We start from the raw sequence: 111,028 nt of genomic DNA, 5'->3' as shown, positions 1-111,028 counted from the left end.
CGCGAAGACCGCCGCGATCGCGAGCACGGCAGATGCCACCGTCCAGCCCAGGTGGTAACGCACCACGCTGTTGGGAATCGCGAAGCCGAGCATCGCGATGAAGTGCATGAGCCAGATCCCGACACCGCCGATCGCGATGGCGGCCATCAGCAGCCAGCGCAGCCGGTCTCGTTCGGTGGCCGCGGCGGCGCCGCACCGGGTGCATGCCAGCCCGACGACCGAGCCGGTCACCGAGACGATGTACGCCAGAAACAACAGCCAGAGGCCCATGTCGAAGTGGTGCACGTGATGATGGTTCATGAGGGTCCCTCGAGACTGTGGTGCAGGTGGATCAGGGGGTGGTCAGGGCACTGTCGTCGGCAGACGATCCAGCGCGTAGGAGGTGATGGCGATCAACGCGTTCTTGGCCGAATCGCGTTGTCGGGCATCGACGCTGATGATCGGCACGTTGGGTGACACCGAGAGCGCCTCGCGGAGATCTTCGATCGTGTGCGTCGGGGCATCGTCGAACTGGTTGACGGCGATCAGGAATGGCAGGCTTCGTGCCTCGAAGAAGTCGACGGCTGCGAAGCTGTCCTCGAGCCTGCGGGTGTCCACCAGCACGATGGCGCCGATCGCGCCACGGACCAGGTCGTCCCACATGAACCAGAACCGGCGTTGCCCCGGTGTGCCGAACAGGTACAGCACGAGGTCGCTTGCGATCGTGATCCGGCCGAAGTCCATTGCGACGGTGGTGGTCTCTTTACCAGGGGTCGCGTCGATGTCGTCGTGGCCATGGGAGACGTTCGTGACGAGTGCCTCGGTGCGCAGCGGCACGATCTCCGACACCGCGCCGACGAACGTGGTCTTGCCGACGCCGAAGCCGCCGGCGATCACGATCTTCGTCGACGACACCGTGGCGCCTGCGTCAGAGTGCGCGTAGTCCACTCAGGGTCCTTTCGATCAGTAGGCGCCGCTCCGTCGCGGTCGATTGGTCGGTCAGCGTGGCGTGCACCCGCAGATACCCGCTTTCCACCAGATCACCGACCAGTACCCGGGTGACCCCGATGGGAATACCGGCGTAAGCGGAGATCTCGGCGATCGACGGCCGGCTGCCGCACAACCGGACGATGACCGTGTGGACGTCGCCCGGCGCCCACTCGAGGTCGTTGCTCGACACCAGAGCCTCGACCGAAGCCTCGATCGGTATCTCGATCCGAGCGCGGGTTCGTCCCCCTGTCAGCGTGTAGGGCCGCGCACGACTGGCTGATTGTTTCTGCTCAGGCCTGTCCATGCTGAGCGTCATCGAACTCCCTGCGTGGCGCGCGGAGTCGCCTGCACGGTCTTGCCGACGCGGTCGACGAGCAACGCCATCTCATAGCCGACCTGTCCGATGTCGCATGACACCGACGCCAGCGTAGCGAGATAGGAACCGTTCCCGACCCCCATCAAAAGCAAAAAGCCGTCGTCCATCTCGACGATGGACTGGCGGACGTTTCCGGCCTCGAACAACCGGGCGGCGCCGGTCGACAGGCTCGCCAAACCCGATGTCACCGCGGCCAATTGCTCTGCCCGGTCAGCAGGCAGATGTGAGTTCGACGCCATCAGCAGACCGTCGGCCGACACGAGGATGGCATGCGACACGCCCGGCACATCGCGGACGAAGCTGGACACGAGCCAGTCGAGGGTACGTCTGGTCTCAGGAGCAGAGCCAGCCGACCCAGCGTGTGGTTGCGTGCCGGTGTTCATCGGTCTCCTTCGATTCGGCGGTGTGCTGCATCGGTTTCGGCTCGGCCCCTGCGAACGCCGGCAAGCTGCCGGCTCAGTATGTCGCGGATCGCCGCGGGATCATTTCCCACGTCGGCCCTCGCGTGGGCGCCCGGCCGGGTGTCGTCCGGAACGAGGCGTGCACCGCGTTCGCGGATCGGCAGCCCGGATTGGGTGTGCCGCTTGGGTTCCTGGTCGACCGCCTTGGCGGCGGCGGCCCAGAGGGCATCCGCCGAGCTCGTCCAGACCCGGTTGCGCGATTCCTGCGCCACCGGATCCATCAGCCACTCGGACGTCATGCGTTCGAAAATAGGCGCACTCTCGGACTCGATGTCGAGCCACGGACGTTCGGGGGCAGGCGGTGCCGAATCGGGAGGCTTCGGCGCGGCGGGCGCGGCCGGTGGCGGGGACGAGGTGAAGAAGGACAGCGCATTCGGTCGCGACGGGCGTCCGGGTTCTTCGTCGGCGGCTGCTTCCGGCGCCGGAGGAGCAGACAGTCCGTTCGTGGGAGCGGGGACACCATTGACGCCGCTCGCACCGGGTGACCGCTTCGGGAGCGTGCTGCCGTTGTTGGTGGTGTGGACCGCGGTGGCTGCACCGTTCACAGCTGCCGTGGCCGGAGACGAAGCCGTGGTGCCGTGGAGCGGCGGGGCAGCGCCCACTTCGCGTGCGGGCGCCCGCAACGGCTCGAGGCCGCGACGTGGCGCGTCCGCGAACGCAGGGGAGTCGCCGAGCGGCTCGCCCATTCCGACCGGCGGGGCGATCAGCGCGCCGGGTAGGTGCACACTCACCGTCACACCGGGCCGGTCGGTCAGGTGGCTCGTGGTGCGCAGCCGCACCGTGGCCTCATGGCGCCGTGCGAGCCGGCCGACCACGAACAGACCCATCCGTTTCGCCGTCTCGGATGTCACCTCGCCGCCGAGCGCGAGCCGGTCGTTCGCCGCGCTCAAATCCTCCCTGGACATGCCGAGTCCGCGATCGGCCACCTCCACCAGGACACCGGCGTCGACTGCGCGTCCGACCGTGACCAGAACGGGTGACTCGGGTGGCGAGTACCTGAGTGCGTTGTCGAGGAGTTCTGCGATCAGGTGGCCGATGTCGCCTGCCGCCGAGCCGACGATCGACACGTCGACGATGTGACCGACCTGGACCCGGCGGTACTCCTCGACCTCGGACATCGCCGCGCGCAGCACGTCCGGCAGCGGAACGGGTGCGGACATGCGGTGGCGCTCCACCGTGTCGGCGAGCACGAGCAGGTTGTCGCCGTTGCGGCGCATGCGCGTCGCGAGGTGATCGAGCCGGAACAGATGCTCCAGCCGCACCGGATCGTCCTCGTCGAGCTCAAGGGTCTCGATTAGCGCCAGCTGCTCTTCCACGAGCGACCGGCTGCGCCGGGACAGGGTCTCGAACATGTCGCCGATCTGCAGGCGAACACCGTGCTCGCTGGCGAGGCGCACGGCCTGGTAGTGGATGTCATCGATCGCGCGTGCGAGCTGGCCTACTTCTTCTCTGGTGCGGACGGGCAGCGCGGTGATCTCCGGCAGACCGCCGCCTTTGCTGAGTCGATCGATCTCCTCGGGCAACTCGACCTGCGCGACGTGCAGGGCGCCGCGGCGCAGGCGGTTGATCGATCGGATGAGCGAGCGCCCGACCGCCAGCGCGAAGACGAGTGCGGTCAGGACCGCGCCGAGAATGATCGCGGTGTCACGCAGGGCGTCGGATCGCAGGGCGTTGGCGCGATCGTGCAGCGTGCGGTCGAGATCGGCGGACAGCTGCTGGGTCAGCCCGCGGTATTTGTCGACGCTCGCCTGCAACGCGTTCGTGAATCCGGCCGCCGGTATGGACTCATTCAGCGGTTGCGTGTAGGCAGCGCGGCGAACGTCGGACGCGTCGCGCAACGCCGCGGCGTCATCCGTGAGGGTCAGCTGGGCGAGCCGATCGATGGCCGCCGCTTCCGCACCTGCCGCATCTGCCACCTGGGTGCGCAGCTCGACCGAATCGGCGAAGCCCGGCGTGGTGACCAGCACCCGCTGCGTCGTCAGGGCCCGTTGGGCCGCGAGAACCGTCACGAGGCGGTCCGCGAGCGGGCGGACAGCGGGGTCGTCGACGGTCGCTGTGGTGGTCGCGACCGCCGCGATGGCCTCGGATGCGACGCTCTGCGCCCGGTCGGCGATCTCCGGCTGGGGAACCGGGCGCGAGGTGATGTCGTCGCGCAACGTCTTGGCGGTCGAGGATGCCGACGCGAGCTCGGCCGCCACTGCCTGGTCGAACTCCGCGGATGTGGTGACCGACGCCAGGGTCTCGGCGCTCGCGTCGAACTGTGCGAGCGGGTCCTCGATCGGCGCGCCCGAGGCGGCGGCGTAGGCGAGCCCGTCGAGCCGATCGACCAACTCGACCGCGGGCACCACGATCACGGCGTTGTCGGACGCGACGCTCAATCGCGATGCCGCCGTCAGCTCGTTGTAGATGCGCACCGCGCCGAAAGTCGCAGCTAGCAGGATCGGAAGCACCAGGGTCGCCGCGACCTTCCAGCGCAACGGCCAGCCGTCGAACGACACCCGCGACACCGTCGGACGCGGATGTTCACCGATATTCGGATCTTTTTCATCCACGGCCGTACCACCCTCCGCCGAGCTAATTAACGTTCAGGTAGGACTCGGCTCCGGGAGATGGTAAACGACTGATAACGATTGTGCATCGACGGGGCTAAGCAGTGCGCGTTCGCTGGCGCTGAACATTTGTGCACGTTCCACCGCGACATGGGTCTCTGCGATCCGGAACACGCGCTCGGCGACGCGCTCGGTCACACCGCGAGGAAGTCCGGTCGCGGCCGTGACACCGCCGCCGCCGTAGCCGATCCGTGACAAACACTTGACCGAATTGTCAACGCATGAGCGGACATTCGGAGGCTGTCGGGCACGTACCATGACATCGGTCAAGACCGGGCGGTCGTAATAGAGGGATCGGACTGATGCGGGCGATCATTCAGGGTGTTCTCGCGTTGGTCGTTATCACCGTGACCGTTTCGGCTGGTACGACGACTTTCGATACCGCAGCGGCCAGCCAGCCGCTGAACTCGGCGATCGAATCGATCGCGCCGAAGCAAGGCGCCGTCGTGGGTGTCGGGCACCCGGTGGTGGTGACGTTCAACAAGCCGATCGCCAACCGGTCGGCAGTCGAGCGTGCCATCGCGGTCAAATCGACGCCTGCCCGCACCGGCACGTTCGAATGGCTGGAAAGCAATGTGGTGCAGTGGGTTCCAGACCAGTTCTGGCCCGCGCACAGCACCGTGAGCCTGTCGGTGAACAGCAAGCTGGCTCAGTTCCAAACCGGCCCGGCCGTTGTCGGCGTTGCCGACATCTCCGACCACACGTTCACGGTGACCATCGACGGGGTCGGCGCAGGGTCCCCGATTCCACTGCCTGCACCGCATCACCTTCCCCGGATGGGTGAGGAGGGCGTGCTCCTGGCTTCCATGGGGAGACCGGAATACCCGACGCCCGTCGGCACCTACACCGTCCTTGAAAAGGAACGTTCTGTGACGATGGATTCCAGCAGCGTCGGGATACCGGTGGACGCTGCTGACGGATACCTCCTCGAGGTGGACTACGCCGTCCGGATCACGCGCCGGGGAATCTTTGTGCACTCGGCTCCGTGGGCTGTCCCATCGATGGGGCTGGAGAACGTCAGCCATGGTTGCATCAGCCTGATCCCGGCCGCCGCGGAGTGGTACTTCAACACGGTCAACATCGGCGATCCGGTAATCGTGCAGGAATAGCGTTCTGCCGAGGGCAGATTCGGCTGACATCTCTAAGTACTCCACACAAGAATGACGCTTCGAACCGGAAACCGGCTCGAAGCGCCATTCGTGAGTGCGGCGGTGTGACCGCAGGCTCAGCCCTGAGGGCCGGGCTCGATCGGCACCCCTGGGGTGGGCCCGTCTGCACCGGCAGGCCTGCCAGTCGGTACTCCCTTTCCGCTTGCGACACCGCCCATTTCGGTCAGCGGGGCCGCGATAGGCGCTGCGGCGACCGGACCGGCGGCAGGCACGGGTGGTGCGACTGGGACCGGCGGGACGACCGGCACGGGTGGTGGTGCGAGGGGAACCGGCGGTGCGACGGGCACCGGCGGGACGCCCACGGGTGGTGCGACGGGCGGTGCCAACGGAGCCGCGACCCCTGCCGCCTCGACGGCGGCAGCGCTGCAAGGCGCGGCTGCTGCGGTGCCGGCAGCCTTGTCGACGCATTTGTATCCACCTGTTTTCAGCGGGGTGGCCGCCGCGTGTGGGCTCAACGCCGCGGCGGCGGCGCACAATCCGGCGCCGGCAACCACTTTGACGGCGATTTGAGCAAAGCTGATCCTCACCGGCGACTCCCTTGATGATGCCTAGAAATGACTGTCACGAAAATTAGTGCAGCTGAACGGTAAGCCAGCCAGGGAAAGCCGTCTATACGGTTCCCGACCGACTACCGAGTTGGCATCGGAACGAGCCGGATCCGTGACCGCACCGTTCCCGATCCGAAATGTTCGGCAGCGGTGCAAGATCCAGCTTTACTACGTCGGTGTGCAAAACAGGCAAAAGTTCCCGAGCGTGGCGAAGGTGGCCCTCACAGTTGTGACCCGCCGCCATCCACGGGAAGCTCGGCGCCGGTGGTGTATGTCGCGTCGAACATGAGGAACGCGACGGCCCTTGCGATTTCAGCTGGGTCGCCGAAGCGCGGCATCGGGTTGGTCTCGGTCATCTGCGCCTTCGTCTGAGCGGCGACGTCTTCCGGCAGGGACTTCTCGAGAATCCGGGTGTCGATGGGCCCCGGGCTCACCGCGTTCACTCGGATCTTGCGTGGCAGTAGCTCGCGGGCGAGGCCGCGCGTCATCGAGCGCAGCTCTTTGTCGGTCGTGCCGTCAACGTGATGATAGAAACTGTCATCGCTCACAACCCGATGACAGTCCCTGTCATTCCCGGCATGCGCCGTCGGCCTGAATGCAGGTAGTTCACTACGCACGACGCACCACCGCCGTAGCAGTTGACTTGCCGTTGCGTACACCAGCCACGCGAAGGGGGAGTCATGACGCGACATGGACGGGACAGCTTTTTCGTCGTCGGGGAGGGCGTGCTCACCGGAAGCACCGCCACTGACCCGAGGGCCCGCGGCGCGGCGGTGAATCCGCCGCCGCACCTGTCGGACGTGGACGAACTACGGCAATTCCGATTCTCACGGATCGGTCCGCAGGGTGAACCGGCGTCCACCGGCCTCGTGTCGGCGATGGCGGAAGCGACCACTGAGACGACACCGGATACCGACGGGGAGATCCCGGCGGGATTCACCTACCTGGGGCAGTTCGTCGATCACGACCTGACGATGGACAAGACCGTCGGCGCGCTCGGTTCGGACGTCACCGTCGACGAACTCGTCCAGGGGCGTTCGCCCGCACTCGATCTCGATTCGCTCTACGGTCGCGGTCCGACCGCAGACCCGCAGTTCTACACCGATGGAATGCGTCTGAAGATGGGGCGCACGGAGGCGCTCGAGGACTTCCTTCCGGCGTTCGACGGTCACGATCTGCCACGTGAGCCGCAGCAGCGACTCGCGTTAATACCCGACCACCGCAATGACGAGAACCTTGCGGTCGCTCAGACCCATCTCGCGTTCATCCGGTTCCACAATCGGGTCATCGGTACGGTCGCCCCTGGCCCGGCGGCGACGATGTTCGAGGCCGCGCGCGAGAGCGTCGTGAAGCACTACCAGTGGATGCTCAAAACCGACTATCTGCCGAGGATCGTCGATCCGGGAATCGTGCAAGACGTGTTCACGAACGGCCGCACGCTCTTCGAGACGGCACCGGCGGCAGGTGACTCGCCCACCATGCCGATCGAGTTCTCGGTCGCCGCATTCCGGCTCGGGCACAGCATGGTTCGTGACACCTACAACTGGAATCGGTTCTTCGACAACGGCGGCGGCGCGCTGTTCTTCCTGTTCGGATTCTCCGCGACCAGCGGCGGGCTCGGGGGCGACCGGCCGTTGCCGTCCAACTGGATCGCCGACTTCCGCCGGCTGTACGACTTCGCCGAGGCCGGGCGGCCGGATCTCGCGGTACCCGAGGCGAAGTTCAACAATGCGCGCAACATCGACACGCGGCTCACCGACCCGCTGGCCAACCTTCCGGCTGGATCGTTCGGCGAGTCTGCGCCGCCGGCGGAGCCGCTGCACGCCAACCTCGCGTTCCGCAACCTCGTGCGGGGCAGCATGGTCAAGCTGGCCAGTGGTCAGCAGATGGCGGCACTCGCGGGGGTGACACCCCTGACGGATGACGAGATCGTGAAGGGCGACGGCAGCGGTGTGGATTTCACCGGGCTGGCCCAGCCGTTACGTGACGAGCTCACCAGCAGCACCCCACTGTGGACCTACATCCTGCGGGAAGCCGAGCTCAACGGTGGTCGGCTCACCGGGGTGGGCGGCCGGATCGTGGCCGAGGTGTTCCACCGGGCGATGGAAGGCAGCACGTATTCCATTGTGCGCGAGCCACACTGGCGTCCCACTCTCGGACCCGACGCGCTCACCTTCCGGATGGTCGATCTGCTGCTGTTCGCGTTCGAGGGCCGAGCCGACCTGCTCAACCCGCTCGGCGACGAGCCGGCACAGCAGCTCGAGATCATCGAACTGCGCCGTGGCACTGACGGACCTCACGTGCAGATCCTGCAGCACCTGCTGCGCGCACGGCGATTCGACCTCGTGGCCGACGGTATCTTCGGCCCGGCCACCGAGCAGGCGGTGCGCCGGTTCCAGGGGAACCAGGGCATCACCGTCGACGGCATCGTGGGACCGGTCACGTGGTCGCGTCTGTTCATCCTGGTTCGCCGCGGCAGCACCGGTGAGGCCGTCAAGGGGGTACAGGTCAGGATGAACCTGCGCCAGGCCGGTCCCATCGCGGTCGACGGCGACTTCGGCCCGCTCACCGAGCAGGCGGTGCGGGAGTTCCAGACCGGTGAAGGCATCGAGAGCGACGGCATCGTCGGGCCGATCACGTGGCGCAGGTGCGTCTCCGAAAGGGTGTTGCGATAGGCGAGACGCTCACGCCCACTTCGCGATCGCCCATTTCTCGAACAGGCCCAGAATCGAATCGGTCAGCTTGCCGAGCAGAGCCAGCGAAATGATCGCCAGGAAGATGCGGTCGATCCGTCCGTTCTGGCCGGAGTCGAGGAGCAGGAATCCGAGGCCCATCGAACTGGCTATCAGCTCAGCGGCCACGAGAAACAACCACGATTGAGCGAGCGCGAGCCGCAGTGCGGAGACCATTGACGGCACGACAGCCGGTAGCTGCACGGTGCGGAACAACGGGATACCGCGTAATCCGAACGCGCGACCCGCTTCGAGAAGGTGTGCGTCGACGTGGCGGAGCGCCGCGCCCACGACTGTGTAGACGGGGAAGAACGCACCGATCGCGATCAGAATCACCTTCGATTCCTCACCGATGCCGAACCAGAGGATAAGCAGGGGCACCCAGGCTAGCGAAGGGACCGCCCTGACCCCGCCGAGGGTTGGCGCCAGTAAGACGTTGCCAATTCTCGACAGTCCCACGACGGCCCCGAGCGCCAAACCGATCGCCGCACCGAACGCGAAGCCCATCAGCACGCGCTGTGTGGAGATGGCGATGTAGTGCGCGTAGAGCCCGCGTTCGGTGAGGTCGACGGCGGCATGCCAGACCATCGCGGGGGAGGGCAGCACCGAGGCAGGCACCAGGCCGCTCGTCGATACCCACTGCCAGACGGCAAGCACCACCGCCGGGATAAACGTGCCACCCACGATGCCGAACCATGGGTGTTTGAAGAGCTGACGACCAGTGGTTTCGCCGGGTTCGCCCAGACCGGGGATGCCGGTTTGCTAACCGAGACGGGCCGCATCTGCCTGCTTCACGAACTTGTCGTTGACAATGCTCTTCAGCGCTTCGTCGACCTGCTGTTGGCTCGGCACATCGCCGAGGTCGACGAAGATCGGGCCGATCTTCTCGAGAACCGCGATCTGTGTCGGGCCAGGCACCGGATCGACATCGAGGTTGGACCGCTCGCGGATGACCTTCTGGGCGACCGGAAGGTCGAGTCCCGCCGCGTCGGCGAGGATTTGAGCAGTTTGGTCCGGGTTGTCCGCAGCCCATGCGGCTGCGGCGGCGTAAGCGTCGACGACGAGCTGGGCGAGCTGGGGCTTCTCGGCGGTGAAGTCCTCGCGTGCGTTCAGAAATCCATAGCTGTTGAAATCGAGATTGCGGTAAAAGAGTGTCGCGCCGGCTTGTTCGGCGCCGGCCATGATGGGGTCGAGCCCGGCCCATGCGTCGACCGAGCCGTTCTGCAAGGCAGCCCATCCGTCAGCGTGCTGCAGGTTCTGGACGGTCACGTCCTCGGCTTTCAAACCGTGCGATTCCAACGCCTGCAGCAGAAAGAAGTACGGGTCGGTGCCCTTGGTGGCGGCGACATTCTTGCCGGCCAATTGCTCGACACTCGTGATGGTGCTCCCCTTGGGTGCGACAAGGGCAGCCCACTCGGGCTGTGAGTACAGCGCGATGACCTGGATGGGTGAGCCGTTCGAACGTGCGAGGAGCGCGGCAGACCCTGCGGTTGAGCCGATGTCGATTGCTCCCGCGCGTAGGGCTTCGTTGGCCTTGTTGGAGCCGGCCGACTGCACCCAATTGACTTTGACGCCTTGGCTTTCGAGCCAACCTTGTTGCTTGATGATGAGGCTGAGGGGGTTATAGGCCGCGAAATCGATGTTGAGCACCTCTCCGTCGAGTGCGGCGGTCTCGCCGGACCCTTCTGTGCTCGAGCCCTCGCCTGCGACGCAGCCGCTTGACAACAATGTGATCGCAGCCAGTGTCGCGATCAGCGCCGACCTGAACGCTTTGATTTTCATGCTCCTCTTTCGAGATCGGTGCGGATGGTGCGATCGGTTTCGACGCCGCGCAAACGCTCGTGGCGATCGACGCCGAGACCGGCGAGTAGGCGGGCCCGGAGTTCGGCGAGTTCCGCCGAGCCGCGATCGCGAGGTCGCCGGCCAGGAACGATGACGGTCTGCTGAATGGTCGCTCCAGGCATGCCCTCTTCGCGACCGAGCAGGACCACGCGGTCGGCTAACTGCAGGGCCTCGTCCACATCGTGGGTGACGAGCAGAACCGTCGCCGGCGCGGCCGCATGCACATCGAGGAGCAGATCTTGCATCTTGAGCCGGGTGAGCGCATCGAGTGCGCCGAATGGTTCGTCCAGCAGCAGCACACCGGGATTGCGCGCAAGTGCGCGCGCGAGGGACGTACGTTGTGCCATACCGCCGGACACCTCGCGGGGCCGGTGGCCGGCGAACTCCGACAACCCGACGAGCTCTAGGAGCTTCGCGACGATCTGCTTACCGGCGGCTGCGGGCGTGTGCTGGGGCAGTCCCAACGCCACGTTCTGAGCGATCGTGCGCCAAGGCAACAGGCGAGGCTCTTGGAAGCCGACAGCGCAACGGGGCTCATAAGCCCGGACTGGTGTGCCATCGATGCGCACCGCGCCGGCGGTCGGGGTGTCGAGCCCAGCGACGATGCGCAACAGAGTCGACTTGCCGCAGCCGCTCGTGCCGAGGATGGCGACGATCTCGCGGGGCTCGATGCCGAGGGTGATTTCGCGCAGAACGGCACTGCGCCCACTCTTGCCTGCCGGGAATGCGCGACCGAGGCATTCGACAGAAACTGAGGAGGCCTTACCGGCAACGCGATCAAGCACGACCGGGGCACTCGCGGACATACGGGAACTCCAGCCAGCTGATGGTGCAAAGGTTTTGGATGCTGCACCGCATCTTGGCCTGGCACGGAGCCGCCGTCACGTATTTTCTCCACGGCGATCGGAATGGTTGCCGACCCACGTGTCGAGCAGCGGTCAGCGGCTGGCCCGCGGCGCCTCGGTCAAAGCGGCCAGGTTCTCGACCGACTTGCGAATGTCCGATACCAGCACCTTGGCGACCAGTCGCCCGACGGGCCCGCCGAGAACACCGCCGCCGAGGTCGGCGTGTACCCGAAACAGCGAGCCGGGGTGGTTGGCCTCGACCGTGAGATCCAGATGGATCTTCACTCCGCCCCGGCCGCTGCCGTGCAGCTGGATGCGCCGCGGCTCGTCGTAATCGGTCACCTCCCAGCGAATGATGTTGCGAAATCCCTTGACCTTGATGCACGAGGAGACCTTCGTCCCCTTCTGGATCCGGTCGGGAACCTCGCTGCGCCATCCGCCGAAGATGGTCAGCCATTCGTCGAAACGCCAGAGGTCGGAGGCAATTCTCCAGGCCTGCTCGGGTGTCGCTGACGAGGTTTGTGTGACGTCGACATCTGCCATGGGCGAGGGGGTACCCAATCGCCGGACCGCAGACACGCGGTGTGCGGGTCGGCTCAGTCAGCAGGCCGGACCGGGACCCGGCGTTGCCGGTCTGACGCCGGCCAGACATACGGCAGGTCGTCGGGGACATCGGGAAAGTACGGGCGGTAGAACGCCGGATCCTTGCGCAGCAGAGACGACTGATGGCTGCGGTGGAACGCCGGATCTCCCATCCAGGGCGGCAGCTCGTTGGCCCGCATCAGGGCATCCTGGTCGCGGACCAGGTCGATTCCGGTTCCCGCTTCCAGATCGGCGAGCAGAGTGGCGGCGGTGGTGTCCTTGTGACCGTGGGCCAGCCACTGTTCAGACACCGCCAACCCGTATCGGACCAGTGCCTCCTCGTATCCGGCCCACATCGCCGCGGCGGGGTGGTGGCGCCATCCGTAACCGGGAACCGTGAGAGCCCGCAGCACCTGGATGGTTTCGGCCCGTTGCTTGCCCAGCCGACGCGCGTCGAGCACCTTCGCGGTGTCGGCGAAGTCGGGGTAGGGCAGGAAGGTTTGCACGCCTAGGACCCGGTCTGGCGCTGCGCCGCTCGCGCCACGAAGTACAGCACCGCGCCGATCGCGAGCAGGATGGCCGCGAACAGCCACACCTTGGCGGTCTGCTGGCTGAGCAGCAGAAGGCACGAGGCCACCCCGAGTGCCGGCACCCCCGTCCATACCCGAAAGTGGTTGTGGCCGACGGTGTCTCGGCGCAGTACCAGCACGGCGACGTTGGTCGAGATGAAAACGATCAACAGAAGCAGCACCACGGTCTCGGCGAGGGTCGAGAGGTCGCCGATCAAGGTGAGCACCATGGCCACCGCCGTCGTCGCGACGATCGCGACCCAGGGCGTACGGCGTTGCGGCAGAACACCGCTGAGAAGGCTTGGCAACAAGCCGTGTTCGGCCATGCCGTAGGCCAGCCGACTGGCCATGATCATCGTCAGGAGTGCGCCGTTGGCGACGGCGATCAGCGCGATCGCGCTGAACACCCAGTCGGGTACGCCCAGGCCGGACTCGGATACGACGTCGAGCAGCGGGCCGGAGGACTGCGACAGCTGGTCCGGTGACAGCACGGCCGCACTCGCCAGGCCGACCAGAACGTAGACCACCCCGGCGGCGATGAGCGCACCGAAGAGGGCCGCGGGGTACACCTTGCTCGGGTGGCGTATTTCCTCGGCGACGTTCGCCGAGGTTTCGAACCCGACGAACGAGTAGTAGGCGATGATCGCGCCGGCCAGTATCGCGAGGGCCGGTACCGACCCGGCGGGGAACTCACCGATCCGGCTGACGTCGCCATGACCGCGGCCCACCGCAACCGCACCGGCGACGATGACGATGAGCAGGCCGGTCAACTCGACGACCGTCATCACGACGTTGCTCTTGACCGACTCGCTGATGCCACGAGCATTGAGCGCTGCGACCAGCGCGAGGAAGACGATGGCCGCCGGGATGGCCGGAACGTCGATGAACGTCGCCAAGTAATCACCGGCGAACGCCAGCGCCAGGCCGGCCGCGCTGGTCACCCCGGCGGCGAGCATGCAAAACCCCACCAGGAACGACACCAGCGGCTGCCGGAATGCGCGTTCGGCGAACACCGCGGCACCACCGGCCTTGGGGTATTTCGTGACGAGTTCGGCGTACGAGCCTGCCGTGAGGAGGGCCAACAGCAGAGCGACAAGTAGTGGCGCCCACAGAGCGCCGCCGACCTTGCCGGCCAGCACCCCCATCAACGCGTAGATGCCCGCGCCGAGCACGTCACCGAGAATGAACAGGAACAGCAGCGGGCCGGTGATCTTACGTCTGAGCTTGCTGCCGGACAGTTCGTCCTGCTGAGCGGGCGTGGTCGCCATGACGGTGGGTCAGTACTTTCGATCACCCTCGCTGCTGTCGAAGAATGCCCAATCGCCGTCTGCTGACAGGACTTCCATCCGCCAGCCCAGCTCAGGCTTTGCCTTCTGGTCGACGAACCAGGCGTGGGCGTCGCCGGCACTCTCGATGTCTTTCGTGTCGACGACTTCACCTTGTGGATTGAGAACTCGATACTTCGCCATGGCTGAGGTGTTCCCGCGCCGCCCCGTGGGTAATCAGACGCCATGCCTCGCACCACGGGATCTGACGAAGACCAGACCCGAGAGTCTCAAGACGAGCCCCCAGGTCCGGCCGATCACGGCCGCGAAGGCGGCATGGCCACCCGCGAGATCGCGCCCGAGCTGACCACGCCCGAGCACCAGCAGGATCAGCGCGAGTGATCTGCATCAACGGCCGCGGCTGGTGAGAGCAAATACGTATAGCGGTTTGAACTGCGGTGATACCGGGAATTAACGACCGCAGAGCTGACCCCTTGACCTTCGAGAGGCCGATGTGACGACCGCATACACCCCGGACCGTGACCCGCAAGACACCATGATCGTGGTCGACGGCGTCTACCCCCCGCAGGAAGACTCGCAGCTGCTGGTCGACGTGATGGAGAAGACCGGCCTCGCGGTCGCACGCAATGTGGCCGACCTCTGCACGGGAAGTGGTGTGGTCGCGGTCAACGCCGCCAAGCAGGGGGCATCGAGTGTCATGGCGTTCGACATCTGCGCCCAGGCCGTGCGGTGCGCGCGGGCCAATGCGCTCACCAACGGTGCTGCCGTACAGGTCCACCGGGGGTCGTGGGCCCGGGCGGCGGAGTTCGGCCCGTTCGACCTCGTCGTGTGCAATCCGCCGTACGTACCACACGATCCCGACAGCGATGCGTTGCCTGCGGCGATCGGGCCTGCGCGGGCGTGGGATGCCGGCTACGACGGCCGGATGGTCCTCGACCCGTTGTGTGAGGCCGTGCCCGGCCTCCTTGCCGATGGCGGCAGCCTGCTGCTGGTGCAGTCGGAATTCGCCGATCCCCGTAAGACGCTGGCGATGTTGTCCGCCGCCGGGCTCGACGCCGATGTGGTTGCCTGGCAATGGATTCCGTTCGGCCCGGTGCTGACATCCCGGGCCGAGTGGCTCGAAGAGACCGGACGGCTGGAGCCGGGAAGGCGCGAAGAGGAACTGCTGGTGATCCGGGCGGACAAGCCGTGAGCGACGTCGAGCCCCGCGTCGTGCGGGTGGTGCAAGGGGGCCCGGTGATGGTGCAGGGCCCCGTCCGCATCGAGTTGCCCGACGGCAGTGTCGTGGACTCCGACCGATTCATGGTCGCGATCTGCGCCTGCCGGCGCAGCAAGAACTATCCGTTGTGCGATACGAGCCATCGGCGCCGGTGCCGCGTGAACGACACCGGCGCCGCGGATTCAGCTCAGCGGTCGGCGTAGCGACGACCGGTCGTCGGCCCAGCACTTCATCATGTGATCGGCCAGCCGATCCTCGACGAGGGCGTGCGCCCGGATTCCGAACACCACATCCCGGTCGAGATGCGGTTCGCGCGCCACCAGATCGCCGACTACGTCGGTGCGCACCACCTGCTCGTGCACTGCGTCGGCCTCGACGTGTTCGGCGTAGAACCCGACGCACGGCTGGGGTGCACCGAGGCGCTCGAGAGCTTCGACGAGCCGCCGAGAGCCCGGCGATGACGTGATCTCGGTCGACGCGAAATGGCCGATGGCCGCGCCGCGCAATCTGCGGTGCAGGCCGAACAGCGACATCAGGTTCACCACGGCCAGCGTCTCGGCCGGCACGCTGTCGAGATAGCCGAGGTAGGTCGAATCCAGGCCCGCGGCATCCATCAGATCCGCGAACAACTGCTGATGCAGGCGCGGCCCACGTCCCCCGCCGAACTCGTCGAACTCGACCGCGACGAACGACGCTTTGGCCTGACCCATGAGCCGCGGAATCGCCCAGGCATGCGGGTCGCCCTCTTTGAGGTGATACAGCGACCGGTGCACGAAGTACTCACGCATCTGCTCCCACGTGCCCTTGTCCCGCAGGTGGTAGGACAGGCCGTCACCGTCGACGGGCTCGATCGACAGCTGCTCCATCTCGGCCATCGCGGTCTCGGCGGGCTCGATCTCGCCGACACCGCGGCGCACCTCGGACAGGAACGCATGTTCCAACTTTCCCCGCAGATGCAGCAGGCACGGGTTCCATTCCCAGCCCGGGTCGACGCCCGCGAAGCCGCGGTAGTGCAGCTCATAGCAGACGTAGAGCGCCAGTTGCAGGTCGATGCCGTACGGATCGGAATCCCCGAGCGACGCCTCGACACGCGAGAGGTGATTGCTCGGAGCCCGCTCGGCCAGCAGGCTGACGACAGCCATCGACAACGGACCGCGAGGGTTGGGCAGCTTGGGTTCGGTAAGGATGGAAGCGGCAGTCACGGCTGGGCGTATACCCAGTTCAACAGCCGTTCAATCACATTCGGATCGGCGTTGCTCGTCGACACGCCGTCACTGCCCGAGGCGTACGCCAACGCCGTGCGACTGGAGTTGTTGGAAGGTGTAGATGAACTCGCCTCGGTGCCCGATGCAGACGACGTAGCGGTCCTGGCCTTCGGTGACGGGAAACGTGAAGGAGAACGTGCAGTTGGCGTTCCCCGCCTTGCCTTGCCCGAGGGATGTGGTGGTGAGGATCTCGCCTTTGCCGCTCTTGACGACGACGGGGGTGCTCGGACCGATGTCGGCGTATCCGTTCACTCCTTCGCACGATGTTCCATCGGAGGCGATCGAGTCCACGCCTTCGGTGTCGATGAGCACAAAAGTGCCTGGAACAGAGGCGGTTTCGAGGACGTGAAAGCCAGGAGTGAAGTTCGGGCAGAACGCGTCGACAGCAATCTTGTCGGCAGGCAGGCCTTGTTGCGGCCCACCGTCTTCCAGCTGCCGGCACACCTGCCTGCCGTGGGCGACGGCATTGGCGTCGGAGTTGAACTGGTCTGTCAGCCCGGCCTCCTTGAGCGTCGACAGGTAGCCGGCTTCCGGCGGAGGTGCTGACCCATGGTCTGTCCGCAGCAGTACCCACGTCACCGCTGCGACGAAGACGAGGATCGCGGTCGCCACGCTCGTACCAAGCCATGTCGTGCTGAGACCGGACCGGTTCGGCAACTCGACATACTCAGGAAGCAGCTGTCCGCCGGCTGGGTCCGCTGATTCAGCTTTGCCGTCGCGCACCCGGTTCGTCGGCCGTCCGGCGACGTAATAGCGGCCCTCGTGTCGCGCGGTGGGGTCCGGCCGCCATCCCGACAACCCGAGCGACGCCGTCGCGGGCCCGCAGCGCGCACACGTGCCGGTGCCGTCGACGGCTGAGCCGCAGTACGGGCACGGCGCAGGCGTCGATCCATGGGACCTGAACTTCCACATCACCACCGTTATATGCCGGTTTCGCCGCCCGGGCGTGGTGGTTGACGGGATCGCCCTGTGCCGTGCGTCCCACCCGTCAGGCCCCGGCAACTTCGGAACCGGCCACCGACGGCCGGCGTACGATCGGCCAACAGGGAGGTCCGAAAATGCGCGGGAACTCCGGCTTGATAGCGCTGGGTACCGGCGTTGCGTTCGTCGCCGCGGTGGCATTCGCGGCTCCGGTGAGAGCCCACCACGGCTGGGCCGATTACGAAGACGCTCAATTCGATCTCACCGGCACACTCGAGACGGCGGTCAGCCTCGCCGGGCCACACGCCACCGCGCAGATACGCGCGGGCGAGGAGCTGTGGGACATCGTCTTCGCACCGTCGCCCCGCACCGCGCGTGCCGGCCTGACCGAGGACACCGTGCCGGTCGGCGACACCGTGACGGCCAGCGGGCACCGGCATCGAGAGCCGGGCACGCTGGAGATCAAGGCCGAACGCCTGATGTGGGACGGGAAGGTCTTCGACGTCTACCCCGACCGCGACTGACAAACGCGGCTCATGCATGACGTGCTGGCGTGGCTGGAATCTTCGGCCATCGGCACGTTCATGCGCGACACCAACCCCTGGACCTATCCGATCGTCAACCTGGTCCACATTTTCGGCGTGGCAACCCTGTTCGGCGCCGTACTCATCCTCGACCTTAGGCTGCTGGGCCTGTGGCGCACCGCACCGCTGCGGGCGATCACCACCACCGCATCGCCGGTTGCTGCGGCAGGTTTCGTGGTCGCGGCACTCAGCGGGCCCTGCCTGCTCGCGGCCAACGCGCTTGACTACGAACAGAACCCCGTGCTGCTGGTGAAGTTCTGTGCCATCGGTCTGGGGATGGTCAACGTTGTCCTGTTGCGCCGCACGTCGGCATGGCGGGCTCACACTAGTGGGGAGCTGTCACCCGCGCAAGCACGCCGGCTGGCCGCTTTCGCCGGAATATCACTGACCAGTTGGCTTGCGGCCGTCGCGGCCGGACGGATGCTCGGGTACTGGTGACCGAGAGGTCAGGCGCGCGTCGCCTGCTGACCATAGCCCGCGAGCCGGCGGCCGACTTCGGCGACTTCGTCGTCATCGAGCACGCGGACGGATGCTCCGCTGGCCATCGCCCGTAGTTGAACGTCACAGATGTACTCGAGATAGGGCACGAGGTTCAGCACCTTCGGAAGCGCCCGACCGACGAGGACGGCGCCGTGATTGCCCATGAGCGCCGCGGTGCGATCGCGAAGGGCGGCAGTCACGTTGTCGGCCAGCTCCTGTGTGCCGAACGTGGCGTACGGCGCGACCCTGACGGCGCCGCCGAACAGCGCCGAATAGTAGTGCGATGCGGGGACCTCGTCGACGACGGTCGACAACGCCGTGGAGGCCGGCCCGTGCGTGTGTACGACAGCGGTGTGCTCGGTCGTCCGGTAGACCGCGAGGTGCAGGGCCAGCTCGCTTGACGGCGCCAATGCCGCGTCGACGGCATTGCCGTCGAGGTCGTGGATACCGACGTCGTGAGCCGACATCGCCTCGTAGTCGACGCCGCTCGGCGAGATCACCACGAGGTCACCGACACGGATCGACACGTTGCCCGCGGTCCCCACGACGAGCCCGGAGCGGCTCAGGAACTGACAGGACTCGACGATCTGCTGACGCTCGGCACCGAGCTGAATTGACGCGCTCATGGCTCCAACACGTACTTCGAACCGCGGCCGGCGGCCATGTCCTCCAGGCTCGGCAGCAGTGCTTCCAGCGGCCTGCGCTCGGTCACCAGCATCGACCCGTCGACCTTCTTGCTCGCCAACAGCTCCACCGCCGTGCGCACGTAGTTGGGGGTGTGGTGGAAGACGCCCTTGAGCGTGTACTCCTCGTAATGCATGGCCGAGGAGTCGACGGAGAACGGCGCACCTTTGGGCGTCCCGCCGAACAGCACGGCCGTCGCGCCCGGCCGTAGGGTCCGCACCGTCTGCTCCCACACCTGCGGCAGCCCGACCGCCTCGATCGCGACGTCGGCGCCCCGCCCATGCGGTGTGCGCGCCTTGATCATCGCGACCCGGTCTTCGAAGTCCGAAACCTCGGACAGGTCAACGGTATCCACCGCGCCGGCCTGGCTGGCCTGTTGCAGCCGCCATGGGGACTGGTCGACCGAGATCACGTTGGCACCGCGAAGCGTCGCTAGCCGCACGAACATCAGGCCGATCGGTCCCGCGCCGTGCACTACGACGGTGTCGCCGAGCTGAATTCCGGTTTCGTCCATGCCGTGTACGACGGTCGCCAGCGGCTCAAGGGGTGCGGCGGAGGCGAAGTCGAGATCGTCGGGCAACAGGTAGGTGTTGCGCTCGACGATCGCGGCCGGAATGATCACCTGCTCGGCGAACGCGCCGTTGAGGAATTCGAGGTTCTCGCAGAGGCTTTGGCGTCCGCGGGTGCATGCCCAGCAGTGCCCGCACGGCGCGGTGTTGGCCGCGACGACGCGGTCGCCGACGGCGAACTTGTCGACGCCGTCGCCCACGGCCGAGACGACACCGGCGAATTCATGACCGAACCGGGACGGCAGCGTCGGGAAGAGCTTGGGGTGGCCACGGCGGTACGACTTCAAGTCGGTGCCGCAGGTTGCCGCGGCTTTCACATCCACCAGCACCTCGCCTGGCCCGGGCTCGGTGGCCGCGACGTCTTCCAGCCGCAAGTCTCCTGGCCCATAGAACATGGCCGCTCTCATCGTTGATCTCCTCGTGTTTCGTCGTGCTGGCCCAAGTCGTGCAGGGTGTGCAGCATGTCTCGGGTCTCGGTGAAGATGCGCCGGTACAGGGCTCGCAGCTCGGCGTAGCGCGCCGCGGCTTCCTGGCGCGGCTCGATCACGGCGTCGGTCCGCGCGACCGCGGCCGCGGCCTCGGGTATCGAGTTGAATTCGCCGATCGCGGTCAACGCGACCGCGGCCGCGCCGAGCGCGCTCACCTCCCCGGAGGCACAGACTTCCAGCGGCCGGTCGAACACGTCGGCCAGGATCTGAGTCCACAACACGCTGCGCGCACCGCCGCCCATCGCGCGCAGCACCTCGACACGCTCGCCACGCGCCTGCTCGAGACCGTCGAGTTGCAAACGCAATTCGAAGGCGATGCCTTCGAGCAGGGAACGGTACATGTGCGCCTTGGTATGGCAGCCGCGCCAGCCGAGGGTGATGCCGGAAGCCTGACTGTCCCAGTGCGGAGTCTGCGCGCCGTTCCAGTACGGCAGCGTCAGCAACCCCTCGCTACCCACCGGCAGCCCGGCGGCGTCGCGCTCGAGTCGCGGGTCCGGTGCGCCGGCCAGCTGCGGGTCGCCGAACTCGGTGCGAAACCACGTCGGCAGATAGGTGCCCGACGAGCTGAATGTCTCTGCCGTCGTCTGGCCGGGCATGGCCGAGATCATCGATCGATAGGCGCGGGATGGCAGGTACGACGCCATTTCCGCGCCGATCACGACCGCCGTTCCGAGTACCAGATAGGCCACGCCGGGGTCGGTCACGCCGAGGCCCAATCCCGCGGCCTGACCGTCGCCGGTGCCGGCGACCACCACGACGTCGGGGTTGAGGCCCCAGGCCTCGGCGATTTCGGGCCGCAACGGGCCGAGCGACGTACCCGTGGGAACCAGTTCGGGTAGCTGACCACGCTCCAGCCCGACCAGCTCGAGTAGTTCAGCGCTGTAGTCGCCGGTCGCCTGGTCGATCAGAGCCAGCGGGTCGACCGACGCGGTGCTCGAAACCCACTTCCCGGTCATGGCGTGGGTCAGATAGGTATGTACGTCGGCGATTCGATGACAACGGGCCATCGTGTCCGGCTCGTGATCGCGCAGCCACAACAGTTTGTAGAGACCCGGCGTGATGTCGGCGGGTTTACCCGACAGCAACTCGACGCGTTGCGTTCCGTAACTTCGGGTTTCGGCATCAGCGCGCCCGTCCATCCACAGGATCGCCGGCCGGATCGGCAAGCCGGCGGCGTCGAGGCAGACGAAGCTCTCGCGTTGGTGCGTCACACAGATGGCCGCGACGGCGCCGCTGTCGTCGATCTCACTGAGGGCCTGCCGAACGGCCTCGTCGGTGGCCGTCCACCAGTCCGGCGCCTCCTGTTCGAACCAATGCGGCGCGGGGGTTCCGGTCTCGAGCGCCTGCGCGCCCGTTCCGATCAGGTTGCCCTTGGCGTCGACGATGATGGCCTTCGCCGCGGTCGTCGAGCAATCGACCGCGATCACCAGTGGCGACCTCACCGCGATGTCGCTCCGCTTAGTTCCAGCTCCGCGACTGGTTCCGGATCAGGTTGCGCGACAATGATATTCGCACCGGTGGCTTCCAAGTGCTGCATGTCCTCGGCGCTGACACCGGCATCGATGACGACGGCGTCGAAGTCTTCGAGTGCACATATGCGGTGGATGGCGCGGCGCGCCAACTTGGTGTGATCGATCAGCAGGACGCGTAGCTCGGCGCTCTCCATGAACGCGCGCTTGAGCTCGGCCGCAGCGCTGGACGGGTGAAAACACATGCCGCGCGAGACGGCCGTGACCGACATGAACAGCACGTCGTAGTGCATGTCCCGCAGTGCTCGCACTGCCTGCACGCCGACGAACGACGAGAACTCGGGAACGTAATCGCCCCCGATCGCGTTGAGCCGCACCCGGGGATCGGCGGACAGCTCGTTGATCGCGGGCAGAAAGTTGGTCACCACGGTCAGCGGGAGGCGCTCGGACAGCCGGGGCAGTACGTGCAGCGCTGTCGTACTGTCGTCCATTGCGACGGCCTGCATCTCGACTTTATCTGTTGCCCAGTCGAATCCGGCCTTCGCGACCGCTCGCTTCTCGGCGAGGTTGAGCGCCTTGCGTAAATCGATGTTCCGCTCGAAGGCCTCGCTCGGCGGAGCCTCGGCTCCCGACCGCACCTTGCGCAGCATGCCCTGGGCGTGGAGGTGGTCCAGGTCGCGGTGAATCGTCATCGTGCTCACGCTGAACTGATCGGCCAGTTCGTCGATGCGGGCCCAGCCGCGGGCCCGGACGAACTCAACGATCTCCGAACGCCGATGTGAGTGATTGCTGGTGCGGCGCAACTGTGCTGGCATGGCCACCTCCTGTAACCCACGTCATAGTGCGGCCGACGGTATCACGCAAAACATCACATATTCAACATGTGTGATGTTATTTCTAACGCGATGGGTGGGTTACCAGCGACCCCGCAGCCGGTCGCGGTAGGAACGCCCGTCGGGGTCATAGGCGGCCCGGTACATCGGGATGGCCCACGCCCGGGTAAACCGGCCGAGCCGTTCGGGTTGGTGGGGCCGCAATCGCCCAGGCGGCCGGGGACCGACCCGACCACCGTCGTGCCAGTCCTGCAGTGCCTGCGCGGACGCGGCGACGGTCTCCACCACCTCCGCCGGGTCGATGAGCCCATCGTCCTCGCTGCCGTCGGGTGCCCGGTCGAGATGTTCGCGCAGCAGTCGCAGGCGCAGGTCACGGGCGAACACACGGGCGCCGTCACCACGACCGGCCGGATCGCGGGGTTCGCGATCGTCGCGGGTTTCGTCGAGTACTGCGCACGAAAGCTCGCTGTCGTGTGTCCAAGACCGCCGGTTGAAGTTGTCGCTACCGACACAGGCCCACACATCGTCGATGACGCACGCCTTCGCATGCGTGTAAACCGGTGTGCCGGCGTGGTTTTCCACATCGAAGATGTGCACCCGCTGCGGGTCTGCCGCGCGGCAGGTTTCGATCGCCTGCTGGCGACCGACTTGATTGGGCGGCAGCGCAAGCCGGCCGTCCACATCGGGGTGGCGCGGCACCACTGCGATCAGGTGCAGGTCCGGGTTTGCCGCGAGCGCATCGGCGAACAGGCGGGATACCTGCTTCGACCACAGGTATTGGTCTTCCAGATAGATCAGGCGCTTGGCCCGCTGCACCGCCTTGGTATAACCGCGCGCGACACTGCGCTCGCCGCGCGGGGCGAACGCGTACTCGAAATGCGCGTCAGGGTAAGTGCGCAGCACCTGCACGGCATGTGGACCGCACGGCGGCGGGTCGGGTGGCTGGGGCGGAAGCTTGCCCACACTGAGATCGGCGTGGCGCAACTTGTCGGCGATCCAGGCGATCGGGGAGAGCATGTCCAGCGGTGCCGGGTCGGTCCAGCGTTCGCGGAAGGTGTAGTCCAGCGCGCCGACGGCAGGCCCCCGGATCTGCAACTGCAGGTCGTGCCAGGGCGGCCGGTCGCCGTACTGCTTGGCCATTCGCACGGCCTGCGGGTCGCCGCGATGCTCGGCGTCGTCGCGGCGGGAGTGGCACAGATCGATACCGCCCGCGAACGCGACATCGCGTTCGGGCGTGCCGGGACGACGCAACACCACAAGCTTCTGGTGGTGGGACCCGCCGAAGCGCACGCGCTGGTCGAGGAGCACCTCGCCGCCGGCCGCCTCGATCGCGTCGCCAAGGTGCTGGTTCTCCTCCTCGCTGTAGGAGAAGGTGTCCAGATGTGAGCGCCACATCAAGCCTTTGACAACGACGCCGCGTTCGGCGGCGTGGCAGAACAGCTCGGAAATCGTGGGCCCGCCCTCGCATACCCGCTCGTCGGGGTCGCCGCGCCAGTCGGTGAAGAACAGGTGGTCGCCGCTGCCGAGTTGTTCGACCTCGGCAGCGAGCCGGTCGAAGTAGACGGCCCCGTGAATGAGCGGCTCGACCAGGTTGCCGGTACACCAATTCGGCACCGAGGTGTCCGGATTACCGCGCTCCTCGGTGGTCAGAAACCAATCGGCCAACCCAGCCAAGTCCGTCTCCTCACCGAGCGTCGCTCAATGCCGTCGCCGCCACCACCACGCGAACCCGATCGCGGCGAGGACGGCGACCACAGTGGCCACCGGCACCGCCGGTTGGGATTTCACGGCTTCGGTGGCCACGTGCGCCCGCTCGACGACGGCCTCCTTGGTCTCGGCGGCCTTGTCCTGGGCCCGGCTCTTGACATCGAGCTTGTCGGTCAACGCGCCGATCGTGTCGCCGAGCTCGCTGCGGGTCTGCTCGATGTCCGACTGCAGTTCGTCGATACCGGCGTCGGGTCCGGGCTCCTGGGGAAGTCGGTCAGCGGGCATGGCGCGCCTCCTTGATCTCTTCGAGGTCATGCTTGACGCTGTCCACCGACTGGGCGGCCGGTGGCGGAACCTGTTGGACCTGCTTGCGGCTCACCAGCGCCGCGACTCCGGCACAGATGAACAGCACGACGGCGACGATCACCGCGGCGGCCCAGACCGGTAGGACGAGCGACAACGCCGCGACGGCCGCGGCGATCACCGTCATCAGACCGAGTACCGCAAGCAGTCCGGCGGCACTGATCAACCCGGCGCCGATGCCGGCGTGGCGGGCGGATTCCTGGAACTCCTTCTGGGCCAACCGCAACTCGTCACGCACCAGACGTGACGTCTGCTCCTGTAGTTGGCCGACGAGCTGAGGTATGGACGATTCGCTCAGGGGTTTCGGTTGTGTGGTCATGAGTAGACCCTTCTGCAGGCTTTCTGCTACTCCACAGCTGTGCCCAGGAGCCCTGCGGATGAAACCTGGCGGCACCGTTACATCCCGCCGCATTCGGGTATGTACCTGGCAAGTCAGACGCGAGGAGGACCCGTGAGCCGAAGCTCGAAGTTGTTGTACCGTCCGCTTTCCATCGCGACGAGTGTGGCGGGCGGGCTACTGGCAAGCGCAGTGTTCAATCAGATCTGGAAGCGCATCGACGAACCCAATCTGGAGCCACCGGATCCCAAGGATCTCGAACGGTCGGGTGCAAAGGCCCTGACGGCAGCAGCCATGCAAGGGCTCATATTCGGTCTGGTGCGCGCGGCTGTCGACCGCGCCGGAGCGAAGGGTTATCGGGCACTCGCGCACGAATCGCCCAAGTGAGAAGTCACTTCGCGACGAGTTCGGCGTCGCGCTCGGTCTCGCCGTCGACCTTGCTGGTGAGCAGTATCTTCATCCACCGCGCCGAGGGGTCGGTGTCGACGAGTACCGCTTTGGCCAACAGGGTCAGCGGGATCGCGAGGAGTGCGCCGAGCGCACCGAGAACCCAGCCCCAGAAGATCAGCGAGGCCATCGCCAGCGTGACGGACAATCCCGCGGTATCGCCCACGATCTTGGGTTGGATGACGGTCTGCACCACGAAGTTGATCACGGTGTAGACGACGATGACGACGAGCATCGTCAGCGGCCCGCCCTCGAGTAGGCCGAGCAGCGCAGGCGGAACGAGCCCAAGGACGAACCCGATGTTGGGGATGTAGTTCGTGATGAACGCCAGCAGGCCCCAAAGGATGGGTAGCGGAATGCCGATGATCCACAGCGCGACAGTGTCGAGTACGGCCACGATAAGGCCGAAAATGGTTGACACAATGAGGTATTCGCGTGTGCCGCGGCTGAAGGCGCGCAGCGCCTCGACCAGGTGCGGGCGGCTGCGCTCGATGATCGCCAACCGGCGGGTGTAGCTGCTGGCATCGGCTGCCATGAACAGTGCGAGGGTCGCCACCAGCAGCAACGCCGACAACATCCCGAACGTGCTTCCGAGAGCGGTGCCGACGACACTGAACACCCGGTTGGCGTCGACATTGAGCGCCTTCTGCACCTGGTCCTGGCCCACCCCGTACTGCTCAAGCAGCCGGCGCGCCTTGCCGAGAAGTTCGTCGAACTTGCCTTGGTACTCCGGCATGATCGTGGCGAACCGGGCAGCCGACACCACGAGTGCGGCGACCAGCCCGATCAGAATCGCGTAGATCAGCAGCAGCGTGATCGTCACCGTTGCCCAGGGCGCAAAGCCTCGTCGTTCCAACCCATTCCGCAACGGTTGCGCCGCGATGACGAGGATGAGTGCCAGTACGGCGGGCCCGAGGATGCTCGCGATGGATTTCATCCCGGCGATGACGACGACGGCGGCCGCCAATCCCAGCAGCAGGATCAGTGCGCGGGGGAGTGCTCGGTGCTCGCGCGCGGGGGATTCGGCATTGCTCACAGCCACCCCGATACCCGGGCGCGCGGCGGGTCAATGCATCTGCGGGGCGAACTTCAGGCGAACAGCGCCTTGGCGAGTTGCGGTGCGCCGCCGGTCGCGCCGGCCGTCCCTGGCTATTCGCCGGTCGAGGACGCGGGCGTCGCGTTTGGTCAGCGTGCGGCTCTCGCGAACGAGGAGGTCGAGTTGTTGCCAGCTCAATCCGTCGAGGTCGCCGTCGGCGTCATGGGTGGCGACGACGACGCAGCCGCGCAGCAGCGGCACCGACTTCGCCGTGAAAGTGGTTGTCGCCAGGAGCAACTCGGTGGCGCGCCGGTTGACCCGGTGCTGGCACCCGTTCGTGACCGGGCTGAACCAGAAGTCGAACTGCCGGTCACCGCTCGTCAAGCACTGTAGGCCTTGGTCCTCGACGAGCTTGTCGATGTCGGCGGTGGTGTAGGCACGGGTCTCATAGACGGCGCCGTTGGCGCTGAAGTACAGAACTGTGTTCATGGTGTTGTTCCATTCGACTCTTTCTTCGGTGTCGGGTCGCGGGTTCCCGCTGTTACTGGAGTTACCCATGTGACGATTGGGATAAACCGTCATAACGATCCGATACCGGGGGCAGTCGCTACCCGTTCGCAGTGGCCACCCTGGCGCGTTCGCGCATCGAGGCCACCACACCTCCGTCGTTGAGAATGTCGGTCCCCGTCAGATACCCGGCCTTCTCGCTGACACAGAACGCGAACAGTTCGGCCATCTCCTCCGGCTTGCCCCAGCGCGGGACCGCGGCGTCCGCGACCATCGCGCCGGCCCCGGCCTGCTCTTCGAGCCGGCCCATCTCGGTGTCGACGGAACCAGGGGACACCGAGACGATGCGCAGCCCTCTGGCGTTGAACCGCTCGGCTTGTGAACTGCTGTACCACCGGACGAAGGTCTTGCTCAGCGCATAGGCGTAGCCCGAGCGCGCCTCCTCGGGCGCCATGTCGCAGGCCGCGAGGAGGTTCGTCAAAAAGGCATCGAGGTCATCCAGGGCTAGCGGAAAGTGCTGGGACGGAACGATCTCCTCCGGCAGCATGTACGAGGCCATCGACGCCACGTTGACGATCGCCGCACCGTCACCGGCGTTCTCGTAGAAGGCTTCGTTCACGTTGACGGTGCCGAGCGCGTTCGTCCGCATGACATAGGTGGCGTCGCCCATGCTCGGGCTCACCCCGGCGGCGTGGATCACCGACGTGACCGATCCGAGACCGGCGGCCGTGCCGAAGAGACGGTCGACCGCCTGCCGGTCGGTCACGTCGCAGTTGACCGCCGTCGCCGAGATCCCGAGTTCGGCGAGGGCGGTGACGGTGCCGTCAAGCCGGTCTTGCCGGACGTCGCAGAGGACGAGCGCGTGCTCACGCCCGACGATCTTGGCCGTGGCCACGCCCATACCGCCCGCACCGCCGGTTACAACCGCCACAGAAGTCATAGCAGGACCGTATACCTGAGGTGCCCACAGTAAGCATTACGGGTCCAGGTGGCGCGAATCAGCCGAGCTCCAGAAGCGTGTATGCACCCCGGATCTGCTTCGTCAATCGCCATTGCCAGAACGCCGGGAACAGTTTGTTGAACGCCCATCCGCGACCGCGTGGCATCGGGAGATCGTGCACGGCGCGGATGCCCGGCACCGTGTGCGCCAGGTCCGCCAATTGTGAAGGTGTCAAGCTGAATGGCATCGGCGGAACGCGGTACCGGCGGGACGACCGCAATCCCTTCGGGGCGAACTTCTTCACCAACACCGGCGGCAGATCGAAAATCATCTGGCCGCCGGGAAACCTCCCTGCGCAGGTCGTTATCAGGCTCATCGCGTCGTCGGGTTGCAGATACATCAGCAGACCCTCGGCGGTGATGAAGACGCCGTCGCTGGTGTCCACCTGATCCATCCAGGTGTAGTCCAGTGCCGATTGGGCGAGGTAGGTGATCCTCGGGGAGTCCGGCAGCAGTCGCCGGCGAAGGTCGACGATCGGTTGGAAATCGACGGTGACCCAGCGAAAGTCGGAATTGGGCAGCGCGCTGTTCAGTCGCCAGAAGCTGGTCTGGAACCCCTCGGCGAGGGCGACGACGGTCGCGGAAGGATGCTCCGACAGATATCGGATCGCCGCCCGGTCGAACGCCAGGGAGCGCAGAGCCATCTCCTGGCCCTTGCGGCCGAACTTCTCGAAGTCGAAATCGATCGCGTCGACGAGCCGGATGGCCATCGGGTCGTCGATGATCGCGTGCGGATGGCGGGCTTGGTGGGCGCGGCCGTAGAGCGTCAACAACGCCGTCTCCGAGACACCGGTCAGCGAGCTTGCGTCGACCGTGCTGCCGTCTTGGCTGTCCACCACGTCGAACCTACTCGCGTGCGCCGCATCGGTCGGGTTTCGCCGTGCGGTCCCACGGAAACTCTCCCGTCATGATCAGCCCTTTTCGTGCCGCCGCCGCTGCCGCTGCGTCGGCGGCGGCCGCGCTCGCCGTACGTGACGTCTTTCAACGCAAGCACGCGATATTGCGCAACTTTCCTCTCGTCGGGCACGGCCGGTACCTGATCGAAGCCATCGGACCAGAACTTCGGCAGTACGTCGTCGCGGCCAACAACGAGGAGCGGCCGTTCACTCGCGACCAGCGGCGGTGGGTGTATGCCTCGGCGAAAATGGAGAACAACTACTTCGGCTTCGGCACCGACAACGACCTCGAGTACACGGCCGGTTATCCGATCATCAAACACCGGACGTTCGGCCGCGCGGTGCCGCCGTCTGCGCCGAAGGCCGCGCACGAGGTGAACCTGCCGTGCGCCAAGGTGATCGGCGCCGCGAGGGGCCGGCCCAAGGCGTTTCGGCCGAAGTCGGTGGTGAACATCTCGGCGATGAGTTTCGGGTCGCTGTCGGGCAACGCGGTCGAGGCACTCAACCGGGGTGCGGCCGCGGCCGACTGTCTGCACAACACCGGCGAAGGTGGCATATCGCGCTATCACCGGCACGGCGGTGAATTGATCTTCCAGATCGGCACCGCCTACTTCGGCTGCCGCGACGCCGAGGGACGGTTCGATCTCGACAAGCTCAAGGAGGTCGTGGCGGAGGCACCGGTGCGAGCCCTGGAGATCAAGCTGAGTCAGGGTGCCAAGCCAAGCCTCGGTGGGCTGCTCCCGGCAGCCAAGGTGTCGAGCGAGATCGCTGCCGCGCGCGGTGTCACGGCTGGGCGCGACTGTGTGAGCCCGTCGCGGCACGCCGAATTCTCCGATACCGACAGCCTGCTCGACTGGGTGGAACTGCTGGCCGGTGAAACGGGGCTGCCGGTGGGAATCAAATCCGCCGTCGGCGATCTCGAATTCTGGTACGAGCTCACAGATCTGATGCGGGACACGAACCGCGGCGTGGACTTCGTGACCATCGACGGTGGTGAGGGCGGAACCGGCGCCGCACCGTTGATCTTCACCGACACCGTATCGCTGCCTTTCCAGCTCGGCTTCGCCCGCGTGTACCGCACGTTCGCCGAGCGGGGCCTGCACGAGCAGGTCGCCTTCATCGGTGGCGGCAAGCTCGGCCTTCCCGACAACGCGGTGGTGGGATTCGCGCTCGGCTGCGACATGATCAATGTCGCTCGCGAAGCGATGCTCGCCGTGGGCTGCATCCAGGCGCAGAAGTGTCATACCGACACGTGTCCCACGGGTGTCGCGACCCAGAATGCCTGGCTGGCGCGTGGCCTGGTGCCGGACGAGAAGGCCGTGCGCGTCGCGAATTACATCAAGACGCTGCGCCGAGACCTGGTCAAGGTGGCTGAGGCGTGCGGTGTGGAGCATCCCGGCCTGATCGGCGCCGATTCCGTCGAAATCCTCGACGGCAGAACCGCATCGACGCCGCTGTACGAGGTTTACGGCTATACACCGGATATGGGCCTGCCGTCGGCGGCCGACCGGCAGGAGATCGCGCGGTTGATGACGGCGCGCGCGCCGCAGGGCGGCTCGGCCGAACCATCCCAGTCAGCGGTTGGCTGACATTCACAGGGAACAGTTGTTGCGCGCAAGTGCGAGCCGGGTACACCGCAAAGGTGCAATGAACCCGAATCGCAAAGGACGACAATTTGTTTCGCAAGACAAACGAGCCTCGTCGGCGCCGTTACGGCTCATGTGTGGCGCGACGCACCGCACTCAAGCTGTCGCTGACCGCGACGGCGGCCGCAACTCTGATCGACGTCCCTCGCGCCGGTGCAGAGCCGGGCCGGTGGTCGGCGGAGCGGGCCAATCGTTGGTATCGAGCCCAAGGATGGTTGGTCGGCACCAACTACATCCCTGCCAATGCCGTCAATCAGCTGGAGATGTTTCAACCGGCCACGTATGACCTGCAACGCATCGATGGTGAGTTGCGCATCGCCAGGCTCATGGGTTTCAACACCATCCGGGTGTTTCTGCATGATCAGCTATGGGCGCGGGACAGCTCGGGTTTTCAAGACCGGCTGGCGCAGTTCGTCGCGATCGCCGCGAGCCACGGCATCAAACCCCTGCTCGTCCTGTTCGATTCCTGCTGGGATCCGTTGCCGAAGCCGGGTCGGCAACGCCCGCCGCGGCCGGGTGTTCACAACTCGGGCTGGGTGCAGAGCCCGGGCGCCGAGCACCTCGACGGTCGCAGCCACGACGGATTACGTGAGTATGTCGTCGGTGTGGTGAGCCAGTTCCGCAACGACGACCGGATTCTGGGTTGGGACCTGTGGAACGAACCCGACAATCCCGCGCGGGTCTATCGCGCCGTCGAGCTCAAGAACAAGCAGGACCTGGTGGCCGATCTGTTGCCGCAGGTGTTCCGGTGGGCTCGGTCCGCAGACCCCGTGCAGCCGCTCACGAGCGGCGTGTGGCACGGGGAATGGCGGGATCCGCAGCGCCGCAGCGCCGTTGCCAAGATTCAGCTGGACAACTCCGATGTGATCACCTTCCACAGCTACGCCAAGCCGGCGGACTTCGAGGCGCGTATCGATGAACTCGCGCCGCTCGGGCGACCGATCCTGTGCACCGAGTATCTGGCCAGAAGCCTGGGCAGCACTATCGAGGGAATCCTGCCAATCGCGAAGCGCCGCAACGTCGGTGCGTACAGCTGGGGCCTGATGGCGGGCAAAACGCAGACCTACCTACCGTGGGACTCCTGGGACCGGCCGTACCCGGCTCCCCCGCAGGTGTGGTTCCACGACCTCTTCCACGCCGACGGCCGACCCTATCGAGATGGCGAGATTCAGCGCGTGCGCGAGCTGACCGGCCGTGAACTCCTGCGATGAGTCGTTTCGTTAGATTCAGAGCTGTTGGCAATGCCCGCGCTGCGGAAGGGGTGCCGAGAAGTGCGAGCCCGAGTGTGGTCGGTGCCTGTCGTCTGCGTGGTCGGCGCCCTTGCCGCCATCGCTGCCGCTCCGGCCGCGGCGGGCGAACCTCAGAGCCCGCTGGTCCCGTTGGTCGACGCGGCGACCCAACGTCTGCAAACCGCGGACCAGGTGGCCGCGTACAAGTTCAAGATGGGTGGGCCGATCGACGATCCGGTGCGTGAGCAGCAAGTCATCGATTCCGTGACCGCGATGGCCCAGGCCGATCAGATCGATCCCGCCTACGTCGGTGCGGTCTTCCGCAATCAGATCGACGCGACGGCCTCGGTCGAACACACCCGCTTTGCGCAGTGGAAGCTGGACCCCGATGCGGCGCCCGCGACAGCACCGGACCTGGCCGACACGAGAAAGACGATCGACCACCTCAATCAGGTGATGGTTCATGAGATGGCGGCGCAGTGGAGCGTGCTGCACTCACCGGCGTGCACGACCGACCTGGACAACGCCATACGGAGTGTGGTGACCGCGCGGGCCCTGGACTCGGTGTTTCAGCCGGCGTTGGCATATGCGACGCGCCCCTATTGCCGCTGACGAGGCGCCGAACGAGCCCGCATATGGTCGAGCGGTGACGATCACGTATGACGACGCGTTGCGTGCGCGCATCCGGACCCATCTGGACCGACACGACCGTCGCGTCGTAACCGATCCGACCAAGCGGCGTGCGGCGGTCGCTGTGGTGCTCGTCGACTCCGAACTCGGCGAGGACCGGATCGACCCGGCACCGGTCGACGATTGGATCGCCGGCCGACCCATGCCGGAGCCCGGCCTGGACGGCCGCATGGTCGATGTGTCCGGCGGTGCGGCGTTCCTGCTGTGCCGCAGGGCGTCGCGGCTCAACTCGCATGCCGCGCAGTGGGCGCTGCCCGGTGGCCGGTTGGATCCAGGTGAAACCGCCGTCGACGCCGCGCTGCGCGAACTGGACGAGGAGTTGGGTGTCCGGCTTCCCGACTCGACGGTGCTCGGCGTGCTCGACGACTACCCGACCAGGTCGGGATATGTGATCACGCCGGTGGTGGTGTGGGGCGGGGGACGCCTCGAACTTCGTCCGTCACCCGACGAAGTGGTCGCGGCCTACCGCGTCGGGCTGCATCAACTGCAACGCGAAGATTCGCCGAGGTTCGTCGACATCCCCGAGAGCACGCGTCCCGTCGTGCAGATTCCGCTCGGCAACGACCTCATCCACGCACCGACGGGCGCCGTGCTGCTGCAGGTGCGGTGGCTGTGCCTGGAGGGCCGCAACGATCCGGTCGGTGAGATGGAGCAACCGGTCTTCGCCTGGAAGTAGTGGAAGGTCGACTGGCTGACTACTGGTTTTCAAGGGTTCGTTCGGCAGGCGCAACCGCGAGTCTGGATTTCACAAACATCGACTCGTGGAGGTTCATCGTGAAGGTTGTCCTGGCTCGTGCTGTCCGGTCGATCGGCGTCGTTCTCGCGTCGAGCCTGTTGTTCGCCGGTGTCGCGGGCGCTCATGGACCGGACGAGGCCGGGGTTGTGCAGGTGGCATTCGACCAACCGGTCACCAACATCCCCGGCAAATCGCTGGTAGCGCTCGAGGTCTCGTACGGGCCGGGCGCGAAAGACCTGTCGCACCGCCACGCGGATTCGGCGTTCATCATGGCCTACGTCCTGTCCGGCGCGATCCGCAGCCAGGTCGCCGGGCAGCCGCCGCGCGTGTTCCATGCGGGCGAGACGTGGCAGGAGGTTCCGGGGGATCACCACGTCGTCTCCGAGAACGCCAGCGACACCGAACCGGCCCGCCTTCTTGCGGTGTTCGTCGTCGACAGCAGCCAGTCGGAGGCGCTCACCACGTTCGACTGATTCCGGGGCTCGGTGAGGAGTGGGCTCAGTCCTGATTCTTCGCCGCTGGGTAACCGCGAGTACTGACACGGCAGGTGGTTACACTTTGGCCTGAGTGGTGTCGGGTTTGGCTTCTGGCGTGCTTGGAGAGTTTGGTGAGGGTTACGGGCACGGTTGTTCGTTTCGATCGCGTGCGAGGCTATGGGTTCATAGCTCCAGATTCTGGTGGCGACGATATTTTTCTGCACGCCAATGATTTGGAGTTCGAGAAGTCATTGGCGACGCGGGGCGTGAGGGTTTCGTTTGATGTCGAGGATGGCCCGCGGGGTGAGTTGGCCACGTCAGTGCAACTCGTGACCCCGCGCTCGGACCACGTTGAGCATTCCTCCCCAAGCCCTGCATCGGACTCTGATGACTATTTCGACATCCTTGCGGCAGCGCAGTTGCGGCACATAGTCACTGAGGCCCTTCTTGGCATCACTCCGCCGCTTACCGGTGAGCAGATTTTGCGGGTGCGCGCCTCGTTCGAAACGCTTGCGCAAAAATACGGCTGGACCGAATAGAGAGCTTCCGAGACACGGGGGCTCGGTGAGCGGTCGGCTCAGTCCATCCGGCCCGCGTCGATCAATGTGTACGGGCCGAAATCAGTGAGAATCTCTTCGAATTTAACCGCTTCCCAAGTGGTTTGGCCGCGTGTCACATACTCCCACGCGACACCGCGAAACCGGTACCTGTCGCCCATCCTGTCTTCCCAAAGGGTGCCATCCTGCTGGTGTGAACCGAGGCGATCTACGGGTGATGCAGGGCGGGCAGGCAATGCGATTGGTGATTCTTCGCCCACTGTAAAGGATTGGCGAATTCGGTCGACCTCTCGTTGGAGATGCCATTGGGCTTGTTCAAGTTCAGCGAGGACTCCCGATTCAGGTTGGGTGTCGGCGCGAGCAATGCACTCGACGACGCGGCCCAAGTTGAAGTTGAACCGCTCGATCAGGTCGATGACTTCGGTGCCTGTTCCGGTGGTCATTGCAGGTCGCTTCCGTTAAGCCGTGGTTGGAGTGCTGGCTCCCGCGGCGCCGACACACCAAACAGCATTGTCTGGGCACGCGCGCCGAACCATCCCAGGAATCTGGGTGGTCGGCTAACGCTCGAACCAACCGGACGGAGCGACCGGTATGCCATTCGTCAGACGTGGCCCGTGGTGGGTTATGAACAATTGTGCGACGAGTTCCCCACGGCTTCGCACGCCGGTCTTCTCGAAGATCGACTTCAGATGATCCTGCACCGTGTACCGCGACAGGTGCAGTCGGGTAGCGATGTCGTTGGTTGACAACCCTTGTGCGACAGATTCAGTGACTGCACGTTCCGAATCGGTCAGGCCGTAAGCGTCCACGATGAGCGAGGCGAGGCTCGGCCGCTGGGCGGGTTCCAGGATGACTGCGACCCGCTCGAAGGGCGGCTCACCGAGTATCGAACCTCGCAGCAGCAGCCAGAGCCCCGATCGGGTCCGTACTCGGGCGCCCGCCGATCGGAGGCTGTCGTCGCCACCGTCCGCGCTGCGAGCGCGACTGACGACGGCTTGGATCACCGGCGGAAGAGGACCGACAGAGTCGCTGTCGAATCCGAGTTGTTCCAACCACGTCTGCGCGGCGGCATTGGCCATCTCCACCGAGTTGTCCTGGGTCAGTATCAACAAGCCGGCGTCGGACCGAGTCGGCTCGTTCACCACCGCGCTCAGCAAGATCGATCGTCGAATTCCGTCGGCCAGGTGGCGGGAGAGCGAAGCCACGAACTTCACCTCGTCGGGATTGAAAGCCGGCCCACTTTCACGCAGTAGCGTCAGGCCACCCCAGGTTCCGGTGTTGCTCACCAACGCTGCTCGCAGTTCGTCGCCGAGCCAGCCGTTCGGACCTCTCACCTCGCGCTGACGCAGGCTGCGATCGAGATCGCCCTCCGTCGCCTCGTACAAACTGGCCGCCGGTTGGATTTCTCGCGCCAGATCGGCGAACTTATTGAAATCGCGCTCCGCGAACTCGATTTCGGTCATCCTCGGATACACAGATTCGGGTAGGCCATTCTCGACTACGTCGCCCGTCTGCAGCATCGTCGCCGGATCGAACATCAGAACGCACACCCCGTCGAACGCGACGGCGGGGCGGATGGCATGGGCGACCGCCAACGAGAACTCGCGAGGTGTCAAACCTTTGTGGACCAGCCTGACGACGTCGTGGCGGACGCGCACTTGCGCGTCAGATCCCACAGCGCCACGGTAGCAGGGGTTGCTCTCCCAGGCATCTGGGATTTTCTTGCAGTGCCATTTCCTGGAGGCTTCGAACATGGCCAGTGTGGATAATTCAGGACCATTCAAGCGGGATCCGCCTGAGCCCCACGAGATGCGACGCCGGCATACGCCGCCAGGCGATCTGATCGTGCTGTGTCACTTCGGAATTCCGCGTATCACTCGCGACGAATGGTCGTTGAGGATCGACGGGCTGGTGGGCAACCCACGGACGATCACATACGGAGACTTGCTGAACTATCCGAAGGTTGGCGTGACGATGGTTCATGAGTGTTGCGGCAGTCCGTTTGAGCCGGATGTGCCGACGCGTCGGGTCGCCAATGTGACGTGGTCCGGCGCTCGATTGGGCGACGTGCTTACCGATTGCCGGCCCGATGCACAGGCCCGCTATGTGGTCTCCTACGGCGCGGACTCCGGTGCCTTCGCAGGCGTGACCGCCGATGCATATATGAAGGATCTGCCGCTGAGCAGGGTGGATGCCGATGTTCTGCTCTGTTACGAACTGAACGGCGCGCAGCTTCCCGCTGAGCATGGCTTTCCGGTCCGCCTGGTTGTCCCAGGCTTCTATGGCACCAACAGCGTCAAATGGCTGACCAGAATCGAGTTGGCAGATCGACGACCACACGGGCCGTTCACCACGCAGTGGTACCAAGACCGTGCAGTCGATGATGCGGGCCGAGTGACCGGTCCGCCGATACCCGTATGGTCTATCGCGCCGGAGTCGCTGATCGTCGCGCCTTATCCGGATCAGCTGGTGACGCGGCTGGCGGAAACCGAGATCTGGGGATGGGCGTGGGCCGACGATGGAGTGGGGGAAGTCGATGTCCGGATTGGTGGCGGGCCCTGGCGTTCCGCACAGTTGGAGCGGCGACGAGGTTGGCAGTGGCAGCGTTTCCGCCTGCCATGGACACCGGCGCAGCCCGGCACGGTCGAGGTGGCCGCGCGGGCGGCATCGACGACCGGAACGCGTCAGCCGGTATATGGGCGGCGCAATGCAATCCACCGCGTCGAGGTGACGGTCCGATGACGGCGCATGCAACGCGCCAAACCAGAAATTTGGGATAGCGTCTGACACCTGCCGTGGTGTGGGCTGGAACCATGACTGCATTTATCGGCCGAAGCCTCATTGTTGTCGCCGGAGTCTTCGCGGCAGTGGGATGGGGCTTGCCGCATACCGGCCTCGTGACCGGGCCGTCGTCGACGCCGGAGCTGGTGAACTTTGAGTTCACCCACTTCTCTTCGCCAAGCGGCAACATCCACTGCGTGATGGGCAAGTCAAGCGTGCGGTGTGATATCGCCGAACGCGACTGGTCGCCGCCGCCTCGTCCGGCCGACTGCCGTTACGACTACGGCCAGGGAATTTCCCTTTCTGCCGGCAACAGGCCCGAATTCGTCTGCGCGGGAGACAGCGCACGAGGGGATGGTGACTCGTTGGCCTACGGCCAGGCGGTCACCGCCGGCCCCGTACGCTGCGAGAGCGCTGAGTCCGGAATCACCTGCCGCGACGTAGATGCGGGTCACGGTTTTCGGATCTCGCGGGAGTCCTACGAGATCTATTGACGCGGCATCGATTCGGCGGATCCCAGATTTATGGGATGGTCCGGTGGTCTGGCGTCCCCTTACGGTCTGACTGCACAGATTGTGATTGGAGATATGCGTTGACTGCTGGGATCTTGCAGGTGGAAATGGATCGGCTGGCTTCCCTTGCGCCGACGTTGGAAGAGTTGGCGAGGGAGGCAGCCGATTTGAGAAGTTGTCCGGCAGGCTTTGGTTCGCTGGCTGCAGCGATAGGTGGCGGGGAACCCGCAGTGATAGTGGCCTGTTCGATCGCCACCAATCTGGTCGACTCGGCGTTGGCCGCAGCACTAAAGGAACGTCTTTCCGAAACTGGAGAGATCATGCGCAACGTTGCCGCGCAGTTCCGCGACGCGGACTATCTCAGCCCCGAACAGGCAATGGCTTTCTACACGAGCGCCACCGGCGACTGGGATGTGCCCGGGGTGCCGAGGTGATCGGCAGGTCGCACGTGTTTGCCTGGAAACCGTCGACGTTGGATGCGTACGCCGACGGCTGGAACAAGGTGGCGGAGAAGATCGAGGTGTTGTTCGACCGGTACCGCGCGGCGGTGACGGTGCTTCACGGTGGTGGTCATTGGCAAGGTGCGGCCGCTGATGCTGCGCAAGAGCGCGCGGAGCTGGACCGACAAGCGGCTGTTCGGCTGGCAGACCATCTCCATCGGGTCGCAATGATCGCCGCTGACGGTGCCCAGGCGGTCGGTCACCCGTTGTCGAAGGCACAGGATGCCATCAGGGCTGCCGAGCAGTCCGGCTTCACAGTTTCGGAGAGCCTAGAGGTGTCGGTCGGCGGCCCGGTGACGCCGGAACTGTCGCGGGCCATGGCCGAGTGGCAGCACATGATCACCGATCTCGCGGCCGCAGCCGAGCGCGCCGACCGCGATGTCACGAATGCTCTGACCACCGCGCAGCACGACCTGCGGGTGGCATTCATATCACCGACCGGTCTCGGTTCGGAGCAGGCCAGAGGTGATGCCGAACAACTCCGGGAAAATCCGTGGGGGCTCAGTCCCGAGCAGCTACAGCGGCTCAGGGAAGCCACCCAACTGACGGCCGCGCAGCTCAATGCCTTTCAGTCGGGAGAACCCATCACCATCCCGGCGTCCCAGATGGAATATCTCAACGCTCTCATGCGCGAGCTCGACGCTACGTCACCGCAAGAACTCGCCGCCAAATTGACCTGGATGGCACCGCCCGAGGCGCGCAGCAGTTTTGCCGACGCCATGCAGCTGGTGTCCACCGAACGGGTGTACACCGACGCCCCGGGTGACAGCGAGATCCCCGCCAACGGTGGCGTATCTCTTCTACCCGCCCAGATGCGGGATGCCCTCGATCGGTCGAAGCTCGTCGACGGCAACCAGCTGAACAAGGTCGCCGAAAACCAGGCGACCGCAAAGATCGTCGAGATGAGCAGCCCTGAAATCCAACATGGCACCGGTTTGGACATTGCGTTGATGGACAGTGCGAGAACGTATTTGGATGTCCAGCACAGAGTCGAAGAAGACGGCGGTTTGTTGTTCGTCGACGGTCAATGGGTGGAGCCCACGGCGTACTTGACAGAGGGAATGTTCGCCGCCGTCGCCGACGACAAGGCCGTGGTTGCGGCCGAACTGTCCGGTCCGGACGGCGATGCCTTGCTGCAAGACATGTTTCGGCACGAATGGAGCGACGACGGCAGGGCTGTGTCCGAATTGTTCGAGGTCAGCGCGCAGGAGGCGCAGGGCAGCGCCGGCGACCGCGCCGCCGAGGTACGCAAAGAGCAGTCCGGCGATATCGCGGAAACGGTGGCGCGATATCTTTCGCATAACTCCGATTCGCTCCTGAAACTCCCTGACGACGCTGCGACCTCTGCCGGTGAACGCAATCCCGAGCTCCTGAAAGGCGTCGCCAGTGGCTTGGCGCCCTATTACAGCTCCCTTGCCGGGTCTTCGCTGATCGAGGGAGTCGGTGCGTTCGACACCCGCGAGGATCTCGTTCGCATGTATGCGGTGCTCGCCGGCCATCCGGAGTCCGGTGCGATCGCCATCGAGGCCACGCGTGCCCAGCAGGAGGCGCTGGCCGGCCTATACGGTGCAGGTGGCGCGGGTGCAGACTATGCCCAGGTCGCGGGTCAGATGGAGGCTGGCTTGGAAGGAGGTGTGCAGCGGGCGTCGGAGACCCTCGATGAGGCCGAGGAGTCCTCCAACGAGGAGGAGCACGCCTTCCAGGAGGACCTCTACGATGCCGGCGTGACGGCCGCGAGCGCCTTGCTGGAGCGATCCGGCACCCCATACGGGGTGGCTGCCGGTGTGGCGGTCGATGTGGCTGGGCCATTGCTCAAGCAGTTCATCGTCGGCACTCCCGAATCGGCCTCGGAGACCGACCCTGACAACGATCAGGCTCGCGAATACTACAACCGGGTCGGCAGCATCACAGAGACGACGCAATGGATCTTCGCGGGAGTTTCTGCCAGGGATCCGTCTCTCGTCCATGAGGAGTTCGCGGATTACCGGGCCTACGACAAGTACGGCAACCCATACATCGCCGTTACGGATGGCAACTATGAGAACGTCAAAGACCGCTTGGAGATGCGCGAGGAGTATGGGCACGGTTTCGTCAAGAGGTGGCAGGACGGGATTGTCCATGGCATGGTGCTCAACAAGGATTTCTATGTCGCTCCGCAACGCAGGTTCTGACGCGTAGGCCGTTACGGTGCGACACGGTCAGTCCATCCGGCCCGCGTCGATCACGCGGAGGACCGCGGCGCCTTCCTCATCTGAGGCTTCGAGATCGACTTCGACGTCGAAGCCCCAGTCGTGGTCGCCGGCCGGGTCGTCGAGAATCTGGCGTATCCGCCACCGGGTGGGCTCGCGGTCGATGATCAGCAGCGCGGGGCCGCGCGCTTCGGCGCCGGTATCGACGTCTGAGTGCTCGTCGTAATAGGCGTCTCCGGCCTGTTGCCAACGCTCGGCCGTCCATCCGGAGTCGGAGTCGAGCTCGCCGAGCTCTTCCCAGCGCCTCCGCGCGAACAGTTCGACCCGCCGGAACAGGGCATTGCGCACCATCGCAGTGAACGCGCGCTCGTTGCTCGTGAGCGGGCGGGTGGGCACTGCCACCGGGACATCGGCCGGCTGATCGGGGCTCGTGAGCTGTTCCCATTCGTCGAGCAGGCTCGAATCGACTTGGCGGACAAGCTCACCGAGCCATTCGACGATATCGATGACATCCTCGGTGCGCGCGGCGGCGGGCACGCCGGATCGCAGGGCCTTGAACGCGTCGGACAGATAGCGCAGCACCGCGCCCTCTGAGCGGGTGAGCCCGTAGGCGCTGACGTATTCCCGGAACGTCATTGCGCGCTCCCACATCTCACGCACGACGGACTTCGGTGACAGCCGAGCGTCGGCAGCCCATGGATTCGACTGCAGGTACACCTCGTAGGTGTGCTCGAGCAGTTCCTCGAGCGGTTTGGGATAGGTGACTTCATCCAGCAGTTCGATGCGCTCGTCGTACTCGATACCGTCGGCCTTCATCTGCGCGACAGCTTCGCCGCGGGCCTTGTTCAGCTGTGCGGCCAAGATCTGCCGCGGGTCTTCCAGCGTTGCTTCAATGACCGAAACGACGTCGAGCGCGTAGGTATCCGACGACTGGTCGAGCACGTCGACCGCGGCGAGGGCGAACGTCGAAAGGGGTTGATAGAGCGCGAAATCCGGAGGGAGGTCGACGGTGAGCCGGTAACGCCTGCCATCGGGCTCCGGCTGGTCGAGACGCTCGAGCACACCGGCCTGCAGCAGTGACCGCGCGATGCCGACCGCGTCGCGGATGTGCTGAAGCTGGCGCTTGCGCGGCTCGTGATTGTCGGTGAGCAGGCGCCGCATCGATACGAACGGGTCACCGGGGCGGTCGACCACGTCGAGGATCATCGACGTCGACACGCGCATATTGCTCGTCAATGGCTCGGGTGCGGCCTCGATAAGACGGTTCATGGTCTGCTCGCTCCACGGCACCATGCCAGGAGGGGCCTTGCGGCGCACCAGTTTCCGGCGCTTCTTCGGATCGTCGGCGACCTTGGCGAACTGCTTGAGGTTTTCCACCTCGTGCTCGGGCGCCTGGACGACGACGGTGCCCGCGGTGTCGTAGCCGGCGCGCCCGGCCCGGCCGGCGATCTGGTGGAACTCGCGGGCATTGAGCAGCCGCGTGCGGGTGCCGTCGTACTTCGACAGCGCCGAGAAGACGACCGTGCGGATCGGCACGTTGATGCCGACGCCGAGGGTGTCGGTGCCGCAGATGACTTTCAGCAGACCGGCCTGCGCCAACTGTTCGACCAGACGCCGGTACTTGGGCAGCATGCCGGCGTGGTGGACGCCGATGCCGTGCCGGACGAGCCGCGACAGGGTGGAGCCGAAGGCCGTGGAAAAGCGGAACGCGCCGATCATGTCGCGGATCGCGGCTTTCTCCTCCTTGGTGCACACATTGATACTCATGAGCGCCTGCGCGCGTTCCAATGCCGAGGCCTGGGTGAAGTGCACGACGTAGATCGGCGCCTGCTTGGTGTCGAGCAGGTCGGCGATCGTCTCGTGCATCGCCGTCGTCGCGTAGTTGTAGAAGAGCGGAACCGGGCGTTGTGCGCCCGCCACGTGCGCGGTCGCGCGTCCGGTCCGGCGGGTGAGGTCCGCACGCAGGTACGTGACGTCGCCGAGCGTGGCCGACATCAACAGGAACTGTGCCTTCGGCAGTTCCAGCAGCGGCACCTGCCAGGCCCACCCGCGGTCCGGGTCGCCGTAGAAGTGGAACTCGTCCATCACCACGAGGCCGATCTCGGCGTTCTCGCCCTCGCGCAACGAGATGTTGGCCAGCACCTCGGCGGTGCAGACGATGATCGGCGCATCGGCGTTCACCGCGGCGTCGCCCGTGAGCATGCCGACGTTGACGGCTCCGAACACCTCGCACAGGGCGAAGAACTTCTCGCTCACCAGCGCCTTGATCGGCGCGGAGTAGTAGCTGCGGCGCCCGGTGGCCAAGGCCGCATACAGCGCACCCGTGGCCACGAGCGACTTGCCCGAGCCGGTGGGCGTCGCGAGGATCACGTTCGCGCCGCTGACCAGCTCGATCAGCGCTTCCTCCTGCGCGGGGTACAGCGTGGTGCCGTTGGCCTGCGCCCAGGCCGAGAACGACGCGAACAGTTCATCGGGGTCGGTCGCATTGGCCCGTAAGGCGGACAGGTCGTGGGGGTCGTCGAGGAGCGCGGGCATCGTGGACACCAGCCTGCCCGACGCGGCGTTCACCGCGTGCACCGCCACGGCCGTAATAATCAGCGGGTGCCGACACCGACTTTGACCGAGTCCGTCTTGTTGGTGATGGTCGTGCTGTTGTTCGCGGCTTTTGTCACGTTCCTGGTCTTGTTCATCGTCAGTCGGCGACAGCTGTCGAACGCCAGGCGCGAGATCGAGCGCATGCAGCTGGAGGACGAGGACCGCCGCCGCCGGAAGCGTCGGGGCGTTGCGCCGTTGGCGATCAAGACGGTGTTCCAGACCGCGGACATGCTGATCAACAAGGGGCTCGGCGCCACGGTGCGCAACTCGATCGAGGATCTGGCGGGATGGGCGCAGGTCGAACGTCCGGACCTGGCCCGGCTGACCGCCGACGGCCGGGTCGTCATCGTGTTCTCCGATATCGAGGGCTCGACGGAGTCGAATGCGGCGATGGGCGACCGGGCCTGGGTGAAGCTGCTCGACAGGCACAACCGGCTTGTGGAGAACTGCGTCGGCCGGCACGGCGGCCACGTCGTCAAGACACAGGGTGACGGTTTCATGATCGCGTTCGCCGACCCGGAGAACGCGGTGCGGTTCACCACCGCGGTGCAACACGCACTGGCCGAGAAACCCGAGCGCTGGCAGGGCATTCGGGTGCGGATGGGCGTACACATGGGCACGTCGGTGCGGCGCGGGGACGACCTGTTCGGACTCGACGTCGCAATGGCGGCCCGGGTCGCCGATCAGGCGGACGGCGGCGAGATCCTGGTCAGTGAGCCGGTGGCCGACGCGGTCGCCGACCTCGACGACATCGCGCTCGGCGCACCGCGCGAGGTCGAGCTCAAAGGTCTTCCTGGCACCCACCGGCTGTTCCCGGTGATGAGCGAGCGGGATTCCTAGACGCGGGGCTTAATGTGGCGTGTCACCCACTGGGCGGCGAGCTTGACCAGGCCGGTCTTCGGATAGCTGATGTGCGCGTCCCAGTTCCTGCCGAGTGAACAGATGGGATCGGCCGGCGCGCACAAATCTGCCGTACGGGAGCCGAAGACCGGGCTCATCCGGGTGAGCGGCTGGCCGATGCGCGCCGCCGGATTACCGAAGACGACGATCGACGCGATGTGCGGCACCACTGCGGCAGGGAGCGGGGCGGTGTACCCGAGCCCGGCGACGGGCGAGGTGGCGACGACGTCCACCACGGCCGCACCCTGCGAGTAGCCGCCCAGCACGATCTGCGTCTTCGGACATCTCGCGACGGTGTTCTGCACGCGTTTGCTCATATCGGTGGCGCCCGCTGCGGCCTTCATGAAGTCCCACGATGCCGGGTACTTCACCGCATAGCTGCCGACCGTCGAGCCCTTCACCATGGGCTTGAGGGTGTCGACGAACGCCTGGCCGACGGCACCGATGCCGGCCGGCTCATCGGTTCCCCGCGCGAAGATGACCTCGATGTCCGGGCATTCCGGGGCGGCCGATGCGGCTGGCGGCACGATCACGCCCGCGGTGGCGACAGCGCTGACCGCGGCGGCGACGAAGCCCGCCCGGCTGCCCTTGTGCCCGCCCACAGGCATGCCTCTCCTCGACTGGGCCCCGTCCGACACGGTTCCACCAATACCCAATAGTCACTTTTACCACTCTTTTAACAGCGGCGCCCAGGCATAGACGTCGTGGTGAGCGGGTATTGCAAGGGCGTGGTTGGTGCGCGGGATCCGCTTTTCGACGAGCTCCTCGACCTCGAGCGAGCGGGCTGGGATTCGCTGTGCAAGGCGACCGGCGCCGATTTCTACGGCGAGATCATGCTCCCCGACGCGGTCATGGTGCTCGCCAACGGCATGGTGATGGACCGTGAGACCGTCGTCGGTGCGCTCTCGGCGTCGCCGCCGTGGCGGACCTATGAGATCAGCGAGGCCCGATTGATCGCCGTCGACGACGACAACGCTGTTCTGGTCTACACCGGCACGGGCTATCGCGACGGCGACGAGCCTGCCTTTGTCGGCGCGATGTCGAGCGTCTACCACCGCGCCGACGGTCGCTGGAAGCTCGTCCTCTACCAACAGACCCGAATGCCGGACTGATGGCGAAATATGCCCTCAACGAGTCGGCCGTCAAATTCGCCCGCGGCCTGATCGACTCCCGGCAGTACGTGCTCGACAGCGACTGGGGCGAAGTGCAACCGCGAGCCGATGCGCAGAACGCGTACCTCGAGAACCACGATTGGGACTCGTACGCGAACTGGCACCTCGGCTTGACCGAGGGCGCCAACGACGAGACCAAGGCCCGATATGCGTTCGTATACGGCGACTTGCGCCGCCTCCACCGGACCGGCTTGATCGCCTGCGTGTACCGAGCCTCGGAATGGCGGCACAAGGCCGTGGAACTCGCGGCCCACGACCTTCTGCAGCACCTCGACAAAACCGCAGGGATCACCTAGCGGTCGATTTCGTCAGATCGCCTGTTGCGTCGGCAGAATCGTGATCTCGGTGAGATTGATGTGGCGCGGATTCGCTGCGATGAACGCGACCGTCTCCGCCACGTCCGCCGGACTCAGCACATCGATCTCCTCGATGAGGTCGGCCATCAGCCGGCTCGCGTCCGGGTCGGTGACGTGGTCGGGCAATTCGGTATCCACCATGCCGGGTTCGATGGTGGCGACTCGCACCATCTTGCGGCCGAGCTCGACGCGGAGCAGTCGGGTCAGCTGGCTGAGATACGCCTTGGTGCCCGAGTAGACCGAGAACTTCTCCAGAACCCGGGTCGCCGCGATCGAGGACGTGGTGATCAGATCGGCGGTCTGGCCTGCCGCGGCGGCGTCGACGAGGTGCGGTACGAAGGCGCCGATGGTGTTCATCACACCGGTGATGTTCAGGTCGATCTGGCGCTGCCAGTCATCCACCTTGAGGTCATCGATCGGCGATATCAGTTGAACCCCGGCGTTTGCGAACACCAGGTCCACCCGCCCGAACTCGGCCGACACGTAGTCGGCCGCCGTGGTCACCGCGTCGCGGTCGGTGACGTCGAGGGGCACCGCGAGAGCTTTCCCGCCGTCCGCGGTGATGCGCTCGACCAACGCGTCGAGGTTGGACTTGCGCCGGGCCGCAACGGCGACTCGCGCACCAAGGCCGGCCAGCCGCAGGGCGGTGGCTTCGCCGATTCCGCTCGACGCACCCGTCACGAAGGCGGTACGGCCGGCAAGGGTGGCGGAGGTGATGATCTCGGACATTTCTCTTCCTTTCGTTGAGTGCTGTAGTCGAAACAACCAGCCGGCCCCGCTCGAAAAGGTGCTCAAACCGGCCCGCCTTATCGGGGGACAAAGTGGGCCACCCTTGGACGTGCCGGGGCCGCTGCGGCACGCAAGACTGGTGACGTGGACAGGAATCGTTCCGAGCTCGCTGACTTTCTCAGCACGCGGCGGGCCCGGCTCACACCCGAGGATGTGGGTTTCAGTGCGGACTCCGTCCGACGGCGCGTGCCAGGGCTGCGACGCGAGGAGCTCGCGCAGCTGGCGGGCGTCAGCGTCGACTACTACACGCGCCTCGAGCAGGGCCGCAGCCGCAGCGCGTCGGACGACGTCCTCGACGCGCTCGCGGCGGCGCTCCAGCTCAACGCCGCCGAGCGCGATCACCTGCACAAACTGGGCCGCCCGCAACCCCAGAAGCGGCATCGGCGTGCGCGGCCTCAACACGTCCATCCCGCGACATTGGATCTGTTGGGACGCCTGGACGGCGTGCTCTCACCGGCGTTCATCCTCGGCAGGCGTTTGGATGTGCTCGCGCACAATCGACTGGCCGGTGCGCTGATCACCGAGTTCCGTCACCTGCCCGCACCTGAGCGCAATCAGGCCCGGTTCGTCTTCTTGGACCCGCATGCTCGCGAGCTCTACACGGACTGGCGCCAGGTCGCCATGGACACCGTCGCGATGTTGCGGCACGACGCGGGCCGCTACCCGGACGACCCCAAGCTGTCGGCGCTCGTCGGTGAATTGTCGATACACTCCGAGGAATTCCGTACCTGGTGGGCCCGCCACGATGTCCAGCGCCGCACCACCGGAACCAAGAGCTATCACCACCCCGTCGTCGGAGACCTCACCGTGCAGTACCAGGCCCTCAATCCCAGCGGTGACGAGGACCAGGTGTTGATCGTCTACACTGCAGAGCCCAGTTCGGCCTCGGACACAGCGCTACGGCTGTTGGCCAATTGGCATGAACGCGAACGTGATTCGGGCACCGCGGTGTCCGTCCGAGAGGAGAGCCGATGACGCATACCGAGCGTGAAGCACAGGCCGTCGCAGTCGTGCGCCGCAACACCGAGGAGGTGCAGGGGCAGGGAAACTTCGAGTTGTTCGAAGAGCTCTTCGCCGACGACTTCGTCGATCACACGCCGCAACCGGGGACTACTCCCGACAAGGACGGCGTCCGCGTGTTGTACCGCCGGCTTCGCGAAGCTTTCCCCCGACTTCCGCCCGGAGATCCATTGGCAGACCGTCGACGGTGATCTGGTGACCACCTACAAGACCTACCACGGGACCCACCACGGCGACTTCCTCGGTATCGCGCCGACCGGGCGGCTTGTCCAATTCGAGACGGTCGACGCGATGCGGGTCCGTGACGGCCGAATCGTCGAACACTGGGGTGTCGCCAATCTCTACTCGGTGGTCGGTCAACTGGGAGCACGCATCGAGCAGGCATGACCGCCGTCACCGGCGAGCGTGGCTGTCCAACGCCATTGGGAGACCGCGTTGGCGAACCCAGTCGTGGTGAATCCGGCCCAACTCCGTGACGGGCTCGGCGACACCGTCCATGTCATCCATGAGCGCCTTCGCGTACAGCGACGCGTTCATGCCCGCGCCGATGTGCGTCAACGCGAGTTGAACCCGGGGGAACATCGAAAAATCTTCGGGCACAGCCATCCGATTGACGGGATTGTCGGCGCTGGTCGAGAACAAGGCCTGCATCAGGCGTGCCGTGGCGTCTGTCGTGTAGGTGACGGGTTGAGGCATTTCCGTCATCTCGTGGAGTAGTACGTCCCACCACGATCGCAGTTCGTCCAACGTGATGGGACGGCCGTTGGCGAAGAATCCCAGCTCGGTCATCAACACGCGACAGTCTTCGAATCGGCCTTCCAGCGCAGCGCGATTCATCGCGACCCACGGGTGGCGAAGCCGCTCGGGCAAAACCTTCACACATCCGAAGTCCAAGAAACCCACGGTGCCGTCGAGGTTGAAGCGAAAGTTGCCGGGATGGGGGTCGGTGTGCAGCAGGTTCCCATGGCGGAAGTTTCCGTGCACGAACCGGGCGATGATCTCGGTCCACCGGTTCTTCAGCTCCTGATCGGCGTGCCGCGCTGCGTCCCAATCCATCCCGGGCAGCAGCGTCATCGTCAGCACGCGGTGCCCGGAAGCCTCCGGAATGACTTCCGGGACACGGATGAACGGATGATCACGATAGAGATCGGCGAATCGGGTGATCGCCTGCGCTTCGTGCCGATAGTCGACCTCCTCGGCGATTCTGGCGGCGGCTTCGCGCGCAAGGCCGCGGATATCCGCCGCGATGCCTGCGGCGGCTGTCGCGAACCGCATGAACGTCGCGAGCAGCTCGGTGTTGGCGAGGTCATCGCGGATTGCTTGCGCCACACCGGGATACTGCAGTTTGACGGCGACCTCGCGACCATCGCGCAGAACGGCACGGTGAACCTGCCCGATCGACGCGGCCGCCATGGGGTCGTCGTCGAATTCGGCAAACAGTTCGATCGCGTCTCCGAGTTCGGCGGTGAGCACGTCGCGCATGAGAGCTGGGTCCATGGGCGGTGCGTCCGCGCGTAATCGGGTCAGTGCCTTTTGGTACGGCGAAAAGCCGCCGCTGCCGAACGCGTCGCCGTCGACCATGGACATCAACTGCCCGACCTTCATCAGCACGCCGCGCGAATGACCCAGCAGGTCGGTGTAGCGGTCCGCGGTCCGCTCGTGAAAGCGAGTGACCGCGCCGGTGTCACCCGACCGTTGGCGAAACTCCGCGACGAAGCGTCCCCCGACGGCCCGCGCGGTGAACCCGGCCAGCGGCATCGTCCGCCGGATCCGCCCGCGCGGCACGGAATTGTCTTGCGGCATCGGGGCTCCCCACTGTCGGTATCCGCAGCCGTAAAGTAGAGTCTTACACAAAGTAAGTGATCACTTTGGAGAGGTCAATGGCTGCACCCGCGCCGACGCGTGAACGGCTGGTCACCGAGGCCATGCGGCTGTTCAGCGACAAGGGTTTCGATGCGACGAGCGTGTCCCAGATCGAGGCCGCGGCGGGCCTGGCCCCGGGATCGGGAGCCCTGTACCGCCACTTCAAATCGAAGGACGCCCTCCTGGAAGCGGGTATCGATCGTCAGCTCGACCGACGCCGTGCCATGCGTGATATCCGCGCGCTGTTCGCCGGGCTCGACGACTTGCGTGCCGAGCTCACGGTGCTGGGGCGCTACCTGCTCAGCGTCGTCGACGAGGAGATCGAGATGCTCCAGATCGCCGCGCGAACCCCGGCCGGCCGATCAGCTCGCCTTGACGCTGCCTACAGCGCGCTCATCGACGGGCTTAACGGTGAACTCGCCGAGTGGATAACCGCGTGGAAGCCTGAGCGGCCGCAGACCGATTGCGAGGCTCTCGCGGCATTGGGAGTCAACGGAATACTGGGCGTCCGCTTCGCGAGCCATCTCGTGCACCGGACGCAGTCCCGCGTACCGGACGACAGGTACCTGGCGGAATGGACCGCTGTGCTCGCCGCCAGACTCGAGTCCTGTTGATCAGCCGGTGCGTCAGGCTTCGTGACCCGGTTCGAGGTCTTTGACGTCGGTGAAGCTCACCCAGGTGTGCGGGCCGTCTGGCGCCTGCCCGGCAACGGGTTCCAGCAGATGGCCGACGTGGTCGCCGAGGTCGAACCTGCGGGTGATCGAGCCAACGAACCACGCCGCGGCCGCCTCCAGGATCGGTGTGCCCTCCGGCCCTTCGCGCCAGCTCCAGCGCTTGAATTTGTCGACCGTATCGCCGGTTTCGCTTCCGAACCACCGGGCGAGCTCGATGTCGTTGCGCGCCACCAGATGCACGCCGAGGTGTGTCGCGTCCTGCGCGACTTTGAACGTGTGGTTCTTGCGCGACAAGCCGATCAGGAACTTCGGTGGATTGATACTCGACTGCGTCGCGAACCCCACCAGACAGCCGCCCATCCTGTCCCCGGCCCGGGCCGTGACGACGAACATCGGGTAGTCGAGCAGACCCACGAGATCGTCGAACGCCGCGGAGGCTGTTCTGTGGTCATCAGACATCGCACCGACCCCTCAACCGCATGACAGCAGTATGCCCGCGCCGCGTGTTTGGGGAACGGCCGCCGGGGTAGCCAGATCCCAACATCTGCGATGGGAGTCCTGCTGTGAAAGCTGTTACCTGGCATGGCCGACGCGATGTGCGGGTGGATACCGTGCCGGATCCCGAGATCCAGGAACCCACGGATGCGATCATCGAGGTGACCTCCACCAACATCTGCGGATCGGATCTGCATCTGTACGAGGTGCTGGGCGCCTTCATGCATGAGGGGGACATCCTGGGCCACGAACCGATGGGGATCGTGCGCGAAGTGGGCGCCGAAGTCGACGGGCTCGCGGTCGGTGACCGCGTGGTCGTCCCGTTCCAGATTTCGTGCGGGCACTGCTTCATGTGCGACCAGCAGCTCTATACGCAGTGCGAGACAACGCAGGTGCGGGATCAGGGCATGGGGGCAGCGCTGTTCGGCTACTCCGAGCTGTATGGCCAGGTGCCCGGCGGCCAAGCCCAGTACCTGCGGGTTCCGCAGGCGCAGTTCACCCACATCAAGGTGCCCGAAGGGCCGCCCGACGCGCGGTTCGTCTACCTGTCGGATGTGTTGCCGACCGCATGGCAGGCCGTCGCGTACGCCGACATTCCGAAGGGCGGTTCGGTGACGGTCCTGGGACTGGGAGCGATCGGCGACATGTCGGCTCGCATCGCCCAGCATCTCGGCTACGACGTCATCGCAGCTGACCGGGTGCCGGAGCGACTGGAGCGGGCGAAGACTCGCGGCATCCGTACCGTCGATCTGCGCTCGCTCGGCGTGCCGCTCGGCGACGTGATCCGGGACATGACCGATGGGCGCGGCACCGACTCGGTGATCGACGCCGTCGGCATGGAAGCGCACGGTTCACCCGTCGCCTCGATGATGCACAAAGTGACCGCTCTGCTACCTGACGCGGTCGCGAAACCGATGATGCAGAAGGCGGGGATCGACCGGCTCGACGCGCTCTACTCGGCGATCGACATCGTGCGCCGCGGCGGCACCGTGTCGTTGATCGGTGTCTACGGCGGCATGGCCGACCCGATGCCGATGATGACGTTGTTCGACAAGCAAATCCAGCTGCGGATGGGGCAGGCCAACGTCAAGAGATGGGTCGACGACATCATGCCGCTGCTCACCGACGACGACCCGCTCGGCGTCGACACATTCGCCACGCACGTCCTGAGCCTCGACAAAGCCCCGCACGCCTACGAGATCTTCCAGAAGAAAGAAGATGGCGCGGTCAAGATCATGCTCAAGCCCTAAGTTTGGTGCCCGGCGACCCGGGAACCCCGACGGCATGACGGTAAAAGTGCGCCAAGGAACGGTCGTGGTGTTCACCGACGTGGTGTGTGGGTGGTCGACCGTAGCGCTGCATCGCTTCTACGAGGCGCGCGACCGTGCCGGCTTGACCGACGCGGTTCGCGTGGACCATCAGCTGTTCCTGCTCGAGGACGTCAACAAGTTCCCGATCCCCAAGCGCTTTCTCGACAGTGAGATTCCGGTCGTCGGTGCGTTGGCCCCGGAATTCGGTTGGAAGCCATGGCAAGGCGACGCGTCGACGTGGCCCATCACCGCGCTGCTGGCCAACGAGGCGGTGCACGCCGCCAAGCGGCAATCCCCGCAGGCGGCCGAACAACTCGACATGGCGCTTCGACATGCGTTCTTCACCGAAAGCAGGCCGATCTCGCTACTCCACGAGATCGTCGACGTCGCGGGCGGGTGCGCCGGCGTCGACGCGGATGCCTTGCGCAGCGACCTCGACAACGGAACCGCGCGCGGCGAGATGATGCGTGGTTACCGTGAGCACGCCGAGGAGGTCCAGGGCAGCCCGCACTTCTTCCTCGCCGACGGCTCCGACGTCCACAATCCCGGCATCGAACTGCACTGGGAAGGCGAACCGGGATCGGGTTTTCCCGTGGTGGACGTGGACGACCCCTCGGCGATGGATGAGCTCGTGCAACGCGCGGCCGGTTGACAGTCGGTGGTCGAAATAAGCTGATGAACATCCGACCCGCAGAGGAAGTGCATGTTCATCGTCGTTCTCGCCACGATTCTCGGGCTGATGCACTTCTACATCTGGATACGCGTCATCAAGAGCACGACCTCGCCGGGTCGGGTGCGGCGGCTGCTCACCACGGTCTTTCTCGTGCTCACCGCGCTGTTGTTCGCGACGCTGATCCTGCCGCGGGTCATCGGGCTGACCGAGTCGGCGTGGTTCGCGTGGCCGGGCTATGTCTGGTTTGCCCTGGTGGTCTATCTGTTTCTCACCCTGCTCGTGTTGGAGCCGGTTCGGCTCGCGCTGCGCGGCTGGGTGCGGCGCGTCCCTGAACCACCGGCCGCGCCCGCCGTCGAGGACCCGCCGTCGGCCGTCAACCGACGGCTGTTCCTCGCTCGTGCCAGTGCGGTCGCGGCAGGTGTGGCGTCGGCGGGTCTGGTCGGGGCGGGCATGTCCAGTGCGCTCGGGCCGCCCGACCTGTTGCGGGTGCCGGTGCGGCTACGCCGACTCGATCCGGCGTTCAACGGGTTCCGGATCGCGGTGGTGTCGGACATTCACCTCGGCCCCTTGGCGGGGCGTGCTCACACCGAGCGGATCGTCGAGTTGATCAACGAGACCTCGCCCGACCTCGTCGCGATTGTGGGCGACCTGGTCGACGGCACGGTTGAGGAACTCGGGGCTGCCGCAGAACCCTTGCGGGACTTGGTGTCTCGCGAAGGCGCGTTCTTCGTGACGGGCAATCACGAGTATTTCGTCGACGACACCACCGCGTGGCTAGGCGAACTCGAGCGGCTGGGCATCCACACGTTGCGCAACGAGAACACGCCGATTCGCCGCGGCGGTGCCGGATTCGATCTGGTCGGGGTCAACGACGTCGCCGGTGATTCCATCGCCGAGCCGCCGGACTTCGACCGCGCGCTCGACGGGACGGATCGGTCGCGGCCGACGGTGCTGCTCGCGCATCAACCGGTACAGGTGGCCGAGGCGGCCGACCGCGGAGTGGATCTGCAATTGTCGGGGCACACGCACGGTGGACAGATGTGGCCGTTCCACTATGTCGTGCAGGCCGTCCAACCGTCCCTGGCCGGACTGTCGAACGTCGGTGACACCCAGTTGTATGTCTCTCGAGGCGCGGGATTCTGGGGTCCGCCCGTACGCGTCGGCGCGCCACCGGACATCAGTGTCCTGAGTCTGCAGACCGATTGACCGGGTGAACCCCGCAGGGCACTGAGTCGTTTCACTACGGACTATTGACCACGGATTTCCAAGGGTCCGGTCGGGCCGCGCGCAGGCCAGTCTTGGTTCGACGGACACGAAAGGTAACCCCGATGTCGAAGATACTGCTGCAGACCACGATCGCGGAAAATGCCAACGACTGGGATGTCAGCCGCTTCTCGCTGCTGGCCGAGGAGTTGACGGCCGCCGGGCACGAGGTGATCGCGCGCAACCGCGCCGCAGGCGCCGACGACCCGGTGCTCAGCCACATCGACGAACTCGGCGTCGATCAACTGTGGCTCATGTGCGTCGACGTCGGCGACGGCCTCACTTCGGTCGAGGCGGACGCCATCCTCAGATTCCGGGAGAACGGCGGCGGAGTCCTCACGGCCCGCGATCACGAGGATCTTGGCTGTTGCCTGGCCTGCCTCGGCTCACTTGGCATCGTCAACGAATTCCACGACGCGAGCATCGACCCGGCGACCATGTGCGACGACCCCGACAACCCGGACATCTCGTGGCCCAATTATCACTCGGGCGCCAATGGCGACTACCAGCCGGTGCTGACCGACGGCCCGGTGCACGAACTGCTGCGCACCGACAAAACCGCGAGCGGGCAGATCGAGTGGTTCCCGGCTCACCCGCACGAGGGTCTGGTGTCACCGACCGGCTCGTTCACGTCAGTCCTGGCACAAGGCCGCAGCAAGGCGACCGGCCGCAAATTCAACCTCGCCGTACTGCTCGACGGGGAACTGACGGCCGACGGTCGGCCGATGGGGCGCGCGCTTGCCGAGTCGACGTTCCACCACTTCGCCGACTACAACTGGGACACCGACCGGGGCGCGCCGTCGTTCGTCACCGAACTGCCGGGTGCGCAGATCAAGGAGGATCCTTACCCGCTTGCGGTCTTCAAGGACTACGTGCGCAACATCGCGAACTGGCTACAGCCGGTGGCCGGCGAATCGGGCAACGCGGTGATGTCGCCGGAGGTGTTGTCGCAGGCGTAAATACCGCGCGGTGCATGACATTGGCAAAGCCTGGGTACTTACGGCTGGGGAGGAGCCGTATCGGAAGGACCCATGACAACACCGCGATTGCAGTTTGACCAGCGTGACGTGGCCGAAGCCCAGCACATTGTGGGCACGGTCGCGTCGGCGTTCTCGGCCAAGGTCGTCGGCCAGAACCATCTGCGGGAATCGATGCTCGTCGCGCTGCTCGCCGGCGGTCATCTGCTGGTCGAAAGCGTCCCTGGGCTGGCCAAGACCACGGCCGCGCGCGTGGTGGCCGAATCCATCGACGGCAGCTTCCGCCGGATCCAGTGCACGCCAGACCTGTTGCCGAGCGACATCATCGGCACGCAGATCTATGAGTCGGCCACCAACTCGTTTGCCACGCAACTGGGCCCGGTACACGCCAACATCGTGCTGCTCGACGAGATCAACCGCTCGAGCGCCAAGACGCAGAGCGCGATGCTCGAGGCGATGGAAGAACGCCAGACCACCATCGCGGGCGTCGAATACGCGATCCCCGAACCGTTCCTGGTGATGGCGACCCAGAACCCCGTCGATCAGGAAGGCACGTACCCGCTGTCGGAGGCACAGACCGACCGGTTCATGCTCAAAGAACTCGTGCACTATCCGTCGACCGAGGACGAGGTCGAGATCATCGAACGGATGGATGCCGGACTCTACGACCGGGCGCACCGAACCGCCCCGGTTGTCAGCGTCGATGACGTGCGGCGCGTCCAGGACATCGTCAGGTCCGTGCACCTGGACCGCGCGTTGATCGAGTACGCCAGTCGTCTGGTGGGTGTCACGCGGGAACCCGACAAGTACCTGCCCGCCAATCTCGCCCGGCTCATCGAATATGGGGCCAGCCCACGTGCCACGATCGCGTTCTGCCGAACCGCCCGCGCGCTTGCCGTGCTACGCGGTCGCGGACATGTGGTGCCCGACGACATCGCCCGGCTCGCCCATCGCGTGCTGCGGCACCGCTTGATCCTTGGGTTCGAGGCCGCCAGCGCCCGGGTCACGCCCGACGTCATCGTCGACGCGGTGCTGCGCGCGGTTGCCGTTCCGTGAGGTCCGTGAGACGACTGTGGGCAAGCATCTCGACTCTGCCAAGGCGTATTTCGGCCGAGACGCCGGCGGCCTGCTCGAAGGTGGCCGCTACGCGCTGATCCATACCCGCAGCCTCGAATTCGACGAGCTACGTCCCTATGTTCCCGGCGACGACGTACGTGACATCGACTGGAAGGCGTCGGCCCGCTCGGGCCACACTCTGATCAAGCGATTCGTCTCCGAGAAGCACCACAAGATTCTCGTCGTGGCCGATGCCGGCCGAAACACGTCGGCGCTGGCGCCATCGAGAGAGCCGAAAAGGGATGTCGCGGAGAACATCATCGGCGCGATCGGTCTCATCACCCTGCCCCGTTCCGACGAGATCGGCATGGTGTTGGGGGACCGTCGCGGCTGCGTCGACATCCGGTTGCGTCGCGGCGAGACACACATCGAGAGCATGCTGCACCGGTTCCATCACCACGCGACGACCAAGCCCGGTCCGAGCGACATCCTGGTTCAGCTCGAGTGGGTGGCCCGGCACTATCGGCACCCGCTACTGGTGTTCGTGGTGTCGGACGAACCCGAGATCAGCGACCGGCTGGCCGACGTGCTGCGCTCCCTGACGGCACGCCACGACGTGCTGTGGGCCATGGTCGCCGACCTGCCGGCAGTGGCTGCCGACGAGGACGGCGGACGTGGTTTCGACGTCGCGGACGGCAGTTTCGTCCTGGACAAGCTCGAACCGCACGTGATCGGCGCTTATCGGCGCGCCGAAGAGGAACGACGCGAACAGCTTTCGGAGTTTCTGACGATCCACCGCATACCGCATGCCCGGATCGGCAGCAGCCGGCGGATCCGGGTGGCACTGACCGCGATGACGGGGGTGTACGCCCGTGCCGGATGACTTGTTGCGGCATGTGATCGGCCCGTCCCCGTATTCGTCGTCGTGGTGGTGGCTCGCCGGGGCTCTCATCCTGGTGCTCATCGTCTGGTACACCGCCGTATTCGTGCTGACGTCTTCGGATCAGCGCCTGCGCGACCTTCCGATCCTCGGGGCCGCACGCGACGAGCTGATCAAGCGCCGAGCCACCCGCGCTGTCCGGTCCATCGGAAACCGGTACCGCTCCGGCGTTCTGGACGCCGCACCGGCAGGCGCGGCGCTGAGCCGTGAGTTGCGCATGTTCCTGCACGCGACAACGGGGATCCGCGCACAGTACATGCAGGTTGACGACATCGCAGCGAGCACGCTCGCACCGGCCGCACCGATTCTGTCGGATTTGACCGACGTGCAGTTCAACGATCGCTCGACGGTCGACGTCGGCGTGGCAAGCGTTTCGGCCGAGGAGTTGATCCGCTCATGGAGCTGATCTGGTGGATCGTTGTCATCGCCGGATGTGTGGCCCTGGCCGGTTGCGTGGTCTACGCGCTTCTGTGGCCTCAACACGTGGACCGTCAGCGCATGCGGCCGCTGGCGAACACCGGGCGCTTGACGCGGCTGCCGGAATACCTGCGCGCCGTGCGTCTGCGCACTCTCACCGCCTGCGTGTCGATCGCGCTACTCGTGACGGCATTCGCGGCGGCGATCCTCGTCACGGCCCGGCCCACGGGCCTGCCGTCGACCACGCAGAACAGTGAGGCTCTTGCACCCGAGGACATCATGGTGTGCGTCGGCGGCCCGGTGTCGGAACCCGCGGTCGGGGCGACCCTGCGTTATTTCGCCCAGCGGGTCACCTCGTTCGGCACCGAGCGGATTGGCCTCACCTCGGCCAACCGGCGTGTTGTTCCGTTGACCCGCGATTACCAGTACGCCGCAGCGCAATTCGCCGCGTACGCGCAACCGGTCGAACAGCAGGACGGCGAGCCGTTCATCGCACCGGTGTCCTATGTCGACTACGCCGAGAACGTCGAGGACGTGCTTGCGTTGTGTCTGACCGGTTTTCCGTCGTTCGATGAGAAGACCCCGCAGCGCCGGTCGTTGATCTACGTCGGCCCGCAGTCGCTTCCTGGCTCGGGGGATGCGAAGCTGTTCACCGCTGACCGCATCGGCGAGATGGCCACGGCCGCAGGCATTCAGGTGAACGTGCTGGCCACTGACCCAGGCGGGGGACCACTCGAGGAGCTCGCGCGCAGCACCGGCGGGCGGTCTTTTGAGGCCGGTGCGACGGTGGATGGGCAGCTCGATGACATCAGAGACCATCCGCCGAGCGCGGCGTCGAGCGGCGGCAACGTCACTCGGGCCGTCGAAACGCCCGATGTCGGCTTGGTGGTGGCCTTGCTGGCGGTGGTCGCCTTGTCGCTGTGGCCGGTGGTGATACGCCGGTGACCCTGCAACCCGTCCTTCCTCCGCTGTTGCTCGCAGCAGTGGCAGTAGCCGTCCTCGCCGCTCGCGTCGCCACGCTGCGCCGGCTGTCGAACACCGAACGCACCCGCACAACGATGTGGCGCTGGGCCGGTGTGACCGTGGCCGCGCTGTTACTGCTGCTGGCCGCGGCCCGCCCGACAATCGGTGGCGATGAGGCCGAGGCCAGGGCTGCCGGCGATCGTGAGCCGAATGTGTTTGTGGTACTTGACCGATCGGCTGACATGTCGGTGCGCGACATCGACGGGCGAACGCGGATGGACGCGGCGCGCGGCGACATCGCCGCGCTCATCGACCGGTATCCCGACGCGCGGTTCTCCGTGATCGGATTCACGTCTCGGCCGTCGGTGGACTGGCCACTGTCCGCCGACACCTGGAGTCTTCGGCCCGTGGTCGCCGCGATGACGCCGGCCCCGGTGCCCGACGAGCTCACGAATGTCGGCGCGGCGGGCACCGTGCTGCGCTATCAGCTCATCAGCGCCAGGCAGCAGTTCCCGCGGGCGCAGAATCTCGTGTTCTACCTCGGCGCAGGCGCGGTGGGATCGGAAGCGCCGCAACGAGAATTCGAGCTCCCCGAGAATGCGGTCGACGGTGGCGCGGTGCTGAGCTACGGCCGCGGTGAGGTCGCGACGTTACGTGGCGTCGCTGACCAGATCGGGGTTCCGTACATAGTGCGCAGCGAAGCCGTCCCGCTCGCCGAGGTCTTGCCGGACGACAAGGCCGGGACCCGGCCCGCCGATGCCACGACGGTGGCCGCCCGCCTCGAGCTCTATTGGATCTTCGCGGGAGGCGCGGGGGTCCTGATCCTGATCGAGCTGTACCTGACGTTGCGTGAGTTCCGCCGCATCCGACCCGTCGACATAGGCGTAGTGTCATGACCCTGCGCCGCAAGCTGTTGGTGTTCTCCGCGCCCGTCGCGGGGTTACTCGTCATCGCCGTGCTCAAGCTCGTGTCGGTCGGATTGGCGGGTCAGTCCGCCGTCTCGAATTTCGCCGACCGTGACTCCGGTGCGATGGCCGGTGACGTCGCCGTCCTACGGGTACTCAACGTCGTCGAGCCCGCCAGGGCGTATTACGCCGACGGCGTCCGAGCGGTTCTGGAGAACCGGCTCGAAGACGCCGACCGACAATTCTCGGAAGCGCTGGCGCGCACCGACCATGCACAATCCTGTCCGGTACGGGTGAACCTCGCGCTCGTCCGCGAAACGCTCGGAGATCGCGCGGCGGGCGTCTTCGACAGCGAAACCGCGGCCGCCCGGTACCTCGCCGCCAAGGCCGTCGTCGAGCAGGCCCCGGACAAGTGCTTCGCGGGCAACACCGACCCCGATGTGCAGCGGCAAGCCGTGCGTGCGGATGCGCTGGCCCGGCTCGACCGCAAGATCGACGCGGTCCGTGCGATCCCGCCGTCGCCCCCGCCACCACCGCCCGCCGCGGCGCCCGTCGCGCCGCCGCCCACATCGGGTGGGACAGCGCCCGACGAGTCGGGCAACCGGCTCGACCCGCAAACCGGTGATCCGCTGGAACGGCTGCAGGAGATCCTGCGCGACGCGGCCGCGTAGGCGGCGCTCAGTCGCCGAGATAGTGTCCAGTCGAAGCGTCGGGCGACGAAGAAGGATGGGCATGGCGGTGGCGGACGGGCTGTCGGCGCGGGAGACCAAGCGCCTGCAGACGCGGGAGCGCCTCATGGGCGCTGCGATCGCCGAATTCAAACGGGCCGGCATGGCCGATGCCGATGTGGGCGCGATCGTGGCTGCCGCCGGGGTCGCGCATGGCACGTTCTTCTTCCATTTCCCGACGAAGGAGCACGTGCTGCTTGAGCTCGAGCAGCGCGAAGAGGAGCGCATCGCCAAGCAGTTCGCCCAGTACCTGCGCAAGCCGCACGATCTGGCCTCGGCACTGCGTGAGTCGATGCGGCTGGTGATCAGCCTGGAACGTCGGCTCGGTGATCTGCTGTTCAAAGATTTTCTGGCACTGCACTTCTCGCAGACCCGGCCACCGGCAGAGGACGGGCGGGATCACCCGATCATCGTCGGGGTCGCCCGTGAGATCGAGCTGGCGCAAGAGCGTGGTGAGGTGGCCGCCGACGTCAACGCGATGAACAGTGCGGTTTTCTTCCTGCTCGGTTTCTACGCGCTGCTGGTCACCACGAACGACTGGCCGACGCGTGACGCGCTGCTCGACGACTACGTGCGCCGGACGCTGCGCAGCCTCGAGCCCTAGCCGCGGACGGACGAGCGCTGATCGAGGACCGACAGCGTGCGCTCGGCCCAGCGAATGTTCTCCTGCTCGAACGAGATTCCACGCAACAGCGTCAGGTAGGGCCCCACGCGCTCGCTGTCGCGCAGGTACTCGGCTTCGGTGTGGCCGCCCAGCAGCCGGTCCCGCATGCGCTCATAGCGGGCCAGTTTTTCTGTGGCCCAACGGAGTTGATCGGCGACCAGATCGCGGACAGCCGCGGTGTCGCCCGCGTCGACGGCGTTGACCTTGATGAGCAACTCGTCGCGGATGGTCGACGGCTTCGGCGGCCTTGCGGTGAATGCGCGGATGGCGTTATGGCCGGCCTCGGTCAACGAGTACATCCGCTTGTTGGGCCGGCGCTCCTGCAGCACCGTGCGGGCCTGGATGAGGCCGTCGGCCGCCAACCGGTCCAGTTCGCGGTAGAGCTGCTGTGGCGTTGCGGTCCAGAAGTTGGCCACTGACGCATCGAAGCTCTTGGCCAGGTCGTATCCGGAGCATTCACCTCCCACCAGGGCGGCAAGCACCGCGTCGCGTAACGCCACGCGCGCAGCGTACATGGAAGTGATTAGTCAACAAAGTGATTAATCGCATATGGACTTCGGTGCCGGCGCGACCTAGCGTCAGCGACGCCTAATCAACAAAGTGACTATGTGAGGTGCCGGATGCATCCTTTCCGTCAGGCCGTCGAGGCTCGGGACGAGGCCGCGATCGCCGCGCTGCTGGCCGACGACGTCGTTTTCACCAGCCCGGTGGCGTTCAAGCCCTACCCGGGCAAGCCCATCACCGCGGCGATTCTGCGCGGCGTGATGCGGGTGTTCGAGGACTTCCGGTACGTCCGGGAGATCGGCGACGCCAACGGCCGCGATCACGTGCTGATCTTCGAGACCACCGTCGCGGGCAAGCGAATCACCGGAGCCGACTTCATCCACACCAACGACGACGGCCTGATCGACGACCTCATGGTCATGGTGCGGCCGCTGTCGGGGGCGCAGGCCCTCGCCGAGGCGATGGGTGCGCAGTTCGAGCGCATTCAGCAGGAAGCGCTCGAGGGGCGATGACCATGCGGATCGGCTTGGGTATCAACTACGCGGGCGGGTTCAAGGAGGTGGCCGCCGAGGTCGCCGACCTGGAGCGGGCCGGCCTCGACATCGTCTTCGTGCCGGAGGCGTACTCGTTCGACGCCGTGAGCGGCCTCGGCTATCTGGCGGCCAGCACCGAACGCGTGCAGTTGGCGTCGGGCATCCTGCAGCTCTACACGCGCACCCCGACCCTGACGGCGATGACCGCCGCGGGGCTCGATTACGTCTCCGACGGCCGATTCACGTTGGGGCTCGGGGCGTCCGGGCCGCAGGTCATCGAGGGCTTTCACGGCGTGCCCTACGACGCCCCGATCGCGCGAACCCGCGAAGTGGTGGACATCTGCCGCCGGGTGTGGCGACGCGAACGCCTGCAGTACGAGGGCAAGTACTACACCATCCCGCTACCGGCAGACCGGGGCACCGGGCTCGGCAAGCCGCTCAAGCTCATCAACAACCCGGTGCGCGAACGCATCCCGATCCTGCTCGCGGCGCTGGGGCCGAAGAACGTCGAACTGGCGGCCGAGATCGCGGAAGGTTGGCAGCCGATTTTCTACCTGCCGGAGAAGGCCGACGACGTATGGGGCGATGCGCTCAAAGCCGGCCGGGCCAAACGAGACCCGGCCCTCGGCGATCTCGACGTGTACGCCGGCCCGGTGCTCGCGATCGGCGACAACGTCGAGCCGCTGCGGGAGTTCGTCAAACCGCATCTCGCGCTCTACATCGGCGGCATGGGCGCCAAGGGCAAGAACTTCTATCACGCGCTGGCCACCAGCTATGGCTACGGCGCCCAGGCCGACCGGATCCAGGAGCTCTATCTGGCCGGTGACAAGGAGGCCGCCGCCAAGGCCGTGCCCGACGAGCTGGTTCGCGATGTGTCCCTCATCGGCAGCGCGGGATTCGTCAAGGAACGGCTGGCAGCGTTCCGCGAGTCCGGGGTGACCACGCTCAACGTGGTTCCGATCGGCGAGACACCCGCCGACCGGGTCAAGCTGATCGAGCAGCTGCGCGACCTGCTGTAGGTGCGGGTATGTATCGGGCGGCTAACGATTCGGTAGTGCCTCGGCGCTGACGCTCCCGTCAGCAGCAAAGCCGTGGTTCAGTGGGAACCGATGTTGGATTCCAAGTTCTCAGTGCGCCTTTCGGCCGTCGGCGCGGCGGCCGGCCTTGCCCTGTTGGCCGCCGGAGTGCCCCAAGCCGGTGCCGCGCCGGCCAGCGACGACCAGGGATATATCGATTCCACGGCGCGTTGTGAGAGTGCGGATGCGACCGTGCTGTTCGGTAGCACCGATCAGTCCCGGGTCGCGATCTGCACGGTTTCGGGCGGCGACTACGAATATCGGGGTGTCCGCGTGCGCGATGGTGCGCGGCTCATCATCCCGGCAACCCGGTCGGACGACGGTTCGTTCCTCGCCGAGAACGCCGGAATCGAATACCTCGTGACCGCCAAGTCTTTGGTCCTCAGCGCGGGCGAGCGCGTGATCCGCGAAGAAACAATGGTCGACTTCCACGGCCCGGGCGGGTCGGCAGCCGAAGAGACCACGACTCCGTCGACGCCGCTGCCGCCGCCGTTGCCCGCCGAAGTGGGTGGCAGCGGAGACGGCTGAGCAGGCACATGTGCGCCGAGCACATGAAAATGATAATCATTAGTGACATGCCTGCTCGTTCGCTCGCCCTGCTGTCGGCCGACCTCGACCAACTCGTCGCCGAAGTCGGCGCCGCAACGCTCGTCTTGACGGTCCCCGTTCTGGACGGCGCCATCCAGGTCGGCATCGGCGGGGACTATCCGACGGGCACGATCGCGGTCACGACGACCGCGTGCGGCGTGCAGGTCCGCCATGCCGACGGCAGGCCGATGCAGGTGCACATCGTGCGGGACTGGCAGGGCGCAGACTCGCCGGGCATCCGCAGCGCGCTCTTCGGTGAACCGGTGGATGAGCTGACGCTGGAGCGGCGCGGGCGGTCGTGGGTTACCTGCGCGGGCCTGCCGGTCCTCGGGGTCGACGACCTCGCGGCGTTCGTCAACACGGTCGCCCGGTTCGCCGCGGCGAAGCGCCGGAAAGCCCGTCAGGTGGTCGCGGCGTAAGTCTGCAGGTACTGCGTCAGCGCCCGTTCACCTTCGGCGAGTACGGCGCGGTCGCCTGCCGGACCCGCGCGGTAGGCGAGTTCGAGCACCCGGTCACCCATTTCGACGGCCACGGCGGTGACCAGCGGATCGGTGTCGGGACGCAGCAGCCCCCAGTGCAAGAGGGCGGCGTGTAGGGCTTCGGCGAACTCGGCCCGGCGCAGCCTCGGATCGGCGAGCAGGCCCCTGGCCAAGCTCGTGTAGTGCAGCGTCACCAGGTGCGGGTGAGCGCGCAGGTGCTCGTAGTGGAACTCGAAGATTCCGTGGATCACCTCGGACAGGCTGCTGGGATTGAGCGCGCTGAGCACAGCGGCGCCGTCGGCGTCGCGCCGATCGAGATGGTCGAGCACGATCTCCTGCAGGATCGCGTCCCGGTTCGGGAAGAACTGGTACACCGTGGCGACCGGAACGTCGGCGCGTTCGGCGATGGCGCGGGTCGTGACGGCGTCGGCGCCGTCAGCCTCCAGTAATTCCATCGCCGCGGCCCGAATCCGTTCGACGCGCCGTTTGCTGCGTTCCTGCACTGGCTGTCGACGACGCAATGGGTTGCGGGTGACCACCTATGCATCGTCCCATACGGCTAACATGAACACGATTCATGTTAATGTTTCGCGCAGGAGTGGACAGATGACCGGACCGGCTTGGTTCGCCGCACCCCCCGAGGTGCATTCGGCGCTGTTGTCGAGCGGGCCTGGCCCCGCCTCGCTTCTCGCCGCGGCCGGTGCCTGGCACGGCCTGTCACTCGAATATTCCACCGCGGCAGCTGAACTCACGGCTGTGCTCGGTACGGTTCGAGCCGGATCCTGGCAAGGGCCGAGCGCCGAGCGCTACGTGGCCGCGCACGGTCCCTATCTGGCGTGGTTGTCGGTGCAGAGCGCACACAGTGCCACCGTCGCCGCGCAGCACGAGACCGCGGCGGCGGCGTATTCCGCAGCCCTGGCCGCGATGCCCACCCTCGCCGAGCTGGCCGCCAACCACGCGATCCACGGCATCCTGGTTGCCACGAACTTCTTCGGGATCAACACCATCCCGATCGCACTCAACGAGGCGGATTACGTCCGCATGTGGATTCAGGCCGCGACCACCATGAGCACCTACCAGGCGGTATCGGGGGCTGCCGTGGCAGCGGTGCCGGTCACCGTGCCGGCACCCATGGTGGTCGCCCCCGGCGTCGGTGAATCCGGCTCGGCGATCGCCGCCGCCATGCAGAGCAGTGGCCAGCCCCAGGCGGCGGAATCCGGCTCGGCGCTCAACATCTCCGACGCGATCTGGCAGTTCCTGGAGGACTATCTCGCCACCGCGCCCGGCGGCCAGGAAACCCTCGAGTTCCTCCGAAATCCGGAAGCGATGATCCAGGCGTTCCTGACGAGCTTTGCCACCAACCCGGTGGCCGCGCTCGTCACATGGGGGCCGACGTTCTTCCTCATCAGCTACAACCTGGTCTGGGGCTGGCCGTTGTGGTGGACGATCTACGGCCTGCTGCTCGCCTCGCCCCTGCTGCTGGCGGCGTCGCTCGGTCTCATCGGCCTCGTCGGCCTGGCGCCGCTTGCCGAAGCCGCCCCTGCGGCCGATCCCGGTACGAACGCGGCGTCCCAGCCCGCGCGGGGTGGCGAACAATCCAACGTCTATCCGGTGGCCGGACTGCCGGGCGGCTCGGCGGGGACGGTCGCATCGACCGCATCGACCGCTCCTCCCGGAACGGCCGCAGGCGCGGCTACCGTCGCGACGCCAACGGTCGCGGTGCCGTATGCGGTGTACGGACTCGATCCCGACGAAGGGGTCGGGCCGACCCTGACCGAGGGCACGGGCGCGAAGAGCCCGGCATCGGGTATCGCCGCGTCGAGTTCGGCAGCAGCCGTGGCCGCCACGCGGACCAGTCGGCGGGCCCGCCGGCGTCGCGGCGGCGACATCAAGGAGCGGGGCTACCGCGACGAGTTCATGGCGATGGACGACGGTGCCGCGCCGGATCAGGTGCAGCCCAACGAAACTCGCGCCTCCGATCGCGGCGCCGGGGTGCTCGGCGCGGCACGCGGGTTCAGCGGTACCGAGCGCAGCGCGGGCGTCGTCGGCGCGGACGGCCTGGTCACGCTCGATGCCGACCCGTTCGGTGACGGGCCGGCGAGCCCGCTACTGCCAAGAACGTGGACCGACGACACTGCGCCGGACGGCGACCGGAATTGGTGAACTGACAGGCAATCTCGCCGATCTAGGCTCGGTACGTGTGGAGGATTCGGCTGCTGACGGCGGTGCTGGCGTGCGCGTTGCTCGCCACCGCCTGCACCGGAGCGCCGGGCCGGGAACGCGAGGCCGACGAACTGCGGAGTGCGGTCGAGGCGATGCCGGGCGTTTCGAGTGTTTGGATGCGCTACAGCAACGACGTCTTCGGCGGCACCATATTCGACCTCACGGTCCACATGGACGAGGCTACCGATGTGCAGATCGGCGCGGTTGCCGCCAAGATCGATGAGCTCCGCCGCGACGACTTCGCCGAGTACGACAAGACGTTGCGGATCGCCATCGGCCGCCACACCACACTCGTTCTGGGCGCCGAATTCGACCGGGTCCAAGAGGCGGCCGGGCTGGCGCGCGCGCTGCGTTCCCACGTCGATGCCGCGAGCGTGGAGTGGCGAATCCGCGGCGAGTCGTGGTCGGTAGACGTTCGAGAAGCAGCGGATCCCGCCGTCGCGCTCGACGCGGTGCTGCGCGTTCTGGGTGGTCAGCCTGCCGCGATCGACGTCAGCCCCGCGGTCCACAGTCAGGGCGCGCACTGGCGCGTCGACGCGGGATTCGCCGCCGCGGACAAGGCGCGGATCGACCGGCAGTTGGCGGCCGTGCCGGGCCGGCCGAGTTGGGTCGGGATTCGCGACGGACGGCTCACCCAGCTGACGTTCGGGATCAGCAATCCGGCAGCCGCCTACGAGGACGTGGTGGCCGCCGTACGGGCGGTCGGCGCAGGCCCGGATCGCCCGGTGGACCTGTTGTGGGCGTGGTCCGATGACCCGGCCAAGTCCGGCGAACCGCGGTTCGCGGGCTCGGCACAGATCGGCACGTGCACGGCTGACAAGAACCGCGGTAGCGCGGCCGGCCGGCTCGTGCCCGCCGCCGCGGACCTGCAGCGCCGGATTCGCGATGAGTACGAGACCTGCCCGTGAACGCTGGAGTTCTTAAATGGAACTCCCAAGTCCCATACCGGACATGTGCATGGCTAGAATCGTGCGATGAGCTCCCCGACCACTCCGCTGTCTGGCGCTCAGGCGCGCACGCGTGCCGCGATCATCGACGCGACGGTCAAGGTGCTCGCGGACAACCGGATGGCTACGCTGCCGGATATCGCTGCTGCCGCCGGCGTGGGCCGGACGACCGTGCACCGCTACTTTCCCGATCGCGAATCCCTGCTCTATCAGGCGACGTTGGATTCCATCGCGGTGATCAATCAGTTGGCGGTCGATGTCGCCGCCGATCAGGGCCCGGCCCGCGAGGCCATGCACCGTGTCATCAACGCGATGGTCTCGGTCGGGGATCGGGTCGTGTTCCTGTTCGGGGACCCCGCCGTTATGCGCAACATCGCGCCCGCCGACCATCCCGACGATGTGCCCTTGATGGACCTCATCAAACGCGGCCAGGCCGAGGGCGTGTTCTGCTCCGAGCTCAGTGCCACCTGGATCGAGCACACGCTGTTCGCCTTGGTGCTCAAGGGATGTCAGGATGCCGCCGCCGGCGAGCTGCCCCGCCATCTCGTCGCGCCAACCATCATCCGCACGTTCGAGTGCGGTGTGCGCGCCTGAGCGATCGGTATCGTCGGATCCTGTGTCCATACTCTCCAAGCCACTGATCGCCGACGCATGGGCGCGGCTGTTCTCGGCCACCGTCAACCCGGCGCCCAAGCCGGGTGTGCGATTCCCGGAAATACCCGGGCGCACAACGTCAGCCGTCATCGCGACCCGACATGGCGACGTCACGGCCACGATCTACCACCCGGAGTCCGGTGACGCGAAACCCGGCGTGTACGTCAACGTGCACGGAGGCGGCTTCGTCGTCGGCCATCCCGAACAGGACGATCCGTGGTGCCGCTATCTCGCCGCGCACGCGAATGTCGTTGTGGTCAACCCCGATTACGTGCTGGCGCCCCGACGCCGATTCCCGGCCCCCGTCGAGCAGATCTATGACGTCGTCTGCTGGGCGGCAGCACCCGAACGCGATTGGGACGGCAGCCGGGTGTGTGTCGGTGGGCAGAGCGCCGGAGGCAGCCTGTCCGCGGCGGCTTCGCGGCTCGCACTGGAGAGCGGCGGGCCCGCCATCAGTCTGCAGGTCCTGCACTACCCGCCGCTGGACCTCGTCACCCCGACCAAGGACAAACACTCCGCGCTGGGCGCCAAGGCCGTGCTCAAGCCGTGGATGGGCGAAGTCTTCGACACCGCCTACATTCCCGACCGCGCTCAGCGCCGAGACCGCCTGGCGTCACCGGCGTGGGGGTCCAACGCCGATGACATCGAGGGCATCGCGCCCGCGCTGATCGTGACCGCCGAATACGACCGACTGCGCGACGAGGCCTGGCGGTACGCCCAGAAGTTGGAGGCCGCAGGGGCATTGGCCGAGTACCACGAGGTCCGCGGCGTCGACCATGGCTACAACATCATGAGCGACAACACCGAGGTCACCCACCGCATGTACGACCTGATGGCCGGGCACGTGCGCCGCGCCGTTGGCTCATTGACGCAGTGACGCGTGTAGCTCGAGCGTCGCGGCGACGGCGATGGCGGCTTCGGCGCCCTTCTTGACGAAGTGCTCGGTGAAATAGCCGACGTGCTCGTCGTGCTCGTGGAAGTGATGCGGCGTCAACACGACGGAGAACACCGGGACGTCGGTGTCGAGTTGCACCCGCATCAGCCCGTCGATCACCGCGGTGGCCACGAACTCGTGCCGGTAGATGCCGCCGTCGACCACGAGTGCTGAGGCGACGATGGCCCGGTAGCGTCCGGTTTTCGCGAGACGCTTTGCCGTGAGCGGGATTTCGAAGGCGCCGGGGACTTCGAAGAACTCCAGCGCGTCCGCGGCGAAGCCCAGGGTGCGGATCTGATCGGTGAAACCTTCGCGGGCCCGGTCGACGATGTTGCGGTGCCAAGTGGCTTGCACGAACGCGATCTGGGTGGCTGCGTCAGACATGTAGCGAAGTTATCGCACGGTCGCCGTGATTGATGACCTCGGCGTGACGCGAATCTCCCCGCGTAAACCTTGCGGCATCGGCGAACGTATTTAGGCTTGCCTTACCTAATTACGTGAGGCGGTTATGAGGCATATTCGAGTAGCGGTTATCGGTGCAGGTCCGGCAGGTATCTACGCCGCGGACATCCTGACCAAGGAGTACGAGCACGCCCGTGTCGACGTGTTCGACCGTCTGCCCGCACCGTACGGACTGGTCCGCTATGGCGTCGCCCCGGACCATCCGCGCATCAAGGAGATCATCAAGGCGCTGCGCCGGGTGCTCTCCCGCGACGAGATTCGCTTCATCGGCAACGTCCACTACGGCACCGACATCCGGCTGGCCGACCTGCGCCGCCACTATGACGCGGTGATCTTCTCCACGGGCGCCCGCGGCGACCGCGCGCTCGACATTCCCGGCATCGACCTGCCCGGCAGCTACGGCGCCGCCGACTTCGTCTCCTGGTATGACGGTCACCCCGACGTGCCGCGGACCTGGCCCCTCACCGCGAAGAACGTGGCGGTGCTCGGTGCGGGCAATGTCGCGCTCGACATCGCGAGGATGCTGGCCAAGCCGGCCGACGAGCAGCTCACCACCGAGATCCCCGGCAACGTCTATCAGGGCCTTGCGGCCAACGCCGCCACCGATGTGCACGTGTTCGCGCGCCGCGGCCCGGCCCAGATCAAGTTCAGCCCCATGGAATTTCGCGAGCTGTCCCACTCGCCGAGCGTCGACGTGATCGTGCACCCAGAGGGCTTCGAGATCGACGAGGCCAGCCAGCGGGCGATCAACACGAGCAAGTCGACCAAGCTGGTCGTGGACACCATGATGAAGTACCTGGAGCGTGAACCCACGAGCGCACCGCACCGTATCCACATCCATTTGTGCCAGGCGCCGGTCGCGGTGCTAGGCACCGATCGGGTCGAGGGACTGCGCACCGAACGGACAGAACTCAAGGGGGACGGAAACGTCCGCGGCACAGGAGAATTCACCGACTGGCCGGTGGAGGCGGTGTACCGGGCGGTGGGGTACCTGTCCTCGCACCTGGCCGAACTGCCGTTCGACCACCATGCCGGTGTGGTGCCGCACGACGCGGGCCGCGTGATCGACATCGACGGCGGGCTTGTCGATGCGACCTACGTGACCGGTTGGATCAAACGCGGCCCGATCGGATTGATCGGCCATACCAAGTCCGACGCCGCCGAAACCGTCAACAGTCTGCTGACCGACCTGCCGGGCCTGCGGGTGCCCGAGGTGGGCGATCCCGACGCCATCCTGTCGCACCTGTCCGACAACGGTGTCGACTACACCACGTGGGCGGAGTGGGAGCGGCTCGACTCGCACGAGATGTCACTGGGCGAGGTGCAGGGCCGCGAACGCGTCAAGGTGGTGGCCCGAGAAGAGATGATCCAGGCCGGCCGCGACGCGCTGGTGCGCGACTAACGTTCGCCGAGATAGGCGTCAGCCCAGGCGCCGATGATGCGGCCGGCCCGGTGCGCCTGCCCCGGCCCGGTGAGTAGGTGCTCGGAACCCTCCAGCGACACGAAGCTGCGGGGGTGGCGCGCCGTGCGGAAGATCGCACTGGCGTTCTCGATGCCGACGGTGTTGTCGGTCGGCGAGTGCAGGATCAGCAGCGGCATCTTCAGGGCCTTGATCTTGTCGTGCAGATGGGCGGCGCGGACGTCCTCGACGAATGCCCGTTTGAGCGTCAAGGTGCGCCCGCCGACCATCCACTGGCCGCTGCCCTCGGCGAACACCTGCTCCAGGCACGCGTCGTACTGGTGCTCGACGTGCACCGGATCGATCGGCGCGCCCACGGTCACCACAGCCCGCACGCCGGGCGCCTGTCGGGCCGCGGCCAGGACTGCCGCGCCTCCGAACGAGTGCCCGATCAGGATGTCGGCGGGCGTGCCGCGCTCGGTCATGAACTTGCAGGCCTCGATGATGTCGTCGACCTTGTGTGTGAACGAGCCGTCGCCCCAGTCGCCCTCCGACTCGCCGAGGCCCAGCGCGTCGAACCGCAGCATGCCGATACCGTCACTGGCCAACTGCTTGCAGATGCGCGACGCGGCCGGCGAGTTCTTGCCGAGCGTGAAGCCGTGGGAGAACACCCCCCAGCCCCGTACCGGCCCTTCGGGCAGGTCGATCGATCCCGACAGCATGGGGCCGGTGGAGCTGGGGAAGGAGACGCGTTCAGCCATGGGGGAGGTTTACCACGGCCGCTATCCGGACGTGGCTGACCGCACTGCCAGGGTGGGTCCGTAGGGTGGATTGGTCCGGCGGATGGTGGGCGCAGGCCCAACGGGCAATGTCGCCCGCCCCGCCGTGTTGGTACGTCATGAGATGTGGAGCAAGCAGGTGCCCCTGAACACCATCGCGCTGGAACTCGTGCCACCGACCCTGGAGCGGGGCGCACAGTACGCCGTCGACGAAGCCCACAAGGTTCTCGCACTGTCCGCCGAATCGGGCATCGAGGGCCGGATCCGTTACGTCATGATCCCCGGGATGATCGACGAGGACGACGACCGTCCGATCGAGATGAAGCCGAGGATGGACGTCCTCGACTACTGGTCGATTCTCAAACCCGAGCTGCCCGGCCTGCGTGGGCTGTGCACCCAGGTGACGTCATTCCTGGACGAGATGGCGCTGCGGCAGCGGTTGACCGCTCTCAGCGGTGCCGGCTTCGACGGCATCGCCTTCGTCGGGGTGCCCAGGACGATGAAGGACGGCGAGGGCGAGGGCGTCGCACCCACCGACGCGTTGTCCATCTACTCCGACCTCGTGCCCAACCGCGGTGCGATCCTGATCCCGACGCGCGACGGCGAACAGGGCCGGTTCAATTTCAAGTGCGACCAGGGCGCCACGTACGGCATGACGCAGCTGCTGTACTCCGACGCGATCGTGGGCTTTCTGACGGAGTTCGCCAAGACCACCGAGCACCGCCCCGAGATCCTGCTGTCATTCGGATTCGTGCCGAAGATGGAGTCGAAGGTCGGGCTGATCAACTGGCTGATCCAGGACCCGGGCAACGAGGCCGTCGCCGCCGAACAGGAGTTCGTCACCCGGATGGCCGAGCTCGAACCGGGCGAGAAGCGCAAGCTGATGCTTGACCTTTACAAACGCGTGATCGACGGTGTCGGCGGCCTCGGCTTCCCGCTGAGCATCCACTTCGAGGCGGCCTACGGGGTCTCCAAGCCCGCATTCGACACGTTCGCCGAGATGCTGGATTACTGGTCGCCGGACCGGGGCTAGGCGCGATTGCGTGTCAGCATGGTTGCCGGCACCGCCGCGAGGATGAAGAACGCCGCCGCCACCGCGACGTAGAGATACACGCCGGTGACCGTGCTCACCGGCGCGCCGGCGGCAGAAATACCGGGAATTCGCGTCGCTTTGAGCACTTCGCCGCCGGCCACGTTGAAGACCACCGCGCCGAGGGCGAGCACGACCGACACCAGTCCCGCGATTGTGCCCTGCCGTTCGGGCGGTTCGACGCCAACCGCCAGGTTGTAACCGGAAGCGCCGATCGCGCCGGCGGCGATGCCCAGCATCGCGCCGCACGCAATGGCGAGTGGGAGCACTGACACGCCCGCCACCATCGCCGAGGTCCCCACTGCCCCAATGACAATGCCGCCGAGCAACGGCAGCGCGGGCCCCACCCGCCCGGCGATCCATCCGGCGCCCACCCCGCCGATGACAATGCCGAGATTGGGTGTGGCGAGCAGTATCGCGATCGCCTCGCCATCGCCGAGGCCGTATCCCAGGCCAAGGTCGCCGGGCACCTGGGCGATGATCGCCGTCAGTTGGAGCATGCTCCGGAAGGCGCCCGCCGCGAGGCCCAAGGCCAAGAGCGTCGTAAGAATCGGTCGGCTGAGAGATCTGATGTCGATGACGGGTTCATCGACCCGCAGCGCGAGATACGCCCAACCGGCCAGCGCGGCGACGCCGGCCACGAGAAGTATCAGCATGGCACTCGACAGCCAGCCGTAATCCCTGCCGAGAGTGATGTAGGCGAGCACCGCGCCGAGCGCGCCGCCCAGCAGGAAGGCCCCGATCACGTCGACGCGGCCGGTGCTGCGGACCGGAGACTCGGGGATCAGGGTGTGCACGCACAGCGCGGAAACCGCGGCGAGCAGCGCTGCGGCGACGAACACGCTCTGGTAACCGAACGTGTCGATGATCGGTTTCATCAAGAACGGTTCGAGGATTCCGACGAGCGACGAGCCGGACGTCAGGAGTCCGACCACCGCCATCGCCACTGCGGGGCTGCAGATTTGGCGGGTGAGTGCCACCGTGAGGAAGACGGCGGCGAACGCGGCGCCCTGGAGAAAACGTCCCGCCAGGAAAATCCAGACATTCGGTGCAACAAGGCAGACGAGCGCTCCAACGCACGCGAGAAGCAGTGTGGCGACGAGTATCCGGCGTTTACCGAAGATGTCGGAACTCTTCGCGAGCAACGGCGACCAGATGGCTCCGGCCAGCATCGCGCTTGCGTTCAGCCATGCGGCCTGATCGGTGTCGAAGTGGTCGAGCAGTTGGGGCAGCACCATCATCGGCGAGCCGATGACGACATCGGCCAGGACGTTGGCCAGGGTCAGCACCGCCGCCCATAGGACGAGGCGTGTGCTCCAACGGTGCTCTCGGGTCTGAATGGCGGTTTCCAAGGGGTCTTTCACTACGCGCGTCGGCTCAGAAGCGGGATGATTAAAAGCGACAAATCGTCGCTTTAGGTACGGTACTTCGCGGCGCCTTGCATGGCAATGACGCCCTGGCGAGAATCGGCACCCGGGGCAGGAGGTGAACGGCGATGGACGACGGGAGTGCCGACCGGCCCACGCGGCGCCCCGGCGGACGCAATGCCCGCGTGAGAGCGCAGATTCTCGCCGCGACGGCAGAGCTCGTCGCGCGGGACGGCATCGCGGGCTTCCGCTATGAGGAGGTCGCCGAGGCCGCAGGCGTGCACAAGGCCAGCGTTTATCGCAACTGGCCCGACCGCGAGGAGTTGGTGGTCGAAGCCCTGCTGCGTTATGCCGAAGAACTCGCCTCGGTCGCCGATACCGGCGACATCCACCGGGATCTGGTCGACTTCCTGGTGGCCCTGGCCGGTGGCCTGGAAACGCCGTTCGGGCGGACGCTCGAACAGGTCATCCAACCCGCCCGCGAACGCTCCACGGTTCAGGTGCTGTCGAGAATTCTCGACGAGCGTGTGGCCGCGATGCGGCAGCGCGTGGACCTCGCCGTCGACCGTGGCGAACTTCCCCCGGTCGACAGCGCCTTCCTCGGCGAGATGATCTCCGGCCCAGTGCATCTCATCGTCAACCGGGGAATGCGCCCATTCACCCGCGCGGACGCCGAGCGCATCGTCGGCGTCGTGCTCGCCGGCATCAGGGCGACCGCTAGTCATCCATCGCGGCGGTGAGTCTTAGACCGCGACCACTCGCACCGACGTGAAACGTCGTCGCGCGATGCGCCATCCTTCGGCGGTTCGGACCAGTTCGTCGTCGTAGAAGCCTGCCGCGTTGACGCCAGAGTTGTTGTCGGAGGCCATGATCAGTGCGTCGACATACGTTCGGGCAGTAGCGGTGTCGCCGTCGACCGCGATGGCGTGGTTGGTCAGCCGGTGCATCGTGTGGCCGGCCATGGCGTGCGCCTCCTCCATGAAGGCCGTGACTTCCTCGACGCTGGACCAGGTGCCGATCTCGCCGTAGTCCAGCGCGCAGTCTGCGGTGAACACCGTGCGGAACAGCGGCCAGTCCCTGCGGTCGATCCCGGTCGCGTACCGCACGAGCACATCGGTTATCTCTTCACGGTCGCTCATGGCTGATCTCCGTTCGGTGTACGGCGGTATCGAGCATCTACGCCGAGGACCGCAGTCACCAGCAGGTTTGGATCCTCGGCGTAAGGCTATTTCGGCTGGCCGACCGTGAACTCGAACTCCGCGACTCCCGCGACGCCGCCGGACACCACGTCGCCGGGTTGCATCGGACCCACGCCGGCGGGTGTCCCGCTGAAGATCAGATCGCCGGGTGCGAGGTCGACGGCCGTCGAGATGGCGCTGATGACTTCGGGCACCGACCAGATCAGGTCCTTGAGATCGCCCTGCTGCTTCAGGTCGCCGTTGAGCCGCAGCCAGATCTCGCCGCTGTCCGGATGGCCGACGGCGCCGACCGGATGGAGCGGAGTGCACGGCGCCGACGCGTCGAAACCCTTCGACCAATCCCACGGCCGGCTCAGCTTCTTGGCCTCGTCCTGCAGATCCCGACGGGTCAGGTCCACGCCGACGCCATAACCCCAGACGAGGCTCAGCGCGTCCGCCGGTGGCACGTCGCGGCCCCCCGCTCCGATCGCAACGACGAGCTCGATCTCATGGTGAAACGACGAGGTCAGCGACGGGTACGGTACCGTGCCCGCGGCGTCGATCACGGCGTCGGCCGGCTTCATGAAGAAGAACGGCGGCTCGCGGTCGGGGTCTTTGCCCATCTCCCTGGCGTGCGCGGCGTAGTTACGGCCGACGCAGAACACCCGCCGGATCGGGAACCGCTCCGGGCCCGTGCTCACGGGCAGTGACGCTTGCGGTGGTGGAGGTATGACGAACTCGGTCACGGTGACCATCTTGCCGGTCGCGTGCTCGGCGAAAAATCGGGTTGCCGCGGTCGCCTATCCTGGTTCCAGTGTCGGACCGTCAAGAGCTGCGTGAGCTGCGTGCGCGTCTCGATGGCCTGACCTTCCGAGACGCGTCGCGGCTCGGTCGCCGGCTGAGGAATCTTCGCGACGGCAACCTCGACAAGATCGCCGAGCAGATCGCCGAGGCCGAGGCTCTCGTCATCACCCGGCAGGCGGCCGTCCCGAAGATCACCTATCCGGACCTGCCGGTCAGCGAGCGCCGCGACGATCTGGCGAAGGCCATCGCCGAGAACCAGGTCGTGGTCGTCGCCGGCGCAACCGGATCCGGCAAGACGACGCAGCTGCCCAAGATCTGCCTCGAGCTCGGCCGGGGCATCCGCGGCACGATCGGCCACACACAACCCCGTCGGCTCGCGGCCCGTACGGTCGCGCAACGCATCGCCGACGAGCTCGGCACACCGCTCGGTGAGGCCGTGGGCTACACGGTCCGGTTCACCGATCAGGCCAGCGACGCCACGCTCGTCAAGCTCATGACCGACGGCATCCTGCTTGCCGAGATCCAGCGCGATCGGCGCCTGCTGCGCTACGACACGCTGATCCTCGACGAGGCCCACGAGCGCAGCCTCAACATCGACTTCCTCCTCGGCTATCTACGCGAGTTGCTGCCGCGGCGGCCCGACCTCAAGGTCATCGTCACCTCGGCAACGATTGAGCCAGAACGGTTCTCGGCCCACTTCAACGACGCACCGATCGTCGAGGTGTCCGGCCGGACCTATCCGGTCGAGATCAGGTATCGGCCCCTGGAAGTTCCCGTTGCCGTCGACGACACCGAGGACCCGGATGACCCCGACCACGAGATCGTCCGCACGGAGCCACGCGATCAGACCGAGGCCATCGTCGATGCGGTCCGTGAACTGGAGGCCGAGCCACCGGGCGATGTCCTGGTGTTCCTGTCCGGTGAACGCGAAATCCGTGACACCGCAGAGGCTCTGAAGGACCTGCGGAACACCGAGGTGTTGCCGCTCTATGCCCGGTTGCCCACCGCCGAGCAGCAGCGCGTGTTCCAACCGAGCCGCACCAGCCGTCGGGTGGTGCTGGCGACCAACGTCGCCGAGACGTCGCTGACCGTTCCGGGCATCCGGTACGTCGTCGATCCGGGGACCGCCCGCATCTCGCGCTACAGCCGCCGCACCAAGGTGCAGCGGCTGCCGATCGAACCGATTTCACAGGCGTCGGCGGCCCAACGTGCGGGCCGGTCAGGACGTACCGCGCCGGGCGTGTGCATCCGGTTGTACTCCGAGGAAGACTTCGAATCCCGCCCGCGCTATACCGATCCGGAGATTCTGCGCACCAATCTCGCCGCGGTCATCCTGCAGATGGCCGCGCTGCAGCTCGGTGACATTGCGGACTTCCCGTTCTTGGATCCGCCGGACGCGCGCAGTATCCGCGACGGAGTCCAGCTGTTGCAGGAGCTGGGCGCGTTCGACGACGCTGGTGAACTCACCGATGTGGGCCGGCGCCTGTCGCGGCTGCCGCTCGACCCGCGCATCGGGCGCATGATCCTGCAGGCCGACGCCGAAGGGTGCGTGCGTGAGGTGCTGGTGTTGGCCGCCGCGCTGTCGATTCCCGACCCCCGCGAGCGGCCCACCGACCGCGAGGAGGCCGCGCGTCAGAAACATGCCAGGTTCGCCGACGAGCATTCCGATTTCATCTCCTACCTGAACCTCTGGAATTACCTGCGCGAGCAGCGAAACCAGCTGTCGGGCAGCGCCTTCCGGCGGATGTGCCGCGACGAGTTCCTGCATTACCTGCGTATCAGGGAATGGCAGGACCTCGTCGGTCAGCTGCGCAGTATCGCCCGCGATATCGGGATTCGCGAGAGTGATGAGCCCGCGGAACCAGCCAGTATCCATGCCGCGCTCACTGCCGGGCTGCTCTCCCACGTCGGGTTGCGCGAGGGCGAGACACGGGATTACACGGGTGCCCGCAACTCCAAGTTCGTCTTGGCGCCCGGCTCGGTGCTGACCAAGAAGCCGCCACGGTGGATCGTCGTCGCCGACCTGGTGGAGACCAGCAGGCTCTTCGGCCGGATCGCCGCGCGTGTCGAGCCCGAGGCCATCGAGCGGGTGGCCGGCCATCTGGTGCAGCGCACCTACAGCGAACCGCACTGGGACGCCAAACGCGGTGCGGTGATGGCCTTCGAGCGAGTGACGCTCTACGGGTTGCCGCTCGTGCCGCGTCGCCGGGTCGGGTACGCACAGATCGACCCCGTGGTGTCGCGTGAGCTGTTCATCCGTCACGCGCTTGTCGAGGGCGATTGGCAGACGCGCCACCACTTCTTCCGCGACAACGCAAGACTGCGCGAAGAACTCGAAGAGATCGAAGAGCGCGCGCGGCGGCGCGACCTGTTGGTCGATGACGACGAGATCTACGCGCTGTACGACGCGCGTATTCCGGCCGACATCGTGTCGGCCCGCCACTTCGACGGTTGGTGGCGCAAGCAGCGCCACAAGACCCCGGATCTGTTGACCTTCACCCGCGACGATCTGCTGCGCACCGACGACGCCGCCGAGCATCCGAACACCTGGCAGACCGGCGATCTCGAACTGCCGTTGACGTATCGCTTCGAGCCGGGAGCCGAAGATGACGGGGTGACCGTGCACGTCCCGGTGGGCGTGCTGGCGCGACTCGGCGGTGAGGGCTTCGCCTGGCAGGTTCCGGCAATGCGCGAAGAACTGGTCACCGCGCTGATCAAATCGTTGCCGAAAGATCTGCGGCGCAACTTCGTACCCGCGCCGGACACCGCGCGGGCGATCCTTCCCGACCTCGATCCGTCGGCAGGATCTCTGTTGGACGAGGTACAGCGCGAACTCCGCAGGCGCAGCGGCATTCTCGTGCCGATCGACGCATTCGATCTGACCAAGATCCCGAATCATCTGCGGTTGACGTTCGCCGTCGAATCCGCTGACGGCAAAGAGGTGGCCCGCGGTAAGGACATCGACGTGCTGCGTGAGCAGTTGGCGGTTCCCGTCGCGCAGGCTGTCGCCGACGCACTGGGTGGTGACCTGGAACGCACGGGCCTCAAGGTGTGGCCCGACGACCTCGACGAGTTGCCCCGCACCGTCGAGAACGTCAGTGGCGGGCATACCGTGCGCGGCTACCCGGCATTCGTCGACACCGGGAAAGCCGTTGACGTCAAGGTGTTTGCCAGCCAGGCCGAACAGGCGGCGGCGATGGGCCCCGGGCTTCGCCGGCTGCTGCGGCTGGCTGCGCCGTCGCCGGTCAAGGCCATCGAACGAGGACTCAGCACGCGCGCCAGGCTGTCGCTCAATGCCAACCCCGACGGGACGCTCGCCGCACTGCTCGACGACTGTGCCGATGCTGCCGCCGATGTGCTGATCCGCAAACCCGTATGGACGAAGGCTGAGTTCACCGGGCTGGTCGAGCGGTCGGCGAAAGAACTCGGACCGACCACGCAGGCCGCGGTGAGCCGGGTCGAGAAGGTGCTGGCCGCCGCGCACGAAGTCGGTATGGCACTGCCCGACAAGCCGCCGGCCGCGCAGGCCGACGCGATCGCCGACATCCGTTCGCAACTGGACCGGCTGCTGTCCAACGGTTTCGTGACGATCGCCGGCGTCGCCCGGTTGGCCGACCTCGTCCGGTACGTCACGGCGGTCGCCCGCCGGCTCGAACGGTTGCCGCACGCGATCGCGGCCGACCGTGAGCGGATGACGCGCGTGCACGCCGTCGAGGACGCCTACGACGATCTGGTGCGTGCCCTGTCGCCTGCGCGGGCCGAAGCCGCCGACGTACGCGAGATCGCCTGGCAGATCGAGGAGTTACGGGTCAGCCTGTGGGCCCAGCAGCTCGGCACCCCACGACCCGTCAGCGAACAGCGGATCTACAAGGCCATCGACGCGGTCACCCGCTAACGGATCGTGTGCTCGATGCGGCCGATGCCGTCGAGCGTCAGCACGAGCGTGTCACCGGGCCGCAGCCAATGCCCCGTCTCCATGCCGCTGCCACCGGGCAGGGTTCCGGTGCCGAAAAGCTCGCCCGGATAGAGCGGTTCGCTGCGGGACGCATGCGCGAGCACGTCGCCGAGACTGTGTTGCATCCCGGCGCTGCGCACGGTGCTGACCACGGAACCGTTGAGCGACACCGACCCGGCGAGGGAATCGACCTGCGGCAGGATTTCGTCGGCGGTGACCGCGGTGTCCGACATCGAACTGGCGAAATGTTTGGACTTCTGCGGCCCGAAACCGCTGAGCATCTCGGGGCGCTGCACGTCGCGCGCGCTGAAGTCGTTGAGCACCACGAACGCACCGATGGCCGCAGTCGCCTCTGCGGGCGTCGCGTTGAAAAGCGGTGCGGCCAAGACGAAGCCGATCTCCAGTTCGAAGTCCAGCGCCTGCGAATAGTCGGGCACCGCCACCGCGGTACCGGTCGGCACGAAGGTTTGAGCGTTCGACATGTAGTAGATGGGCTGCCGGTAGAACAGTGGTTTCGGCTTGAACTGGGGCACCGGCCGCCCCGTGACCCGCTCGAACGCAGACGTCAGACGGTACAGCGCGGGATGGAACCGGCGGATCAGTCCGCGCGCGGCGTCGATGTTGTGCTGCTCGTACAGCATGAAATCGCGAAATGACACCGGCTGGAACGGCAGCAGATACTCACTGTGCTCCAGCTGGCGGTCGGCGGCCTTGACCTGCCAGCCATCGTCGAAGACGTGGCCCCCGAGCGGCGTCAGATCATCACAGGTGATCCAGTTACCCTCCGAGTCAAGCGATTCCACCTGCAAGCCGGTTGATGTGCGGACCCGGCGCAGCTTCACTCGTGACCTCCCGGTTGACGGCGTAGGAAGTTCGTCAGGTAGCCGGCCACCACGTCAGGTTGCTCAAGCCACGGCCAGTGTCCGGCACCGGGAACCGCATGGATCTCGCAGTGCCGAAAGATGCGCCGGTAGTCGTCGGTCTGCTCGAACGGTACATAGCGGTCGTCGGCGCCCCACACGATCAGGACGTTCCTCTCGAAGTCTGCCAGTCGATCGGCATACGGCGCAATGGCATTGGGGCCGGTGGACCGGTATAGCTTGAGCACCGCGTTGGGAGTGCCCTGGGCGAACATGTGCTCGGCGATCGAGGCGAGCGCATCCGGGGGCAACCCGGGATCGCGTGAGGCCAGCACCCTGCGAAGAATGGCCGGACTGCCTATGCGGGTGAGTATCTCGGCCAACACTGGTGTGCGCCACAGCTTGGCGGCGAAGTGGTCGATCACCACGGGAGCGTTGATGAGCGTGATGCTGGCCACCGAGTCGATGTGGTCGGCCGCCCAGGCCAGCGCCCACGGTCCACCGAAGTCGTGCGCGACGAGATGCGCGCGCTGCACGCCGAGTTGCTGCAGCAGCCCATCGAGGTGGGCAGCGTAGGCCGCGACCGTGTAGGGCCACTGGGCCGGCTTGTCGGCCGCGCCGAATCCGGGCATCTCCGGCGCGATGACACAGGCGAATTCAGAGATCGGTCCCAATAGCGCATCCCACCGCGCCCCCGCGTTGTTGCCGTGTACGAACACGACTGTTTCCGGACCGTCCGCGCCGGCGACGAGAACCGGCGACCGCACACCCTCCACGGCCAGCGTGCGGTGTTCAGGAGGGTTGTCCATCAGCGGATACTACGGTCGCACCCCGTCCGACGGACGTTTTCAACCGATCAGCTCGTGCCTTTTGCGATGTGCGGCACCCGATCCGCGTCCGCGCCGTCGAGGACCAATTCGGCGACCCGTGATCGGTGGGCCTCCGCGCTGCCCAACAGTGCCGCATCCGTGGTGGCCCTCTTCAGGTACAGGTGCGCCTGGTGTTCCCACGTGAATCCGATGCCGCCATGCACCTGGATGGTGTCGGCCGCGACCTTGGCGAATGCCGCCGACGCCGTCGCCTGGGCGATGCTTGCCGCGAGCGCGGGATCGTCAGTGCCAGCGGTCAACGCCCACACCGCGTGATGCGCCGTCGACCGGGCGTGCTCGAGGTCGACCAGACAGTCCGCCAGCCGATGCTTGACGGCCTGGAACGATCCGATCGGCCTGCCGAACTGCAACCGCGACTTCGCGTACGCGACCGACAGATCGAGCAAATGCTGTGCGGCGCCGACCTGTTCGGCTGCCAGCAGTGCCGAGGCGACCTGAAGGGCATGCGTGATGATCCGCTCGGCCTCGTCGGGCCCGGCCAGCAACTGTGCGGGCGCCTGCGCGAATTCGAGATTGGCTTGCGGCCGGGTCAGGTCGAGCGTGACCAACGGCGCGCGGTGCACGTCGGACGCGTCGACGGCGTACAGCGCAACGCCGTCGGGTCCGGTGGCCGCCACCAGGAAGACGTCCGCCGCGTCGCCGTCGACGACGCGCTCCACCGTTCCGGTGAGTCTCCCGTCGCCGACCTTGACGGTCACGAGCGCGGGGTCGAACGCACCGGCGCGGTCGGGCACGGCGAACGCGGCGGTCCGGGTGCCTTCGGCGAGCGTGCCGAGCAGCTCGTCGCGAACCGGGCCTGCCGAGGCGGCGACGAGCGCCGGGATCGAGAGAAACACGGTGCCGAACACCGGTCCGCAAGCCAGGGCCGCGCCGAGCTCCTCGACCGCGATCGCCTGATCGACCAGCGTGCCCCCGGCTCCGCCGTCGCTCTCGGGAACTGCCAGGCCGAGCACCCCGAGCTCGGTACCCAGGCGTGCCCACACTTTCGGATCGAAACGGGGTTCGGATTCCATGAGCGTCCGCACGGTCTGCTCATCGAAGTTCTCGCCGCAGAATTTGCGCACCGCCGCCCGCAGCTGAACCTGCTCATCGGTGAACGTGAACTCAGCCTCAGCCACTTCAATGGGCTGATCCGCAAGCTCCTCAGCCACTTCAATGGGCTGATCCGCAAGCTCCTCAGCCACGCGGGATCTCCTTCCACGCCACACCAGCATCCGCCCGCAGATCACCGGGCAACCCGAGGATCCGTTCGCCCAGAATGTTGCGCATCACCTCGGATGTGCCCCCTTCGATGGTGTTGGCTTTGCTGCGCAGGAAGCGTTGCTGGATGGGACCGCGCCAATCTGCGCCGTCGCCCTCGCCCATGCCGTAGCCGTGGTAGAGAATGCCTTCCGGCCCAAGCAGATCCATGCACCACTGGTAGATGTGCTGGTTGAGCTCGGCGCCGACGAGTTTGCCGATCGAGCCCTCCGGACCGGGCCCACCGACGGTGGCCGCCGCGCGCGACCGTTCGGCGGTCAGCCGTTGAGCCTCCGAGCGCAGCCACAGCTGCGTGAGCCGGTCCCGTAACACCGGAGTGTGGAGATCGGGGCGGGAAGCCCACAGTGCCACGGCATCTGAGATGGTGCCTGCGCCGCGCCGGTTGCCGCTGCCGCCGAGTGCGCTGCGCTCGTTCATCAGTGTCGTCATCGCGACGCGCCAGCCGTCACCCACCTCGCCGAGCCGGTGCGCATCGGGGATCCGGGCGTCGGTCAAGTAGACCTCGTTGAACTCGGCCTGGCCGGTCAGCTGTCGCAGCGGCCGGGTCTCGACGCCCGGTGCGTGCATATCCAGCACGAAGTACGTGAGGCCTTTGTGTTTGGGCACATCGGGATTGGTGCGGGCCAGCAGCAGGCCCCAGCGGGCCCGGTGCGCGAGGCTCGTCCACACCTTCTGCCCGTTGAGCACCCAGTCGTCGCCGTCCCGCACGGCCGAGGTGGCCAGCCCCGCCAGGTCGGACCCGGCGCCCGGTTCGGAGAATAGCTGGCACCAGATGTGTTCGGTGCTGGCCAGCGGCCGCAGCCAGGACCGCTTGAGCTCCTCGGACTGTGCGTGCTCACGCACGGTGGGTGCGGCCATGCCGTAGCCCATCGGGTTCAGGCCCAGCGGCACGGGCCCACCCGCACCCTGCAGGATGCGGTCGGCCACGGCCTGCAGACCCCGCGAAACCCCGAGGCCGCCCAGACCCTGCGGGAAGTGCACCCAGGACAGGCCGGCGTCGTAGCACGCGGCCAGATACTCGGGGATCGGAACTTTCTGCGGGTCGTGGTCTGCCACGACCCGGCGGGCGAGGTCGGCGACCCGGTCCGCATCAGCGACGCTGCTCATCCAGTCACGATAAGGAACGGGTGCCGGGCCCCGGCCACGAGGGCACCCTAGGCCGCGTTCTCCGCCCGCGCGTCACTCAAAGCGTCGCTCCACCAGAGCAATTCGGATACCAGCAGATCCAATTTGGCGTCGAGCGACGAGAATAGCGACGGGTCGTAGCTCGGCGCGGTCATCGCGGGCACCAGTACGTCGGGGAGGATGTGCACCGCCGGGCGGATCGGCGCCATGCCGAGTTCGATCGAGACGGTCCGCAACTGCTCGACCACGCGGGCCCCGCCCACGTTTCCCCACCCGACGAACGCGACCGGCTTGCGGTCCCACTCCACGTACAGGTGGTCGACGGCGTTCTTGAAGACGCCGGTGTAGCCGTGGTTGTACTCGCCGGTGAGCACGACGAACGCGTCGGCCGCGTCGATCCGCCTGCCGAACGCCGCGACGGCCTCGGTCGCGTACTGCCGCGGCGTGTAGAGCGGGGCGGGCCCGTCGAAGCTCGGCAGGTCGTGATCGCGCATGTCGACGACGTCGACCTCGATCCCAGGACGGCGCAGGTGTTCGGCGACCCACGCCGCGGGCCGGTCGGCGAACCGGTCCTGGCGCGTGCTCGTGAGGATCACCGCGATTCTGGTCATGAAGACATCCTTTCAGAAGTGGGGATAGCTCCCCGGTTAGTCGGACGCTATCGTAACGGGGAGCCATCCCCACTTATTTCCGCAGGAGGAATCTATGCGCACCGATGCGGCACGCAACCGGTCGACGGTGCTCGACGCCGCCGAGCGGGTCTTTGCCGAACAGGGCCTCGACGCCTCGCTCAACGAGATCGCACGGCGGGCCGGCATCGGGAACGCGACGCTGTACCGGCATTTCGCGACCCGCGGCGCGCTCGTCGACGAGCTGTTCGAGCGGCAGATGGAGCAGTACGTGGCGACGGCCGAGCGGGCCTCGGTCGCCGACGATCCGGGGTCGGCGTTCCGCGAGTGTGTGACGGCGACGTGTGAGTTGCAGGCGGCCAACCGCGCGCTGGCCGATCTGCTGGTGTCGACGCAGCCGGTGTCGCCGGCCGTCGACGCGCTCCGCCGTCGCCAGTACGCGGCGATCGCGACCGTGGTGGAACGCGCGGTGGCCGCCGGCGCGGTGCGGGCAGACCTGCGCCCCGCCGATGTCGCGGTGCTGTTGATCGCGAACGCGGGACTGATCGGGCGGACTGTCGACGATGCACCCGGTGCGACCGCGCGGTTGGTCGCGCTGTGGCTCGACGGAGCGGCAGGTTCGGGAATCGCTCCGCCGGCGCCCGCCGAAGCGGAGATCAGTCGCGCGTTGCGGAGGTAGCCTCACCGATCGTGGACCGCAAGCGCGTGGTGATCGCCGGGTTGGGAGACACCGGTGTGCTCACCGCGATCCGGTTGGCCCGCCGCTTCGATGTCGTGGGCATCTCGGTGAACCCCGGTCTGGTCAGCGGTCAGGAACTGGGCGCGCGGCTTGCCCGTCCGGATGACTGGGTGCGTGACTACTGGATCGGATTCGACCGGTTCCGCGCACTCGACGGCGTCGGCACGGTGCACGGAACGTTGACCGGAGCCGACCTCGTCGCCCGCGCAGTAAGCATCGAGGACGCACAAGGGAATCCGCGGTCCGAACATTACGACGCCCTGATCATCGCGACCGGCGTGACGAACGGCTTCTGGAGACGGGCCGTCCTGCAGTCGGCCGCTGATGTCGATGCCGGGCTGCGGGCAGCGCACGATCGGGTCGGCGGATCGCGGTCGGTCACAGTCATCGGCGGCGGTGCGGCCGCTGTGAGCAGTGCGGCAAACCTCGCCATCCGGTGGCCGGGCACCGCGGTCGGCTTGTACTACCCGGGTGAATACCTTTTGCCACAGCATCATTGGCGAGTTCGACGACGTATCGAAAGCAGGTTGGCCGCCGCGGGCGTGACACTACATCCCGGCCATCGCGCGGTCGTGCCCGACGGATTCGACTGCGACGCCATCACCGCGGAGCCGGTCCACTGGAGCACCGGACAGCCACCCGTGCGCGCCGATGCCGTGCTGTGGGCGATCGGCCGGGTCCGGCCCAACACGAGCTGGCTACCGGTCGACATTCTCGACGAGAACGGATTCGTGCGGGTGGCGCCCGACTTGCAGGTCCCGGGTGCACCCGGGGTGTTCGCGATCGGCGACGTCGCGGCAACCGATCCGCTGCGATCCTCGGCTCGCAACCGAGCGGACGGCGTGTTGGCACACAACGTCGCCGCGTACTTCACCGGCGGCCGGATGCGGGCGTACCGGCCGCCCGCGACCCGTTGGGGTTCGGTGCTCGGCGTCCTGCCGGATGGTCTGGAAGTGTTCGCGCCGAACGGATATGCCTTTCGGTTCCCGGCGTGGTCGATCGACCGAATCCTGCAACCGTGGATCGTTCGGCGTGCGATCTACCGGGGCGTGCGAGATCAGTACATGGTCACCAGGGGCTGATCGGCAGGCACCACGTAGGTGGACAGCATGAGCGTGCGAACCGTGCCGACGTTGTGGGCGTTGTGGATCACCCCTGCCGGGATCAGGAACGGGTCGCCGCTGTGCAGGTGCTGGGTCGGTCGATCGTCGAAGACCATGTCGACGTCGCCCTGGACGATGTAGCCGATCTCGGGGCCGGGATGGCTGTGGCGGCCGGACTCCTTACCGACCGGAATCTCGAACCGGGTCTGGACGATCTCGAAACCGGGTGTCGGAGCAGGCGTTCGCTGCAGCTCCGTGCGCGATACGCCCGCGGTGGGGCCATCGGATCCGTTGTCGGCGTGCGCGACCGGGGCCGCAAACACGGCGGTGGTCATGAGCGTCAGTGCGGCGAGTTTGATCGAGGTGCGCGTCATGCCTCCATCCCAGCCGTCATCCGCGATCAAGTCCAACGATCGTTATCGATCTTCTTCATCTCCAACAGTGATGACTATGGTTGGATCGCGGCGGCGGCGTCGAGCAGTGTCTGCGCCAACCGTGCGGTGGCAGGCGTCAACTGCTCGACGGGTGTCGACGCGAGATACACCTGCCAGATAACGGGATTGGCGAGGTCGATCGACGTGAGCTCGGCGAATCGGCGCGCCTCCGAGATCGGCATGAACGACGTTCCCAACCCGTTGCCGACGAGGTCGGCGATGGCCGCGAACCCGGCGGGCACCTCGTACTGGGTGTGCGCCTCGACGCCTGCGGCGCGGAACGCGTCGTCCATCAAACGCCGCAACCCGAACTCGGGGGGAAGCCCGACCAGGTCCTCGGCGGCAAGATCACCGAACTCCACCCGCTTCTTGCGTGCGAGCGCGTGATCGCCCCGGCACACGAAGACCATGGGCTCTTCGAACAGCAGGCGCATGTCGAGTTGCGGCGGGAACCGGTTGGGCACCGACACGAGGGCCAGATCCAGTGAGCCCTCGATCAGTGCCGACAGATACGCGGAAGCACCGGACTGGCTGAGGTGCAGTCTGATTCGGACGAACGGATGGGCGCGGTGGAAGTCGCCGAGCGCCCGGGCCACGCTGATGGGACCGAATGAGATGAGCGAGCCGAACTCGACCGTCCCCGACAGGGCGCCGCGATATTCACCAATCGACTCGGCGGCCGCACGGGACGCGCGCACGACGTCGTATGCGTGGGTGAGAAATCGTTCGCCTGCCGCGGTGAGCTTGATCTGCTGGCGGGAGCGGTCGAACAGGTCCACCCCGAGCTCACGCTCCAGCTTCGCGATCGATGTCGACAGGGCCGACTGAACGACGTGGGCGCGATGGGCGGCGCGCGTGAAACTCATTTCGCCCGCCACGGCGATGAAGTGCTCGAGCTGGCGTAACTCCACCTGACCAAGTTATCGCTGATCTAGATCGAAGTCATCAACAACGATCGTTTGACGTGATGGCCGTCGGACCGGTGGGATGAGCCCATGAGCGGTTTCAGCAGACGACAGTTCGGCCTCATGGCGACCGTCGCCGCAGGTGCGGCGACCCTGGCGGCATGCACGTCACAGAACGAGACGCCCGGCGCCGCCACGGAGGCGCCGCCGGCGCCGACGCACACGTTGAACCCGGTCAAGCAGGTGAAGGCCGGCGACCTCAACGTCGGTTACACCGAGGCGGGCCCAGCCGACGGCACGCCGGTGATCCTGCTGCACGGATGGCCCTACGACATCCACAGCTATGCCGACGTATCGGCCGATCTCGCCGATCAGGGTTTCCGGGTCATCGTGCCGTTTGCTCGGGGATTCGGATCAACGCGCTTCCTTTCCGGCACCACCGTGCGTAACGGCCAGCAGGCCGCACTGGGCAACGACGTCATCGCATTCATGGATGCCCTGAACATCCCCAAGGCCATCCTCGGTGGTTACGACTGGGGCGGACGCACGGCCAATGTCGTTGCCGCCCTGTGGCCGCAACGCGTATCCGGGCTCGTCGCGGTGAGCGGGTACATCGTCGTCAACCTGGCTGCCAACCTGCAGCCACTGGCGCCTGAAGCCGAACTCGGCTGGTGGTATCAGTACTACTTCGCAACCCCGCGCGGCGAACTCGGATACCGGCAGAACACCAAGGAGTTCAACCGGCTCATCTGGACCAGAGCTTCACCGCTGTGGAAATTCACCGACGCCACATACGATCTCACCGCGGCCTCGTTCGACAATCCCGATCACGTCGACATCGTGGTGCACAACTACCGGTGGCGCCAGAGCCTGGCACCCGGCGAAAGCCGGTTCGACGCAGACGAAAAGCGGCTGGCCGGCAAGCCCCCGATCACCGTGCCGACCATCACGATCGGCAGCGACTTCGACGGCGCCGCCAAAGACGGTGCCGGCTACCGTAAGCTCTACACCGGCCGCTACGAACACCGCGTGCTCGACGGCATCGGGCACAACGTGCCGCAGGAGGCCCCTGACCAATTCGCAAGCGCCGTGGTCGATGTCAGGTCGATGGGCGCGCGCTGACCCTCAGCGCGGCTGAACGGCGGGTAACGGCAGCGCTTGCGCGGGTAGGACCGCGGGCTGCGTTGCCACGCCGGGCACCGGCGCGACGGGCGCAGGAACCCCGGGCGCCGGTACTGCTGGCGCAGCCGCAACCGGCGGAGTGACACCCACGCCGAGGACCCTCAGCATGTCGGCCTTCATGGCCTGCAGCTGCGCACCCCAGTAGTTCCAGTTGTGCGTCCCGTTGGGCGGGAAGTTGAACACCGCATTGCGGCCACCGGCGGCGACGTACTTCTGCTGGAATTCCTTGTTGCTGTTGACCGTGATGTTCTCCAGGAACTGTGCGCTGTACAGCTGGCCGAAGTCGCCTGCCACGTCGAGGTCGCCGGGCGTGCCGTTGCCGCAGTACACCCACACCGCGGTGTTGTTGGCCACCAGCCGATTGATGTTGACCGTCGGATCGTTGCGCCGCCAGGCCGGGTCGTTGGACGTACCCCACATGTCGGTGGCGTTGTAGCCGCCCGCGTCCTTCATGGCGAAGCCGATCATGGTGGGCCACAAACCCTGTGACGGGTTGAGGAAGCCCGACAGCGCACCGGCGAAGATGAACTGATACGGATGCCAGATCGCGAGGTTGAGTGCCGCGCCGCCCGACATCGACAGCCCGACGACGGCATTACCGGTCGGCGCGACACCACGGTTGGCGGCCAGCCACGCCGGAAGCTCCTGGGTCAGGAAGGTTTCCCACTTGTAGGTTGTGACGCCCGCGCTGCCCGCCGCGGGCCGATACCAGTCGGTGTAGAAGCTGGACTGGCCGCCGACGGGCATCACCATCGAGATCCCGGATTCGTAGTACCACTCGAATGCCGCGGTATTGATGTCCCAGCCGTTGGCGTCGTCCTGGGCGCGCAGGCCGTCGAGCAGGTACAGCGCGTGCGGTCCACCACCCTGGAACGTGACCTTGATGTCGCGACCCATCGCCGCGGAGGGGATCTGCAGGTACTCGACCGGCAACCCCTCCCGCGAATACGCCGCCGCACCGGGAAGTGGTCCGGCCACGCTCAGCGCGGGCAGCATCAGCGCGGCCGCCGCAATGGCCGCAACGCGGCGTGACAATCGTCCGAGGGCCCTCCGATTCACACCGGGCACGCTAACAACGCGCGCAACGCGACCTCTGGGGCCGCGCCTGCCGTAACCCCTCTGTTATGAAGGCGATTCAGTTCTGATGCCGTTTGTTCCGGTCCGCCGCCACTCGCGTGGCGATACGCCATGTGTCCGGCGGAACTGGCGGCTGAAGTAGCCCGCATCGACCATGCCCACGTGCCTGGCCACCTCGGCGACCGGCAGATCGGTCTCGGCGAGCAGTTCACGCGCCCGGCTCATTCGCCGCTCGACGATCCACTCGCCGACCGTGCGCCCGGTACGCCTGCGCACGAGTGTGGTGAGATGACCGGCCGTCATCCCGACCGCGCCGGCGACATCGCGCAGTGACAGGGGTTCGGCCAGCCGACGGTCGATCACCGTGAACACCTCGGCGAGCAGCGGCTCGCCACTGCGCCGCAGATCGCCGACGACATCTTCGGCCAGCCGGGCGAGATCGATCAGCAATATGGTCAGGTAGGCCAGCATGGCTTGCCGATAGGCCGGACGGCGTCCGGTGAGCTCCACCTCGATGGCATAAATCATGTTGTGCCACAAGGGCTGTCGCTCGACGGGGACATCCAGCTGCAACAGCCCGCCGATCTGGCCGTGGATGAACGGGAACAGCAGCGGATGCGCCTGCCACGCCGGCCAGGGCGAGTTCGCGTCATGTCCCAGTGCCGCGGGATCGAAGTACACCCCGACGCCTTCGGACTCGGCGGTCAGCCGTCGCGGGTCGATCACCTCGCCCGCGGCAACCACGTAGACGACACCCTCGTCGTGGACATACCAGAGCACCGGAAAATCGTGGATGTGGGGACCGTGCTCGACCAGGTCCCCGCGGAGGCCGCGGGCCACCGAGACCGGCGGTGCCTCACGGTCGGTCCAGTAGCGGTAGACCGGGATGCCGTCGCGGTGACGTACCAGGCGAGGCGGATCAGGCATGCCCAAAAGATAATCCCAATATTGCCGATCATCACCCCACTACGGCTGAATCCGCACTTGGATGATGGAGATCATGACCGAATATCATCCACATTTCGTCGGTAACCGGCACGACTACCTGCCCGCCGCGGGTCATGACGCGTTGCTGCCTGCCTACGATCTGCTGACTCGCGTACTGGGTATGGGCCGGGCCTACGCCGCGCTGATCGAGCATGCCGATCTGCAGCCCGGGCAGCGGGTTGTCGAAATCGGGTGCGGCACCGGCAACCTCACGACGCGGGCCAAACGCTCATCTCCGGCGACCGATATCACCGGCATCGACCCCGATCCACGAGCGTTGCGCCGCGCGCAGCGAAAGGCGAAGGGTATGAGCGGTATCCGCTTCGAGCACGCCTATGCTCAGCGGCTGCCGTTCGGCGACGGCGAGTTCGACCGGGCGCTGTCGTCGATGATGTTGCACCACCTCGACGATGCGACGAAGGCAGCTGCGGCCGCCGAACTCTTTCGCGTGCTCAAGCCCGGCGGGCTGCTGCACATCGTCGATGTGCGTGGCGATGCCATACCGGGCGTGTTGGAGGCAGCCGGATTCGATTGCACCACAGTGAAATCAGAACGCCATCGCATCATCGGGCCGATCACGTACTATCGTGCGACGCATCCGCATTGAACGCGACCGGGTCGGCCAGCGGGATGAGCAGGCTCGACGGTGATTGTCCCCCCTGGCTGACCTGGTAGACGCCGCCGGCGAGCGCTGCGCGCGCCGGCTTGGTGGGAACCAGATGCGGAAAGTCGTAGGTCGTGAGGGTCAGCCTCAGCCGATGCCCGGGTTCGATCAGCGCTGCGGTGGGGAAGATGTCGAGGTCATAGCGCGTCAGCTCGGCGGGCACCACGGGTTGGGCCGCCGCACGGGTGCTCAGATGCTGCGGCCGCAACACCGTTCCGTCGGGTAGGTACCAGGTCGCCTCCGGGTCGAGCGCGCGGTGCGATCCCAACAGCGCGCCCTGCGTCACCGGTCTGCTGACACCCTCGGGCGACACGTCGTCCAGATATGCCACCCACAGCGTCTCGGCAGTGTTCGCGCTGGCGAACAACGTCAACGTGATCGGCCCTGCGATCAATCGCGCCGAGCTGTATTCCGGCGTCGTGTAGGTCAGCGCCTCGCGCTGCATCCGGCTGTGGTCGAGGTCGTAGCGAATCTGCCTGCCGGTCTGGGACGCCATGAAACTGCCCATGCCGAGGCTCCACTGCTCGAGGCTGCGTCCCGACATCGGTCCGCGTGCGGTGTAGCGCAACGGCGCCTCGCTTCGCTCGGCGGCGGCCTCGGTGAGCAAGCCGCCGCCTTCGGCGAGGTACAACCGCGTGGGTTTTGCCTCGGGGAACGGATACTCCCTCGTGTGGAACCAGTGGGTGTTACCGATGGCCTGGAATCGCAGCGGTGGCCCGGTAACCGCGGCGTCGTCTGCGTCTTTGAGCCACCGGTCGAACCACCGCAACTGCAGCGCGTGCAGGTGCAGCCCGTCGAGATCGGATACGTGGTACCAGGGGCCCATCATCAACTGGAACTTCTCCGACACCGGCTGGCCGGGCTCCATCGGGGCGTTGGGCGGCCGGCCCGCGTACGCGTTCTGCAGTGCGGTGTAGTTCAGCGGCGCACCGCGCTGAAACGCGTCGTGCCATCCGCCGACCAGGAACACCGCGACGTCGTTCTCGACGATCTTGGGCAACACGTCACTGGCGCGCATGGTGTCCCAGAACGGGCCGTCGAACGCGGTGTCCCCGCCCTGCGCGGCGTCGGCGGTCATGGTGCGGAAGTACGTTCTCTGGTCGCGGCCACGTTGGCGCACCGCGGCCAGGCCACCGGCGCGGGGGCGATCATGGCTGCCGCGCTTGGCGAATTCGAGCGCCGGATTGACGACGTTGAGCAGCGAGTACACCGCGCCGTACGCCCGGACCGTGCGCATGTGCGGCACGCCGCCCATCGTCACGACGTCGCGGTAGAAGTCGTTGGCTGCCATGACCGGGAAGATCGCTTTGAGCGGTGAATCCGGGCCGACCGCGGCCGCGGTGAGCAGCTGGTTGATCGCGAGGTAGGAGATGCCGAACATCCCGACGCGGCCGTTGGAGTTCGGCAGTTTGGCCGCCCAGTTGACCAGGTCCACCCCGTCGGTGACCTGCTCGACGCCCAACATCTCGAACGATCCGCCGGATACGCCGGTGCCGCGGACGTCGGCCATGACCTCGATGTAGCCGCGCCGGATGAGGTAACGGGTGGCACCGCCGCCGATCTGTGCGGCGGGTGGCGGGGCCTTCTTTCCGTACGGGGTGATCGACAACAGCACCGGGAACGGGCCTGCGGCGGGCCTGCCGGTCTCGGGATCGGAGGGGTAGTGGACGTCGGCTCGCAGGACCGTTCCGTCGGACGTGGGAACCGCGACGTTGTGGTGTATGCCGACGCCGTAGCGCGCTGGTCCGGGTGTCCACTCGGGTTGCAGCGGCGACGGGCTTCTCTTGAGGGTGCGCGTAGCGGCCCAGCCGACGATCGCTTTCTCGCGCCATGCCTGCAATTTGTTCGCCATGGGTCTCCCTTGACTCGTGCCGACAAGGTAGACGGTAAGGCGTCGCTTCGTGGCTATCGCATGGTGGCCATGTTGTGCCAGAGATTGCGCAGGCTGTCGGTGCCCCCGAACAGGGTCGTGAAGTGGGTGGAGTCGATGAGCAGGACATCGCCGGCCCGTTGCCCGCCGGGGGGCATCCAGATCAGCGCGTTGAATTCGGTGTTGCCCGATGCGGTGAACGGATGCGGACGGTTCGGGTCGATGCGCTGCCTGCCCAGGATCCGTAGTTGATCGCCTTCTGGCGCGGTCAGCTCGTAATGCGGTAGGTGCGGGTGGAAGTTGAATGTGGCGACATTGTCGAGCAGTCGAAGACTGTCGAGGTCGCGGATCGCGGTGAGCGGTGCGATCTCTTTCGTGCCGGCCACCACGGCAGGCCGAAGGCCCCAGGTGTTGTGCACGGGGACGTCGAGCGCCCGCATCAGGGAGCGCGTGTACTGGCCGAAGCGTTGCTGGCGCGGGACGAGCCGGTCGCCGTGGTGTTCGTATTCGACCTGACGCTGCGCGTAGTCGTCGGTGAAGCCCACATCGTGATGGGGTGCCAGCAGCAGACAGGTGCCTTCGCGCTTGAGCCATTCGGTGATCGCCGCGATCTCCTCGGGCGCGGCTTCCTGTTGGGACAGGAGGTGATCCAGCCCGAACACCATGAGTGTGTCGGTGTCGGCGAGGATGCGTTCGTCGATCGGGAGCTTGTAGCCGGCCTGATCGATGCGCTGGAAAACCGCCACCGGATGGCCGGTGGCCTCTTCGGCGAGCTCCTGGAATGACAACGTGGACCGGTGGAACAGCTCGAGCGTTCCGGCGATGCCCTGCAGGAAGTTGGCCGCGTCGTACTCCGGGGTCTCGTACGCGGGCCACGCGACGTTTCGTACCTCGGTCATGGTGGAGAACCGGTTGTAGACCTCGGCCGGATCACGTTGGGATTCCCAGGGATAACTCCAGGTCCAGTAGATGCTGATGCGCCGTCCGCCGGTGTGCGCACGGGGCACATGGCTCTGGTTGTACGTGCGAGCTCGCATGGTGTCCTTCTAGCTGTCGAGTGCCGCGAGGTGGCGCAATCCGTTGAGGCCGGGCAGGAAGAAGTACGCGCCGCCCCGCAGGGTCGTGAAGGCCGGGATCCCCTTGTGCACCTTGCGGATCGGGCGTTTCGGCACAGTGAAATCGAGCGTGCCGTCCTGGGAGCCGCAGATCGGGTCGTGTTCGTTGCCGAGTTCGTGGAAGGTTCTGTCGTTGATCCAGACGTTCTGGGCGAACTCGAATTGACGAATCAGGTCGGCGCAGATGATGAACGCGGCGATGCCGCGGTCGACGCCGTCGTCGGGTGCGTCGTCGGGCAGTGCGGGCCCGTAGGTGGCACCGCGCCGGATCATCCGACGGCGGTTCATGTAGTGGGCGGTGTCGCGCGGATTGAGCCGGCGGGCATGCGATCCCAGCGGGCACGCGTAGCCGAACGGATCCATCTCCTTGTAGTTGTAATCGTTGTTGCGCATCGGATCTGCGCCCAGCTCAGGGTCGTCTTTGTCCGGTGCCAGCACGAGCGGCGCGCCGCTGCGCCACCGGCCCATGAACTTGGCGGCAAGCAGTTCCTGGCCTTCCGGGGTGTCGGCGTTCTCGCCGAGGTATTCCCGAAATGTCCCGACATGCTCCTGCAGCCGCCGGTACGCCAGGTAGCTGCCGTTGCGGGACAACACCTCGGGTTGCGGCAGGTTCGCGACCGGCCCGTCCTCGTCGGGATATCCCAGAATGAACTCACCCGGCTCCAACGCCGGACCCGAACCCGGCGTCGGTTCCTCACCGGATCCCTTCATCACGGGCTGTGACAACCGATCTCGGAACCCGAAGTGGTCATGGGCGTAGTTGAATGGCGGTGTCGCGTTGAGGTCGAGATGGGACAGGCTGCGAACGCCGTCCGTCCGCGCCAGCAGCTTGTCGTGTTCGGTGATGGAGCGCAGGCACTGCTCGTCGGTGCGGGAGAACAGGATCGCGATCGCGTGGAGATCCGCGCCGGCCAGGCCGCCGACCCAGTGTTCGGGAGCGTTGGCCCCGGTGTCGCCGAGGATGTCCGCGCGAGCCGGCATGCCCTCGCGGAACTCGTCCGGAAACGTCGCAAGGGACTCGTCGGGTACGCCTAGCGCCCGCAGGCCGTTCCAGGTGAACGCCAACGTGACCCAGCGATCGGAGGTGTCCATGGTGGCCTGGACATCCGCGGCCGACTGAACTTTGTCGAGCAATTCGGCCAGCCAGGCGCGGCCGCCTGCGGGCGTGTCGAATGACAGAAACTCGTAGCGCCCGGTGATGGCCGGCGTGCGGGTCAGCAGGATGTGCTGGATGTCATCGAGTTCGAGCATCGGAAGCGGCTCATTGCATCTGGTCGAGCATGTGTGAGAAGGCATCCTTCAGCCGCAGCGCCTTTTTGATCTCGTCGGCGGTGACGTAGGGATATTCGCCGTACTCGAGGAAGCTCGGGCATTGGTGCTCACGCACGAACTTCACGAAGGCCTCCGGGTTTTCCTTCCAGTCCTCGGGAAAGCCTTCGAGGTTGGTGAACACGGTCGTGATACCGGTGGCGCTGAACAACTGCACCGCGTCTTCGGTGTACTTGTCGAAATCGGTGTCGAAAATGCCTTGATATTGGAAGTGCAGGCCGGATCCGACGTCGAACAACACCCACCGCAGGTAGTGCAAACGCAGCGGCGCAAGCACGTCCGGGCTGGCCGCAACCGCGTCTTCGATTTGCTTCCCGTATGCGCGGACCGCTTCCTCGCGGCCCTCTTTCACCTTCGCGATTATGGAAAATCCGTAGCAGGCCGGAGTGCGGGGAAAGACCGGCCCGTAGCGCCCACGTTCCAGCTCGAAATATCCCTCTTTCGGAATCGCCATCGCAGCCGGTTTTGTCCAGTCATGATTGCCGTTGGGCACTGCGCCTCCAATTTCGATCTGTTGGATGCGGACGGTACACCGGTGGTGTCATCGGCGCCGACTACTTCGCGATGAACACCGTGGAAAAGTTGTTCGGGCTCACACCGTCCTGCGCTATTTGCTCCCTCTGCAAATACTCTGCTGGGTACGGAGTGAAAGTGCATTTCTCGCGTTACTCACGTAAATCGGGCCTATGCTTCGCGGCAGGGAGCGATAAGCCCCATTCAAATGCACAGAGGGAGACGCCCGTGCGATCAACTCAGCGCTATCTATTGGTGGGTTTGGCGACGGCGGCCAGTCCACTTGCAATGATTCTCGCCGCACCACCGGCCGGCGCCGACTGCACATACAGCGGCGGGTCCACGGTGTGCGCGCAGGGCGAAGTCCGCGGTGCGGACGGGGTGCCAAGGGCTGCGACTCCGGTGGTGCCGTACCCCTGCGAATACGACTGGTACTGCGGCACCGAATGGGATCTCGACATCGGCTGGGATCCAGGACCGAACCGCCCCGGCGGAGGGGGCGGCATCGACATCGGCCGGCCCGGTGGGCCTCGTTGATCCACAGCGCCAACGCTTTTCAAGCACACTCTCAACACTCGACAAAGGAGCCAACATGACGTCTTCACCGCGTACCCAGCGCCGCGCGATCAAGATAGCGATGGGCACCGGCGCCATAGCCGGTGCGATGCTGTTCGGATCAGCCGCCGTGGCGGGCGCCGAACCGCCGCCGGTCCCGCCGCCATGCACGGCCGCCGAACTCGCACGGGTGATGTCGGGCGTCACGTTCGACACGTCGAACTATCTCATCGCCCATCCCGATGTGAATGACTTCTTCACCAGCCTCAAAGGCCAGCCCAAGGACCAGATCAAGGCACAGGTGGACAACTACTTCAACGCCAATCCGACGGTCCGCGACGACCTTCAGCGCATCAGGCAGCCTTCGGCCGACTTCCGTCAGCGTTGTGGACTACCGGCGACACCCTGATCAGCAGCGGGTGGCGATGGCTCCGCAGCGCCCGGACAGGCCGGCCTTCACCTGACGGGTCGCCTCGACGGCCGCGCTGCTGCATACACTTTCGCGCAACGGCTGACGCCGCACGGTGGTCCGGCGGCGTTCAGGCCACGCATTGGCGCACCGCTGTTCGCACGACGGTGCGAATCCATCGATGGCGGTGGTCGTTGTCGAGGGCGGGGTGCCAGATCATCCGGTAAGGGAGCGTGGCGATCTCGTCCGGGGCGCGCAGGATGCGCAGGTCGTTCGGTACCGCCGACGAAACGATGGCCTGGCTCGGCAAAGTCGCGATCAGATCGGTGCCCGGCAAGAGCTGGGTCGCGACCGCGTGGTAAGCGACGGTCACCGCGCACCGCCGCGGCATGCCGAGTTTGGCCAACGGCAAATCGATGTCGGGTTGTACGCCGTCGTGGACGTCCACGATGACGTGGCGGGCAACGCAGTAGTCAGCCAGTGCGATGTCGTCCGCGTCGGCCAGCGGGTGGTCGGCCGCGACGACGCACACGAATCGTTCGACGAGCAGTTCTTCCGAGTGGAGATCAGCGGTCGAGAAGCCGCCGTAGAGCCCCAGATCGATGGCGGAGTTGCGGATCTGTTCCGCGACACCGTCGGGTGTCCAGCTGTGAAAGTGAACTGGCGCTTCCGGTGACTGGCGCAGCAGCTCGCGGCAGATCGCCGGGCCGAACGTCTGCACCCCGTAGTCCGTCGCGGCCAGCCGTACCGGACGTGTCGATGCCGATGGATCGAAATGCGCTGGAGCGAAGATGTTCTCAAGCTGGGGCAGGACGGTGTTCAGTTGAGTCTGAATCGACTCGGCCCGCGCGGACAGGCGGTAGCCGGTCGAGTCCCGGATCAGCAGAGGGTCGTCGAGCAGACGGCGCAGCCGCTGGAGCGCTCGACTCATCGCAGGCTGGCTCAGGCCGACGCGCTCGGCGGCGCGGGACACCTGCTTCTCTTCGATGAGTGCCACGAGCGGCGGTATCAAGTTCAGGTCGACCCGGTCGATATGCGCTTGGTGCATACATGACATAGTAAGAATGCATATGACTTATGGGTGTGGCGCTGGAACTCTTGTGCGTATGAGCCGCGACGTCATCCTGATCACCGGTGCTTCCAGCGGCTTCGGCCGACTCACCGCCGAAGCGCTCGCCAGGGCGGGCCACACCGTCTACGCGTCGATGCGCGACACGGCCGGACGCAATGCCGCGCACGCGGCCGAGATCGCCGCGATGTCCGAACGCGACGGCATCGACCTGCGGGCGCTCGAACTCGACGTGCAGTCCGAGCGGTCGGCGGCAGACGCCGTGTCGCGTGTGGTCGCCGAGGCCGGCCGCCTCGACGTCGTGGTGCACAACGCCGGGCACATGGTGTTCGGCCCGGCCGAGGCATTCACTCCCGACCAGTACGCGAACCTGTTCGACGTCAACGTCATCGGGACGCAGAGGGTCAACCGTGCCGCACTGCCTCAGCTGCGGCGCCAAGGGCGAGGGCTGCTGGTGTGGGTGTCCAGCAGCAGCTCGGCCGGCGGTACGCCGCCCTACCTCGCCCCGTACTTCGCCGTCAAAGCGGCGATGGATTCGCTAGCGGTGTCGTATGCCCGCGAGCTGAGCCGGTGGGGCATCGAGACTTCGATAGTGGTTCCCGGCGCATTCACCTCCGGTACCAATCACTTCGCCCATGCGGGTACGCCTGCCGACCAACAGGTGGTCGATGACTATCAGAGCGGGCCATACCGGGATTTCGGCCCTCAGGTGACGGCCGCGTTCAACTCGATCGTGCCCCCCGACGCCGACGTATCGCAGGTTGCCCGCGCAATCGTCGACGTGGTGGCGGCGCCGTTCGGCAAGCGGCCGTTCCGCGTTCACATCGATCCGACCGGTGACGGCGCCGACGTCGGATTCGCGGTACTCGACCGGCTCCGCGCCGAGATGCTGCACCGCGTCGGTTTGGCGGACCTACTGGTTACCGCTAGCCGGTAGTCAGCACTCTTGCCAGCGGCAGGGCGGCCGCGACCCGAACAGCTGAAAATACCCATCGAGAACAGAAAGGCATCACCATGAAGATCTCGGGCAACACCATTTTCATTCCCGGTTCGACGAGTGGCATCGGGCTGGAACTGGCCCTGGCGCTGCAGGCCAAGGGCAACACCGTCATCATCGGCGGGCGGCGTAGCGATCTTCTCGACGAGATCGCCGCCGACCATCCGGAACTCGACACCGTCCAGATCGACGTCGCCGATCCCGCGAGCATCGAGAGTGCGGCCGCGACAGTGCTGGACAGGCATCCCGACCTCAACGTCGTGATCGCCATGGCAGGCATCATGGCCGTCGAGGACTGGCATAAGCCCGAGTCGTTCCTGGCGTCAGCGGAGTCGGTCGTCATCACCAATGTGCTCGGCCCCATTCGCCTTATCGCCGCCTTCATCGGTCACCTGCAGGCTCAGGAGGATGCCACGTTCGTCACGGTGTCGTCGGGCCTGGGCTTCGCTCCGCTGAAAGCCACTCCGAGCTACAACGCGTCGAAGGCCGCCGTTCATATGCTCACCGAATCGGTGCGGTTGCAGCTTTCGGACACCAATGTGAAGTTCGTCGAACTCATCCCGCCGTCCGTGGCTACCGATCTGATTCCCGGACAACGCGAAAGCAGCTTCGCGATGCCGCTGGAGGACTTCGTCACCGAGGTCGTCGACCTGCTGGAAAGCCAGCCCGACGCCAAGGAGATTCAGGTCGAACGCGTGAAGTTCCTGCGCTACGGTGAGGCCCGTGGCGACTACGACCAAGTGGTCGCCACACTCAATGCCGCCGATCCGCACGGACATTGAGCAGGGCGACCACCGGCCCAGCCGGCCGGGTATAACACCGGGCGAGGTCAGCGCTGGTATGCGGGATCGTTCATCGGCTGAATGCGCTGGGCGGCAAGCCATCCGAGCACGTAGTCGGCGACTTCCTGCCAACCTTGGTCGATCACCAGCGAGTGTCCGCGGTCGGGGAACTGCTTGAGATCGGTGACGGCCGTGGACTCTCCGTACAGCTTGTAGGCCGCCCTGGTCACCACGTCGGGAACGGTGTGGTCTTTCTGACCGGAGATCAGCAGCAGCGGGCCGCGCTTGTTGTTGTCGGTGTTGACTTTCGCCGGGGAGTTTTTGTGGAAGTTGGCGAATGCCGCTTCGAACAGGGGACGTCCGGGTGACGGGATCGTCCAGCGGTTGAACAGCGCCTCGGAGGATTCCTTGTCTATGGCGTTGCCGAATCCGTAGCGGAACTGCGAAGCGGTCAGTGACACTGCGCGCTTCTTGTTGGCCGGGCTACCCAGGACGGGGAAACCTGAGCGCAACTGGGCGAACGGCAGCGGCTTTACCCCCTTGATCTGTGCGGGGTCGATGGCCACAGCGGCGCGCCCGTAACCCAAGCCGGCCAATTTCTGGGCGATCAGGCCACCGAACGAGTGGCCGACGATGACCGGTGCCTGCGGCTGCGCGGAGATCACACGGGCATAGTGCTCGGTGACCTGATCGATGCCGATTCCGGCAACGGCATCGGCGTTCGCCCTGGCGGCCTGGATCGTGTTGGGCTCGCCCGGCCAACCAGGCGCGACCGGGGCGTAACCCTTCTGGCTGAACAGATCCATCCACGGCTGCCAAGAGCTGGCGTGCAACCAGAGGCCGTGGATGAAGACGACGGGGGTGCGGATGTCGGTCATGATGTTCTCCTTGGTCGAGACGTCCGTCCGGATCCGTTCCGGACGTGGTGTCACGACCTAGAGTCGTCGCGGCCAGGTCTCCTGGGATCAGACGTTTGACCTAATCGCCGACGGACGGCGCGACGACGACGACGGCGACATGACCTAAGCGGTGTCGAGCGCATCGAGGGCTTGGCGCAGCCCAGAACGCCTGGTGATGCCGAGTTTGGGGAAGACACGGTAGAGGTGAGCCCCGACGGTGCGCGGTGACAGGTAGAGCTGTTCGGCGATCTCCTTGTTGCTCAACCCGTTTGCGGCCAATTCGGCGATGCGCCGTTCCTGCCCGCTCAATTCGACCTCGGTGGTGTAGCCGCGGTGCGGGGTCGAGCCGGCGGCGCGCAGTTCGGCAGCGGTGCGCGCCGTCCACGGCGCGGCCCCGAGAATCTCGAATGTCTCGGCTGCCGCGGCCAATACCGTCTGGGCCTGTCGGTAGCGGCGTTGCCGCCGCAGCCACATCCCGTAGGCGAGCTGGATGCGGGCGTGCTCGAACGGGAACGCCGCCGCAGCCGGGTGAGCGATGGCAGCACCGTACAGATCATCGGCACAGTCGTCGTCGGCGGCGGCCAGTGCCGTTGCCCCGGCCAGGGTGAGGCTCAGCCGCGGCGAGATATCGCTGACGTTCAGGCGCTTCGCGGCGGCGACATGCTGGCGCGCGGCGTCGGTGCGGTCGGACCGGACGGCGGCTTCGACCAGATCGAAGATCGCGCGCAACGCTTGATGCGAGTAGTGCGGGATGTCGCCTGCGGCACTGATCGATGTGGCGGCCGTCCACGCGGCCTCGTAATCGCCTTCGGCCAGGGCACACAGTAGGGCGATCCGTTTGGTATAGCCCAGATGCAGCCCGAGGCGGCGGGACCGGGCCCAGGCATCGACGGCGCTACCCAACTCGCGGGCGCGCTGGGTTTCACCTTTCGAGGCGGCCAGAAGTCCTTCGAAGACCAGGAATTGGTTTTCGAACATTTCGTGACCGTGCTTGCGAGTCAATGCCAAGCCGCGGTCTGCGGTGCGTTCGGCGTCGGCCCACTGGCCGCTGTTGATCTGGTCGAGCAACGTCAGATGCTCCATGGTCATCGCGTTGGTCAGTGCGCCGTCCCCGCTTTCGCGGGCGGTGTGGTCGTTGATCGCGGCCCGGAACGATTCCAGGGAATCTACGTAGTACGCACTCACGGCAAGGCGCATCAAATCCCACGGTTCGAGACTGTCCAGGTGCTGTAGAAACGCATCGAGGCGTTGGGTCACGGTGACGCCGCGGTAGCCGACGTCGCCCCAGGCGTCACGGTGGAGAAGCGTTTTCGGATCCAGGCGGTCAGCGACGGCGTCGATCGCGAGATCGGTGATGCCCCATTTGTCCGGATCGGCGCAGTACTGGCTGATTGCCAGCAGGGCGTTCACGAGCCGGTTGACCGTCGTGTCATCGAGTTCGGCTGCGGTGCCGAGGACGTCGACTATTCGCCGGTGGGTCGAGATGACATCGCCGTTGCGGTACAGCGCTAGGTACGACTGTGTCAGGGCGGCCGCGGCGCGTTCAGCCGGCTCACCGGTGCTTGCCGGGCCGGTGTAATCGGCCAGTAGTGAGGCGGCGTCGTCGAGGCGGGCCGCCTGGGCGGCGACGAACGCGGCTTCCCCGGACAGGTGGGCGCGCCGTCCGGGTTTCTTGCTCAGTTCGGCGGCGCGGCGCAGCAAGCTGACCGCGGTGCGGGCCCCGCCGCGGCGGATCGTGGTGGCGGCGGCCTCTTCCAGCACCGCCGAGATTGCATCGTCGGGATCGACCGTCGCCGCCGACAGGTGGGCTGCGCGGCGTACGACATCATCGGCGTAGAGACCGGCTAGCAGGCTGTGGGCGGCGCGGCGTTCGTTGGCCGTCGACATCTGTATGACGGCCGCACGTACGAGCGGATGGCGGAACACAAGCTCCCCGTGTTCGTCGACACGTAGCAACCCGTACTCGATGGCGCCTTCGGCGCCCCGCATGCGGTAGCGCGATCCGCCGCCCGCGACCCCGGCCGGGGAGGAAGCCGATCCGTCCAGCGCGGCACGCAGCAGTTCGCTGCGGGCCTGCGGATCCAATTGCGCCAGCCGACCGCCGAAGACGCCCTGAAGACGTTCGGTCAAAGTTATCGCCGCACCACCCGCGCCAGAGTTGACCGGATGCCGGGGCAGTTCGTCCAACGCCAACGGGTTACCGGCCGCCTGTTGCAGAATCGTCGCGCGCACGTCGGCGGACAGGTCCGGAAAATGCGATCGCAGATAAGTTTCCGCGGTTTCCTCGTCCAGGGCACCGATCGCGATCCGCGGCCACGGGCCGTCGCCGACCACCGATTGGACCTCGGCTCGGCATACCGCCAGGATGCGCACTCGAGGATCGTGGATCCGCTGCCCGGCGATGGTCACTACCGCAGCGCTCACATCGTCGAGCCAGTGGGCGTCATCGATGATGACGAGAAGCGGCTTGTCGCGGGCAACAGCCGACAGCAATTCCAGCCAGGCAAGGGCCATGGCCAACGGCGACGGCGGTGCGGCGGTGTCGCGCCCGGTCGCCGGCGCCAATGCCGTGGCGGCCGCCGAATCGATGTCGGAGAGCCGGTCACGCCAGGGCAGCACCAGCTGGCTGAGCCCCGCGAGGGCGAACTGGGCCTCGAACTCGACAGCCATGGTGGCCAGCACCCGCCAGCCGTCACTGGCGGCCGCGGCGGCCACGTCCGCGATCAACGCCGTCTTACCGACCCCCGCATCCCCGCGTACCACTGCCGCGCCTGCGCCGGTCGGCGTGGTCAGAAATTTCGCTACCTCCGCCAACTCCCCGGAGCGGCCGACCAGGGGCTTACCGGGTTGTATCACCGATCGGTCCGCTGAGCGGGGCCGCGATCACCGCGGCGAACGGGACATTGAGTCATTTGACCGATCCCGCGTCGGTCGGTGACGGCGACAGTGATGTGCACACCCGCTAACAACACCAGATCGGAGCGAGAGATGCCGCACTACGGACCGGCACTGTCAGGGGCCAGGAGATCTCCTATCGCGAGCGGAATGATCGCGGCCCGCCTATCGGTTGTCCGCAGGGTGTGCACCTCGCACCAGCCCTGAACTACTTCGACAGAGCCCACCAACACAGGAACTGAATTCACCATGTCACCGACCACTGACAGCACCGCCATCCTCGTCATCGGCACCGGAGAACTCGGCGCCAGCGTGCTCGCCGCGCTCACCCGTCACGTCGGCGAGCACCCCGGCGCCGCGACCGTCAGCGTGTTGTTGCGGCCACCGGCTACCGGCGGACAACGCGATACCCGCGGCGAGGAGCTGACCCAGATGGGCATCGCGATCGAGCACGCCGATGTCGCGACCGCGTCGGTCGCCGAGTTGGCGACCATCATGATGCGCTATCACACCGTCATCAGCTGCATCGGATTCGCGGCTGGTTCGGGTACCCAGCTTAAACTCGCCCGTGCCGCGCTCACCGCGGGTGTGCCGCGGTACTTCCCGTGGCAGTTCGGCGTCGATTACGACGAGATCGGGCGCGGCAGTGCCCAACCTCTGTTCGACGAGCAACTCGACGTCCGCGACCTGCTACGCAATCAGCGGGCCACCGAATGGGTCATCGTTTCCACCGGCATGTTCACCAGCTTCCTGTTCGAACCCGCCTTCGGTGTCGTCGATCTGGCCGCCAACACGGTGCACGCCCTCGGAAGCTGGGACAACGAAGTCACCCTCACCACCCCAGAAGACATCGGGGTGCTCACCGCCGACATCGTGTTCGCCGAACCCCGGATCCGCGACACGGTCGTCTACCTCGCCGGCGACACCATCAGCTACCGCGACCTCGCCGACATCGTCGACCGGGTCCGCGGAACCACCGTCACCCGCGAGGAGTGGACCACCGACTACCTGGCCGACCAACTGCGCCAGGAGCCGGATGACACGATGCGCAAATACCGTGCGGTGTTCGCCAGGTCCAATGGCGTGGCCTGGCCGAAAGCACAGTCTTACAACGCACTTCATGGGATCGGCACCACGACGGCCGAGGAATGGGCCCGGCGTAACCTCGAGTGACCACCAGAAGACACCTGGCGGTTCCGCCGCACCCGGCACCTAGGCGCTGACGGTCCCACGATCGAGGCTGAGCCCGGACTTCACCTGACGGGTCAGGTCGTCGCCGAGCACCTCGACCAGCCCGGCTTCCACCCCGTCGAGAGCCGCCGCCGCGACGTGTGCCGGATCGGCTTTCGGGGCGTCGACGCCCGCGGTCATGTCGGTGTCCATATAGCCGACGTGCAGTGCGGTCACCGCGACGTTCTTCGGTGCCAATTCCTCACGAACAGCGTCGGTTTGGGCCCACAGTGCGGCCTTGGCCGCCGAGTACGCGCCGATGCCGGCCGGGTGCACCCAGGACAGGACCGACGCGACGTTGAGCACCGCGCCGGGCGCGTTGGCGATGAGGTGCGGCGCGAATGCCCTCGTGACCGCCAATGTGCCGAAGTAGTGGGATTCCATCTGGGCGCGGATGTCATCGAGTGGGCCTTCGAGGAGCCCGTTGTAGCTGGCGGTTCCGGCATTGTTGACCAAAATGGTTGTGTCATGCGCGATTTCAGCTGCCGCAGCGATTGTGGCGGGATCGGTGATGTCGATGCGCACCGGGATGACGCCGTCGAGCGTGATGGACTCAGGATTGCGCGCGGCGGCGTACACCTTGGCGCCGCGGGCTACGAGCTGTTGGGCCAGATGGCGGCCGAGACCGCGGTTGGCTCCGGTGACGAACGCGACGGATCCCTGAATCTGCACGGCCACTCCTTGTTCGGGCTGACTTGGTTATGTGGAGTTAGAACCATGTGGTGATGCGATCTGTTCCCTCAGTTCCCGGTGAGGATCGCGGCGACGTCGTCAGAGGGCACTTCGTAACCGAGGTCATCGATGAACGCGACGTGGACCGGTCGGCCGGTGCGCCGGGCTTCAAGCTCGACGGTGGGGCCTTCGGGGCGGGGCAGATGGCGGTCGCCCCACTGTTGCAGTGCGCCGACCAGGACATGCAGCTCCCGCCCGGCCGGGGTGAGCCGGTACTCGGGCCTGGCACGTTGACCAGGTTCTTGATACGACGTCTTGGTCATCACCCCGTAATCGACGAGGGTCGAGAGCCGGTCGCTGAGCATGTCGGCGCCGATGCCGAGGTGGGACTGGAAGTCGGCGAATCTCGTCGTCCCCAGCAGTGCCTCGCGAAGGATGAGGATCGTCCACCGCTCACCGAGGACGGCGAGGCTTCGGGCGACCGAACATTGCAGGATCTCGACGTTCTTTCGTCCCATGCCTCAAGGGTACGACCCTGACTTTGGCGTTCGAAGTCAGAAAGGCCCGCCGCCACGAAGGGCGGCGGGCCGATCATCGGGACGTCAGCCGGCCATGAACTCGTCATAGGCCGAGGACAGCTCCGGTGACAACGCAGTCACATTGCACGCGCGCTGTGCATCACCGATCGGAGCCAGGATGCCCCGCAGGTCGTAATACTCCGCCGGGTTGGCGGTGAAGTAACCACGCAGCGTCGCCGCGGCCTGCGGGCGCGGCTGGGTCATCGCGGTGGTGACCGCCTGATTGGCACCCGGGTGAGTGTCCAGATAAGCGCGCGCCGCGCCGGTGGCTGAGCTGACCGTGTTAGCCAGCCCGCTGGCGCTGCAGTCCGGTGCCGCATTCGCCGCCGGTGCGGCGATCATTGCTGCGGCGACGCCCCCGAGCAGACCGGAGGCGCAGGCACCGGCGATTCCGCGGCGCGCAGTGATACCAGTGAATTTCATGATCATTTTCCTTTGGGTCGCGATTCTGGTCGCTGATTTCCCCGCCCGAATCGAAAGTAACCGTCTCTGGGCGGAGCAAAACCCGTGCGGCTGCCGCAGCAACTACCAGCGGAGAAGTGTTACAGCAGGTAAGAGTGAATTGCGCCTCATTCCGGCGCGTATTGGAAATGAGATCTTGAAAACTCTCAGATTTCGCGAGCCGCTCTTAATTGATCGTGATCTGCAAGGTGATCGAATTGTTATGTGTGGGCGGCGCCAGCTAACCCTGGGAAGTCAGCGCTCGCGTCTTAGCTCGGCGAGCGAGTTTCGCAAGCCGCCGTCGCGCCGGATCTGCACGGCCGCGATCGCCAGCGTCACCGCGGCGGTAACCAGATGGACGACGGCGTCGGTGATGTTGTTGGGGAAGGCAAATATGTAGGCCACTTGATTGGAGAAGAACGCCCAGATTCCGGGCAGTGCCCCGGCCACCGTTGCCAGCAGGAGATAGAGCACCGACCACGATTTCTGCCGGCACAGCACCAGGCCGGGCCCGAACAGCGCCAGCCCGGCGACCGCCTGCCAACCGTTGTAGTCAATGCCGCGTCGTAAGGTCGGACGCGTGGAAATCCGCGCCGCCGAAGCCGACGACATCGCCGCGATCGCGCCGTTCTTCCGCGCCATCGTGGCTGACGGCGAGAGCTACACCTACCCCGACGACCTGACCGATGCGCAGATTCGCGAGGTATGGCTGGCAGAGCCACCGGGGCACACCATCGTCGCGGTGGTCGACGGCGTCGTCGTCGGCACCGCAAGGATGGGGCCCAACAAACCCGGACGTGGGAATCACGTCGGCACCGCGAGCTTCATGGTCGATCCGGATTCGCCCGCGCGTGGCGTCGGGCGCGCCATGGGGCAGTGGGTGATCGACTGGCACCGCGAAAACGGTTATTCGGCCATCCAATTCAATGCTGTCGTCGAGACGAACGTGCGGGCGGTGGCGCTGTGGCGAAACCTCGGATTCCAGATCATCGGCACCGTGCCCAGGGCCTACCGGTCGCGCAAGCACGGACTGGTAGGCCTGCACATCATGTATCTGGAGCTGTGATCACCAGGTATCCACGAATCGCCTGGCCGCTGCCGGTCGCTCGTACTCCGTGGCCGCGGCCAGTGTGGCGGCGATCAAGGACCGCGTCTCCGCTGGATCGATGACATCGTCGATCTCGAACATCGACGCCGAGTTCAAAGCCCTGGCGTGCATTTCGGCGGCCGCCGTCGCGGCCCGCACGGCCTCCTCGCGGGCGTCGGGGTCCTCGATCGCTTCGAGCTCCTTGCGCATCCCGAGCCGAACGGCGCCTTCCAAGCCCATCGGGCCCAGATGTGCACCGGGCCATGCGACCGTGAGCAGCGGCTCGTGCAGGCTTCCCCCACACATCGCTTGTGCGCCAAGGCCGTAGCCGCGTCGGAGGATCACGGCCACCAATGGCACACTCAACGCCGCACCCGCCACCAGCAACCGCGAGCCGCGGCGCACCAGGGCCTCGGCCTCGGCGGCCGGGCCGACCATGTAGCCGGGGCAGTCGACCAGCGACACCACCGGCAGCCCGAACGCGTCGCACAGCTGTAGGAACCGGGCGGCCTTGTCCGAGGCCGCGGCCGTGATGGCACCGGCCATGACCCTGGTGTTGTTCGCGATGACGCCGACCGGGCGGCCGTCGATGCGGGCCAGCGCCGTCACCATCTCGGGCGCGAATTTCTCGCGCAGAAACGTGACCGAGTCCTGGTCGGCGAGCGTCTCGATGATCGGCCCGACCTGATATGCGCGCCGGGCCCGTTCCGGAACCATTGTGCGCAAAGGTGTTTGGTCGGTAGCGGGCCCGGGTTCGGCTGTCCCGTGGAAATAGCCCAGCAGCTTCTTGGTGACTGCGACGGCTGCGGCCTCGTCGGGAACCACGACGTCGACCACACCGTTCGGTGCCTGTACCGAAATCGGTCCCACGTCGTCAGGGGCGATATCGCCGAGACCGCCGCCGGCGATCATCGCCGGACCGCCCATCCCGATCGAGGTGTCCTCTGTTGCGACGATGAGGTCGGCCGCCCCGGCGATCACCGCATTGCCTGCGAAACAGCGGCCCTTCACGACCGCGATGCGCGGCACCAAGCCGGACAGCGCGGCCCACAGTTTGAACGCCCGCACCTCCAACGAGGACACGGTCGGATAGTCGGTGTCTCCGGGCCGCCCGCCGCCGCCCTCGGCGAAGAACACCGTGGGCAGCCGCATCCGCTCGATGATCTCGAAGAGCCGGTCCTTCTTCCGGTGCCCCAGCGCACCTTGCGTTCCGGCGAGAACGGTGTAGTCGTACGACAGGATCGCGCAGGCGTGGCCGTCGATCCGTGCCGTGCCTGCCACCAGCCCATCGGCCGGGGTGCGTTCGATGAGATCGGTGTGGTCGCGACGCTGGCGTTGTGCCGCGATCGCGAATCGCCCGTACTCGACGAACGAGCCGGGGTCGATGAGATCGGTGATGTTCTCGCGTGCCGTCCTGGCTTGCGCGGCGTGGCGCCGCGCCATCGCCTCGGGCCGGGCGTCGTCCTGCGTGAGTGCCCGCCGCCGCAGCACTTCGGCGAGGTCGTCGCGGATCGGTTCGTCGGGCATCGTGCTCCTATTGGAATAGCGACCGGGCGCTCGGCAGTTGCGGTGAGATGTGACCGTCACCTCATTCGATCCACGCTCCCTGCTCGCCGAGGCCCGCCTTGGTGTGCTCGCAACCATTAAATCCAACGGTGTCCCGCAACTGTCCCCGGTGACCCCCGCCTATGACCGGGATGCCGACGTCATCTACGTGTCGATGACCGAAGGCCGTGCCAAGACCGTGAATCTGCGCCGCGACCCGCGCGCCGCATTTGAGGTCACGAGCGCCGACGGATGGGCGTGGGCGACCGCCGAGGGCTCGGTGACGCTGACCGGGCCGGGCACCGACCCGCACGGGCCCGAGGTGCAGGCGCTCGTCGACTACTACCGCAACGCGGCAGGCGAGCATCCCGACTGGGACGAATACCGATCGGTGATGGTCTCCGACCGCAGGGTGTTGATGGCCCTGGCCGTCGAGCGGGTCTACGGCGAGAAGCTGCGGTGATCAGCCCTGTGGAATCTCGGCCGCGATGCGGTCGAGGACTGCGGGGTAGCGGTTGGCATCGCGCTGCCCGCCTGGCTTGCCGCTGCTGACGACGGCCGCCGACAACGTGCGCGCGGGATCGGCCCACACCGCGATGTCGACGAGCCCGGTGTGGCCGAACGCCGAAGGCGTGTTGTGTCCGAACGGACCGAATCGTTTGCCGCCCAACATGTAACCGGTGCTCCACCGCATCGGCTTGAGTCCCGTCGCCACGTCGGGACGCATCCGTCGGCACGGTGCCGTCGCGGCGCGCAGGGTTTCGGGGCTCATGATACGCACGCCGTCCAGTTCGCCCCCGCGGCGCAGTATTTCGGCGAAGCGCGACAGCTCGTCGGCCGTCGATACCGTGCTCGACGACGGCACGATGCTGGTGAGGAACAGTGGCGTGTTGCTGAGCGGGATGATGCGGTCGGGCGTGCCCCCGACCGCGGCGCGGAAGGCGGCCGCGATGGGCGCGGGAAGTGGCTTGCCGGTGACATGGCTTGGTGCGACGAGCGAAACCTCTTCCGGCAGAACGCCGTAATTCGTCCATCGGAACTTGAGCGGATCGAGGATTTCCTCGGCCAGGATGTCGCGGATATTGCGACCGGTGGCCGCCGAGACGATCTCACGGATCAGCGGTCCCCACGTCAGCCCGTGGTAGATGTGCACCAGGCCTGGCCGGTACAGGGGCTTGAGCATCGAGAGTTGTTCGCGGGTGTACTCGCTGTCGTTGACTCTCGTGACATCCGGACGCGGGCCGGTGTGGATCGGGACGCCCGCGCTGTGCGTCATCACGTGGCGGATCGTGGTGCGGTCCTTGCCATGGCTGGTGTAGTTCGGCAGGTAATCGCACACCCGATCGTCGAGTGAGAAGTGTCCGCGTTCGACCAGCATGTGCACGACGGTCGAACTGATCGCCTTGGCCGCGGAATACACGCAGAACGGGGTTTCCGTTGTGACGGGGATCTTTTCGGCGTCTTCAGGGTCGTCCGGACCGTTGCCCCAGCCGTGGCCGATCGCACGGTTGAGCACTACTTTTCCGTTGTGCCGCAGGCAGACCTGGATTGCCGGATGCATGCCGGCGCGGTACCAATGCCGCACCGACTGCCAGATGCGCTCGACCGCCTGAGGATCGATACCCGAGTGGTCTTCGTCGCCGATGTCGGTGACCGCATCGAGGTCAGCGGGTACTGAAATTCTGCCGTCGGTGTTCATTACGGCTTCCTCGTCAGGGTGGCGGCCAGGTGATGTTGCAGCGGCTGCCCGACGGCACCCATCCGCACCGTGTAGGCCAGTTCGTCACCTTTGACCCGGATCGACCGGGCCAGCGCGGTCACCTTCTTGGCGGATGCGGTGAGTCCGATCGTGGTGGCGGTCAGATCCATCGTGATGCTGTCTCCATCGGTCGTCAGGGTGCCTTCCTGGATCTCGGTGATGCCCGTCGGATGAGCGAGCACCCATTCCAGGCGGTCCGGTGCGGGGACACGGAGATAGCCCGTCTCCGCATGGAGTGGGCGGCCGTCATCGCGGGCCTTCGTGCGCTGGCTGTAGGCGAGAAACGGCTTGCCGACGTGGCCGAACGCGATCTCCTCGAAGTAGTCGAACGATTCGATCGTCGGATACTCACCGCTGCCCGGACCGGCCCACGTACCCAGCAAGGGGGCGAGGACGGCAATTCCGGGATGGAGGTCAACCACACCGTCAGGGTACGGCGGCCGCCATAACGTCTACTTGTCGGTGGTTCGAACTAGTGTTCGAAGTATGGATGGTCGGGTCGCTGCCAAGCTCGCCGCGTTACGCGCGGCGCTGGCCGGGGTGCGCGACCTGCCCTGGGAATCGCTGCCCGAAACCGACCTGCTGGAT

At 66.3% G+C, this 111,028-nt stretch carries 123 protein-coding genes (1 of these 123 cut by a window edge); 59 read left to right on the top strand and 64 right to left on the bottom strand.

The features are described 5' to 3' along the window. The 5 genes in view from ACRCUN_RS07945 to ACRCUN_RS07925 are tightly spaced (at most 42 nt apart) and all read right to left on the bottom strand, a layout consistent with a single transcriptional unit that may run on beyond the window. Positions 1 to 300, bottom strand: the beginning of a protein-coding gene (locus ACRCUN_RS07945; RefSeq protein ID WP_462141089.1) for an MHYT domain-containing protein. The gene continues 489 nt to the left of window position 1, outside the view; only the first 300 of its 789 coding nucleotides appear in the window; the start codon lies at positions 298 to 300; its stop codon lies off the left edge, out of view. 42 nt (positions 301 to 342) lie between these two features. After that, positions 343 to 927, bottom strand: coding sequence for a GTP-binding protein (locus ACRCUN_RS07940; RefSeq protein ID WP_462141088.1), 585 nt, complete (start codon positions 925 to 927; stop codon positions 343 to 345). Then, positions 908 to 1,285, bottom strand: a complete 378-nt coding sequence (locus ACRCUN_RS07935; protein WP_462141087.1) for a DUF742 domain-containing protein — start codon at positions 1,283 to 1,285, stop codon at positions 908 to 910. Before ACRCUN_RS07935 ends, ACRCUN_RS07940 begins: the two co-directional genes overlap by 20 nt. Then, positions 1,282 to 1,728 (bottom strand): roadblock/LC7 domain-containing protein, encoded by a 447-nt coding sequence (locus ACRCUN_RS07930; RefSeq protein WP_462141086.1) that lies wholly within the window; start codon positions 1,726 to 1,728, stop codon positions 1,282 to 1,284. The genes ACRCUN_RS07935 and ACRCUN_RS07930 overlap by 4 nt, the downstream gene beginning before the upstream one ends. Beyond that, positions 1,725 to 4,358, bottom strand: a complete 2,634-nt coding sequence (locus ACRCUN_RS07925; protein ID WP_462141085.1) for a sensor histidine kinase — start codon at positions 4,356 to 4,358, stop codon at positions 1,725 to 1,727. Before ACRCUN_RS07925 ends, ACRCUN_RS07930 begins: the two co-directional genes overlap by 4 nt. Before the next feature lie 359 nt (positions 4,359 to 4,717). Here ACRCUN_RS07925 and ACRCUN_RS07920 point away from each other — a divergent pair, with 359 nt between their 5' ends. Beyond that, a complete protein-coding gene (locus ACRCUN_RS07920; protein ID WP_462141084.1) occupies positions 4,718 to 5,524 on the top strand; it encodes a L,D-transpeptidase in 807 nt (268 codons plus the stop codon). A gap of 116 nt (positions 5,525 to 5,640) precedes the next feature. Here ACRCUN_RS07920 and ACRCUN_RS07915 read toward each other — a convergent pair whose 3' ends face one another. Then, positions 5,641 to 6,111, bottom strand: a complete 471-nt coding sequence (locus tag ACRCUN_RS07915) for a hypothetical protein (protein WP_462141083.1) — start codon at positions 6,109 to 6,111, stop codon at positions 5,641 to 5,643. A 242-nt stretch (positions 6,112 to 6,353) separates the two neighbouring features. Next, on the bottom strand, positions 6,354 to 6,680 hold the full coding sequence (locus tag ACRCUN_RS07910) for an SDR family NAD(P)-dependent oxidoreductase (protein ID WP_462141082.1): 327 nt from the start codon (positions 6,678 to 6,680) through the stop codon (positions 6,354 to 6,356). A gap of 132 nt (positions 6,681 to 6,812) precedes the next feature. On the opposite strand from ACRCUN_RS07910, the gene ACRCUN_RS07905 reads away from it, so the two are divergent. After that, positions 6,813 to 8,807: a peptidoglycan-binding protein gene (locus ACRCUN_RS07905; RefSeq protein ID WP_462141081.1), complete on the top strand. Its 1,995-nt coding sequence runs from the start codon at positions 6,813 to 6,815 to the stop codon at positions 8,805 to 8,807. Positions 8,808 to 8,816: 9 nt separating this feature from the next. Here the strand turns inward: ACRCUN_RS07905 and ACRCUN_RS07900 are convergent, their stop codons facing one another. The 7 genes from ACRCUN_RS07900 to ACRCUN_RS07870 form a co-directional block, all read right to left on the bottom strand. Continuing rightward, positions 8,817 to 9,548, bottom strand: coding sequence for an ABC transporter permease (locus ACRCUN_RS07900; RefSeq protein WP_462141080.1), 732 nt, complete (start codon positions 9,546 to 9,548; stop codon positions 8,817 to 8,819). Positions 9,549 to 9,626: 78 nt separating this feature from the next. Beyond that, on the bottom strand, positions 9,627 to 10,646 hold the full coding sequence (locus ACRCUN_RS07895; RefSeq protein ID WP_462141079.1) for an aliphatic sulfonate ABC transporter substrate-binding protein: 1,020 nt from the start codon (positions 10,644 to 10,646) through the stop codon (positions 9,627 to 9,629). Continuing rightward, positions 10,643 to 11,512: an ABC transporter ATP-binding protein gene (locus ACRCUN_RS07890; RefSeq protein WP_462141078.1), complete on the bottom strand. Its 870-nt coding sequence runs from the start codon at positions 11,510 to 11,512 to the stop codon at positions 10,643 to 10,645. The genes ACRCUN_RS07895 and ACRCUN_RS07890 overlap by 4 nt, the downstream gene beginning before the upstream one ends. Before the next feature lie 132 nt (positions 11,513 to 11,644). Continuing rightward, positions 11,645 to 12,094 carry a type II toxin-antitoxin system Rv0910 family toxin gene (locus tag ACRCUN_RS07885; RefSeq protein WP_462141077.1) on the bottom strand — a complete coding sequence of 150 codons (450 nt, stop codon included), beginning with the start codon at positions 12,092 to 12,094 and terminating at the stop codon, positions 11,645 to 11,647. A 53-nt stretch (positions 12,095 to 12,147) separates the two neighbouring features. Continuing rightward, positions 12,148 to 12,639: an MSMEG_6728 family protein gene (locus ACRCUN_RS07880; RefSeq protein WP_462141076.1), complete on the bottom strand. Its 492-nt coding sequence runs from the start codon at positions 12,637 to 12,639 to the stop codon at positions 12,148 to 12,150. Positions 12,640 to 12,641: 2 nt separating this feature from the next. Further along, a complete protein-coding gene (locus ACRCUN_RS07875) occupies positions 12,642 to 13,970 on the bottom strand; it encodes an APC family permease (protein WP_462141075.1) in 1,329 nt (442 codons plus the stop codon). Positions 13,971 to 13,979: 9 nt separating this feature from the next. Next, a complete protein-coding gene (locus ACRCUN_RS07870) occupies positions 13,980 to 14,171 on the bottom strand; it encodes a hypothetical protein (protein WP_067853535.1) in 192 nt (63 codons plus the stop codon). Positions 14,172 to 14,213: 42 nt separating this feature from the next. Here ACRCUN_RS07870 and ACRCUN_RS07865 point away from each other — a divergent pair, with 42 nt between their 5' ends. The 3 genes from ACRCUN_RS07865 (at position 14,214) to ACRCUN_RS07855 (ending at position 15,410) form a co-directional block, all read left to right on the top strand. Then, positions 14,214 to 14,369, top strand: coding sequence for a hypothetical protein (locus ACRCUN_RS07865; RefSeq protein WP_462141074.1), 156 nt, complete (start codon positions 14,214 to 14,216; stop codon positions 14,367 to 14,369). A gap of 112 nt (positions 14,370 to 14,481) precedes the next feature. Beyond that, positions 14,482 to 15,180: a HemK2/MTQ2 family protein methyltransferase gene (locus tag ACRCUN_RS07860; protein WP_462141073.1), complete on the top strand. Its 699-nt coding sequence runs from the start codon at positions 14,482 to 14,484 to the stop codon at positions 15,178 to 15,180. Then, a complete protein-coding gene (locus tag ACRCUN_RS07855; RefSeq protein ID WP_462141072.1) occupies positions 15,177 to 15,410 on the top strand; it encodes a CDGSH iron-sulfur domain-containing protein in 234 nt (77 codons plus the stop codon). The genes ACRCUN_RS07860 and ACRCUN_RS07855 overlap by 4 nt, the downstream gene beginning before the upstream one ends. Here the strand turns inward: ACRCUN_RS07855 and ACRCUN_RS07850 are convergent. Next, positions 15,390 to 16,409 carry an iron-containing redox enzyme family protein gene (locus ACRCUN_RS07850; protein ID WP_462141071.1) on the bottom strand — a complete coding sequence of 340 codons (1,020 nt, stop codon included), beginning with the start codon at positions 16,407 to 16,409 and terminating at the stop codon, positions 15,390 to 15,392. The two genes, ACRCUN_RS07855 and ACRCUN_RS07850, sit on opposite strands and share 21 nt — an antisense overlap. 69 nt (positions 16,410 to 16,478) lie before the next feature. Beyond that, positions 16,479 to 17,384, bottom strand: a complete 906-nt coding sequence (locus tag ACRCUN_RS07845; RefSeq protein ID WP_462141070.1) for a DUF732 domain-containing protein — start codon at positions 17,382 to 17,384, stop codon at positions 16,479 to 16,481. Between the two features lie 146 nt (positions 17,385 to 17,530). Here ACRCUN_RS07845 and ACRCUN_RS07840 point away from each other — a divergent pair, with 146 nt between their 5' ends. Then, complete coding sequence (locus tag ACRCUN_RS07840) at positions 17,531 to 17,917, top strand: DUF6152 family protein (protein WP_462141069.1); 387 nt, start codon at positions 17,531 to 17,533, stop codon at positions 17,915 to 17,917. 12 nt (positions 17,918 to 17,929) lie between these two features. Further along, entirely contained in the window at positions 17,930 to 18,415 is a 486-nt protein-coding gene (locus tag ACRCUN_RS07835) for a DUF6644 family protein (protein ID WP_462141068.1), read from the top strand. An 8-nt stretch (positions 18,416 to 18,423) separates the two neighbouring features. Here ACRCUN_RS07835 and ACRCUN_RS07830 read toward each other — a convergent pair whose 3' ends face one another. From ACRCUN_RS07830 to ACRCUN_RS07800, 7 genes are all read right to left on the bottom strand, one after another. Next, positions 18,424 to 19,083, bottom strand: coding sequence for a class II aldolase/adducin family protein (locus tag ACRCUN_RS07830; protein WP_462141067.1), 660 nt, complete (start codon positions 19,081 to 19,083; stop codon positions 18,424 to 18,426). Then, positions 19,080 to 20,117, bottom strand: a complete 1,038-nt coding sequence (locus tag ACRCUN_RS07825; RefSeq protein WP_462141066.1) for a zinc-dependent alcohol dehydrogenase — start codon at positions 20,115 to 20,117, stop codon at positions 19,080 to 19,082. The genes ACRCUN_RS07830 and ACRCUN_RS07825 overlap by 4 nt, the downstream gene beginning before the upstream one ends. Further along, positions 20,114 to 21,640 carry a xylulokinase gene (locus ACRCUN_RS07820; protein WP_462141065.1) on the bottom strand — a complete coding sequence of 509 codons (1,527 nt, stop codon included), beginning with the start codon at positions 21,638 to 21,640 and terminating at the stop codon, positions 20,114 to 20,116. The genes ACRCUN_RS07825 and ACRCUN_RS07820 overlap by 4 nt, the downstream gene beginning before the upstream one ends. After that, complete coding sequence (locus ACRCUN_RS07815; RefSeq protein WP_462141064.1) at positions 21,637 to 22,482, bottom strand: DeoR/GlpR family DNA-binding transcription regulator; 846 nt, start codon at positions 22,480 to 22,482, stop codon at positions 21,637 to 21,639. Before ACRCUN_RS07815 ends, ACRCUN_RS07820 begins: the two co-directional genes overlap by 4 nt. A gap of 99 nt (positions 22,483 to 22,581) precedes the next feature. Beyond that, the gene (locus ACRCUN_RS07810; RefSeq protein ID WP_462141063.1) at positions 22,582 to 24,174 is read right to left on the bottom strand and encodes a phospholipase D family protein; all 1,593 of its coding nucleotides are present in this window, start codon (positions 24,172 to 24,174) and stop codon (positions 22,582 to 22,584) included. Between the two features lie 24 nt (positions 24,175 to 24,198). After that, entirely contained in the window at positions 24,199 to 24,492 is a 294-nt protein-coding gene (locus ACRCUN_RS07805) for a DUF3618 domain-containing protein (RefSeq protein ID WP_462141062.1), read from the bottom strand. Next, a complete protein-coding gene (locus ACRCUN_RS07800; RefSeq protein ID WP_462141061.1) occupies positions 24,482 to 24,889 on the bottom strand; it encodes a phage holin family protein in 408 nt (135 codons plus the stop codon). The genes ACRCUN_RS07805 and ACRCUN_RS07800 overlap by 11 nt, the downstream gene beginning before the upstream one ends. 132 nt (positions 24,890 to 25,021) lie before the next feature. On the opposite strand from ACRCUN_RS07800, the gene ACRCUN_RS07795 reads away from it, so the two are divergent. Then, positions 25,022 to 25,294: a DUF4235 domain-containing protein gene (locus ACRCUN_RS07795; protein WP_067853607.1), complete on the top strand. Its 273-nt coding sequence runs from the start codon at positions 25,022 to 25,024 to the stop codon at positions 25,292 to 25,294. Positions 25,295 to 25,298: 4 nt separating this feature from the next. On the opposite strand, the gene ACRCUN_RS07790 is transcribed toward ACRCUN_RS07795, so the two are convergent. The 4 genes from ACRCUN_RS07790 to ACRCUN_RS07775 form a co-directional block, all read right to left on the bottom strand. Continuing rightward, positions 25,299 to 26,396 (bottom strand): AI-2E family transporter, encoded by a 1,098-nt coding sequence (locus tag ACRCUN_RS07790; RefSeq protein ID WP_462141060.1) that lies wholly within the window; start codon positions 26,394 to 26,396, stop codon positions 25,299 to 25,301. 24 nt (positions 26,397 to 26,420) lie between these two features. After that, on the bottom strand, positions 26,421 to 26,879 hold the full coding sequence (locus tag ACRCUN_RS07785) for a hypothetical protein (protein WP_462141059.1): 459 nt from the start codon (positions 26,877 to 26,879) through the stop codon (positions 26,421 to 26,423). Positions 26,880 to 26,997: 118 nt separating this feature from the next. Then, positions 26,998 to 27,837 (bottom strand): SDR family oxidoreductase, encoded by an 840-nt coding sequence (locus tag ACRCUN_RS07780; RefSeq protein ID WP_462141058.1) that lies wholly within the window; start codon positions 27,835 to 27,837, stop codon positions 26,998 to 27,000. Between the two features lie 58 nt (positions 27,838 to 27,895). Continuing rightward, positions 27,896 to 28,735: a class I SAM-dependent methyltransferase gene (locus ACRCUN_RS07775; RefSeq protein WP_462141057.1), complete on the bottom strand. Its 840-nt coding sequence runs from the start codon at positions 28,733 to 28,735 to the stop codon at positions 27,896 to 27,898. 68 nt (positions 28,736 to 28,803) lie between these two features. Between ACRCUN_RS07775 and ACRCUN_RS07770 the strand changes: the two genes are divergently transcribed. The 6 genes from ACRCUN_RS07770 (at position 28,804) to ACRCUN_RS07745 (ending at position 34,108) form a co-directional block, all read left to right on the top strand. Next, positions 28,804 to 30,381: an FMN-binding glutamate synthase family protein gene (locus ACRCUN_RS07770; protein WP_462141056.1), complete on the top strand. Its 1,578-nt coding sequence runs from the start codon at positions 28,804 to 28,806 to the stop codon at positions 30,379 to 30,381. 134 nt (positions 30,382 to 30,515) lie between these two features. Further along, on the top strand, positions 30,516 to 31,649 hold the full coding sequence (locus tag ACRCUN_RS07765) for a cellulase family glycosylhydrolase (RefSeq protein ID WP_462141055.1): 1,134 nt from the start codon (positions 30,516 to 30,518) through the stop codon (positions 31,647 to 31,649). A 60-nt stretch (positions 31,650 to 31,709) separates the two neighbouring features. After that, positions 31,710 to 32,279: a chorismate mutase gene (locus ACRCUN_RS07760; protein ID WP_462141054.1), complete on the top strand. Its 570-nt coding sequence runs from the start codon at positions 31,710 to 31,712 to the stop codon at positions 32,277 to 32,279. Between the two features lie 34 nt (positions 32,280 to 32,313). After that, the gene (locus ACRCUN_RS07755) at positions 32,314 to 33,033 is read left to right on the top strand and encodes an NUDIX hydrolase (RefSeq protein ID WP_462141053.1); all 720 of its coding nucleotides are present in this window, start codon (positions 32,314 to 32,316) and stop codon (positions 33,031 to 33,033) included. Between the two features lie 131 nt (positions 33,034 to 33,164). After that, positions 33,165 to 33,566, top strand: a complete 402-nt coding sequence (locus ACRCUN_RS07750; protein ID WP_462141344.1) for a cupin domain-containing protein — start codon at positions 33,165 to 33,167, stop codon at positions 33,564 to 33,566. A 134-nt stretch (positions 33,567 to 33,700) separates the two neighbouring features. After that, entirely contained in the window at positions 33,701 to 34,108 is a 408-nt protein-coding gene (locus ACRCUN_RS07745) for a cold-shock protein (RefSeq protein WP_462141052.1), read from the top strand. Between the two features lie 38 nt (positions 34,109 to 34,146). Here the strand turns inward: ACRCUN_RS07745 and ACRCUN_RS07740 are convergent, their stop codons facing one another. Both ACRCUN_RS07740 and ACRCUN_RS07735 read right to left on the bottom strand, forming a co-directional pair. Beyond that, a complete protein-coding gene (locus tag ACRCUN_RS07740) occupies positions 34,147 to 34,569 on the bottom strand; it encodes a hypothetical protein (RefSeq protein WP_462141051.1) in 423 nt (140 codons plus the stop codon). A gap of 114 nt (positions 34,570 to 34,683) precedes the next feature. Beyond that, positions 34,684 to 35,802: a helix-turn-helix transcriptional regulator gene (locus tag ACRCUN_RS07735; RefSeq protein WP_462141050.1), complete on the bottom strand. Its 1,119-nt coding sequence runs from the start codon at positions 35,800 to 35,802 to the stop codon at positions 34,684 to 34,686. 76 nt (positions 35,803 to 35,878) lie between these two features. Between ACRCUN_RS07735 and ACRCUN_RS07730 the strand changes: the two genes are divergently transcribed. The 4 genes from ACRCUN_RS07730 (at position 35,879) to ACRCUN_RS07715 (ending at position 40,090) form a co-directional block, all read left to right on the top strand. Continuing rightward, on the top strand, positions 35,879 to 36,868 hold the full coding sequence (locus ACRCUN_RS07730; RefSeq protein ID WP_462141049.1) for a molybdopterin-dependent oxidoreductase: 990 nt from the start codon (positions 35,879 to 35,881) through the stop codon (positions 36,866 to 36,868). Between the two features lie 71 nt (positions 36,869 to 36,939). Further along, positions 36,940 to 37,401: a DUF6636 domain-containing protein gene (locus tag ACRCUN_RS07725; RefSeq protein WP_462141048.1), complete on the top strand. Its 462-nt coding sequence runs from the start codon at positions 36,940 to 36,942 to the stop codon at positions 37,399 to 37,401. Between the two features lie 98 nt (positions 37,402 to 37,499). Beyond that, positions 37,500 to 37,853 carry a hypothetical protein gene (locus tag ACRCUN_RS07720; protein ID WP_462141047.1) on the top strand — a complete coding sequence of 118 codons (354 nt, stop codon included), beginning with the start codon at positions 37,500 to 37,502 and terminating at the stop codon, positions 37,851 to 37,853. Continuing rightward, on the top strand, positions 37,850 to 40,090 hold the full coding sequence (locus ACRCUN_RS07715) for a TPR repeat domain-containing protein (protein WP_462141046.1): 2,241 nt from the start codon (positions 37,850 to 37,852) through the stop codon (positions 40,088 to 40,090). Before ACRCUN_RS07720 ends, ACRCUN_RS07715 begins: the two co-directional genes overlap by 4 nt. A 27-nt stretch (positions 40,091 to 40,117) precedes the next feature. On the opposite strand, the gene ACRCUN_RS07710 is transcribed toward ACRCUN_RS07715, so the two are convergent. Next, positions 40,118 to 42,643 carry a DEAD/DEAH box helicase gene (locus tag ACRCUN_RS07710; RefSeq protein WP_462141343.1) on the bottom strand — a complete coding sequence of 842 codons (2,526 nt, stop codon included), beginning with the start codon at positions 42,641 to 42,643 and terminating at the stop codon, positions 40,118 to 40,120. Positions 42,644 to 42,748: 105 nt separating this feature from the next. Here ACRCUN_RS07710 and ACRCUN_RS07705 point away from each other — a divergent pair, with 105 nt between their 5' ends. Next, positions 42,749 to 43,543 carry an adenylate/guanylate cyclase domain-containing protein gene (locus tag ACRCUN_RS07705; protein ID WP_462141342.1) on the top strand — a complete coding sequence of 265 codons (795 nt, stop codon included), beginning with the start codon at positions 42,749 to 42,751 and terminating at the stop codon, positions 43,541 to 43,543. On the opposite strand, the gene ACRCUN_RS07700 is transcribed toward ACRCUN_RS07705, so the two are convergent. Further along, the gene (locus ACRCUN_RS07700) at positions 43,540 to 44,211 is read right to left on the bottom strand and encodes a cutinase family protein (RefSeq protein WP_462141045.1); all 672 of its coding nucleotides are present in this window, start codon (positions 44,209 to 44,211) and stop codon (positions 43,540 to 43,542) included. The genes ACRCUN_RS07705 and ACRCUN_RS07700 overlap by 4 nt on opposite strands. A 120-nt stretch (positions 44,212 to 44,331) precedes the next feature. Here ACRCUN_RS07700 and ACRCUN_RS07695 point away from each other — a divergent pair, with 120 nt between their 5' ends. Both ACRCUN_RS07695 and ACRCUN_RS07690 read left to right on the top strand, forming a co-directional pair. Then, the gene (locus tag ACRCUN_RS07695) at positions 44,332 to 44,715 is read left to right on the top strand and encodes a nuclear transport factor 2 family protein (RefSeq protein WP_462141044.1); all 384 of its coding nucleotides are present in this window, start codon (positions 44,332 to 44,334) and stop codon (positions 44,713 to 44,715) included. Continuing rightward, on the top strand, positions 44,715 to 45,071 hold the full coding sequence (locus ACRCUN_RS07690; RefSeq protein WP_462141043.1) for a hypothetical protein: 357 nt from the start codon (positions 44,715 to 44,717) through the stop codon (positions 45,069 to 45,071). The genes ACRCUN_RS07695 and ACRCUN_RS07690 overlap by 1 nt, the downstream gene beginning before the upstream one ends. 12 nt (positions 45,072 to 45,083) lie before the next feature. Here the strand turns inward: ACRCUN_RS07690 and ACRCUN_RS07685 are convergent, their stop codons facing one another. Continuing rightward, positions 45,084 to 45,860 carry an SDR family oxidoreductase gene (locus tag ACRCUN_RS07685; RefSeq protein WP_462141042.1) on the bottom strand — a complete coding sequence of 259 codons (777 nt, stop codon included), beginning with the start codon at positions 45,858 to 45,860 and terminating at the stop codon, positions 45,084 to 45,086. Between the two features lie 144 nt (positions 45,861 to 46,004). On the opposite strand from ACRCUN_RS07685, the gene ACRCUN_RS07680 reads away from it, so the two are divergent. The 3 genes from ACRCUN_RS07680 to ACRCUN_RS07670 are packed head-to-tail and all read left to right on the top strand — an operon-like array spanning position 46,005 to position 47,327. Beyond that, complete coding sequence (locus tag ACRCUN_RS07680) at positions 46,005 to 46,895, top strand: helix-turn-helix domain-containing protein (protein ID WP_462141041.1); 891 nt, start codon at positions 46,005 to 46,007, stop codon at positions 46,893 to 46,895. Next, complete coding sequence (locus ACRCUN_RS07675) at positions 46,892 to 47,131, top strand: nuclear transport factor 2 family protein (protein WP_462141040.1); 240 nt, start codon at positions 46,892 to 46,894, stop codon at positions 47,129 to 47,131. The genes ACRCUN_RS07680 and ACRCUN_RS07675 overlap by 4 nt, the downstream gene beginning before the upstream one ends. Next, positions 47,106 to 47,327, top strand: coding sequence for an ester cyclase (locus ACRCUN_RS07670; protein WP_462141341.1), 222 nt, complete (start codon positions 47,106 to 47,108; stop codon positions 47,325 to 47,327). Before ACRCUN_RS07675 ends, ACRCUN_RS07670 begins: the two co-directional genes overlap by 26 nt. A gap of 6 nt (positions 47,328 to 47,333) precedes the next feature. Here the strand turns inward: ACRCUN_RS07670 and ACRCUN_RS07665 are convergent, their stop codons facing one another. Further along, complete coding sequence (locus tag ACRCUN_RS07665) at positions 47,334 to 48,743, bottom strand: ABC1 kinase family protein (protein ID WP_462141039.1); 1,410 nt, start codon at positions 48,741 to 48,743, stop codon at positions 47,334 to 47,336. Positions 48,744 to 48,820: 77 nt separating this feature from the next. On the opposite strand from ACRCUN_RS07665, the gene ACRCUN_RS07660 reads away from it, so the two are divergent. Continuing rightward, positions 48,821 to 49,417 (top strand): TetR/AcrR family transcriptional regulator, encoded by a 597-nt coding sequence (locus ACRCUN_RS07660; protein WP_462141038.1) that lies wholly within the window; start codon positions 48,821 to 48,823, stop codon positions 49,415 to 49,417. Between the two features lie 12 nt (positions 49,418 to 49,429). Here the strand turns inward: ACRCUN_RS07660 and ACRCUN_RS07655 are convergent, their stop codons facing one another. Continuing rightward, on the bottom strand, positions 49,430 to 49,936 hold the full coding sequence (locus ACRCUN_RS07655) for a flavin reductase family protein (protein WP_462141037.1): 507 nt from the start codon (positions 49,934 to 49,936) through the stop codon (positions 49,430 to 49,432). A 104-nt stretch (positions 49,937 to 50,040) separates the two neighbouring features. Here ACRCUN_RS07655 and ACRCUN_RS07650 point away from each other — a divergent pair, with 104 nt between their 5' ends. From ACRCUN_RS07650 to ACRCUN_RS07600, 11 genes are all read left to right on the top strand, one after another. Next, positions 50,041 to 51,222: a zinc-dependent alcohol dehydrogenase gene (locus ACRCUN_RS07650; protein WP_462141036.1), complete on the top strand. Its 1,182-nt coding sequence runs from the start codon at positions 50,041 to 50,043 to the stop codon at positions 51,220 to 51,222. A 34-nt stretch (positions 51,223 to 51,256) separates the two neighbouring features. After that, the gene (locus ACRCUN_RS07645) at positions 51,257 to 51,934 is read left to right on the top strand and encodes a DsbA family oxidoreductase (RefSeq protein WP_462141035.1); all 678 of its coding nucleotides are present in this window, start codon (positions 51,257 to 51,259) and stop codon (positions 51,932 to 51,934) included. 51 nt (positions 51,935 to 51,985) lie between these two features. Beyond that, positions 51,986 to 53,161, top strand: a complete 1,176-nt coding sequence (locus ACRCUN_RS07640) for a metallophosphoesterase (RefSeq protein WP_462141034.1) — start codon at positions 51,986 to 51,988, stop codon at positions 53,159 to 53,161. Between the two features lie 122 nt (positions 53,162 to 53,283). Continuing rightward, positions 53,284 to 54,177 (top strand): hypothetical protein, encoded by an 894-nt coding sequence (locus ACRCUN_RS07635; RefSeq protein WP_462141033.1) that lies wholly within the window; start codon positions 53,284 to 53,286, stop codon positions 54,175 to 54,177. A gap of 72 nt (positions 54,178 to 54,249) precedes the next feature. Next, positions 54,250 to 55,251 (top strand): AAA family ATPase, encoded by a 1,002-nt coding sequence (locus ACRCUN_RS07630; protein ID WP_462141032.1) that lies wholly within the window; start codon positions 54,250 to 54,252, stop codon positions 55,249 to 55,251. 16 nt (positions 55,252 to 55,267) lie between these two features. After that, entirely contained in the window at positions 55,268 to 56,134 is an 867-nt protein-coding gene (locus ACRCUN_RS07625; RefSeq protein ID WP_462141031.1) for a DUF58 domain-containing protein, read from the top strand. Further along, positions 56,124 to 56,597, top strand: coding sequence for a hypothetical protein (locus tag ACRCUN_RS07620; protein ID WP_462141030.1), 474 nt, complete (start codon positions 56,124 to 56,126; stop codon positions 56,595 to 56,597). The genes ACRCUN_RS07625 and ACRCUN_RS07620 overlap by 11 nt, the downstream gene beginning before the upstream one ends. Next, on the top strand, positions 56,588 to 57,553 hold the full coding sequence (locus ACRCUN_RS07615) for a hypothetical protein (protein WP_462141029.1): 966 nt from the start codon (positions 56,588 to 56,590) through the stop codon (positions 57,551 to 57,553). Before ACRCUN_RS07620 ends, ACRCUN_RS07615 begins: the two co-directional genes overlap by 10 nt. After that, entirely contained in the window at positions 57,550 to 58,467 is a 918-nt protein-coding gene (locus tag ACRCUN_RS07610; protein WP_462141028.1) for a vWA domain-containing protein, read from the top strand. The genes ACRCUN_RS07615 and ACRCUN_RS07610 overlap by 4 nt, the downstream gene beginning before the upstream one ends. After that, positions 58,464 to 59,147 carry a hypothetical protein gene (locus ACRCUN_RS07605; RefSeq protein ID WP_462141027.1) on the top strand — a complete coding sequence of 228 codons (684 nt, stop codon included), beginning with the start codon at positions 58,464 to 58,466 and terminating at the stop codon, positions 59,145 to 59,147. Before ACRCUN_RS07610 ends, ACRCUN_RS07605 begins: the two co-directional genes overlap by 4 nt. Before the next feature lie 61 nt (positions 59,148 to 59,208). Beyond that, positions 59,209 to 59,808 carry a TetR family transcriptional regulator gene (locus ACRCUN_RS07600; protein WP_462141026.1) on the top strand — a complete coding sequence of 200 codons (600 nt, stop codon included), beginning with the start codon at positions 59,209 to 59,211 and terminating at the stop codon, positions 59,806 to 59,808. Here ACRCUN_RS07600 and ACRCUN_RS07595 read toward each other — a convergent pair. Further along, positions 59,805 to 60,368 (bottom strand): PadR family transcriptional regulator, encoded by a 564-nt coding sequence (locus ACRCUN_RS07595; protein WP_462141025.1) that lies wholly within the window; start codon positions 60,366 to 60,368, stop codon positions 59,805 to 59,807. The genes ACRCUN_RS07600 and ACRCUN_RS07595 overlap by 4 nt on opposite strands. Before the next feature lie 120 nt (positions 60,369 to 60,488). Here ACRCUN_RS07595 and ACRCUN_RS07590 point away from each other — a divergent pair, with 120 nt between their 5' ends. The 4 genes from ACRCUN_RS07590 (at position 60,489) to ACRCUN_RS07575 (ending at position 62,988) form a co-directional block, all read left to right on the top strand. Next, positions 60,489 to 60,884 carry a nuclear transport factor 2 family protein gene (locus ACRCUN_RS07590; protein ID WP_462141024.1) on the top strand — a complete coding sequence of 132 codons (396 nt, stop codon included), beginning with the start codon at positions 60,489 to 60,491 and terminating at the stop codon, positions 60,882 to 60,884. Between the two features lie 2 nt (positions 60,885 to 60,886). Continuing rightward, positions 60,887 to 61,924, top strand: coding sequence for an LLM class F420-dependent oxidoreductase (locus ACRCUN_RS07585; RefSeq protein WP_462141340.1), 1,038 nt, complete (start codon positions 60,887 to 60,889; stop codon positions 61,922 to 61,924). Between the two features lie 90 nt (positions 61,925 to 62,014). Further along, on the top strand, positions 62,015 to 62,509 hold the full coding sequence (locus ACRCUN_RS07580; RefSeq protein WP_462141339.1) for a hypothetical protein: 495 nt from the start codon (positions 62,015 to 62,017) through the stop codon (positions 62,507 to 62,509). 47 nt (positions 62,510 to 62,556) lie between these two features. Further along, positions 62,557 to 62,988: a hypothetical protein gene (locus tag ACRCUN_RS07575; protein ID WP_462141023.1), complete on the top strand. Its 432-nt coding sequence runs from the start codon at positions 62,557 to 62,559 to the stop codon at positions 62,986 to 62,988. On the opposite strand, the gene ACRCUN_RS07570 is transcribed toward ACRCUN_RS07575, so the two are convergent. Then, a complete protein-coding gene (locus ACRCUN_RS07570; protein WP_462141022.1) occupies positions 62,970 to 63,587 on the bottom strand; it encodes a TetR/AcrR family transcriptional regulator in 618 nt (205 codons plus the stop codon). The genes ACRCUN_RS07575 and ACRCUN_RS07570 overlap by 19 nt on opposite strands. A 67-nt stretch (positions 63,588 to 63,654) precedes the next feature. Between ACRCUN_RS07570 and ACRCUN_RS07565 the strand changes: the two genes are divergently transcribed. From ACRCUN_RS07565 to ACRCUN_RS07550, 4 genes are all read left to right on the top strand, one after another. Next, positions 63,655 to 65,211: a PPE family protein gene (locus ACRCUN_RS07565; protein WP_462141021.1), complete on the top strand. Its 1,557-nt coding sequence runs from the start codon at positions 63,655 to 63,657 to the stop codon at positions 65,209 to 65,211. A 35-nt stretch (positions 65,212 to 65,246) separates the two neighbouring features. Beyond that, positions 65,247 to 66,179, top strand: a complete 933-nt coding sequence (locus tag ACRCUN_RS07560) for a hypothetical protein (protein WP_462141020.1) — start codon at positions 65,247 to 65,249, stop codon at positions 66,177 to 66,179. 66 nt (positions 66,180 to 66,245) lie between these two features. Beyond that, positions 66,246 to 66,812, top strand: coding sequence for a TetR/AcrR family transcriptional regulator (locus ACRCUN_RS07555; RefSeq protein WP_462141019.1), 567 nt, complete (start codon positions 66,246 to 66,248; stop codon positions 66,810 to 66,812). A 106-nt stretch (positions 66,813 to 66,918) separates the two neighbouring features. Next, entirely contained in the window at positions 66,919 to 67,749 is an 831-nt protein-coding gene (locus ACRCUN_RS07550) for an alpha/beta hydrolase (protein WP_462141338.1), read from the top strand. Here ACRCUN_RS07550 and ACRCUN_RS07545 read toward each other — a convergent pair. Then, entirely contained in the window at positions 67,735 to 68,190 is a 456-nt protein-coding gene (locus ACRCUN_RS07545; protein WP_462141018.1) for a 6,7-dimethyl-8-ribityllumazine synthase, read from the bottom strand. The genes ACRCUN_RS07550 and ACRCUN_RS07545 overlap by 15 nt on opposite strands. Before the next feature lie 124 nt (positions 68,191 to 68,314). Here ACRCUN_RS07545 and ACRCUN_RS07540 point away from each other — a divergent pair, with 124 nt between their 5' ends. Further along, a complete protein-coding gene (locus ACRCUN_RS07540; protein ID WP_462141017.1) occupies positions 68,315 to 69,670 on the top strand; it encodes an FAD-dependent oxidoreductase in 1,356 nt (451 codons plus the stop codon). Here the strand turns inward: ACRCUN_RS07540 and ACRCUN_RS07535 are convergent. Next, positions 69,667 to 70,428, bottom strand: coding sequence for an alpha/beta hydrolase family protein (locus tag ACRCUN_RS07535; RefSeq protein ID WP_462141016.1), 762 nt, complete (start codon positions 70,426 to 70,428; stop codon positions 69,667 to 69,669). The genes ACRCUN_RS07540 and ACRCUN_RS07535 overlap by 4 nt on opposite strands. A gap of 142 nt (positions 70,429 to 70,570) precedes the next feature. Between ACRCUN_RS07535 and ACRCUN_RS07530 the strand changes: the two genes are divergently transcribed. Next, complete coding sequence (locus ACRCUN_RS07530) at positions 70,571 to 71,479, top strand: mycobacterial-type methylenetetrahydrofolate reductase (RefSeq protein ID WP_462141337.1); 909 nt, start codon at positions 70,571 to 70,573, stop codon at positions 71,477 to 71,479. On the opposite strand, the gene ACRCUN_RS07525 is transcribed toward ACRCUN_RS07530, so the two are convergent. Next, the gene (locus ACRCUN_RS07525; protein ID WP_462141015.1) at positions 71,476 to 72,888 is read right to left on the bottom strand and encodes an MFS transporter; all 1,413 of its coding nucleotides are present in this window, start codon (positions 72,886 to 72,888) and stop codon (positions 71,476 to 71,478) included. The two genes, ACRCUN_RS07530 and ACRCUN_RS07525, sit on opposite strands and share 4 nt — an antisense overlap. 143 nt (positions 72,889 to 73,031) lie before the next feature. Between ACRCUN_RS07525 and ACRCUN_RS07520 the strand changes: the two genes are divergently transcribed. Then, positions 73,032 to 73,643 (top strand): TetR/AcrR family transcriptional regulator, encoded by a 612-nt coding sequence (locus ACRCUN_RS07520; protein WP_462141014.1) that lies wholly within the window; start codon positions 73,032 to 73,034, stop codon positions 73,641 to 73,643. 3 nt (positions 73,644 to 73,646) lie between these two features. Here the strand turns inward: ACRCUN_RS07520 and ACRCUN_RS07515 are convergent, their stop codons facing one another. After that, positions 73,647 to 74,042, bottom strand: coding sequence for a nuclear transport factor 2 family protein (locus ACRCUN_RS07515; RefSeq protein ID WP_462141013.1), 396 nt, complete (start codon positions 74,040 to 74,042; stop codon positions 73,647 to 73,649). Positions 74,043 to 74,128: 86 nt separating this feature from the next. Beyond that, positions 74,129 to 74,827, bottom strand: coding sequence for a fumarylacetoacetate hydrolase family protein (locus ACRCUN_RS07510; protein WP_462141012.1), 699 nt, complete (start codon positions 74,825 to 74,827; stop codon positions 74,129 to 74,131). Positions 74,828 to 74,895: 68 nt separating this feature from the next. Between ACRCUN_RS07510 and hrpA the strand changes: the two genes are divergently transcribed. Further along, positions 74,896 to 78,780, top strand: coding sequence for an ATP-dependent RNA helicase HrpA (gene hrpA / locus ACRCUN_RS07505; RefSeq protein WP_462141011.1), 3,885 nt, complete (start codon positions 74,896 to 74,898; stop codon positions 78,778 to 78,780). Here hrpA and ACRCUN_RS07500 read toward each other — a convergent pair. The 5 genes from ACRCUN_RS07500 to ACRCUN_RS07480 are packed head-to-tail and all read right to left on the bottom strand — an operon-like array spanning position 78,777 to position 83,586. Then, complete coding sequence (locus tag ACRCUN_RS07500; protein ID WP_462141010.1) at positions 78,777 to 79,682, bottom strand: fumarylacetoacetate hydrolase family protein; 906 nt, start codon at positions 79,680 to 79,682, stop codon at positions 78,777 to 78,779. The genes hrpA and ACRCUN_RS07500 overlap by 4 nt on opposite strands. Then, positions 79,679 to 80,509, bottom strand: coding sequence for an alpha/beta fold hydrolase (locus ACRCUN_RS07495; protein WP_462141009.1), 831 nt, complete (start codon positions 80,507 to 80,509; stop codon positions 79,679 to 79,681). Before ACRCUN_RS07495 ends, ACRCUN_RS07500 begins: the two co-directional genes overlap by 4 nt. 47 nt (positions 80,510 to 80,556) lie before the next feature. Next, complete coding sequence (locus tag ACRCUN_RS07490; RefSeq protein ID WP_462141008.1) at positions 80,557 to 81,774, bottom strand: acyl-CoA dehydrogenase family protein; 1,218 nt, start codon at positions 81,772 to 81,774, stop codon at positions 80,557 to 80,559. Next, positions 81,767 to 82,957 (bottom strand): acyl-CoA dehydrogenase family protein, encoded by a 1,191-nt coding sequence (locus ACRCUN_RS07485; RefSeq protein WP_462141007.1) that lies wholly within the window; start codon positions 82,955 to 82,957, stop codon positions 81,767 to 81,769. The genes ACRCUN_RS07490 and ACRCUN_RS07485 overlap by 8 nt, the downstream gene beginning before the upstream one ends. 47 nt (positions 82,958 to 83,004) lie before the next feature. Beyond that, positions 83,005 to 83,586 carry an NADPH-dependent FMN reductase gene (locus ACRCUN_RS07480; protein WP_462141006.1) on the bottom strand — a complete coding sequence of 194 codons (582 nt, stop codon included), beginning with the start codon at positions 83,584 to 83,586 and terminating at the stop codon, positions 83,005 to 83,007. A gap of 94 nt (positions 83,587 to 83,680) precedes the next feature. Between ACRCUN_RS07480 and ACRCUN_RS07475 the strand changes: the two genes are divergently transcribed. Next, positions 83,681 to 84,283, top strand: a complete 603-nt coding sequence (locus tag ACRCUN_RS07475) for a TetR/AcrR family transcriptional regulator (RefSeq protein ID WP_462141005.1) — start codon at positions 83,681 to 83,683, stop codon at positions 84,281 to 84,283. A gap of 11 nt (positions 84,284 to 84,294) precedes the next feature. Then, positions 84,295 to 85,425: an FAD-dependent oxidoreductase gene (locus ACRCUN_RS07470; RefSeq protein ID WP_462141004.1), complete on the top strand. Its 1,131-nt coding sequence runs from the start codon at positions 84,295 to 84,297 to the stop codon at positions 85,423 to 85,425. On the opposite strand, the gene ACRCUN_RS07465 is transcribed toward ACRCUN_RS07470, so the two are convergent. Then, positions 85,401 to 85,820: a cupin domain-containing protein gene (locus ACRCUN_RS07465; RefSeq protein WP_462141003.1), complete on the bottom strand. Its 420-nt coding sequence runs from the start codon at positions 85,818 to 85,820 to the stop codon at positions 85,401 to 85,403. The two genes, ACRCUN_RS07470 and ACRCUN_RS07465, sit on opposite strands and share 25 nt — an antisense overlap. 74 nt (positions 85,821 to 85,894) lie before the next feature. Further along, complete coding sequence (locus ACRCUN_RS07460; RefSeq protein ID WP_462141002.1) at positions 85,895 to 86,791, bottom strand: LysR family transcriptional regulator; 897 nt, start codon at positions 86,789 to 86,791, stop codon at positions 85,895 to 85,897. An 84-nt stretch (positions 86,792 to 86,875) separates the two neighbouring features. Here ACRCUN_RS07460 and ACRCUN_RS07455 point away from each other — a divergent pair, with 84 nt between their 5' ends. Continuing rightward, positions 86,876 to 87,907 carry an alpha/beta fold hydrolase gene (locus ACRCUN_RS07455; RefSeq protein ID WP_462141001.1) on the top strand — a complete coding sequence of 344 codons (1,032 nt, stop codon included), beginning with the start codon at positions 86,876 to 86,878 and terminating at the stop codon, positions 87,905 to 87,907. 3 nt (positions 87,908 to 87,910) lie between these two features. Here the strand turns inward: ACRCUN_RS07455 and ACRCUN_RS07450 are convergent, their stop codons facing one another. Together ACRCUN_RS07450 and ACRCUN_RS07445 are read right to left on the bottom strand one after the other, a co-directional pair. Continuing rightward, entirely contained in the window at positions 87,911 to 88,963 is a 1,053-nt protein-coding gene (locus ACRCUN_RS07450) for an esterase family protein (RefSeq protein ID WP_462141336.1), read from the bottom strand. A gap of 126 nt (positions 88,964 to 89,089) precedes the next feature. After that, positions 89,090 to 89,971: a helix-turn-helix transcriptional regulator gene (locus ACRCUN_RS07445; protein ID WP_462141000.1), complete on the bottom strand. Its 882-nt coding sequence runs from the start codon at positions 89,969 to 89,971 to the stop codon at positions 89,090 to 89,092. A gap of 73 nt (positions 89,972 to 90,044) precedes the next feature. Between ACRCUN_RS07445 and ACRCUN_RS07440 the strand changes: the two genes are divergently transcribed. Next, complete coding sequence (locus ACRCUN_RS07440; RefSeq protein WP_462140999.1) at positions 90,045 to 90,638, top strand: class I SAM-dependent methyltransferase; 594 nt, start codon at positions 90,045 to 90,047, stop codon at positions 90,636 to 90,638. Here the strand turns inward: ACRCUN_RS07440 and ACRCUN_RS07435 are convergent. Genes ACRCUN_RS07435 through ACRCUN_RS07420 form a run of 4 tightly spaced genes read right to left on the bottom strand, consistent with a single transcriptional unit; the run spans position 90,607 to position 95,463 of the window. Further along, positions 90,607 to 92,547 carry a CocE/NonD family hydrolase gene (locus tag ACRCUN_RS07435; RefSeq protein ID WP_462140998.1) on the bottom strand — a complete coding sequence of 647 codons (1,941 nt, stop codon included), beginning with the start codon at positions 92,545 to 92,547 and terminating at the stop codon, positions 90,607 to 90,609. The genes ACRCUN_RS07440 and ACRCUN_RS07435 overlap by 32 nt on opposite strands. Before the next feature lie 53 nt (positions 92,548 to 92,600). Next, positions 92,601 to 93,602 carry a hypothetical protein gene (locus ACRCUN_RS07430; protein ID WP_462140997.1) on the bottom strand — a complete coding sequence of 334 codons (1,002 nt, stop codon included), beginning with the start codon at positions 93,600 to 93,602 and terminating at the stop codon, positions 92,601 to 92,603. A gap of 9 nt (positions 93,603 to 93,611) precedes the next feature. Further along, positions 93,612 to 94,931, bottom strand: a complete 1,320-nt coding sequence (locus tag ACRCUN_RS07425; RefSeq protein ID WP_462140996.1) for a Dyp-type peroxidase — start codon at positions 94,929 to 94,931, stop codon at positions 93,612 to 93,614. 10 nt (positions 94,932 to 94,941) lie between these two features. Next, on the bottom strand, positions 94,942 to 95,463 hold the full coding sequence (locus ACRCUN_RS07420; RefSeq protein ID WP_462141335.1) for a hypothetical protein: 522 nt from the start codon (positions 95,461 to 95,463) through the stop codon (positions 94,942 to 94,944). A 287-nt stretch (positions 95,464 to 95,750) separates the two neighbouring features. Between ACRCUN_RS07420 and ACRCUN_RS07415 the strand changes: the two genes are divergently transcribed. Together ACRCUN_RS07415 and ACRCUN_RS07410 are read left to right on the top strand one after the other, a co-directional pair. Continuing rightward, positions 95,751 to 96,059, top strand: a complete 309-nt coding sequence (locus tag ACRCUN_RS07415) for a hypothetical protein (RefSeq protein ID WP_462140995.1) — start codon at positions 95,751 to 95,753, stop codon at positions 96,057 to 96,059. A gap of 55 nt (positions 96,060 to 96,114) precedes the next feature. Next, entirely contained in the window at positions 96,115 to 96,486 is a 372-nt protein-coding gene (locus tag ACRCUN_RS07410) for a heme-binding protein (protein WP_462140994.1), read from the top strand. 130 nt (positions 96,487 to 96,616) lie between these two features. On the opposite strand, the gene ACRCUN_RS07405 is transcribed toward ACRCUN_RS07410, so the two are convergent. Then, on the bottom strand, positions 96,617 to 97,534 hold the full coding sequence (locus ACRCUN_RS07405) for a LysR family transcriptional regulator (RefSeq protein ID WP_462140993.1): 918 nt from the start codon (positions 97,532 to 97,534) through the stop codon (positions 96,617 to 96,619). A 58-nt stretch (positions 97,535 to 97,592) separates the two neighbouring features. On the opposite strand from ACRCUN_RS07405, the gene ACRCUN_RS07400 reads away from it, so the two are divergent. Continuing rightward, a complete protein-coding gene (locus tag ACRCUN_RS07400; protein WP_462140992.1) occupies positions 97,593 to 98,492 on the top strand; it encodes an SDR family oxidoreductase in 900 nt (299 codons plus the stop codon). A 77-nt stretch (positions 98,493 to 98,569) separates the two neighbouring features. Next, positions 98,570 to 99,334: an SDR family oxidoreductase gene (locus ACRCUN_RS07395; RefSeq protein WP_462140991.1), complete on the top strand. Its 765-nt coding sequence runs from the start codon at positions 98,570 to 98,572 to the stop codon at positions 99,332 to 99,334. A 47-nt stretch (positions 99,335 to 99,381) separates the two neighbouring features. On the opposite strand, the gene ACRCUN_RS07390 is transcribed toward ACRCUN_RS07395, so the two are convergent. After that, positions 99,382 to 100,212, bottom strand: coding sequence for an alpha/beta hydrolase (locus ACRCUN_RS07390; protein ID WP_462140990.1), 831 nt, complete (start codon positions 100,210 to 100,212; stop codon positions 99,382 to 99,384). 144 nt (positions 100,213 to 100,356) lie between these two features. Next, complete coding sequence (locus ACRCUN_RS07385) at positions 100,357 to 103,089, bottom strand: helix-turn-helix transcriptional regulator (protein WP_462140989.1); 2,733 nt, start codon at positions 103,087 to 103,089, stop codon at positions 100,357 to 100,359. A gap of 288 nt (positions 103,090 to 103,377) precedes the next feature. Here ACRCUN_RS07385 and ACRCUN_RS07380 point away from each other — a divergent pair, with 288 nt between their 5' ends. Beyond that, positions 103,378 to 104,301, top strand: a complete 924-nt coding sequence (locus tag ACRCUN_RS07380) for an aromatic alcohol reductase (RefSeq protein WP_462140988.1) — start codon at positions 103,378 to 103,380, stop codon at positions 104,299 to 104,301. 39 nt (positions 104,302 to 104,340) lie between these two features. On the opposite strand, the gene ACRCUN_RS07375 is transcribed toward ACRCUN_RS07380, so the two are convergent. The 4 genes from ACRCUN_RS07375 to ACRCUN_RS07360 all read right to left on the bottom strand — a co-directional run bounded on the left by ACRCUN_RS07375 (position 104,341) and on the right by ACRCUN_RS07360 (position 106,661). Further along, entirely contained in the window at positions 104,341 to 105,030 is a 690-nt protein-coding gene (locus tag ACRCUN_RS07375) for an SDR family oxidoreductase (RefSeq protein WP_462140987.1), read from the bottom strand. A gap of 68 nt (positions 105,031 to 105,098) precedes the next feature. After that, on the bottom strand, positions 105,099 to 105,548 hold the full coding sequence (locus ACRCUN_RS07370) for a winged helix-turn-helix transcriptional regulator (protein WP_462140986.1): 450 nt from the start codon (positions 105,546 to 105,548) through the stop codon (positions 105,099 to 105,101). A gap of 84 nt (positions 105,549 to 105,632) precedes the next feature. Next, positions 105,633 to 106,031: a heme-binding protein gene (locus tag ACRCUN_RS07365; RefSeq protein ID WP_067853933.1), complete on the bottom strand. Its 399-nt coding sequence runs from the start codon at positions 106,029 to 106,031 to the stop codon at positions 105,633 to 105,635. A gap of 273 nt (positions 106,032 to 106,304) precedes the next feature. Beyond that, positions 106,305 to 106,661 (bottom strand): DUF4383 domain-containing protein, encoded by a 357-nt coding sequence (locus ACRCUN_RS07360; RefSeq protein WP_462140985.1) that lies wholly within the window; start codon positions 106,659 to 106,661, stop codon positions 106,305 to 106,307. Here ACRCUN_RS07360 and ACRCUN_RS07355 point away from each other — a divergent pair. Further along, on the top strand, positions 106,630 to 107,115 hold the full coding sequence (locus ACRCUN_RS07355) for a GNAT family N-acetyltransferase (protein WP_462140984.1): 486 nt from the start codon (positions 106,630 to 106,632) through the stop codon (positions 107,113 to 107,115). The two genes, ACRCUN_RS07360 and ACRCUN_RS07355, sit on opposite strands and share 32 nt — an antisense overlap. Here the strand turns inward: ACRCUN_RS07355 and ACRCUN_RS07350 are convergent, their stop codons facing one another. Then, on the bottom strand, positions 107,116 to 108,663 hold the full coding sequence (locus ACRCUN_RS07350) for an acyl-CoA carboxylase subunit beta (protein ID WP_462140983.1): 1,548 nt from the start codon (positions 108,661 to 108,663) through the stop codon (positions 107,116 to 107,118). Positions 108,664 to 108,712: 49 nt separating this feature from the next. Between ACRCUN_RS07350 and ACRCUN_RS07345 the strand changes: the two genes are divergently transcribed. Continuing rightward, positions 108,713 to 109,144 carry a PPOX class F420-dependent oxidoreductase gene (locus ACRCUN_RS07345; RefSeq protein ID WP_462140982.1) on the top strand — a complete coding sequence of 144 codons (432 nt, stop codon included), beginning with the start codon at positions 108,713 to 108,715 and terminating at the stop codon, positions 109,142 to 109,144. Here the strand turns inward: ACRCUN_RS07345 and lipE are convergent, their stop codons facing one another. After that, entirely contained in the window at positions 109,145 to 110,380 is a 1,236-nt protein-coding gene (gene lipE, locus ACRCUN_RS07340; RefSeq protein ID WP_462140981.1) for a lipase LipE, read from the bottom strand. Further along, positions 110,380 to 110,862: a peroxynitrite isomerase gene (locus ACRCUN_RS07335; RefSeq protein WP_462140980.1), complete on the bottom strand. Its 483-nt coding sequence runs from the start codon at positions 110,860 to 110,862 to the stop codon at positions 110,380 to 110,382. Before ACRCUN_RS07335 ends, lipE begins: the two co-directional genes overlap by 1 nt. Positions 110,863 to 111,028: the final 166 nt, after the last annotated feature.

It is taken from the genome of Mycobacterium venezuelense (assembly GCF_054919535.1).
This window is presented reverse-complemented; position numbering and strand designations above follow the sequence as displayed.

Coding starts and splice junctions, on each gene's coding strand:
- ACRCUN_RS07935 (WP_462141087.1), bottom strand. CDS start 1,285: ATGACGCTCAGCATGGACAGGCCTGAGCAGAAACAATCAGCCAGTCGT.
- ACRCUN_RS07930 (WP_462141086.1), bottom strand. CDS start 1,728: ATGAACACCGGCACGCAACCACACGCTGGGTCGGCTGGCTCTGCTCCT.
- ACRCUN_RS07920 (WP_462141084.1), top strand. CDS start 4,718: ATGCGGGCGATCATTCAGGGTGTTCTCGCGTTGGTCGTTATCACCGTG.
- ACRCUN_RS07905 (WP_462141081.1), top strand. CDS start 6,813: ATGACGCGACATGGACGGGACAGCTTTTTCGTCGTCGGGGAGGGCGTG.
- ACRCUN_RS07895 (WP_462141079.1), bottom strand. CDS start 10,646: ATGAAAATCAAAGCGTTCAGGTCGGCGCTGATCGCGACACTGGCTGCG.
- ACRCUN_RS07890 (WP_462141078.1), bottom strand. CDS start 11,512: ATGTCCGCGAGTGCCCCGGTCGTGCTTGATCGCGTTGCCGGTAAGGCC.
- ACRCUN_RS07885 (WP_462141077.1), bottom strand. CDS start 12,094: ATGGCAGATGTCGACGTCACACAAACCTCGTCAGCGACACCCGAGCAG.
- ACRCUN_RS07875 (WP_462141075.1), bottom strand. CDS start 13,970: ATGGCGACCACGCCCGCTCAGCAGGACGAACTGTCCGGCAGCAAGCTC.
- ACRCUN_RS07870 (WP_067853535.1), bottom strand. CDS start 14,171: ATGGCGAAGTATCGAGTTCTCAATCCACAAGGTGAAGTCGTCGACACG.
- ACRCUN_RS07865 (WP_462141074.1), top strand. CDS start 14,214: ATGCCTCGCACCACGGGATCTGACGAAGACCAGACCCGAGAGTCTCAA.
- ACRCUN_RS07845 (WP_462141070.1), bottom strand. CDS start 17,384: ATGTGGAAGTTCAGGTCCCATGGATCGACGCCTGCGCCGTGCCCGTAC.
- ACRCUN_RS07840 (WP_462141069.1), top strand. CDS start 17,531: ATGCGCGGGAACTCCGGCTTGATAGCGCTGGGTACCGGCGTTGCGTTC.
- ACRCUN_RS07835 (WP_462141068.1), top strand. CDS start 17,930: ATGCATGACGTGCTGGCGTGGCTGGAATCTTCGGCCATCGGCACGTTC.
- ACRCUN_RS07830 (WP_462141067.1), bottom strand. CDS start 19,083: ATGAGCGCGTCAATTCAGCTCGGTGCCGAGCGTCAGCAGATCGTCGAG.
- ACRCUN_RS07825 (WP_462141066.1), bottom strand. CDS start 20,117: ATGAGAGCGGCCATGTTCTATGGGCCAGGAGACTTGCGGCTGGAAGAC.
- ACRCUN_RS07815 (WP_462141064.1), bottom strand. CDS start 22,482: ATGCCAGCACAGTTGCGCCGCACCAGCAATCACTCACATCGGCGTTCG.
- ACRCUN_RS07805 (WP_462141062.1), bottom strand. CDS start 24,492: ATGCCCGCTGACCGACTTCCCCAGGAGCCCGGACCCGACGCCGGTATC.
- ACRCUN_RS07800 (WP_462141061.1), bottom strand. CDS start 24,889: ATGACCACACAACCGAAACCCCTGAGCGAATCGTCCATACCTCAGCTC.
- ACRCUN_RS07785 (WP_462141059.1), bottom strand. CDS start 26,879: ATGAACACAGTTCTGTACTTCAGCGCCAACGGCGCCGTCTATGAGACC.
- ACRCUN_RS07780 (WP_462141058.1), bottom strand. CDS start 27,837: ATGACTTCTGTGGCGGTTGTAACCGGCGGTGCGGGCGGTATGGGCGTG.
- ACRCUN_RS07770 (WP_462141056.1), top strand. CDS start 28,804: ATGATCAGCCCTTTTCGTGCCGCCGCCGCTGCCGCTGCGTCGGCGGCG.
- ACRCUN_RS07740 (WP_462141051.1), bottom strand. CDS start 34,569: ATGACCACCGGAACAGGCACCGAAGTCATCGACCTGATCGAGCGGTTC.
- ACRCUN_RS07730 (WP_462141049.1), top strand. CDS start 35,879: ATGGCCAGTGTGGATAATTCAGGACCATTCAAGCGGGATCCGCCTGAG.
- ACRCUN_RS07725 (WP_462141048.1), top strand. CDS start 36,940: ATGACTGCATTTATCGGCCGAAGCCTCATTGTTGTCGCCGGAGTCTTC.
- ACRCUN_RS07710 (WP_462141343.1), bottom strand. CDS start 42,643: ATGCCCGCGCTCCTCGACGACCCCCACGACCTGTCCGCCTTACGGGCC.
- ACRCUN_RS07705 (WP_462141342.1), top strand. CDS start 42,749: ATGGTCGTGCTGTTGTTCGCGGCTTTTGTCACGTTCCTGGTCTTGTTC.
- ACRCUN_RS07700 (WP_462141045.1), bottom strand. CDS start 44,211: ATGCCTGTGGGCGGGCACAAGGGCAGCCGGGCGGGCTTCGTCGCCGCC.
- ACRCUN_RS07690 (WP_462141043.1), top strand. CDS start 44,715: ATGGCGAAATATGCCCTCAACGAGTCGGCCGTCAAATTCGCCCGCGGC.
- ACRCUN_RS07685 (WP_462141042.1), bottom strand. CDS start 45,860: ATGTCCGAGATCATCACCTCCGCCACCCTTGCCGGCCGTACCGCCTTC.
- ACRCUN_RS07675 (WP_462141040.1), top strand. CDS start 46,892: ATGACGCATACCGAGCGTGAAGCACAGGCCGTCGCAGTCGTGCGCCGC.
- ACRCUN_RS07665 (WP_462141039.1), bottom strand. CDS start 48,743: ATGCCGCAAGACAATTCCGTGCCGCGCGGGCGGATCCGGCGGACGATG.
- ACRCUN_RS07660 (WP_462141038.1), top strand. CDS start 48,821: ATGGCTGCACCCGCGCCGACGCGTGAACGGCTGGTCACCGAGGCCATG.
- ACRCUN_RS07655 (WP_462141037.1), bottom strand. CDS start 49,936: ATGTCTGATGACCACAGAACAGCCTCCGCGGCGTTCGACGATCTCGTG.
- ACRCUN_RS07645 (WP_462141035.1), top strand. CDS start 51,257: ATGACGGTAAAAGTGCGCCAAGGAACGGTCGTGGTGTTCACCGACGTG.
- ACRCUN_RS07640 (WP_462141034.1), top strand. CDS start 51,986: ATGTTCATCGTCGTTCTCGCCACGATTCTCGGGCTGATGCACTTCTAC.
- ACRCUN_RS07635 (WP_462141033.1), top strand. CDS start 53,284: ATGTCGAAGATACTGCTGCAGACCACGATCGCGGAAAATGCCAACGAC.
- ACRCUN_RS07630 (WP_462141032.1), top strand. CDS start 54,250: ATGACAACACCGCGATTGCAGTTTGACCAGCGTGACGTGGCCGAAGCC.
- ACRCUN_RS07615 (WP_462141029.1), top strand. CDS start 56,588: ATGGAGCTGATCTGGTGGATCGTTGTCATCGCCGGATGTGTGGCCCTG.
- ACRCUN_RS07605 (WP_462141027.1), top strand. CDS start 58,464: ATGACCCTGCGCCGCAAGCTGTTGGTGTTCTCCGCGCCCGTCGCGGGG.
- ACRCUN_RS07600 (WP_462141026.1), top strand. CDS start 59,209: ATGGCGGTGGCGGACGGGCTGTCGGCGCGGGAGACCAAGCGCCTGCAG.
- ACRCUN_RS07590 (WP_462141024.1), top strand. CDS start 60,489: ATGCATCCTTTCCGTCAGGCCGTCGAGGCTCGGGACGAGGCCGCGATC.
- ACRCUN_RS07585 (WP_462141340.1), top strand. CDS start 60,887: ATGCGGATCGGCTTGGGTATCAACTACGCGGGCGGGTTCAAGGAGGTG.
- ACRCUN_RS07580 (WP_462141339.1), top strand. CDS start 62,015: ATGTTGGATTCCAAGTTCTCAGTGCGCCTTTCGGCCGTCGGCGCGGCG.
- ACRCUN_RS07575 (WP_462141023.1), top strand. CDS start 62,557: ATGCCTGCTCGTTCGCTCGCCCTGCTGTCGGCCGACCTCGACCAACTC.
- ACRCUN_RS07565 (WP_462141021.1), top strand. CDS start 63,655: ATGACCGGACCGGCTTGGTTCGCCGCACCCCCCGAGGTGCATTCGGCG.
- ACRCUN_RS07555 (WP_462141019.1), top strand. CDS start 66,246: ATGAGCTCCCCGACCACTCCGCTGTCTGGCGCTCAGGCGCGCACGCGT.
- ACRCUN_RS07545 (WP_462141018.1), bottom strand. CDS start 68,190: ATGTCTGACGCAGCCACCCAGATCGCGTTCGTGCAAGCCACTTGGCAC.
- ACRCUN_RS07540 (WP_462141017.1), top strand. CDS start 68,315: ATGAGGCATATTCGAGTAGCGGTTATCGGTGCAGGTCCGGCAGGTATC.
- ACRCUN_RS07535 (WP_462141016.1), bottom strand. CDS start 70,428: ATGGCTGAACGCGTCTCCTTCCCCAGCTCCACCGGCCCCATGCTGTCG.
- ACRCUN_RS07530 (WP_462141337.1), top strand. CDS start 70,571: ATGTGGAGCAAGCAGGTGCCCCTGAACACCATCGCGCTGGAACTCGTG.
- ACRCUN_RS07520 (WP_462141014.1), top strand. CDS start 73,032: ATGGACGACGGGAGTGCCGACCGGCCCACGCGGCGCCCCGGCGGACGC.
- ACRCUN_RS07515 (WP_462141013.1), bottom strand. CDS start 74,042: ATGAGCGACCGTGAAGAGATAACCGATGTGCTCGTGCGGTACGCGACC.
- ACRCUN_RS07495 (WP_462141009.1), bottom strand. CDS start 80,509: ATGGACAACCCTCCTGAACACCGCACGCTGGCCGTGGAGGGTGTGCGG.
- ACRCUN_RS07485 (WP_462141007.1), bottom strand. CDS start 82,957: ATGAGCAGCGTCGCTGATGCGGACCGGGTCGCCGACCTCGCCCGCCGG.
- ACRCUN_RS07480 (WP_462141006.1), bottom strand. CDS start 83,586: ATGACCAGAATCGCGGTGATCCTCACGAGCACGCGCCAGGACCGGTTC.
- ACRCUN_RS07475 (WP_462141005.1), top strand. CDS start 83,681: ATGCGCACCGATGCGGCACGCAACCGGTCGACGGTGCTCGACGCCGCC.
- ACRCUN_RS07465 (WP_462141003.1), bottom strand. CDS start 85,820: ATGACGCGCACCTCGATCAAACTCGCCGCACTGACGCTCATGACCACC.
- ACRCUN_RS07455 (WP_462141001.1), top strand. CDS start 86,876: ATGAGCGGTTTCAGCAGACGACAGTTCGGCCTCATGGCGACCGTCGCC.
- ACRCUN_RS07450 (WP_462141336.1), bottom strand. CDS start 88,963: ATGCTGCCCGCGCTGAGCGTGGCCGGACCACTTCCCGGTGCGGCGGCG.
- ACRCUN_RS07445 (WP_462141000.1), bottom strand. CDS start 89,971: ATGCCTGATCCGCCTCGCCTGGTACGTCACCGCGACGGCATCCCGGTC.
- ACRCUN_RS07440 (WP_462140999.1), top strand. CDS start 90,045: ATGACCGAATATCATCCACATTTCGTCGGTAACCGGCACGACTACCTG.
- ACRCUN_RS07435 (WP_462140998.1), bottom strand. CDS start 92,547: ATGGCGAACAAATTGCAGGCATGGCGCGAGAAAGCGATCGTCGGCTGG.
- ACRCUN_RS07430 (WP_462140997.1), bottom strand. CDS start 93,602: ATGCGAGCTCGCACGTACAACCAGAGCCATGTGCCCCGTGCGCACACC.
- ACRCUN_RS07425 (WP_462140996.1), bottom strand. CDS start 94,931: ATGCTCGAACTCGATGACATCCAGCACATCCTGCTGACCCGCACGCCG.
- ACRCUN_RS07420 (WP_462141335.1), bottom strand. CDS start 95,463: ATGGCGATTCCGAAAGAGGGATATTTCGAGCTGGAACGTGGGCGCTAC.
- ACRCUN_RS07410 (WP_462140994.1), top strand. CDS start 96,115: ATGACGTCTTCACCGCGTACCCAGCGCCGCGCGATCAAGATAGCGATG.
- ACRCUN_RS07405 (WP_462140993.1), bottom strand. CDS start 97,534: ATGCACCAAGCGCATATCGACCGGGTCGACCTGAACTTGATACCGCCG.
- ACRCUN_RS07400 (WP_462140992.1), top strand. CDS start 97,593: ATGAGCCGCGACGTCATCCTGATCACCGGTGCTTCCAGCGGCTTCGGC.
- ACRCUN_RS07395 (WP_462140991.1), top strand. CDS start 98,570: ATGAAGATCTCGGGCAACACCATTTTCATTCCCGGTTCGACGAGTGGC.
- ACRCUN_RS07390 (WP_462140990.1), bottom strand. CDS start 100,212: ATGACCGACATCCGCACCCCCGTCGTCTTCATCCACGGCCTCTGGTTG.
- ACRCUN_RS07380 (WP_462140988.1), top strand. CDS start 103,378: ATGTCACCGACCACTGACAGCACCGCCATCCTCGTCATCGGCACCGGA.
- ACRCUN_RS07370 (WP_462140986.1), bottom strand. CDS start 105,548: ATGGGACGAAAGAACGTCGAGATCCTGCAATGTTCGGTCGCCCGAAGC.
- ACRCUN_RS07365 (WP_067853933.1), bottom strand. CDS start 106,031: ATGAAATTCACTGGTATCACTGCGCGCCGCGGAATCGCCGGTGCCTGC.
- ACRCUN_RS07360 (WP_462140985.1), bottom strand. CDS start 106,661: ATGTCGTCGGCTTCGGCGGCGCGGATTTCCACGCGTCCGACCTTACGA.
- ACRCUN_RS07350 (WP_462140983.1), bottom strand. CDS start 108,663: ATGCCCGACGAACCGATCCGCGACGACCTCGCCGAAGTGCTGCGGCGG.
- lipE (WP_462140981.1), bottom strand. CDS start 110,380: ATGAACACCGACGGCAGAATTTCAGTACCCGCTGACCTCGATGCGGTC.